Raw genomic sequence first — 113,746 nt, forward strand, 5'->3', positions numbered from 1 at the left:
ACCCCGTCAAAGTAACCAGAACCCCTCGCCCCCGCCGCCCCTACCCGTCCCGTCCCGGGGGGGGGGGGGGGGGCGGGCCCCCCCCCCCCCCCCCCCCCCCCCCCCCCCCCCCTCCCGACATTCGCGTCAGCCGGGCAACGGCCACGCGTACGGGCCCCCGGGGTCGTCCAGCCACGCCCACTCGTGCTCGCCGCTCACCGTGATCCCGTACCGCTCCCGCTGCGGCTGCCCCTCCCTCTCCCACAGCGCGTACGCCTCCTGCGGATCGAGGCTGCCGCGGGTCAGCGCCAGCAGGAAGCGGAACAGTTCGTGCTCGCGGGCCCGGCGCGGCAGCCCGCCCAGGTGAGTGGCCCCCGGCTCGGACCGCACCCCGCCGCGCAGCGGCACGAAGTAGGCGGGCGTGTGCAGGAAGCGGCCTTCGGCGTGCTCGGCGTCCCGTACGGTCAGGGCGATCAGACCGGTGGCCAGCGGGGTCAGGATGCGGGCGCCGGGGCGGCACTGGGCGAGCCAGGCGCGCGGGATCGACAGCAGGGTGCAGGTCGCGATGATCCGGTCGAAGGGGGCGCGTTCGGGCACGCCGCGCGTGCCGTCGCCGGTGACGACGACGGGGTGGTAGCCGGCGGCGGCCAGGTGCTGCCGGGCCGACTCGGTGATCTCCGGCTCCAGATCGACGGTGGTGACGAGGTCGTCGTCGCCGAGCCGATGGGCGAGGAGGGCGGCGTTGTAGCCCGTGCCCGCGCCGATCTCCAGGACCCGGTCGCCGTCCGCCACGCCCAGCGCGGCCAGCATCATCGCCATCAGGGACGGCTGACTGCTGGAGGAGACCAACTCGCCGTCGCGCAGCCGGGTGGCCAGCGGCGTGTCGGCGTACGCCCCGCGCACCCAGCGCTCGCGTGCACGCGGGTCGGGGCTCTGGCCCCAGCACCGCTCGTAGCCACCGGCGACGCCGGCTGCGACGACGTAGTAATACGGCACGAACAGATGCCGCGGCACGGCCGCGAAGGCGTCCCGCCACACCGGGTCCCCGGCCCACGCCCCGCTCGCCTCGATCTCCCGCACCAGCGCGGCCCGCGCCGAGGCGGCGAGGTCGTCCAGGGCCCTGTCGGGGGCGTGCGCGCTCATACGTCCACTGTCCTGCGGCAGGCCGTACGAGGCGAGCGCCCCGCCGGACGATCCGGAACGCGTCACTGGGGACTGTCCAGAACTCGCCACAAGGGGCGGCTGGTCCTAGGCCCTGTCGTTTGGATCAGCTCGGCTGTGAGGATCGGTTCCTCTTGGCCGACCCGAGCGGGGCGATGGGGGTGCCCCCGCGCGAGCCGAGCGAAGCCGGTTCGAGCGTGGGGGAGCGTGCAGCTGCAGGGCAGAGGAGGGAGTCGACGCGGAGCGTCGGCGACCGACGACAACGCCGCTGGGGGTCCCCCCTCTGGGGGAGTGCGTGCCAGGGCCCGCGACGCCGGGATGATCCAAACGACAGGTCCTAAGCCTGGAGTCCTCCGTCTCCGCGTCTGAGACCATGGGCCATGTGAATGAAATTCGGCGCGGCACGCTTCAGGAGCAGACCTTCTACGAGCAGGTCGGCGGGGAGGAGACCTTCCGCCGCCTCGTCCACCGTTTCTACGAGGGTGTCGCCGAGGACCCGCTCCTGCGGCCCATGTACCCCGAGGAGGACCTGGGCCCGGCCGAGGAGCGCCTCGTGCTGTTCCTCATCCAGTACTGGGGCGGCCCCACGACGTACAGCGAGAACCGCGGCCACCCCCGGCTGCGCATGCGCCACGCCCCGTTCACCGTGGACCGCGCGGCCCACGACGCCTGGCTGAAGCACATGCGGGTCGCCGTCGACGAGCTCGGCCTCTCCGAGGAGCACGAGCACACGCTGTGGAACTACCTGACGTACGCGGCGGCGTCGATGGTGAACACCGCGGGCTGAGCCCGGCCACCCGCCTGTCGCCGCCTGCGGCCGTGCGGGGTCAGCGAACGCTCACGTCCAGCGCCCCGAGCCCCGCCCTGCGCACGGCGATCGATCCGTACGGCGTGCGCAGCCGCAGCCACGCCCCCGAGGACAGCAGCCCCAACTCGCCCTGGCCCGCGGCTCCTCGGGGTCGCAGGAAGCCCAGCGACTGCGCCGCGTGCACTGCCCGTATCGGAAGGGGCGTCTCCCCCACCGTCCGGGACCAGATCTCCCGCCCGATCCGGTCGAGCTCGGCGCGGGTACGCCGCTCCGGCGCCAGCTCCTGCGTACGCGACCGGAACTCGGCGACCGCCACCCCGACCATCGCCGCCAGCTCGCCCGGCGTCGGCAGCCCGGCCTCGCGCCGCCAGCCCCCGCGCGGCGGGAGCACCCCGGCCCACGGCGGCCCGGTGACCGCGGCGGGCACGACGGCCGTACCGGCCCCCTCGTCGACGGACTCCAGCAGCTCGCCCGCGGACACGGTCACGTCCAGCGTGACGTCGAGCCCGTTCTCGTACGGCTTGGCCAGCCGGACCGCACGGATCGCCAGCACCTCGAAGGACGGCGGCCGCCCGAAGACGGCGAGCGCGGTACCGGCCGCCTGCAGGCGCACCGCGGCTCCACGGTCGTAGTGGAGCAGCCGGGAGAGGAAGGCCGCGAGATCCGCCGCCTCCCCCTCGTCGGCGAGGTGGAGCACCGTCATGCGGCGACGGCCTCCTCCTCGGCGTCCTTGTCGTCCACGTCGTCCCCGTACTCGCGGAGGAACTCCTTCTCCTCCGCGGTGAGCCGTCGCGGCCGTTCCGCCTCGAAGTCGAACGGCACGACCACCGTCGAGGCCCGGACGTAGACCAGGTCGTCGTCCTTCACCTCGTAGGTGATGGTGAAGGACGCGGCCCTGATCTCACTGACCCACAGCTCGATGTCCACCGGGTGGTGCCGGTGAACGAGCTGCCGCTTGTAGTCGATCTCGTGGCGGGCCACCACCGACCCCTGCTTGAAGTCCTTCTCCGGACGGAACAGGAAGTCGATACGGGCTTCCTCCAGGTACCGGACGAAGACCGCGTTGTTGACATGCCCGTACGCGTCCATGTCCGACCAGCGCAGGGGGCAGTGGTAGATGTGCCGCAAGAGATCAGCCCCGGGTCAGCTTCTTGTAGGTGGCGCGGTGCGGACGGGCCGCGTCCGGGCCGAGCCGCTCGATCTTGTTCTTCTCGTACGACTCGAAGTTGCCCTCGAACCAGAACCACTTGGAGTCACCCTCGTAGGCGAGGATGTGCGTCGCCACGCGGTCCAGGAACCACCGGTCGTGGGAGACGACCACGGCCGCACCCGGGAACTCCAGCAGCGCGTTCTCCAGACTCGACAGCGTCTCGACGTCCAGGTCGTTCGTCGGCTCGTCGAGGAGCAGCAGGTTGCCGCCCTGCTTGAGGGTGAGCGCGAGGTTGAGGCGGTTGCGCTCACCACCGGAGAGAATGCCGGCCGGCTTCTGCTGGTCGGGGCCCTTGAAGCCGAAGGCCGAGACATACGCACGGCTCGGCATCTCGACCTGGCCGACATTGATGTAGTCGAGCTCGTCGGAGACCACGGCCCACAGGGACTTCTTCGGGTCGATGTTCTCGCGGCTCTGGTCGACGTACGAGATCTTGACGGTGTCGCCGACCTTGATGGTGCCGGAGTCGGGCGTCTCCAGACCCTGGATCATCTTGAAGAGGGTCGTCTTGCCGGCGCCGTTCGGGCCGATGACACCGACGATGCCGTTACGCGGCAGCGTGAAGCTGAGATCGTCGATGAGGACCTTCTCGCCGAAGGCCTTGCTGAGGTTGTTGACCTCCACGACGATGCTGCCCAGACGCGGGCCCGGCGGGATCTGGATCTCCTCGAAGTCCAGCTTCCGCATCTTGTCCGCCTCGGCGGCCATCTCCTCGTAGCGGGCGAGACGCGCCTTGGACTTGGCCTGCCGCCCCTTGGCGTTCGACCGCACCCACTCCAGCTCTTCCTTCAAGCGCTTCGCACGCTTGGCGTCCTTCTGCCCCTCGACCTTGAGACGGGTCTGCTTGGTCTCCAGGTACGTGGAGTAGTTGCCCTCGTACGGGTAGGCGCGCCCGCGGTCGAGCTCAAGGATCCACTCGGCCACGTTGTCGAGGAAGTACCGGTCGTGGGTGATGGCCACGACGGTGCCCGCGTACTTGGCGAGGTGCTGCTCCAGCCAGTTCACGGACTCGGCGTCGAGGTGGTTGGTGGGCTCGTCGAGGAGCAGCAGGTCGGGCGCCTCCAGGAGCAGCTTGCAGAGCGCGACGCGGCGCTTCTCGCCACCGGAGAGGTTGACGACGGGCCAGTCGCCGGGCGGGCAGCCGAGCGCGTCCATGGCCTGCTCGAGCTGGGCGTCGAGGTCCCACGCGTTGGCGTGGTCGAGGTCCTCCTGGAGCTTGCCCATCTCGTCGAGCAGCGCGTCGGAGTAGTCGGTGGCCATCAGCTCGGCGATCTCGTTGAACCGGTCGAGCTTGCCCTTGACCTCGGCGACACCCTCCTGGACGTTCTCCAGGACGGTCTTCTCGTCGTTGAGCTTGGGCTCCTGCATCAGGATGCCGACGCTGTACCCGGGCGACAGGAACGCGTCCCCGTTCGACGGCTGCTCGAGGCCCGCCATGATCTTCAGAACGGTCGACTTACCGGCACCGTTCGGGCCGACGACGCCGATCTTCGCTCCGGGGAGGAAGTTCAGGGTGACGTCGTCGAGGATCACCTTGTCGCCGTGCGCTTTGCGCGCCTTGCGCATGGTGTAAATGAACTCAGCCAAGAGAAACCGTCCGGCAGTTTGAAATCTGGCAGTGGGCAGATACACCCCATCTTGCCCGACGGCTACCCCTGGGGGGAAACGCGTATAGCTGGGGCGCTCTGACCTGGGGTTTCACTTCTGACGGCTCTGGCTCGGCTGTCAACGTCGGTCGCTGCCGGTCGGCCTCGGGCGCCCTCGCACGGCCCAGAGACGGCCCGACGCAGGGCATGTCACTTCTTGTGGTTCTGCGGCAGAGACACAACCTTCAGTCCGACCTGTTGAGCCCGTAGCCGCATGCCGAAGTCATCGGTCAGCACACGAGAGCCCGTGCTGGGGTGAAGGTTGTCCAAGTCTGCGGCGCACCGCAAGATCGCCAAGTCTGCATCGTTGTCGCGATCATCTGTGTCGACCCACACCTCGATGGTCGCGCCCTGGCGCAGTTGTACAGCATCTCCAGGCTGGCTTCCTTGGAGGATCTTCTCCAGATACCGGATGGCTGTGGTAGCCCTCTTGGCGAGCTCGCCTTGGCCGTACTTCTGCTTGTCGAGCTCATCGATCACACGCAGTGGGACTACAAGCCGCGTAAGGGGGGCGGTCTCGCCTTGAGCCTTCAAGACGTCGCGCCAGCGGATGTCGCCTGGTTGTGACCAGTGGTTGAGCATGTTCGTGTCGTAGACGACGGGTAGGCCAGGCCGAGAGGCAAGCTGCTTCAGCGCCTCAAGCTCGTTGCGGGCCTGCTCCAGGGCCTTCACTTGGTTCTCAATTTCGGTGACGAGCGCCTGATTCTCCGCACGGAGAGCCCGCCGCATGTTGGCTGCGACGTCAGGGTCGCTGGTGAAACCGATGTCCGCGCGTGCACCACCGATCGGCAGCAGATTCCAGTAGGCCGCGGAATGCATGGAGGCGGCGAGATCCGGAGTCGCAAAAGCCTGCTTGAGTATGAGGTACGTCTCATGTACTGCATCGGTGTAGGCGCCGAAGTAGTCCCGTGCACCGCGCGCGTTGCCCCACGTCGTCTCGGCGCGACGGAGCACGTCGTAAGCGTGGGCCATGGTGATGCCGGGGTTCAGCCTCATGCCGAGAGCCTGGCAGACGGCAGCAGGTGCAGCACGCAAATTCAAGGACGCAGACATGTAGGCGCATCTACGGTTCCGGAGTCGTTGTCCAATCGCGCCGCGAGCGTCTCCGCGGTGTGTCACACGAGCCGTCGGCCCCGGGTGGGTACAACCTCGGCCCGAGCGCCACTACGCGGGGACGAACACGCGCTGGGCACCGTGGGCAAGGGACTGTCTTGTCCCGAAGCAACTTGGGTGGGCGCTTACCTTGGACCGGTATGCCTTCCGCCTGCGGGGGCGGTCCGTGGAGGTGCGCAGGTGTCCGCCGCTGTCCGTCGGCGTTGTCACTCAGTTAGACACTCAGCACAGCCCAAGCGCCCGCCGGGATCCTGCCGCAACCCCCCGTCACCATCACCTACAGTCACGCGCAGGTACGAGCGCGACGTCCGACTGTCAGTGCCGTCTACTAACGTCGCGCATGAGGGAGGGGATTCCGTGACGAGCAATCCGTATCGCCGTGTTACGAGCCTGCAGTACGGGCTCATCTCAGTCATCTCGCTGCTTGTCGGCATCCTCCTCCTCTACGTGTCGGGACTCCCCTGGTTCGACGAACACCCGACGTTCGGGACGCTCGCAAATCAGTTCGGCGGCCTCGTCATCGCCTCCGTGACCTTGGCCGTGCTGTGGGAGCTGGTCGGAAAACGCTCCTTCTCCCGGGAAATGCTAGAGATTCTGCGACTGAAGAACGATGTCGACACTGCTGGGCTTGAGGCCATCGGGACCGACTATGTGAAGGTGTTCGACTGGGAGAATCGGCTTGAGACCGCCAAGAACCTCGATGTATTTGCTGCCTGGGCGACCACATGGCGGAACACGCACCAAGCCCGGCTGACCCGGGTTGCATCTCGTAGCGATGCGAAGATCAGGATCTGCCTCCCCGATCCCAGCAACCCGGATTGCGTCAAGCTGTTCGCAACACGCTTCAACATGACCGAGGACCGGGTTCGCAGCAAGCTTACGGAGGCCATCGATGGGTACAAAGCCCTAGATGGGTCGAGTGGTTCCGGACGGGTCGAGATCTACGTCTCTCCCGTTTTCCGAGCCTTCACCGCATACAGGATCGACGGCCACTTCATCGTCAGCCTCTACCACCACAAGGACAGCCGAAGCGGCTCAATCCCCGCCCTGAGCTGCCGCGAGGGCGGTTCACTCTATGAATTCTTTCTAGACGATCTTGAGGGGGTCCTGAATGCCAGCACACGACTCTATCCGTGACGTAAGAGGCATCGGTGATGTCCACATCCTCTCAAGCGACTTGACTGCTGAAGCCATCGAGCAAATCACAACTGCGGGGAGGGTCGCCTGGGATATCGAGACTAATGGGCTCGATCCCCTAACGGCTCAGATTGGAACATGTCAGCTCTCCATCGAGGCCGGCCGCACTTTCGTCATCACAGGCCTAGCACAGAGCCGCCCAGAAAGATTGGCGCGCCTCCTGGCGAACCCAGATGTGTTGAAGGTATTTCATCATGCACCTTTCGACCTCGCATTCATGAGCCATGCCTGGGAGGTAAAGCCAGTAAATTCCGCTTGCACGAAGGTCGCCTCAAAGCTGCTACACCCGCAAGCCCGGAATTCCGAACACTCCCTAAAGCATCTAATGTGGCAGAACTTCGAGATATCTCTCGATAAGGAGATCAGGTTCACTGATTGGCTCTCAGACTCGCTGAGCGCCAGGCAAGTTGAGTACGCCGTGGGAGATGTGGTCAAGCTCCTAAACCTCTACGATCTCCTTAAGCACAGGCTCAGGGCAGAAGGTCTTCTCGACCTCTACGAGCGCTGCTGCGCCTTCCTCCCTTCGCATACGGAGCTGCGTCTTCACGGGATGCCTGATCCATTTCGGTACTAGCTCCCCCCCGCCCCGGCTACAGCGCAGCGGATCCTGTCGAGGTCGGCGGAGCCTAAAGTGAGCGAGTCAAGCTTTAGGCGATCTTGAAAACCGTCGTGGCAGCGATGTCACGTGGGTTCAAATCCCACACCCACCGCTGCGGCTGACGGCCTCTGACCAGCATGTTTGAGCAGGGGCCGTTGCCATGTCCACCCTCCGCCGGACACCGCCCGTCCCCGTGGCTTCCCGCCCTATCGGGCACGGAAGGGGCACGTGACGGGCACTCCCGGGGCAGGGCATTCGGAGATCCAACAGGCCGCCCGCCGACCACCAGTCAACGGTTGATCGGGATCTCGTAGACGATCTCGCAGTGGGCGGCGGGCACCACGATGTCCGCCGTCTCGACGGGCCGGCCTTCGTCGCTGTAGTAGGTCCGCCGGATGTGTGTGACGAGCGCGGCCTTTTGGATGCCGAGTAGCGATGCCTCCTCGGCGGTCGCCTGCCTCGGCTCGGGCTGCTCCACGGCATGGCTGACTGTGACACTGATCGCGGCCATCCGGTTCACGACTCCGGCCCCGGCGTGCGGGCCTCCCTCGGGGAGGATCACCAGCGTGCCGGCGGTGAGGTCGTACGGCTCCCAACTCGTCGACAGCTGCACGGGCCTGCCGTCGGCCAGAAACTCGTACGTCGTGCGGACGCACAAGTCACCCTCGGCAATGCCCAGTCGGGCTGCGATGTCCGCGGGCGCGGGCACCTTGGCGTCGGTCCGGCTCTCCCAAGTGCCCTGCCTGCCAACGGCCTTCATGTCTGTGCGGAAGGGCGACCCTTGAGGCTGCTCGCGCGCTGAGGAACGGACTACTCGCACCCGCTGGCGGGGCTCGGCGACGTACGTTCCCGATCCGGCGCGGCCCTCCAGTACGCCCTGGGAGATCAGCAACTCCTGCGCCCGCCGGACCACGTTCTCGCCCACGCCGCACTCCTGGCCGATCTGGGCGCGGGACGGGAGGCGGTCCCCCGGCTCCCACACGTGCTCCGCGATGCGTCGCCGGAGTTCGTCAGCGATGCGGAGATAGGGCGGCTGCTCAGGCATATGGAAAATCTAGTCCACTAGCCCTAATCTAGTTAACTAGCTTCACTCAAAGTGATCGCTGGTATCGGAGGCTGCCCTGTGCCCGCTTCGGGAGTTCGCGCGGCGGCCATCGCCGCCCGGCTGTCCGCCCTCGGGCTCCTCACGCGAGTGGAGGAACACCCCCGACACACGTCGGTCGAAGCGGAGGTGCCGGAATCGGTCTCTGCCGAGACATGGCGGGAGGTCTTAGAAGTGGTGGCCGAGGCCGATCGGTTCGGGCTCCTCGCCACCAGCCTGAACGGCCGCACTCTCTGGGCGGTCGTACGCAAGGCGGTCCCCACGACGGGCGATGTCGGGGGACCGAGCCATCAGCGATAGGAGCTGAACAGCGTGCTCAACCGTATCCGCCGCGCCGTCTCCCTTACCAAGGCGCGCTACTTCCCCAAAGGCAGGCACCGCCGCTCCTTAGCGCCCGCCTGGCCGTCGGCCTCTTCCGTCTCGCCTGCGTCTGCTGACGCGTCGGCAGTCGTCCTGGAACGGGCCTCCACGGGGCTGGACCATCGCCACTCGCTCACAGGTGAGGACAACGCGCTCGTACGCCCGTATTTGCTGGCCTGGGAGAGGCGCGTGCGGGCGCGCTCCGTGGTCATCGCTCCGTACCTGCCGGTCGACGCCTGGTCGACCCTCGCGGGGGTCCACTGATGCCTTCTCGACAACAGCCGCACATCACGTACGCCTCGGCCGTCCCCTACCGCTCGACCGCCTGCCGCATCGGCACGCACCCCGCCTGCGCGGAGTTCTCCCCGGCATCGGCGCCGGTCGACGTTCCGGTGATCTACGAAGCGTGCGACTGCCCATGCCACTCGGCATGCGACCAGTCCACGTCTGCGGAGGTGGCACGGTGAACGAACGGGCCCTCGGTGGCGCGCTGGTCTCCAACATCGAGGTCACGGCGAGCACCGTGCAGCGTGGCGACATCATCCAACTCGGCGGTCAGGCCTGTCGGGTGGGCGATCTCTTCCAACTGCCCCAGGGAGCCAAGCAACTGGTCTTCGAGTCAGGCGAGTTGCTGACCATCCACACGCGCACCCGGCTGGTGGCCGTACGGACGCTGAGAAGGCGGTGACCGAGGCTGTGCCGTCTCGCCACCGGGGCATCGCCGACGACCTCCGGAACCAGATCACGACCGGCCGTATCCAGCCTGGCGAGCGTCTGCCGTCCGAAGCCGACTTGGCCGACCGGTACAAGGTCAGCACGGTGACACTGCGGAGAGCCCTCGCGGTGCTCCAGGGCGAAGGCCTCGTCGAGAAGATCCACGGCAAGGGGAACTTCGTCCGCCGTCCCCACCGCAAGATCATGTATGTCGGGGGATGGGGAACGCTGGACCCGTGGACCGCCGCCGAACCGGCTCTGCGTGTCACCGTTCGCAGCACCACAGTGCAGGCTCATGGGCATCTCACGACTTTGCTGAAGGTGTCCGAGGGCAGCCCCATCGCCGAGTTTTCCTGCGTCAGCCACGCGGAGGAGTCACCGCACGGGCTGGCCCGCATCTACATCCCGCACGACCTGGCACCCGTCGGAGACCTCGACGACACGTCCTCATGCTGGGAGGCGGCCACGAGATTCGCCGTCCTCGGCCCGCCGCCGGCCGCTGTCCGGGAGATGGCATGTGCCCGGACACCGACACCGGACGAAGCCTCGGTACTCCGGATCGGTCACGCCGCGCCAGTCCTCGGGATCACGCGCGTCGCAACCGATGCCACCGGGCGAATCGTCGAAGCCGCCCTCCTGGTGTTCCCGGGGGACCGCGTCGACGTGGTCTTCGCCACCCACCACATGACCGACGAGAGGCAGATCCAAGCATGACTGCTCGGAACGAACTGCGGCTTCTCCCGTGGTCGGGCCCGGAAGGCAATCCCTGCTACCTGAGCACCGACGACCGGGACGGCTACATGTCCCGACTGGCGGACAACATCGAAGCCGTCCAACTCGGCACGGCGGCCGAACTGCTGGAACGGGCCTCCGAAACCCTCGCCGACCAGCACGCGGGCCCGGAGGACGTACTACGGCTGGCGAAGGAACTGACCGAGGCCTTGCGAGACGTACTCCGCGTCGCTACCAGCCGCGGTCACCTTCTCACCGCGAACGAACCACACGGCATCTGAAAGGGCGGCCGACAACGGCACCCGCCGGCCCCGGCCTCCATTGAATGCAGGGAAGGGAGCCCGAGACGAACTCGGGCTCCCTTCCCCGTCGCGTTGTGCACATCAGCCGACGATAGCCAGCCGCGATGGCGGTTTCGCCGACCGATCAGGCGCGCGTGTGCTTCGTTGTACCCCTACCGGCCTCAGCCACGCTCTCGTGGTTTGCGCCGACAGAGCAACCTGTGGCGGCCGGTCAGTGACGATCCTGCCGCTCTTCTGAGCCGTAGCTCTATGTGGAACGGTCCTAGGCAGACATACCGGTCGCGCTGCGACCGTAGTGGACCACCGGAGGACAGGGCGGTTGTTGTGGCTCCGTAGTCACAGGGTCTGACATCCGGATGCCGAAGCCGTCGCAGGTGCGGGCCTTGCAGCCTCCGATGTGGTGCGGAGAACGCAACTTGGCTGCACAGTTCACGAGTTCGCAGCGCCTGTTGTCAATGAGGCTTCATACAATCGAAGTTGACCGACATGGGTCTGTCGCGAAGGAGGTGAACAATGGCCAAGAAGGGAAGCGGAGGCGGCTCCGGGAGCAAGGCCCGGAGCGCCGTGACCGGCCGGTACGTGACCAAGAGCTACGCGAAAGCTCACCCACGCACCACGGTAGTAGAGACTCCGAAGAGGCGTTCCGGCAAGAGGTGACCTCTTGAAGTCCGAACGAAGAGGGGTGTCGCTCAGGCGGCGCCCCTCCGCTCGCCCCACCTTAGTGGCTCTGGGGTGCACGACTACCCGTAAGGCGACTCGATCCAGGCAATCTTGAGAACCGTCGTGGCAGCGATGTCACTGTGGGTTCAGATCCCACACCCACCGCAGGTTAGCTACCCCCACCAGCAGAAGTAGCCCAGGGTAGCTGACACCATGATCTACCGTCGTGCTCCACGAATCCCCCTCGTTCCCGAGTTGACGGGCACGCAGGAGGTACTCCAAATAACGGAGACCTATGTCAGCAACCACTGATTGGTTGAGTGCCGTCGGCGGAGTCCTAGGCGCCGTTGGCGGCCCTGCTGGCCTCTGGGCGGCTTGGCACCAGATTCGTGTTGATCGACGGCGTCGTTATGGGCCGCCCGAAGAGCTGATTGACCTCCTGGGCAAGATGATCGATCTGGCTGGCCAGGTGTCGTTCCAATACCGCTCCTCTGACTGGCTGCGCGACGCTGGTGGTCACGAGACCGCAGACCGCGTTAAGGAGTTGTGTCACCCGATCCACAACGAAGACCTCAAGAACCAACTTCAAGCTGTGACTAGGACCTACACGCTCATCCGCATGAACGACACTCGGAGTGCAATGAGCGACGAGGACCGGATCCGGATTGTTCAAGCTCAGGAGAAGCACGCTCGACAACTGAAGGAGCGGTCCGAAGAGGCTTTGAAGTTGCTGCGTCGCCACCTGTGACTGCCCAAGCGGTTGGTGGACTCTTAGTGACCCAGTCAAGCGCCGCGTAGGCCCCGGAGCACCAGTTTGGAAGATCGCGTAACCGGATCTGGGCTGGCCTGGCCAAACGACGACCTGCGGGTTCCTGGGAGGCTCGCCGATGTTCCCCATTGTTCCCCGCCGGTCGCTATTCGATCGGGCACGCAGGGGGGCACACGCAAATGCAGCCTAGTCGGTGCTTAGGCGGTCCATGCGGCCTCGGCGGGCACCCGTAAGAGTGAGAGCACTGGGATTTGGACCAGTGGTGGCCACGCTGCCCTTATCTTCCCGCGTGTGGTGAAGGACTGGATGCCGCTGTGGATAGCCGTCGTCGGCTTGGTCGGGGTGGTCTGGCAGGCTCGTCGTGCACGTCGCGACGCGAGGGATCAAATCAAGCACGATCTTGAGTTGCTTTCGGCGATACCTCCTGATCTTGCGAGTCGTGAGGAGCTGCGCGCTCACGTGGACCGGTCGGTGCGAGCGTTGGTGGCTCGGTCAAGACGCGACTGCGGACTGATCATTAGCTACTCTGTCATTGCCGCTGGCATCGTGATCACGCTTCTGGTGACGCTATGGAGGTCCGTCAGCTGGACCGCGGGAATGGGCTCTTTGCGGCTAGATGGCGGCATATTGGGTCACGTTGAGGCGGCCTTGTTATTGGCGCTGCTCGCTCTCGTTCTCTGGAGGGTGAAGTGGGAGTTGGGTAGGGGACGCCTCGACGGAGAATCCCCATCCCGCCTCGGCGAACGACCGCTCGGTGATTGAGATGTGGCAGGGTCTTCGCGGCCTGCACCAGCGGGGCTTGCAGCCGAATCCGCGGTCGGCGTAGCGACTTTGGCCGGGAGCTGCTTTGGCGCGAGTGATCATGGCCCCGTAAGCTTCCGGCGCGTCGGGCAGTCTGTTGACCTGCCCGTTAAAGCACGACGTTGGGGCCATGGTCTTCGAGGCTCGCGCCAAAGTGGCTGGCTAAAGTCGCGGAGCCGACCGCCCCAGGCACAGCGGGTTTCCCTCCTCGCCCGCATGCATGTAGCGCGCCGCCTGGCGCGGCCAGCCGGGGCGAAGACAGAGGCAGGCCGCGCCGCAGAGGCGGCGCGCGCCCGCGCCGTGCGCGGGCCTTGATGAAGTAGGGAAAGTTCTATCCCGCTGGGATGAGGCGCCTGCCGTCGTGGCTCCGTACGTGGGGGCCGTTGCCGTCCAAGGCGTCCAAGAGCCTGATCGCGAAGACCTCGGCCATACGCTCCGCGACCTCGTCGGGCGTAAGCCATGAAACGGCCGTCGACTCACTCGACGTGCGCTCTGTGCCGCCGGACGGCTTGCAGCGGAAGACCAGGGCCACGATGCCCCGGGTCGTGTTTTTGTAGACGCCGGTGAGCTCGTCCACCTCGACGTGGATGCCCGTCTCCTCCAAGACCTCGCGGGCGACTCCCGCCTCGGGGGTCTCGTCGAGTTCGAGTACGCCGCCGGGGAGCTCCCAAGTGCCGTTGTCTGCCCGGCGGATCGCCAGGAGGCGGCCGTCTTCGCGCACGACTACTCCGGCCACAGATACGGAGTGCAGCGGCGGCGGCGTTGCTTCCTGTGATTGACTCATGTACAGGAGCATAGGAGGCAGAGAAGGACTATGGGAACCGCAGTAGGAGGCGAGAGGTCCGTGCCTCGGTATGTGCAGATCGCCGAAGAGATCATTCAGCAGATCCGAGCGGGTGTCCTCAAGCCTGGCGAGATGGTGCCGAGCGAGTCAGAACTAGTCGAACGCTACGAAGTCTCAGGCGGGACAATCCGTAAGGCCATGGTCGAGGTCCGAGCTAGTGGGCTGGTGGAGACCCGGCACGGCAAGGGCTCGATGGTGAAGGATCGGCCGCCTGTGCGGCACCGCTCCTCCGATCGCTTCCGACGCTCCCTCCGGCAGGGCGGCAAGGCCGCGTACCTCGCCGAGTCGGAACAGTCTGGCGCCACGGCCAAGGTGAGCGTCCTCTACATCGGCCCCATGGAGGCCCCCGAGGACGCCGCCCAGCGCTTGGGCGTCCCCGCCGGCACTCAGGTCCTCGCCCGGCGACGCCTCTACTTCCGCGACGGCACGCCCGTCGAGACCGCGACCTCGTACCTCCCCTGGGACGTCGTCAAGGAGATCCCCGAGCTGTTCGCCGAGAACCCCGGCGGCGGTGGCATCTACGCCCGACTCGAAGACCACGGCCACGAGTTCGCCGAGTTCGTTGAGACGCTGCAAGCGCGCCCGGCCTCCAAGGCGGAGGCGTCCGAGCTGGCGCTCAGCCCCGGTGCGCCGGTAGTCCATCTGATCCGTGAGGCCCGCACGACCGAGGGTCTCGTGGTCGAGGTCTGCGACACGCTCATGGCCGCTGACCAGTTCGTCTTCGAGTACCGGATCCCGGCTGCCGACTGACGCGCGCTCAACTCCCCGCAGCCCGTCGCGAGTTCTTCTTCGCGGCGGGTTGACTCATGTATAGGAGTGAGGCACTCTTCTTCATGTCACTCATGTACATGAGTGACAGAGTCCAGCCTCTATAGAGGAGTGATCTGCTGTGCGTCAGATTCCCGTCGACACCACCAACGCGACCGTGATGGTCGCCAAGACCCCCCAGCCCAAGGTCAAGGACCGCCGTACCGGTGAGATCGCCCTCGACAAGGACGGCGTCACGCTGATGACCGTGGAGGTCATGTTCTCCACGCCGGATGAGGTCGAGATCCTCAAGCTCACCGTCCCGCAGCCGGGCGTCTCGGAGGAGCTGACCATGGGTACCCCGGTCGCGCTGACGGGCCTGGTCGCCTCGGCGTGGGAGAACGAGTTCAACGGTCAGAAGCGGCACGGGATCGCCTTCCGCGCGGTGGCCGTGACCTCGCTCGCTGGTACGGCTTCGCAGGCTGAGGCTGCCTGATCATGACGTGGTTCATGGTCGCTCTGGTGCTGGTCGTCGCTGCCGCAGTGATCCTGCGGTGGCGGCGCCCCGCCTGGTACTGGCTGACCTTCGGGGTCACCCTCGCCACGCTGCGGGTCCTGGTCCGCTACGCCTCCGTCATGGACGCCTGCGGCCTCACGGTCCCGCCCTCCCGCTGGCGCCTGACCCTGGCCCGGGTCACCAACCGTCCCGTCCCCGAGTCCCGTCCGCCGCGCATCCTGCGCATCCGCCCGACTCGCACCGGTCTGGTTCTGCGGCTGGGCCTGCGTCCCGGGCAGGATGCCTTCGACGTCGCGGCGGCCTCGGACCGGCTGCGCCACTCCTTCAACCTGTACGGCGTCACCTCGCGTGAACTGCGCTCAGGCGTCGTCGAGGTGCGCATGACGGGCTATGACGTCCTCAAGCGGGTGCAGATGCCTGCCAGGACCGACAACGGTCCCATGCGCGTCCCGGTCGCCCTGCGTGAGGACGGTGCTGTCCACTACCGCGACTACCGGGCGGTTCCGCACGGACTGACCCTGGGTGCCACGGAGTCGGGGAAGTCCGTCTATCAGCGCAACCTGGTCGCCGGGCTGGCTCCGATGGATGTCGCGCTGGTGGGCATCGACTGCAAGCAGGGAGTTGAACTCTTTCCGCTGGCCCGCCGGTTCTCCGCGCTCGCCGACAACCCGGACACCGCCCTTGACCTCCTGGAAGCCCTCGTCTCCCACATGGAGGACGTCTACCAGCTCATCCGCTCCCAGCAGCGCATCAGTGTCGCGATACCGGATGCGGAGATCGCTGCCGATATCTGGGACCTGCCCGCCGACCTGTGCCCGGTTCCGGTCGTGGTCCTGGTCGACGAGGTCGCTGAACTCGCCCTGTTCGCCACCAAGGACGAGGAGAAGCGGCGGGACCGCATCATCACTGCCCTGGTCCGCCTAGCCCAGCTCGGCCGCGCCGCTGGCATCTATCTGGAGATCTGCGGGCAGCGCTTCGGCGCTGAACTCGGCAAGAGCATCACCATGCTCCGCTCCCAGCTCACCGGCCGCACCGCCCACCGCGTCAACGACGAAACCTCCGCCAACATGGCCTTCGGGGACATCTCGCCGGATGCCGTCCTGGCGGCCGTCCAGATCCCCACCGACATGCGAGGCGTCGCAATCGCCGGGGACTCCTCCGGAGGCTGGGCCCGCATCCGCGCCCCGCACACCTCGCTGCGCGAGGCCGTGAACATCTGCAACAAGCACGCGCACCGCGTCCCGGGCCTGCCTGCCCTGGCGGCCTTCCGCCCCGCGGTTGCCCCGCCGCTCCCGGCCTGGGCGCCGCTGTCCAAGACAGCCCCCGCCACCGCCTGACCTTCTCCCGCTCCACCGGTCGGCGCGACCGTTCCGCGCCAGGTCCCTACCCCTGCCATGCCTCATCACCGGAAGGAGCCGTGATGGCCCGCCCCGCCCTTCGTGTCGACGCCGTGCTCGTCCAGGCCGTCATCGCCGGGGCACTGTCCTTCGCCCACCTGCACGACCTCGCCGCCGCTGCCGGACAAGACGGCTGGAAGGCCTGGGCCTACCCGGTCTCGGTTGACCTGCTCCTGGTCGCCTCCTGGCGGCGGCTGCGTTCCGACGGTCCGTCCCGGCTGGCCTGGTGCTGGTTCGTGATCGCGCTGGTGGCCTCCCTCGGCGCCAACGTCGCCACCGCCGGACTCCTCGACCTCCAGCAAGTCCCGGCCTGGCTGCGCATCCTCGTCGCCGCCTGGCCCGCCCTCGCCTTCATGGGCGGCACCCTCCTCGCCCACTCCGCCCCCGACCACCCAGCACCCGAAGTGCCGGCCACCCATCCCGAGCCCGACACCGAGCTCGAACCGATCGCCTCGCCTGAGCCGGAACCCATCCCGGCCGTGGTGGCCGAGGCCGAGGGAACACCCGCGCTTCCGGCCGCCGAACCCGTCCCGGCTGCTCCTGCTGTCCCGGCTCCGCCGGTCCCGGCCGCGCTGGTCGACCACGCCCGCAAGGTCGCCGACGACCACCAGGCCCGTACCGGATCACCGATCGACACCGACACCCTGCGCGCCCGCCTCGGCGTCCCGCCGCAGCTGGCCGATGCCATCGCCGCCCAACTCGCCTGATTCGAAAGGACACCCCGATGCCTGCCCGCGACTACTTCCACTCCGTCATGCGGATCGGCCCCGTACAGATCGGCACCCACCGCGACCGCAAGGGCCGCACCCAGCACGCCGCCGTGTGCACCAACGACCGCTGCGGCTGGTCCGCCGACTACTCCAGCCAGACCGCCGCCCAGCTCGCCGCCCGCACCCACCGCTGCACCGTCCGCTAGGAGGCCACCGCCATGGACGTCCCCCTCTGGTTCGCCCTCGCCGCCGTCGGCTACCTCGGCATCAAGCTCATCCGCCCGCCCCTCTGGCTGGTCCTGGTGCTCCTCCTAGGCGGCTACCTCATCGCCGACAGCCTCCTCGCCCCGGTCATCGACACCGCCATCAAGTAACCACCTGAGAAGGGAAATCCACCATGTTTCGCCCCAAGGTCCCGACCATGCCGCAGCCGACGGGCCTGATCACCCCGCCCGCCGTCGTCGAGCCGACCGCCGTCATCCCGCACCAGGACGCCACCCCGGCCCCGGTCACCCCCGCACCCGCTCCCGGTGCCGTGTCTGCCCGGCCCACCGTCCAGCTCACCCCGGGCACCGTCGTCGCCCTGGTCGGCGGTGGCACGGCCGTGGTCCTGGTGGTCGGCGCCGTATTGGTCTCGATGCTCCTCGCGGTCGCCATCACCGGCGCCTCGCTCGCGATCTGCGCCCTGGTCATCCGCTCGCTCATCAACAGCGAAGCCAAGCGGCACTGACCGGCCCCCGGGCGGCCTCAACCGCCAAGTCTCCGCCGCCCGGGAGCCCTGCCCCTACCGAACCCGAAGGCCCGGAAGGAACCCCCAGCATGACGCACCGCACCACACCGACGCGCCGCATCTGCCCCGACTGCGACGGACACGCCTCCGCCGCTATCACCCTCGGCGGCCGCGACACCCGAGGCCACCTGCGGACCATCACCGCGCACTGCCCGGCCTGCCACGGCACCGGCAGCCGCCCGCTCCGCACGCGGGAGGGCGCCCGTGTCTGACCAGCTGCTCGACCCGACCACCCTCGGCGACCTGCTGAGGGTGGCTTCGGCCGACGACTACGACCGCTGGCACGAACAGATCCGCCGCACCGGCGGCTGCTCCGACCCCATCCACCTCACCGGCTGGACCCTCACCAAAGACAAGACAACCGGCGAGACCCTGCACCACTACTCCACCGAAAGCGAGCCCGGCGGACGCCTCCGCCTCGCCTGCGGCAACCGCCGCGCCTCCCGCTGCCCCTCCTGCGCCTTCACCTACGCAGGCGACACCTACCACCTCATCCGCGCAGGCCTCGCCGGAGACGACCACCGCGACATCCCCACCACCGTCCGCGACCACCCCCGCGTCTTCGCCACCCTCACCGCCCCCTCCTTCGGCCCCGTACACAACCGGCCCAACCACGGCACCTGCCGCTGCGGCACCCGCCACCCCTCCGACGACCCCACACTCGGCACCGCCCTCAACCCCGCCAACTACGACTACGCAGGCGCCGTCCTATTCAACAACCACGCAGGCAACCTCTGGCAGCGCTTCACAACCCGTCTGCGCCGCGAGATCGCTGCCCGTGCCGGACTCAGCCGCCGCGAACTCGCCGACCATGTACGCGTCTCGTACGGAAAGGTGGCGGAGTTCCAGAAGCGCGGCGCCCTGCACTTCCATGCGGTGATCCGGATCGACGGCCCCGAGGGACCCGAGACGGCTCCTCCGGCTTGGGCAACGGTCGACCTGCTCGCCGACTCGATCCGTGCCGCCGCCGTGCACTCGTACACCTCGGTCTCGGTGCCGGCCGTTTCAGACCAGCCCGCCCGCACCTTCCGCTGGGGCACACAACTCGACGTCCGCCCCGTCAATGCATTCGGTGACGGCTCCGACATCACCGAACAGGCCGTCGCGTCCTACGTCGCCAAGTACGCCACCAAGGCCGCCGAGAACACCGGCACCCTCGACCGCCGCATCGGCGAACTCTCCGAACTCGACCGCCACCAGGTCCCCGACCACACGCGCCGACTGATCGAAGCCTGCAAAACGCTCGACCCGCTCTACCCGGACCGTCGCCTCTGGGTCTGGGCCCACATGCTCGGCTTCCGAGGCCACTTCTCCTCCAAGTCCCGTCGCTACTCCACCACCCTCGGCGAACTCCGCCAGGCCCGCGCCGACTTCCGCGCCGCACAGGAACGCCAAGCCCTCGGCCTGGACGACGTCGAGCCGGACACCGTCCTCGTCCTGGCCGACTGGCAGTACGCCGGACACGGCCACACCCTCGGCGAATCGGCCCTCGCCTCCACCATCGCCCGCGATCTCCAGCACAACCGCGAAACCGCCCGCGAAGCCCTACGCGACCAGTCCGCCGACGACAGGGAGTGGTGACATGACCACCGAGCTGCCGAACCGCTTCCTGACCCCGGACGACCTGGTGGACATGTTCGAGCTGCCCAGCGTCGAGACGGTCTACCAGTGGCGCCGCAAGCGCACTGGCCCCCGCGGCTTTCGCGTCGGCCGGCACCTGCGCTTCGACCCCAACGACGTACGGGCCTGGGTGGACTCCCAGCTTGGGGAGGCTGCCTGATGGCCGGACACATCCAAGACCGCTGGTTCCGAACCGTGGTCAGCCCAGACGGCATGACCCGCAAGGTCAAGACTGATCGTCACGGCCTGGGCATGCGCTACCGGGCTCGGTACGTCGCCCCCGATGGCACCGAGAAGTCGAAGAGCTTCCCCGACAAGCAGAAGCGCTTGGCCGACGCCTGGCTGACCAATACCGAAGCCGACATGGCGCGCGGGCAGTACATCGACCCAAGGGCGGCCCGCGTCACCTTCCGCGAGTACACGGAACGGTGGATCGCCGCTCTCACTATCGACCTCACGAGCCGGGCCGCCGTGGAAGGTCGGCTGCGTCTTCACGCCCTGCCGTACCTCGGCACTCGCCCCATCGGCTCGTTCCAGCCTGAGCACATCCGCGACTGGAACCGCCAGCTCGAAGAGTCCGTGTCCTCAGCCCAGTACCGGCGCCTCATCTTCGACGCGGTCTCATCCGTGCTCAACGCGGCCGTAGATGACCGCCTGCTGGCCTCGAACCCTTGCCGGGCTCGCTCGGTCAAGGCACCTCGCCCCGTCCCGACACGCGTGCATCCGTGGACCGCTGAGCAGGTCTTCGGCGTGCGGACAGGTCTGCCCGAGCGCTACCAAGCGATGGTCGACCTGGGCGCCGGTTGCGGGCTGCGACAGGGCGAGATCCTCGGCCTGGCCGTCGACAGCATCGGGGACCTCGGCTGGCTTTACGTGCGCCAGCAGGTCAAGAAGGTTCGCGGCACGCTCGTCTTCGCCCCGCCTAAGCGCGGCAAGCTGCGTGACGTGCCCCTCGACACCGAGGTATCAGCCGCGCTGCAGGAGCACATGAAGCAATTCCCGCCGGTCGAAGTGACGTTGCCCTGGCTGACGCCAACCGGCCCGAAGGTCACGCATCGGCTTGTCTTCACAAGCAGCATCGGCGCCGCGATCTGGAGCCAAGGGTTCAACGACCAGTCCTGGAAACCCGCATTGGCATCGGCCGGCATCATCCCGACCCCCGAGAAGGGGCAGCGCTACGCGGCGGCCCGCGAGCACGGCATGCACGCCCTGCGGCACTTTTACGCCTCGGTCCTCCTGGACGCCGGGGAGAACATCAAGGCTTTGAGTCTCTACCTCGGTCACGGCGACCCGGGGTTCACGCTCCGCGTCTACACGCATCTCATGCCGTCCAGCGAGACCCGGACGCGGAATGCAATCTCCGCAATGTACCGGGCCGCCGGTTACGCTCACGACGGCCCAGAGACGGCCCAAGCTGCCTGAGACGGCCCCTCATCGGCGGGAAACCTGCTGGTGAGGGGCCCTTTCATGCCCTCTCGTGGCAAGTAACACCCCATCTTGCCGGATCGCCACCCCTGGGGGGAAACGGGTATGGGCGGGGGGCTCTGACCTGCGGTTTCGCTGCTGGACTACGGGCTGGACCGCGGACTGGACTCCGGTGACCGACCTCTGAGAGGGCGGTGCGGAGGTGCGGTCGTCCGGGTGTATTCGCGGCGGGATCGCGCATCCCGGCGTGCCGATGGGGCATTTCAGACTTTCTTCATATTAGCCTCTCGTGACTGTACGAAGTCGATCTCTCACAGATCGCGCACATCTCACTTCACCGGAGAAGACATGCACAAGCTTCGCAAGGCTTCCGTCCTGGTAGCCGCCCTGGGCAGCGTCGCCCTCCTGGGCGGCACCGCCTCGGCGCAGGGCATGGACGGTCACGGCAACTCCATCCTGCAGAGCTCCAACTGCAAGTCGCACGACCTGAACGTCGACGTCCTCGGCCAGGTCGGCCTGCTCAACGGCGTGCTGGGCAACGCGCTCAACGGCGAGGGCAACTCGGGCGGGCAGGACACCCACCTGGGCTCGAAGATGGGCTGCAACAGCAGCGCCTTCTAACCCCGGACTGGGTCCGCCGGCAGTGCGGACCGGTGCCCCACGGCACGAACTACCGGTGGAGTAAGGATCGTTGGGCAGACGGTCCCCGCAGTTCCGCCGATGGCAGCGCACCGGTATCCCGTGAGCCGTGCCGACCTGGAACAGGCGAGGGGGCGGTCCGTCAGTGGCGGACCGCCCCCTCCCTTGCGTGGGAACCCTCGCGTCGGAACCTCGCGTGGGAACTCCCGCCTCAGTCCTGAGCCGCCGCTCTTAGTCCCGAGCCGCCGCTTCCTTCTTCCGTACGACCACCAGGGCCGCGCCGCCGATCAGAACCAGGCCGATGGCGAGGCCCGCGATCAGAGGGGTCATGTCGGAGCCGCCGGTCGCGGCGAGGTTGGTGTCGTCGGTCGTGGTGCCCACGGTGGCGGGGCTGGGCTCACCGAGGGTCTGGATGTCGGGGCCCGCCGCATCGGCCTCGGTCACCTGCGTCATGCAGTCCAGCACGCCCGTGAACCGCTTCTCGAAGCCGGCCGGGCCCTGGATCGTGAAGTCGTACGCCTGGTCCTCCTGCAGCGGGACCGTCACCGTCCGGGACTCGCCCGCCGCGATGGTGTACTCGATGCCGAGCAGCTCGAAGGTGAACGGCTCGTCGCCCTCGTTGGCCGCGGTGATGTCGACGCCGCCCTTGTCGCAGTTCTCCACCGCGGACAGCGCGGGTATCGCACCGGTCTGCGCCCAGGTCGCGCTCGCCGTCGCCGAGACGGTCGACTCGCTGGAGCCGGCCAGGATCTGCGTCTGGCTGCGGCTCTCGGCGGCGAAGGCCCGCCCGACCGGCACGGTCGTCGAGGCCTGCACCGTCAGCTCGGCCTGGCCGTCCGCCGCCTTCGCGGGCACGTCGAAGAACACCTGACCGCCGTCCGCCGCGGACGTGACGGGCTTGCCGTCCTTGTCCACGATCCGCACGCCGCTGGTGGCCGCGTCCGCCGGCGGCGTCACCGTGACGCTCTCCGCGTCGGTGCGCACCGTCACCGGGCCGATCCGCTCACCGGGGTGACCGGAGACCGCGGGCGGGTCGAGCGTCAGTGACGCCCTCGGCTCCGCCACGCCCCGCGCGCTCTTCTCCAGGTAGTCCGCGAGCTGCTCGGCCTGCGGGTCGAGGGCGTCTACGGCCACGCCGTCCGAGTAGCGCCAGATGGCCACCTGGGTGCCGGCCGCCGCGTCCTGCTCGGTGAGGCCGCCCTTGACGCCCGCCTTGCCGGCGAGTGCCGCGAGGTCGTTCACCTGCGGGTAGGAGTTCTGCAGGATCCAGCGGATCTTGCCGGCGTCCTTGTTGGCGCCCAGCGAGGTGCCGCTCCAGGGGGTCTCGTGGTATCTGGCGTCGCGCTGCGTGGGGTTGTGGATGTCGACGCAGTACGTCTGCAGGGTGCCGCCTCCGTCGACGGACATCTCGAACAGGCCCGCCGAGATCTCCTGCTCCCCGGAGTCGGCGTGCACGACCGCCGCGCCGTACGTCTTCAGGCCGCCTATGGTGGCGGTCGCCCCGCCCTGGCCCCGCGCCGTACCGTCGGCCGCGGCCGGGCCGGCGCCGGCCACCACCGTGGCGGTGACGAGCCCGGACACCAGGGTCGAGGCGGCGAGGCGGGCCACCCCTCGCCCTCGCACCGACAGTGCAGAGAACGCAGCAAACACAGAATTCCCCTTCGAGCAGGACCCGTTGACGTGGGGGAAGGTCCCACCAGCAGAATCACAAGCCCCGAGAGCTATGCCCGGCATCCTAGGTACGCGGTGCACCACGCTTCCCTGGGATCCCGTCGGAGGGCCGATCCGACTCGGAATCGTTATCGCCAAGATCCCTTGTGAGCAGGGCTTATCGACAAATCCCCGGGGTCGTTCGGAGCGCATTCGCCGATAAGCCGCAGTTCGGTCAGCCGCCAAAGGTGACTGACGTCACGTCACCGCCACTGACTCCGGGGCCTGTTGGGAGTTGCCGTCCGCGGGTGGCGTCTCCCAGTCGGGCTCGGGCCGGTCCGGTGCCGCCGCGGCCCCCGTCTCCGGCCGCACGGAGCGCCGGAAGGCCGAGGTGCCGCGGGCGAGGTCATGGCCGATCGCCAGCGCGTCGATGTCGGCCGAGGTCCAGCTCTGCCCCTCGCGGACATCGGACCGCACCTTCAGCCTGCCCTGCACCACGACGGGATCCCCCACGTTCAGCGACCCGGCGGCGTTCGTGGCGAGCTGCCGATTGGCCCACACCGTGAAGAAGTTGGTGTGCCCGTCGGTCCACTCGTTCTTCGCGCGGTCCAGGTAGCGCGAGGTCACCGCGAGCCGGAAGCGCGCGGACGGTCCCGTCGCGAGCTCCCGGTACACCGGCTGTGTCGCCACGTTGCCCACCGCGCAGATGATCGTCTCGTTCATCGTCGAGAACCCCTCCCTCGCCCGGCCACTGCCGCCGGGCGGATACGCGTACGGGCCCGTCCCGTACGGCTGCGTCCGACGTGACGACGGCACACTCGCCGCCGTCACCGCGATCGACCGCACCGTCGCGATCGCCGCGAAGCCAGACTGCCTCCGCCGGGCCGAGCCCGCTGAGCCCTGTGGATCACCGCCCGTCTGTGGATAACTCCGCCATCCGAACGGGTGACTCACGGCTGCCGCCTCAGGGCGCCGCCCCCTCAAGAATGCTGCCCTCGGGGCCCGTATCGCCGCTACGGGCCCCCGTATTACCGCCCCCGGCCCCTATCACCGCCCCGGCCGGCCGCACTGCCCTGGCCCCGGGCCACCACCACAGGCCTCGGACAACCGCCCCGGGCCTCGGATCACCGCCCAGTGCCCCGCATCACCGTCCAAGGCCTTGGATCACCGCGCAGTGCCCCGCATCACCGACCAAGGCCTCGGATCACCGCCCACAGCCCCGTTCCCCCCCCGGCTTCGTATCCCCCCCCGCCCGGATCACCGCACCTTTCCGCCGACCCCCATCACCCGCCCGTACTGCTCCCGAACCTCCCGATAGCGCAGCAACTCGGCAGCCACCGGGTCCAGCACCCGGGCACGCCCGCACCCGGCCGCCGCCTCCCGCAACCGCCGCTCCGCCTCCAGGCCGTACCGCCGCGCAGGCCCCCGTGCCGCGATCCGGCAGCCCCACTCGACGAGCGGCCCGCCGACGATGCCGGCCACCATCAGCAGCACCGGTACGCCCAGGTTCGGGGCCATGACGCCGATGATCTGCGCCACCAGCCACAGCCCGCCGACGACTTGAAGGATCGTCATGGCCGCCTGCACCAGGACTGCGGCCGGCCACCAGCCAGGCCTCGGCGGCCGCCCGGGTGGCAGTCCGGCCCGCGCGGCCAGCTCGTCCAGCGCCTCGGGCAGCCCCTGGGCCCCCCGTACGGCGGCCTCGCGCACCGCCTGTGCCCAGGGCGCGGGCAGCCCGGCCGACGCCTGGTCGGAGATGGTCCGTACCGCCTGTTCGACGCGCTGCCGCGCGGTGGACTCCTCGTCCGTCTGGGCACGCAGGGACAGGCGCCCCGTCGGGGGTTCGCCCCGGTCCTGGTACCAGCGCCACAACCGCAACCACGGCGTCCCGCACGCGCGGTTGGCGTTGCGCAGCCATGCCCGCTCGGCGGCCTCGCCCGCGGCGGTCGCACCGATCGCGTCCGCGAGCCGGGCGGAGAACTCGTCCCGCGCCTCCTCGCTCAGCCCGGTCCGCCGACGCGCGGCGTACACCGGCCGCAGCCGCCACCCGGCGGCCTCCACGTCGGCCGAGATCCGGCGGGCCGCGGCCCCGCGCTGCGCCACGAACTGGCCGAGCGCCTCCCGCAGATCACCGACGCCGTCCCCGGTGAGCGCGGACAGCGCGAGCACCGTCGCGCCCGGTTCGCCGTGCTCGCCCAGCGCGATGCCGTCCTCGTCGAGCAGCCGGCGCAGATCGTCGAGTACCTGGTCGGTGGCCTCGCCGGGCAGCCGGTCGGTCTGGTTGAGGACGACGAACATGATCTCGGCGTGGCCCGCCATGGGCCGCAGATAGCGCTCGTGCAGGACCGCGTCGGCGTACTTCTCGGGGTCGACGACCCAGATCACCGCGTCGACCAGCGCCAGGACGCGGTCGACCTGCTCACGGTGCTGTACGGCCGCCGAGTCGTGGTCGGGCAGGTCGACCAGGACGAGCCCGCGCAGCTGCCCGTCCGCGGTCGAACTCTGTGCCGGGCGGCGCCGCAACCTCGGCGGAATGCCGAGCCGGTCGATGAGGCCGACCGCACCGTCGCTCCAGCTGCACACCAGGGGCGAGGAGGTCGTCGGCCGCCGTACGCCCGTCTCCGAGATGGTCACCCCGGCCAGCGCGTTGAACAGCTGCGACTTGCCGCTGCCGGTGGCGCCCGCGATGGCGACGACGGTGTGCTGCCCGGAGAGCCGGCGCCGCGCCGCCGCCTCGTCAAGGACCCGGCCCGCCTCGGCGAGCGTCTTGCTGTCGAGCCGCGCGCGGGACAGCCCGACGAGTTCGCGCAGCGCGTCGAGCCGGGACCGCAGCGATCCGTCGTAGGCGAGCGGCATCACGACCTGCCGCCCGGAGGCCCGCGCCTCCACGGCAGGGGGCTGCTCCGCGACGGCGGTCTCATTCACCCGCCGCGCGATGAGCCCGTCGTCCCAGGGGGTCGAGGCTTCCGCGGCGGAGGCGGCGTCCGTACGGGAGGAGGGGGTGGGGAGGGAGGAGGAATCAGGGCGCGAGGGAGACTCCTTACGGGGGGAGAACTCCGTACGGTCCGCGCGGGACGAGCCCTGCTTGCGGGACGAGGAGTCCGTAGGGGATGAGGAGTTCGTACGGGGCGAGGGGTCCGTACGACGGGAAGCGCCCCCGACCTCAGCGCCGCCGGAGCCGTTGGCACCCGCACTCCCGCGCGCGTGTCCGCCACCGACCCCCACGCGCGCGTGGCGGCCGCTCGACTGCTCGTCCCGCTTCCCCCACTTCCCCCAGAGCTTGCGCTTCTCCGGCTCCTCAGCAGCTGCGGAACTCTCGCTCACGCCGGTCTCACCCTCCTCGGCCACTGCGGAGCCCGCACCGTCACCCGGCTTCCCCTGGGCGGCGTCGTCGTCAACCGTTGCGCGCTCACTCTCTGCGCGCTCACCCTCCACTCGGTCGTCCGTCACGAGGAGACCGTCCTCGGCAGAGACCTCCTCGGAGGCACTGTTCTCGCGCTCGTCGCCATCGTTCTCGTAGTCGTTGTCGTTGTCCGTGCTGGCGCTGGCCTCCGGGAGATCGACGGGTTTCGTCTGGTCCTGTTCCGTTTGGTTCTGGTCAGTGACGGCAGTCACCGGTCACCTCTCCTTCTGCAGTACGGACAGCGCGGCGATGAGTTCGGCCTGGGGGTCCGGATTGACCTCAAGGCCGTCGAGCGGGGCGAGCCGGCGCTCGCGTTCGTTGTGCATGACCCGGTCCAGGTGCTCGCTGAGCAGCCGCCCGGCCCGGTCGCGCAGCCGCAGCGCCCCGTGCGCCCCGATCCGTTCGGCGAGCCCCTCCCCGGCGGAGCGTGCGCGGCGGGCGCCGAGCAGGGCGGTGGCGACCAGGGCGGCGACGACCTCGGGATCCTGGACGACACCGCGCTCGATGTCGTTCACCTCGTCCTCGGCGTACTCCTCGAGCTCGCGCCGCCAGCGCCGTACGGCCATCCCGATACGGTGCTCGACGCCCGTCGGCCCCGAGTCACGGCTCGTCAGCTCGGGCGCGTCGGCGGCCGGTTCACGCCGCCAGGCGTCGTCGACGCGCTCGTCGGCTGCGGTGACGGCGCACAGCAGGAGGGTGCTCAGGCTCTCCACCAGCGAGTCGAGGAGCTCCTCGGCGGAACAGTCGAGCGGAAAGGCGCGCCAGCGCTTCAGGGCGTCGCCGGCGAGCACGGCGCCGGACTGCAACCGGCTCCGCACGCGCGCGTACTCGCTGTCGTACGCCGAGTCGACGGCGGCGGTGAGCCGCAGTGCGGCGGCGTACTGCGCGGCGGCGGCACCGGCGAGTTCGGGCATGCGGGCCTTGAGGGAGTCGAGGAGCCCGTGGGCCGTACGGGCCACGGCGTTCCGGCGTGCCGCCGGGTCGTTGGCGTGATGGACGAGCCAGCTGCGCAGCTGCGCCACCGCCGTGGCCGGGAGCAGCCCACCGCCCCAGGCCGATTCGGGCAGTTCGGGCACGGTGAAGCGGGGTACCTCGCCCAGGCCGGCCTTGGTGAGAAGCGCGCCGTACTGCCGCGACACCTCGGAGACGACCTGATGGGGAACCCGGTCCAGGACGGTCACGAGGGTGGCGTCGTACTCCTTGGCGGTGCGCAGCAGGTGCCAGGGGACGGCGTCGGCGTACCGGGCTGCCGTCGTCACCATCACCCAGATGTCGGCGGCGCAGATGAGTTCGGCGGCGAGGGCGCGGTTGTCGGCGAGCAGGGAGTCGATGTCGGGCGCGTCGAGAAGGGCGAGCCCGGGCGGCAGCGTGTCGGCGGTCTCCAGCCGCAGCACGCGCGCGGAGTCCTCGCCGGGCAGCATCAGCTCCTCGGCCGGATCGTGCTCGGGCACCCACACGCGCGTGAGGTCGGGCAGTACGCGCATCCCGCTGAACCAGTGATGGTCCTCCGGATGGCAGACCAGCACCGGGGTCCGGGTCGTCGGCCGCAGTACGCCCGCCTCCGTCACGCGTCTGCCCACAATGGAGTTGACGAGCGTCGACTTGCCGGCGCCGGTGGATCCTCCCACCACGGCCAGCAGGGGCGCTTCGGGCTCTCTCAGGCGGGGCACCAAATAGTCGTCGAGCTGCGCGAGCAGTTCGTCGCGGTTGGCACGCGCGCGTGGGGCTCCCACCAGGGGCAGCGGGAAGCGTGCGGCGGCGACACAGTCGCGCAGGGCGGAGATCGCGTCGAGCAGCTGAGGCCGTACGTCCAAGGTCACCACATGCGAAGAATGCCCAATTTTAGGGGAATTCTGAAGCATATGAGCATGTCTGCGCGCCGACGGAACACAAGGGACGGAAGGGACGACTGAGACACAGGCACAGTCCAGGCATAACGAGTGCACAACACCAGGGGCGCAAGAGCCCAAAAGCGGTGCACGATTCGTACCTGCCTGCGATTATCAGGACCGCTTCACCGAACCTCCACATCGAGCCACGGAGGCGAAGCAACAGGGACACGGATGCGGGAGCCCTATCCTTGTCCCCGGCAACGTCACGGACCAGCCCCACCCGGGCACCTGGACCGAGCCCACCACGACCGGCCCCCGTAGCTCAGTGGATAGAGCAGGCGCCTTCTAAGCGCTTGGCCGCAGGTTCGAGTCCTGCCGGGGGCGCCCAGTCTCCGCCCTCCCGTCGGGAGGGCGTTTTTGCTGGTCAGAGGCCATTTATCGGACTCGGCGGAGCAGCTTCGTGAGTGCCGGTGCGCCCTCGGGCGGAGTCGGCGGGTGTCCGGCTGGAGACGATTTCGTCCGGCCCTGGGCGGGTGTTCTTCCCGAAAACTTCCCGAAGTTTCGGAGCGGTCTCTCTGCAGCCCCTCGGCGGTCGAGGCGCGACGACCCCCCGGCCACGCTCTTCAGATGAGGGCAAATCGCCATACAGGTTGAAGGAGCGCTGGATATCAGATCATCCTTGCCGCCATGAGTCTCGTCTCCACCTCCTTCGATGTGCCCGACATGGGCGACTACGCACACGACTGGGCCTTGGTTGATGTGGAGACGTCGGGCCTCATGGCCCGGCGAGATCGCGTGCTGTCCGTCGCGGTGATCACGATCGGTCCGGATGGCGAGCAGACCGGGGAGTTCTCGACCCTGCTCAATCCGGGCTGCGATCCGGGGCCGGTGGAGGTGCACGGGCTGACCGTCGAGCGGTTACAGGGTGCACCGACGTTCGACCAGGTCGCCGGGCGGATCGGGGCGATGCTTCAGGACCGGGTCCTAGTCGCCCACAACGCCCAGTTCGACTACGACTTCCTGGCCTACGAGTTCGCCCGTGCGCGGATGTGGCTGCCGGTGTCGCAGCGGCTGTGCACCCTGGCGCTGAATCGCCAGGTGGATCCGCCGACGGACGACATGAAGCTCGGCACCCTCGCCGCCCATTACGGCATCCCCCAACAGCGGGCGCACGATGCGCTGGACGACACGCGTGTGCTGGCCGGGATCCTGCGGGCGTCACTGCGCGAGGCAGCGCGGCTCGATCTGCCCCTGCCGCTGGTGACCTGCCCGCCCCGGGCGGAATCGCAGTTCACGCCCAAGCCGCCGAAGACACCCTGCGCTTACCGCAATCCGGGACGCATGACTCCCGGCGGGCCTCTCCAGCAGGGGATGAAGATCGCGATCACCGGTGAGACCGCCCATGCCCGGGCAGAGCTGGTCGGGCGGGCGGTTGCCGCCGGGCTGAACATGATGACCTCCGTCAGCCGGCACACCAGCGTGCTGGTCACCAATGAACCGGCGTCCGGTTCGGCAAAGGCCCGACGCGCAGTCGCCGAAGGCGTGCCGGTCATCGACGAGCACACCTTCCTGCGGATGCTGGCCGACGTACGACCGGGGACAGCGCATGAGGCGACGGCCGTCGCTGTCGCCCCGGTGGCCGAGCCGGAAGCAGAACCCGTCGTCGGCCCCGTGGAGCCGGCGCCCACCACGGCCTCTGCCACACCCGTGCCGGAGGCCGCGGCCCTCCCCAGGGTCGCCCCCGGTGCGGGGGTACCCGCTCCGCGTCGACCGGTGCCCTCCGTCGGCACCTTGGACAAACCTCTGGCGGGGCGTCGCGTGCTGGTGCTAGGTGGTGTCCATTCCGATGCCGCGGCGGCCCGTACCCGCATCGTCGAGCTGGGCGGCTCAGCGGCGATCAACCTGTCCGCCAGCGTCACCGACGTCGTACTCCTGGAGGGAGGACCGGGCGACCGGCGCATGAGCCGCATCACCGCCCTCGAACTCCCCGTGCACGACCTCCACTGGCTCACCGCTCCGACCGTCACCGCCCCGGCCACGGCGGCCCTCCGGCCCCAGGAGCCGCACGTGGTGCCGCGAGGCGGTGTCATCGACCTGCCCATGCCCCACGGCAGACCCGCGCCGGAGTGGTACGTCACCGCCGGCTGGGCCCCGCAGACCGACTACGAGATCGACGTCGTCGCCTTCCTCCTCGACGAGGACGAACAGGTCACCTTCGACGAGGACTTCATCTTCTACGGCGCTCCGGAGAGCCCCGCCGGAACCGTGCGGCTGCTGACCGGCGGCCCTGCCGAACAGACCATCGCCCTCAACCTGGCCGCCCTGCCACCCGCGACGCGCAAGGTCGTCGTCGCCGCGGCCATCGACGGCGCCGCCACCTTCGGAACGGTCGGTGCGATCCAGATCGGTGCCGCCCCCGGCAGCAGCGGAGCACCGCTCGCCCGGGCAACCCTGGACGCCGCCACCACCGAACGCACCATGCTGCTCGCGGAGATCTACCGCAGAGGTCCGGTCTGGCGCCTACGCACCGTCGGCCAGGGCTACGACCACGGCCTCGACGCCCTCGCACGCGGATACGGCATCGACATCGCCGACTGAACGACGGCGCCGGGAGCGGAGATCTGCGCGTTCCTGCGTCCGGGTCAGGCTCGGCGACGTGGTGCGGGCGTGGATCCGGGCTTGGGCACCGGCATGCTCGGGGCCGGTCCGGCGGGCAGTCGCTGGGGGCCTTCGATGCGCTGCTGGAGTTCGGCGAGCTGGCCCGTGATGCAGCGGGCGTAGGTGGCGAGCAGGACGGGGACGCTGTTGCCGGCCCACTCGGCGACCTGGGCGGGTGGGATGCCGTTGTTGAGCCAGGTGGTCAGGCAGGTGTGGCGCAGGTCGTAGACGCGCTTGCCCACGGGTGACTCGTATTCGTGCTCCGGCAGGACCGCCTTGCGGGCCTTGTTCCAGGCGCGGCGGAAGACCGATCCGGCCAGCAGCCCGCCCTTCTCGCCGGGGAAGAAGAGGTCGCCCGGCTGGAGGCCGTCCCTTTTGATCAGGTCGCGGAGGACAGCGACGAGTGCCGGGTGGGCGGGGACGGGGCGGGTGTCGCCCTCGGCGCGGCCCTTCAAGTCGCGGGTCTCGTGGACGCGGCCGTCGTCGGTCCACTGGCTGCCGACCTCGGGCTCGGCGGTGTGGACGAGTAGCTCGCCCCAGCTGTCCGCGGGCAGTGTGGCGGCGCTGACGCGGAGGGCTATGGCCTCCTCCGGCCGCAGACCGGCGTAGTACAGGGTGGCGAAGAAGGCGTGGAGGCGGTGGCCGGTGCGAGGGCGGTCGGCGATCCAGGCCAGGAGGCGGGCGACCTGACCCGGGTTGAGCAGCGACCGCTTGTCGACGGCCTCGGCCACCTTGGGGGCGGCACCCTCCTCCTTGCCCTTCGGGAGCGGGTTGGCGGTGAGGATCTTCTGCCGGACGGCGTACTTCATCGCCACGTTGAGGATCCGCTGCTCGCGCTTGATGGAGCCGGCGGTGGCCGGGCTGCCGTCCAGAAGTGTGTCGAGCGCATGCAGGACGGCGTCGACGCGTTTGGTGTCCTCCCAGGCCGTCATCGGCAGGGAGTTGCGGGCTATCCACGACAGGACGGTACGGGCCTCGGGCGGCGCCTCGGATGGCACCCGCTCGACAACGACGTACTCGTCGAACAATGCGAAGGCCGCCTGGTGACCATGCCGCTGCGGACTATGGTGACGCCCTTGCGCGACGATGCCCGCTGCCCCTCAGGGCCAGTACGGCTGTTCTCGCTCCCTATGTGACGGAGGGTCACCCAGCACGGCGACCAGAGTTCACCCATCAGTGTCGGGGCTCGGTTACGTGCACACGAGTGTCGCGTACGTTTCGCCGGACCGATCGGCGAAGCCGCCTACCTGCGGGCAGTTCAGGTCACCGCATGCCTGGGGATGGTACTCGGACAGACTCCCCGGCTCCGCTCCCACCATCAGTCAGTTGCCGGTCGCTCCGCCGTGCGGACACGACACCCGTATCCCGCGAGGGGTTCCCGCCCCACTGCTCCCGAGGGGGTACTTCCTCGCCCTTCATCAGGAAGGCGTCAGCGGTGAGTTCTGCATTGTCGCCGACCGTGGTGCCGTAGTGGACGAGGGCGCCGACGCCGACGGTCACGTTCGCACCCAGGGTGATGCGGTCGGACTTGAAGGCGCCGTCCTCCTGCGAGTGGCACTGGATGACGGTGGCGGCGTTGAGGGTGCTGCCGTGCCCGATGGTGACGAGGGTCCGCTCGGGCAGTGCGCAGCCGTCGTCGAAGACCCGGCCTCCGATTCTGACCCCCAGCAGGCGCCAGACCATGGTCTTGAACGGCGTGCCGTTCAAGATCTGTTCGAACCGGTGGGAGGACAGCTTCCAGTAGCGTTCGTGCCGCCAGAAGGAGAGGTCGTAGATCGAGCAGTACAGCGGTTTCAGAGGGTGGATTGCCGTGACGATCCGTTCGACCAGTGCGAAGTAGCAGACGGTGAACGCCAGGGTGAGCAGGCCGGCCAGGGCGAACACTCCCGCGCCGACAGTGGGATAGAGGTCGACGGCGGCCATGGTGATGACACTGAGCCCGAAGAAGTGGACCCAGCGCACCAGCAGGAACAGGCTCGCGGTGAGCGCGTTGTGCTTGTTCTTGGCGGCCAGGCGGCGGCGCAGTTCGTCGCCGGTGGCCAGGTCGTCGAACTGCCGGTCGCGCATCACGGTGCGGGGTATCTCGAAGCTGGGAGAGCCGAGCAGGCCGACACCTTCGCGGACGGGTCCGTCGACGGGGACCATGGCCTTGGTCGCGAGCAGGCAGTTGTCGCCGGTCCGGCCGCGTGGGGGATAGACGATGTTGTTGCCGAGGAAGTTGCGTGGCCCGATCGTGGTTCGGCTGACGCGGAAGGAGGTCGCCGAGTACTCGGTGTTGATGACCGACAGGCCGTCGGCGATCATCGTTCCGCTGCCGACCTGAGTCAGGTACGGGATGTCGTGCTTGACCAGCGAGCCGAAGTTCGACCCTGTCTGTTCGACGCGGCACAGGTCGTATCCGAGGGACCGCAGATAGTGGACGATCGCCGAGCTGTCCCCGAACAGGGTGGTGAAGAACCTGATGTTGGTCATGCGTGTGATCACGCGCTGAACGCTGTAGTGGAAGCCGTACAGCGGGTAGGTCCTGCCCGGCTCGAGCATGAGATTGAGCAGGCGCGGCACTGTCCTGATCGCCAGCAGGCCGATCAGCAGGCCGCCGAAGAAGGCGATCAGGGAGGCAATGAGTGCCTCCAGGTAGAACGTCGGGCTGCCGAAGGCCGCCACTCCGATGGTCGCCACAGCGTTGAGCTGTGGCACCGCGGACACCACGATGCTCAGGCCCGCCACGGTCAGCGGCAGATACAGCAGAAGCACGCCGACGAGCTGCCACGAACCGTAGAGCGCCCTGCGCGGGGTGCCGCGGGCCCCCGGGCCGACAGTCCGGAAGTCGGTGTCGGTCGGCTGCGCGGGCGTGCCGTGCCACGCCTGGCCGGCCGGCACGGTCTGTCCCGGGTGCAGGGAAGAGGCGTGGCCCAGCTGGGCGCCGTCACCCATCGACACATGTATGTCGACGACCGACTGCTCCCCGATGGTCACACCAGCACCGAGGGTCACCGGCCCTGACTCGATCCAGCCGTCGTACGCGCGATAGCCGGAGAAGAACACGTCCTTGCGGACGACCGTACCGTCACCGAGGGAAATCAGGTCGGTGCAGACCGGAACGTTGCGAGTGAGGATCGTGACGCCTTTGCCGATGTGCGCGCCCAGTGCTCTCAGGTACAGCACGTACAGCGGTGAGCCGATGAAGAGCCGGACCGGGCTGGACCGGATGAGGGTCTTGACCCACCAGAAGCGCAGGTAGCCGAAACTCCACACCGGGATCCCGCGTGGAGTGAAGCGGCCGATGAGCAGCCACTTGGCCGCGATCGGAAAGGCGCACATGACCAGGAAGACCGCCGCCCCGAACAGGACCGCCCGCTGGTAGACGTCCACCGTGCCGGAACCGGCGACGATCCACGCATAACCCCGGACGAAAGCAAGGCCCCCCAGGCACGACATACCGCCAAAGGTCAACAACTGGGCCGCGCCGCACAGCACGTACTGCCATCTACCGGACGGCCGACCGACAGGGGTGTCGATCGGTTCGACGTCCTGCACGGGTTCCGCAGAACCGGCCGTGACGGGAGCGGGAGACGTGTCGGTCTGCACGAGGGCGGCCGCCAGGTCACGGATCGTGGAGTGCCGGTACACGTCTTTCATGGACGCGGTGGGAAGGTCGTCGCGTTTGCGGAGACGGGCGCAGAAGTGCGCCATGACCAGGGAGTCGGCGCCCAGTTCGGCAAAGAAGTGACCATCCACCGGCACCCGCTCGGTGTGCAGAACCTCGGCCAGCACCTTGGCCAGTGACGCTTCCATGTCGCTCGATTGCTCGGCCGGCGCCTGCACCGCTGTGCCGGATGGTGCGTCGGCGCGGGCGGGGGCCAGGTCGGTGCCCTTGAGTGCGGCCGCCAGGTCACGGATGTTGGAGTGCTGATAGATGTCCTTCATGGACGCGGTGGGAAGGTCGTCGCGTTTGCGGAGACGGGCGCAGAAGTGCGCCATGACCAGGGAGTCGGCGCCGAGGTCGGCAAAGAAGTGACCATCCACCGGCACCCGCTCGGTGTGCAGAACCTCGGCCAGCACCTCCGCCAGCGCCGCCTCAGTACGGGCCCCGGCGTTGCCCGTGGCAGCACGGTGCTCAAGGGCGACAGCACCGTCCGGGCCGATTCCGGGACCTTCGTCAAGGGAGTTGCAGGTCACGGCAGTTCCTCCCAGCCGTTCCGACCGGTGCCCGTCACGGCGGCACCACGAATGCATGAGCCGCTCACCTCAGTACTGCGCCGCTGGCCCGCATCGGATCGCAGGGCCCGGGCTGCGCACTCAAAGAAGATGATCAAATCAACCCGAGGTTCGGGTCGCAGCCGACACCTCTCACTCCAGTAGGCCCGATCGTGGGAGGTCTGTCCTGCTTGAGACACAACGGGTGGGGACACCCCCCCAACTGGCCCTACCCCTATGACCTGCGTCTTACCTGCAATTCACAGAGCACCAAGAACTGCTCACGACGCAAAAGTCCAGCCACCTGGCAGGCCCATCCCCCGCCGATCGGCGGGGGTGCGGTTTGTAGCCCTCGAGAGAGCCGCGAGACCCACGCGCCAGGTACTCGGCCAGGAGGAGCTCGGCGAGGAAGCCAAGCCGAGGCGGGACATCGGCTCACGTTCGAACAGCGCCCTCGTACGGATCTGACATCGCCATCTTCAAGATCGGCGACGAGCAGTGGCTCCCTGGTACGCGCACCCCAATGAGAAGGACTGCACGCGGACAAGGTGCACGTGGTGGACCGAGGTCTGGAACCTCGGTCATCTGCGGCTCCCGCTGAGGAAGGCGGCAAGGTGGAGTGCGGCCTGGTAGATGATGGCGGGCTTGTCGGTTCGCATGGCTAGGCCGCGCCACTGATCGAGCCGATCGGTGCAGCGTTCGACTACGTTGCTCGAAACCCGGTGGGAGTACGCGGACCCGCCGGACAGCCCCTAACGCACTCCACACCCGCCGGAACCGACACCATGCCACGGAGACAGTCACACTGCGGCATGATCACCCGTCATGGACCCCGCCATCACGGCCGCGCTCATCACCACGCCTACCGCCGTGCTCGCCGCAGCAACCGCCTACGCCGCCGGCCGCGCACAGGCCAACGCTGCACACCGTGGACCAGTGGACGCCGTCCGTCGGCAACATCAGCGCGACGCGTACGCTCACCTCCTCGCCACCGTCCACACATACAGCCGCATCGGAACCGGCATGTCGGTGTCACTCCGCATCACCCCTGGAGAGGCCCCGGGGGCAGAGGAGCCCATCAACCCGGACGCGGTCGTGAGCGCGGTGATGGCCGTACGTCTCGAAGGCCCGGAGCACCTGGCGGACTTGGCCGACGCGTTCATACCGCTTGCCTACGACATGCACGCCGTCCTTGGCGCCATGTCCATGTACCTGACAGAGCCCATATTCGACGGAGAGACCCCCGAGCAGACCTATCGGGCCCTCTCCGCAGAGTTCGACCAGACGGCAGAGGAGTTCGCCGACGCCGCAAGCGCGCACCTCAACACTGGCAAGCCGCCGCACTCGCGCCGTCTCCTCACTCTTCCGCGTCGTCAGTGAACGGTCAGATGATCGACTCTTGCCCCTAGATGATCTAGTCCAAGGGGTCAGTGATCGTAGGCGATCAGTGAGCGTAGGACGGTTTGTCCGGTGGCGTCGTTGTGCCAGATCGCGGCGGTCAGCGCGAGGATGCGTTGCATGACGCGGGCTATGGCACCGCCGGGTGTGCGCGCCCTCGGTGCCGTTCGAGGTCAAGCTGTCCCTTGAAGATCTCGTTGATCGATTCGATGACCTGTCGCAGCGGCTTGAAGCGCGGACGTCTGCGGACCATCAACGCAGGTGAAAGCTGCACCAGCCCCAGGCAGAGCCCTCACCCAGGTTGCTTCGGGACGAAGAGGTCGAGAACTCGACTCGCATCATCGATTGCAGCCTGGCTCGATGGGCCGCACGCCGGACCGTCACGCACCCAGTAGCAGTCAGGACCAGCGGGATCCTTCCCTGAAACGCCGGCAGATTCACTAACGGCCGGTCAGGGCATCACGTAAGAGCAGGTCAGAGGCACAGCAGACGTGCCCTCGCCAGGCGCTTCCAAGCGCTTGGCCGCAGGTTCGAGTCCTGCCGGGGGCGCAAGTCTCCGTCCTCCCATCGGGAGGGCGTTTTTGCTGTTCAGGACCAGACGGCGCCGCTTCCCGACATCCGGGCCCTCGCCGCCGTCACCATCACAGACACCGTCACAAATCAGTGCCGCCACTGACATCCAGGTACTGCCCCGTGATCCAGCGGGACTCGTCGGACGCCAGGAACGCCACCACGTCCGCCACATCCGAGGGCCGGCCGATCCGGTCGAAGACGGACCGTGCGGCCAAAGCAGCCCGTGCCTGCGGGGTCGTCCTGCGCCGGGCGTTCATCTCCGTCTCGATGAACCCCGGGCCGATCGTGTTGACGGTGATGCCGCGGCCGCCGAGTTCCTTCGCCAGGCACAGGGTCATGGTGTCCAGCGCGCCCTTGGACATGGCGTACGCGACGGACTCGGGAAAGGCGTGCCGTGAGGCGAACGAGGAGATGTTGATGACGCGCCCGCCGTCCCGCATCCGCGGCAGCGCATGCTGCACGAGGAAGTACGGCGCCTTGGCGTTGACGGCGATCATACGGTCGAAGACCTCGGGATCCGCCGCCCCGATCGGCCCCGAACCGCTGACCCCCGCGTTGTTCACCAGGATGTCGAGCCACCCCTCGGCCTCGACCGCCCCCTCCTGCAGCGCCCGTACCCCAACATCAACCGCCCGTTCCACCTGCCCCCGCACCCCCGCGTCGAAGGCCTCGAAAACGGCCTCGGCATCACCCGGCACCCCAAGCTCCGCCCCGACCGGAAAGGCCAGACCGCCGTCCTTCCGTATCCCCGCGACGACTTCCGACGCGGCGGCCTCACTGTGGCCGTAGTGGACGCCGACCAGCGCCCCGTCGCGGGCGAGCCGCTCGGCAATGCCTCTGCCGATGCCCCGGCCGGCCCCGGTGACCAGTGCGATCTTGCCTGTCAGTGCGCGTTCGGTATGCACGATGACCCCGTGTGATGAAGAAACGGAACGGAAGAGGAGTGCCCGTCAGCGCCCCACGAACCCCCGGTACCACGGCGCGTGTTCGGCCATACGCTGCCCGAACCCCGCCCCGGGATCGACGCCGACCCTGGCCCAGAAACCGCCGTCCGCGAACCAGTGGTCCACGGCGATCATGCCGAGGTGGTGCAGCGCGCGCGGCTGCCCGGCGAGCCGGGTCCTGGCCTCGTCGATGTGCAGGGGCGGGCCGGGCAGGCGCAGGCCGAGCCGGTCGGCCACGGTGTCCAGCAGGAGTGAAACGTCCACCGGTTCCGGGTGGTTGACGTGGTGCGCACCCGCCAGGTCCCGGTCCTCCGACAGCCCGGCGGCGACCACCGCGCGCCCCAACTCCCGTACGTCGACGACGGAATGGCGGGCAGCGCACCCCTTCAGGCCCGCCGACAGCAGCCCCAGCAGGGCGGCCAGCCCGGGCACCACCCATCGGTCACCGGACCCGAGCACGAGGTGCGGGCGCAGCACGACCCCGCCCGCGTCCAGCACATGCCGTTCGGCGGCGGCCCGGGTACGGCTTGTCGGCGAGGCCGGCGCGTACGGCAACTCGCCCACGGACGCGCTCGCGAAGGGGCCCCGGCCGTACACGGCGGCCGTACTCACGTAGACGACGCGGGCCACGCCGGCGCGGGCCGCCTCCTCGACGAGGGCGCGGGTGCCGTGGTCGTTGACGGTCTCGGCGCGCCGTTCGTCGTCGCCGATGTGGGACGCACAGTGCAGGACGACGTCGATGCCGTCGCAGACCCCGCGCAGGGACGACGGATCGGCGAGGTCCGCTCGTACGACGTCCGTCACGAGGGCACCGTCGACGGAGCCCGCGCCCGCGCCCGCCCCGGCCCCCGCCGGCAGACTCGCCCCTTCGCGCAGCAGGAGTCGGACCCGGGGCGGTGTGCCGCCGGTCCCCAACTCCCGTAGGGCCGCGACGACATGGCCCCCGATGAAGCCGCTGCCTCCGGTGACGAGGATGTGTGGTGACACGGTGGGTCCTCCCTCTCGGCCGGCGATCCGCGCGCCGCGGTCAACGGCCGGTGACGGACGCGCCGCCCGGGCCGTCGGGGGCGAGAGCGGGCACGGCGGGCTCCGGCGCGGCGACCGTCACCGTACAGCGGACGACCTCGCCGCTGCCCCGCAGGCCCCGCACCCGCACTCCCACCCGCACCCGCACCCCCACAGCGGTCGGGGAGACCGCACCCGGCCCCACGGCATCCTCCGAGCATTCGCCGAGCGGGACGGTCCCACCCGCCGGGTAAGGTACGTGCGATCCGGTTTTCTTTTCAATACGCTTCGTGATGTTTTGCGTACACATGGTGGGGGATTCCATGGCCCGGCAGGACCGCGCGATCAGAACCCGCCGGTCGATCCTGGAGGCGGCCGCCCGGGTGTTCGGCGAGCGTGGTTACGCCTCCGCCACCGTGGAGGAGATCCTCAACCGCGCGGGGGTGACACGGGGTGCTCTGTACTTCCACTTCTCCTCCAAGGAGGAGGTCGCACTCGGTGTGCTGGAAGCCCAGATGCCCATCGACCGGCTTCCGGAGCAGTCGAGCAAGCTGCAGAAGCTCGTCGACCACGGCATGGCCATGGCCCACCGGTTGCAGCATGATCCGCTGGTGCAGGCCGGCGTCTCTCTCGCCCTCGACCAGGGCGCACGCGAGCTGGACCGCGACGCCGCCTTCCGCGCCTGGAGCGACCATCTGGAGCAGATCCTGACCGAGGCGCGGGGCCAGGGCGAGCTCCTGCCGCACATCGAGGTGACCGACACCGCGGAGTTCCTCACCGGCGCCTTCGCCGGCGTCCAGGCGATGTCACACGTCCACTGCAACCGCGCCGATCTCGCGCACCGCGTCTCGGTCCTGTTCCGCCACGTCCTGCCGAGCATCTCCACGCCCGCGATGCTGGCCGCCCTCGACCTCTCCCCGGAACGGGGCGAGCGGGTCTTCCAGGAGTACCGGGAGAGCTCTCCCGAAGCCATGACACCCGACGACAAACATACCGGTCGGCCTGTTTAAACGGTCCTCCCGGCAGGCGATCCACCGCCCGCCCACCCCGTTTCCGTACAGTCGGTTCACCTGGCCATGGAAAGGAACCACCGTGCGGCTGCGCTGTGCTGTGCTCGACGACTTCCAGAACGCGGCGACCGAGGCCGCCGACTGGTCGCCGCTCGCGGACGACGTGGAGGTCGTCCCCTTCACCACCCACTTCCCCGACGAGGACACCCTCGCCGCGGCCCTCGCCGACTTCGACATCGTCGTCACCCTGCGGGAACGCGTCCCCTTCCCCGCCTCCCTGTTCGCCCGTCTCCCCCGGCTGAAGCTGCTGATCGCCTCCGGCATGCGCAACTCGGTCATCGACTACGCCGCCGCCGAGGCCCACGGCGTCACCGTCTGCGGTACGGCCAGCTCCTCGACCCCGCCCGTCGAGCTCACCTGGGCCCTGCTGCTCGGTCTCGCCCGCGGGATCGTCGAGGAGAGCAACGCCCTGCGCTCCGGCGGCCCTTGGCAGTCCACCGTCGGTGCCGACCTGCACGGCCGTCGCCTCGGGCTGCTCGGCCTGGGCAAGATCGGCAGCCGGGTGGCCCAGGTCGGCCTCGCCTTCGGCATGCACGTCAGCGCCTGGAGCCAGAACCTCACCAAGGAGTACGCCGACGAGGTGGGCGTCCACCTGGCCGCGTCCAAGGAGGAGTTGCTGGCCGAGAGCGACTTCGCCTCCGTCCACCTCGCCCTCAGCGACCGCACCCGGGGCCTGCTCGGCGCGCCCGAACTCGCCCTGCTCCAGCCGACCGCCTACCTGATCAACACCTCCCGCGCGGCGATCGTCGACCAGGACGCCCTGCTCACCGCCCTGCACGAGGGCCGTATCGCCGGCGCCGGCGTGGACGTCTTCGACATCGAGCCCCTCCCCGCCGACCACCCGATGCGCACGGCCCCCCGCCTGCTCGCCACACCCCACCTGGGCTATGTCTCGCGGGCCAACTACGCGACGTACTACGGCCAGGCTGTCGAGAACATCCAGGCGTACCTGGCGGGTTCACCGGTACGACGGCTGTCCTGACGGAACGGATCGACAGCGCCCTGACGGATACGACAGCTGCCCCGAGGGCAGCGCGGTCAGGCGCTGTCGGCGGCCTCGGTCCCGACGGCCGGCCGTCGGTAGACGCCCTCGCTCCGGCGCAGATGGTGCAGGTCCACCAGGTAGCGCCGGAGCGTCACATGGTCGATGTCGTCGCTGTCCTCGCACCAGGCGCGCAGCTTCTCGTTGACGATCCGCTCCGGGTACTCCACGCCCGGCTCGAAGCTCCGCTCGGCGATGTAGCCGAGCACCAGCTTCTTGCGGGTCCACTGGGCGGGCAGCCGGACCAGCCGCCGCCCGTCCCGGACGAAGTTCCGCAGGATCACGTCGGTGTGCTCGTCCCCGGAGTCAGGGCTCTGGGCGCCGTCGGACCGGCGCTCGCGCTGCGCGGCCTCCCGCGCGTACTCCTTGAACAGGCCGTATGCGACGCCCAGTTCGCCGTCGTCCCCGGCCGTCACCACGCCCTGCTCCCGCAGCCGCCGTAGCGCCACGGCCGTCTCCTTCGGGGACAGCCCCGCCGCCCGCGCGACCTCGTCGGCGCTCCCCGCGCCCAGCGCCACGGCGGCGAAGGCGCGCACCCGGCTCTCCTCGGCGAACAGTCGGACCAGTTGTTCCGTCGGATCGGTTGCCATGCCCGGAGGCTAGTCGAGGCCGGCCGCAGGGCTGAGCGATTTTCCGGGGAGGCCGGGTGCGCGGGACGGATCTCAGGCGTACCGGTAGATCTCGGACACGTCCTCCAGCTCGTCCGGGGTCATGTCCCACGGCGGCAGCCGCTCGTGCCGGGCGACGATCCGGCCGCCCCGCCCTCTGCCCCGGACGGGCGGCCGCTCCGGCAGGTAGCGGTGGACGCGGTGGCGCTGCTGCCAGCGCTGCCACTGCAGGTCGACGAAGGCGTGGACCAGCCAGAAGACTGGGTCGTTGACCGACCCGGCGCCGAGCATGGCGCCCCCGACCCAGCGGTGCACCCGGTTGTGGTTGAGCCAGGGGTTGCTGCTGGGGCCCCACCCCTCCATCTTGTTGCGGAAGCCCTTGGTGACCGTGGAGTCCCACGGGGAGACGTCGTAGACGGGGTCCTTCAGCGCCCGGTCCAGATCGGCCTTGGTGGGCAGGTTGATCGGATCGCGGGAGCGGCCCAGGTCCCGGGTGAGGAACCGGTCGTCCGTGACACCCGCCCGGATGGGCCACCAGCCCGTCCGGTAGGCGAACGGCCCCGTCATCACCTGCCGGTCCCCGCGCCGCCCGTTCCCGCCGAGCAGATCGGCGGTCCACGGCACCGAGGTGGCCGAACGGTTCTTGGTCCAGTCCCAGTACGGCACCGTCACCGAGTCGTCGACGCGGCGCAGGGCGTTCTCCATGTCCAGCACGAACATGCGGTGCCAGGGCAGGAAGGAGGGCGTCATATGGGCGGCGCGCAGGCCACGTTCGCCGTCGCCGCGGAAGTGCCTGATGTGCAGCCGTACGAACTCGTCGTACTCACCACTGCGTTTCACCTCGAGCAGCGCCTCGACGAACCGCCGCTTCTCGATGGCCGTCAGCCTGGTCACGTTCTTACGCACGTACACCATGCTCGGCCTCCCCGTGCAGGTGCCCGCCGCCGAACGGCCCGGGGGCCAGGTCGCGCAGCCGCCGGCGGGGACCGAGTTCGTCGACGGCCGCGCGGGTCGCCTCCAGCGGGGTCCGGTATCCGCTGTAGTGGTCGAGCATGCTCAGCCAGGTGCCGTCGGCCCGGCGCATCAGATGCAGCGGATTGCCGTCCACGGTGACGCGCCAGTCGGCGCCGAGGACGCTGAGGCCCTGCAGGGGAAGCGGCGTGCCCTGGATCCGGCGACCGCGGTAGGTCTCGTCGAAGGGGATGTCGGCGGGTCGCTGCCGGACGGCGGACTCCGAGGGCCGGGAGGAGGCGAGCACCGGGGTGAGTGCCACGGCTCCGGAGCCGAGCAGCAGCCGCGCCACCTCCCGCCGTGTCCGCCGCTTCGGCTCACTGCTCCCCCGGGTGCCCGCCCCCTGCACCGCACCCACCGACACTCCGTCTGCACTGACGGCCATCGCTCACTCCTCGTACGGTTCGGCTGTTCGTACGAGTAACCGTCCGGGGTGCCTCACGGTCACCACTGAAGCGGCCATACGGTGCATGCTCAGCCCGTCCAGAAGTCCCACCAACGGGTCAGGATCAGCATCCCGACGATCCCGATGTGCAGGACCGGCAGCACCCAGGTGAACTCCGCGAAGACGGTCCGCACCGGGCCCGGCGCGGGCAGGAGGCGGCCCCGCACGAGGAAGGACGTCAGGTACCAGAACAGCACGATCGTCGCGATCCAGGCCAGGCAGCACCACAGACACAGGGCGTTGATCCGGTACAGCGACTCGAACTGCAGCCAGGAGACGAACCCGATCCCGAAGAGGCAGCCGGCCTCGAAGGTCAGCCAGTACCAGCGCGGGAAGGCGGCCCCGGCGAGCAGGCTCACCCCGACGCCGATCACGACGGCGTAGGTCACCAGCCCCAGCATCGGGTTGGGGAACCCGAAGGCCTCCGCCTGGTCGCTCTCCATCACGCTGCCGCAGGACAGCACCGGATTCAGGCTGCACCCCGGAATGAAGTCCGGGTCCTCCAACAGCTTGAACTTGTCGAGGGTGATGACCCAGGAGGCCAGCAGCCCGGCCGCCCCGGTGAGCACCAGCAGCAGGGCGAACGCACGGCCGCCGCCCGTGGTCGGCGGTGCGTCGGGGGCCGGGGCAGGGGCGGGGGCCGGGGTCACCACCGGGCGGCCTCGCGGTAGACGCGGAGGTAGTCGACGGCGAAGGTGATCGGCGCCGTATCGCAGGGCGCCGGGTGCCACTGACCGGCGCTCAGCGACAGGTTCAGGATCGGATACGCCGACCAGTCGTCGCCCACGCCGGTGCCGTCGGAGAAGACGCGTACGCCGTTGACGTACCACTCGACGCAACGCGCGCCGTAGGTGGTGCCGACGGTCACCCACCGGTTCGGGGCGATCGCGTCGGCGTCGGAGTGGTACGTCGACGCGCAGGCGACGTTGTTGGACAGCTCCAGCAGGTTCGGGTTGTCCGGGTGGTACTCGAAGGAGTCGACCTCGTTCCCGCCGTCCCTCCAGGTCCACAGCGCGGGCCAAGCCCCGGTTCCCGAGGGCAGTTTGACGCGGGTCTCGACATGGTCCCCGGTCCGCACCCGGAAGCCCTCGGCGGAGTACTCGGTGGTGAGCAGCCCGGTGCGCCAGGCCTGCATGCCGTTCTCCAGGGTGCGGCCGTCCGGTGTGGCGGTGAAGGTGGCCACACCGCCGGAGACGGTCACACAGGCGGGGTCGAGCCAGTCGAGTTTGTTGTCGTCCGGGTTGTGATCGCAGTAGCGGTAGGCGCTGGTCCGATCGCCGACCCAGATGGCGCCCCACTCGATCGGTGCGTCGAATTCCTCCGACCAGATCGGCGTGAACGTGGCGGTGTCGATGGTCATGGCGGCGAGGGTAGGCCACGCGCCGCTTTTTCTGATTCAACTCGCGCAGGCGATCGAATTAGGCCGGACGCACCATATGATCAGCCGTTTCGCCGACCAGCCGTCAATCCCTCCGAATGCCTCTGTGCATTCCATTCTTCACTCCAGCGATTTTCATGCGTATGGAGCAACGCGTCGCTTTTGCGGGTGCCGTGTCCTGCTATGTTCTCCAACCGTCGGATCAGAGGTACTTTCAAGCGAGGTGAATGATGAAGAAGGCAGTTTTCACCACTGCGGCGTTGGCCATCGGTGCGGGTCTTGTAGGCGGTTCCGCCGTCACGGCGGCGGCCGCTACCGGAGCGTCCACGGGCGGATCGGGGGTCGCGGCCAGTCCGCTCGGTCTCGTGTCTCCGTCCAAGGTGAGCCCGGCGATCCTGCCGGCGACCGACACCGTGACGCGGCTGGCCCGCGACGGTTCGATCGCGAAGGGCAGCGCTTTCGACAAGAACAGCAAGAACGCGGGAGGACTGTCCGGCGTTTACCTGGACGGAATGGACCCGGACGCCGCCAAGCGGCCCACCATTCCGGTGAGGAACCCGGCCGGCAGTGGCGCCGTCCAGGTGCGCCCGTTGAAGGCGCCGACCGCCGCCGGTTTCGGTTCCTTCCTTCCCAAGTGACGACCCGGCAACCGTACGAGTCCCTGGCCCCGGAATTCTGAGACTCTGATCCGGTTCTCGGCAACCCGCGCACGACCACTCCGGCCCACCGGCCCGCACTCCGCCGGTGGGCCGGACGCATGTCGGCGCCGGTTCCGGCCAGCCTCGCACGACACCCGGAACCGAGCCATTTCTCCGACAACTTCGGTAACTCGGACTAAATCTGAGTGGGCGTCTGGCACGTCACGTTGCGCCATCCGAAGGAATCTGTCCACGTTTGATTGTTCCCACCGTGACTTATGCGTGCATATACGGGTTTCCTTTTCGTAAGCGTGCGCAACCGTGAATTCAGGAAGGAACCAAGTTGCCCAAGAAGTTCGCGGTCATCACGGCCCTCGCCCTCAGCACCGTCGTCGCCGGCGCCGGCATTGCCTCTGCCGGTGAGTACGACGGCAACGGCAAGACCACCACTGTCAAGGGCGGCAGCGGCTTCTCGTCGGCCCCGGTCGTCGTGAACGCCCCCCAGCAAGGCGTTCTCATCGTCAACGGCACCCTGGTCGACGGTCGCTGCCTCGCCCCGTGGTCGAACGGATCCGTCCTCGGTGGCGTCGTCGCGACGAACTCGCACTACGCCTCCTGCAACACGGGCACGGTTAACCAGCAGCAGACCGGCCACTACCAGGGCGGCCTCCTCTTCTGACCTCTGCTCCGAGCGATTCGCAGCAGGTGAACCCCCCAACGCAGCCCGGAAAGGGGCAATTCATGCGTAACAAGGTTACGGCCATTTCCGCTCTCGCCGCGGGTATCGTCCTGGCGACCGGCGGCACCGCCGCCGCCGACAGCGACGTCACCACCGTCCAGGGAGGCAGCGGCTTCTCAACGGCCCCGGTCGTCGTGAACGAGCCCCAGCAAGGCGTTCTCATCGTCAACGGCAGCGCCGTCGACCTCCGCTGCGCGGCCCCGTGGTCCAACGGAGCCGTCCTCGGCGGCGTCGTCGCGACGAACTCGCACTACGCCTCCTGCAACACCGGCACGGTCAACCAGCAGCAGACCGGCCACTACAAGGGCGGCCTCCTCTTCTGACTCCTGGTCCCAGCAAACCGGATCAGGTCAATCCCAAACGCAGCCCGGAAAGGCTCAGCTCATGCGTAACAAGGTTACGGCCATTTCCGCCATCGCCGCGGGCATCGTCCTGGCGGCCGGCGGCACCGCCTCCGCCGACAGCGATGTCACCACGGTCAAGGGTGGCAGCGGCTTCTCGTCGGCCCCGGTCGTCGTGAACGAACCGCAGCAGGGCATCGCCGTGGTCAACGGCACCCTGGTCGACGGTCGCTGCCTCGCCCCGTGGTCCAACGGTTCCGTCCTCGGCGGCGTCGTCGCGACGAACTCGCACTACGCCTCCTGCAACACCGGCACGGTCAACCAGCAGCAGCCCGGTTCGTACGTCGGTGGCCTTCTCTTCTGAGCAGTCCTTCGACCGATGGCGGTCCGCCGGAAACCCGGTGGGCCGCCATCGGCCTTTTTGTGCGGAGATCTCCGCACCCTGCGCCCGGAGATCTCCGCACGAAAAGGCGTGGGCCCTGTCCGCATGGGAGTGCGGACAGGGCCCACAGAGAGAGCGCCGACAAGGAGGAAGTAAGCGCCGATTCACTTGGACCAACGGCGCTGAAACCCGTATGGTCACCCCGCTTCATTCATTTGGCCCAACGATTCCCTGGCGAGGCCCCAACAGGGAAACACACAAAGGCAATTACGCTCCCTCCGCCCCCGAGAACGCCGAAGGGCCGACTCCGCGGAGTGCGGAGCCGACCCTGAACATCGAGCCGACGGGCGACGAAGTCGAGGAACGAGTCGCCTGCCTGATCGCCCAGCGGGGATCGCCTACCTGTTGATCGGGAGCCCGCCGAGCAGCTTGCCGTCGACGGGGTTCGGGATGGTGCCGCCGATGACGGGGGTCTTCACCACGCCCGTCTTGTTCACGCCCTGCTTGACGCCGTCCGCCGTGGTCCTGACGTTGTTGCCCACGTAGCCCGTCGGCACCTTGGCGGCCGAGGGGAGGCTGCGGGCGACCGACTTCCCGTTGTCGACGAGGCCCGTCGCGGGCATGTCCACCGCGGCGGCGGGCCCGGCGACACCGGCAACGGCGAGGGAGCCGGCGACAACCGCGGCAGCCTTCAGGTTCTTCATCATGTTCCTTTCCTGGGGACTCGACTTCCGTAACTCGCGTTCAGCGAAAGGGATTTCATTCCACAGACGCCGTGAGTGAGTCGGTCTCGGTTCTCTTGGGCTAACGACACCGGGACGGTCTGGAAACTCTGCCGCGGACAACTTCCAGGAACTCATACGAAAAGACCCGCTGTACCGACCGAACGGGTGACATCACTCGGGAATCAAGTCGGAACGCGCCGCCATTCCGGCACGGTCGACCCTACGACCGTTAAATATGGATAAGTGTCTGGTGCCGCTCATCCCCTGGATCCAGAAAGCCGGTTGACCCTCAGACCCTCTTGCAGGTTCGGACTCGTTTCTTCGGAAGGGCAGCCTCGGTCATGCGCATTTCCGCGCCGCACGTCCTGCATGTCGCCCAGCCCGTCGAGGGCGGTGTCGCCCGGGTCGTGACGGACCTGGTGGCGGCGCAGGTGGCCGCGGGGCTGCGGGTGACGGTGGCCTGTCCGCACGGGGGCACGCTGACGGACTCCCTGCGCGCGTCGGGATGCACCACGCTGCGCTGGGACGCGACCCGCTCGCCGGGGCCCCGACTCCCGGACGAGGTACGGAGGTTGGCGCGGCTGGTGCGCGACGTGCGGCCGGACCTGGTGCACGCGCACAGCGCGAAGGCGGGGCTCGCGGCCCGGCTCGCGGTGCACGGCCGGCTGCCCACCGTCTTCCAGCCGCACGCCTGGTCGTTCGAGGCCGCGGACGGTGTCGTCGCGCGGCTGGCGCTGGGCTGGGAGCGGTTCGGGGCGCGGTGGGCGACGCGCGTGGTGTGCGTGAGCGACGCCGAGCGGCGCACCGGGGAGCGATGCGGAATCGCCGCCTCCTGGCGGGTGGTCCCCAACGGTGTCGACACCGGACGGTTCCGTCCGGAGGGGGACAGCGCGCGGTCGGGGGCGGGGCCGCTCGTCGTGTGCGTGGGCCGGCTGTGCCGTCAGAAGGGGCAGGACGTGCTGCTGCGGGCCTGGCCCGAAGTGGTGCGGCGAGTGGCCGGTGCCCGGCTGGTGCTGGTCGGCGACGGGCCGGACGCGGAGCTGCTGCGCCGGGGTGCGCCCGCGTCGGTGGAGTTCGCCGGCGCCGCGTCCGACGTCGCCCCCTGGTACCGGGCCGCCGACGTCGTCGTCCTGCCGTCCCGCTGGGAGGGCATGGCGCTCGCCCCGCTGGAGGCCATGGCCTGCGACCGGCCGGTCCTCGTCACGGACGTGGACGGGGCGCGCGAGAGCCTGCCGCCCTCCCATCAGCCGTCCTGCCTGGTGCCGCCGGAGGATCCCGGCGCGCTGGCCCGGGCGCTCACGGCGCTGCTGCGGGACGAGCCGCTGCGCTCGGCGCTGGGCGCGCAGGGCCGGGCGCATGTGCTCGTCGCACACGATCTGCGGCGCGCCGCGGACGCGGTCATCGACCTGTATCGCGAGTTGCTCGGCGTCGTTGCCACGCCTGTCGTATCCCACTAGAGCAGGAAGTGCCTCACTACATGACCGCGGAAAGTACCGTCGCCTCGCCCGCGGGGCCGCAGCGGGTGCCGGAAGGCGCCTTCTCCGATTCCGCCCCGGGCGGCCGCGCCGCCGGACGCCGGACGCCGGCCGGGTGGGGGGCCCGTCCGCGGGCGGCATCACAGGCAGTCCTGTGGCTCGTCGACGGCGCCGCTGTCCTGCCGGCCGCCCTGGCCGTGCCCGCGGCGCACCGGTACCCGCTGGTCTTCGCCCTGCTGGCCCTCGGTGTGCTCGGCCTGAACCACCGGGCCTCGCTGTACGGCGCCTCCGTCGTCCCCGGCGTCCTCGACGAACTCCCGGCCCTCTGCGCCCGGATCGCCGTCGGCTGGGCGGCGGTCGTGGCGCTGTCCCCGCTGGGGTCGCTCCCGATGACCGTGCCGGCCGCCGCCTTCGCCGTGCACTGCCTGGCGGCCTGCGTGGCCCGCGCGGTGGTTCACGGGTACCGGTGCCGGGTGCTGCGGCGCCGGCCAAGTCCCGCCCTGGTGGTCGGTCCGCTCACGGCGGCCCGGGGCGTCGCGGCCGCGCTGCTGCGCCACCCGGAGTGCGGGGTCCGTCCGGTGGGTCTCGTCGCCGACGGCCCGGAGGTCCCCGGCGACACCGACGACGAGCCCGGACTGCCGGTGCTCGCCACGGCGCAGGACGCGCGCCGGGCGCTCATCCAGAACGGTGTGGAGGCGGTACTCGTCGTGGGGGCCGCCACCCGGGTGGAGCAGGCCGCCGTGCTGCGAGGGCTCGCCGGGTACGGCTGTGTGCTGTGGGAGCTGGCCGAGGACGCGGACACGCCGTCGTACGGCCTGCGCGGGCGCCATGAGCGGGCGGAGCTGCTGGCCGGTTTCTCGTGCAGGTCGCTGGAGCCGGGCAGGGGGCGGCGGGGCGGGAGGGTGGGCAAGCGGGTGCTGGACGTGGTGCTCTCGGGCACGTTGCTGGTGCTGGCCGCCCCGGTGCTGCTGGTGTGCGCGCTCGCGCTGCGGGTCATGGACGGGCCCGGCGTGGTGTTCCGGCAGGAGCGGATCGGCAAGGACGGGCGGCCGTTCACCATGCTGAAGTTCCGCACCCACCGGCCCGCCAGCGCGCACGAGGCGGCGACCCGCTGGAGCGTGGCGAACGACCAGGGCATGAGCCGGTTCTGCCACTTCCTGCGTCGCACCTCGCTGGACGAGCTGCTGCAGCTGTGGAACGTGTGCCGCGGTGACATGAGCCTGGTCGGACCGCGGCCCGAACGGCCCTATTTCGTCGCCAAGTTCAGCCAGGCCCATCCGGGCTATCCGGCGCGGCATCGGATGCGGTCCGGGATCACCGGGCTCGCCCAGATCCACGGGCTGCGCGGGGACACCTCGATCGAGGACCGGTGCCGTTACGACAACGCCTACATCGACAACTGGTCGCTGTGGCAGGACGTCTGCATCCTGCTGCGCACGGCGGCGCAGTTCGTGCGGCCGACGGGGAGCTGAGCGCCGGTGAGCACTCCCCCGGCGGTCGCCGCCCCGCTCGTACCGCCGCTGCCGACGCTGCGCCGGGCCTGCTCGGTCCGCTCGGTCCTGGCCGTGCTGCCGGTGGTGGCGGTCGTCGTCCTGCTGGGGCTGCCGGTCGCGCCGGACAGCGGCCTCACTGCCGCGGACGCCGTGTCGGGGCTGGTCGTCGTGTGGGCCGTCGTGCACACGGCACGGCGGGCGCGGCGGCCGCTGACGCGGACGGCGGCGGTCGTGCTCGGTCTGCCCGTGGTGGGTATCGCGGTGGCCGCGGCGGGGGCGGCGAGCACCGGCGACGCGATCACGGGTTTCGCCCGCTATCTGCAGGTGTTCGTGCTCGTCCCGGTCGCGGTGCTGCTGCTGGTGCGCGGCCGGCGGGACGCGCGGCTGGTGCTGTGGTCCCTGGTCGGCCTCGCGGTGTGGCAGGGGGCGATCGGGGTGCACCAGTACCTCACCGGGACCGGGGCGCTGTATCAGGGCGCCGACATCCGGGCGGTGGGTACGTTCGGGCCGTCCGACGTGATGGGGATGGCGAACGTCGTCTCGTGCGGGGTGGTGGCCGCGACCGGTCTCGCCCTCGGGACGCGGGCGCGGCGGCTGGGGGTACCCCCGCCCGAAGGGTGGGGGAGGGTTGTGGCGGCCGGATGTGCGCTGGCGCTGCTCGTGCCGCTCGCGCTGTCCTTCAGCCGGGGCGCCTGGATCGCCACGGCGGTGGTCTGCGGGGCGCAGCTGCTGCTGGCCGGGGTGCGGCGGGCGGCGAAGGTGTTCGCGGCGGCGGTCGCGGTGTCCGTCGTGCTGGTCGGTGGGCTCGGTGTGGGTGCGGCGGCGGTGCAGGAGCGGCTGACCAGCATCACGCAGGTCGCCGACGCGCCGGACCAGTCGGTCGTCGACCGGTACACGCTGTGGGCGGCGGCGGCCGGCATGTGGCGCGAGAACCCGGTGACGGGCGTGGGGCTGAAGGCGTTTCCGGCGCACCGGGACGGCCATGCCTCGCTCGCGCTGTCGTCGGGCAGCGACACGGAGGGGGCCGGCCAGGCCTTCCGACGTCAGCCCCTGCTCTCCCCGCACAACATGTACCTGCTGATCCTCAGCGAGCAGGGCCTGCTGGGGCTGCTCACGGTGGCGGGCGGCTGGCTGGCCCTGCTGGTGTGCGCGGCACGCCGACTGCGGCGGGGCGTGCAGGGCAGGCGGGCTGGACACGCCCGGGACTGCGCGCTCCCGGCGTGCGGGCTGCTGCTGTGGCAGCTCGTCAACTTCCTGTACGCCGACATCGGCGGCCCCTCCACCGTCCTGACGGCCATCTGCTTCGGCCTCGCCGCCTGGTGGGCACTTTCCGGCGACGAGACGCGGGCCCCGGCCGCGGAATCGGACCGACGATGAGCTCCCGGCCGACGGCGACCGGCGACGCCGCGGGGCACACGCCTGGGGTGGACGGCGGGCCCGCAGTCGAGGACCTGCGCGCCGAGCACCCGACCGACGTACACGCTGCGATCCTGGCCGGCGGCAGCCCCACCCCAGCACCCACCCCCCGCCCGAGCACCCCCTCGAACCGCTTCCTCGCCAGGGCAACCCTGCTCTCCGCCGCGTTGTCCATGGCCGGGGCGCTGCTCGGGCTCGGGCGGGATCAGGTGCTTGCGCATCTCTTCGGGGCCGGGGCCGATACCGATGCGTTTCTGGTGGCCTGGACGGTGCCCGAGATGGCGTCGACCTTGTTGATCGAGGACGGGATGGCGTTCGTGCTCGTGCCCGCGTTCAGTGTGGCGTTGGCGCGGCGGGCGCGCGGGATCGGGGGTCCGGACCCCGTGCACGCCCTGGTCGCCGCCACGCTGCCGCGGCTGTGTCTCGTCCTCGCCGGTACGGCCGCCGTGCTCGTGGCCGGGGCGCCGTTGCTGGTCTCCGTGCTGGCGCCCGGTCTGCCCGACCCGTCGTTGGCGGTGTCCTGTACCCGGCTGACCGCGACCTGCGTGCTGAGTTTCGGTCTTGCCGGGTACTGCGGTGCGGCGCTGCGGGCGCACGGCAGCTATGTCGCCCCGGGCGCCATCTACATCGCGTACAACGCCACGATCATCGCCACGATGCTCGTGCTGACCGGGCACTGGGGTGTGCGGTCCGCCGCTCTCGGTGTCGCTCTGGGCGGGTGCTTCATGGCCGCCTTGCAGGCACCTTTCCTGTGGCGGCGGATCGCCGGGCGGCCCGGCCGGTCCCGGGGACCGGAGGTGTACGGCGGGGCGGCGGCACCGGCTGATGTCCGCCTGCATGCGGACGCCGCCCGGCAGGCGCCGGTTCCGACGCAGACCCTGGCGCTCGGGCTCGTCTGTGCGGTCCTGCTCTTCGCGCTGTGCCGGCAGTCGCAGGTGCTCATCGAGCGGTACTTCGCGTCCGGGCTGCCCGCCGGTGCCATCTCGCATCTCAACTACGCCCAGAAGGTCGCCCAGTTGCCGATGTCGCTGGCGCTGATGGTGTGCGTCGTCACCTTCCCGGTGGTGGCGCGGGCCATCGCCGAGGGCGACACACGGCGGGCCGGGGACCGTGTGGAGCGGGATCTCGTGCTGACGGCCTGTCTGGTGCTGTTCGGCGCCGCCGTGGTCGTGGCCTGCGCGCCGCAGATCGTCCAACTCCTCTTCCAGCGCGGCGCGTTCACGGCGCAGGACACCGCCACGACCGCCGCCGTCATGCGGGTCTACGCGGCCGGACTGCTCGGGCACACGCTGGTGGGGGCGCTCGTCATGTCGTACTTCTCGGCCGGCCGGACCACCTGGTACCCGCTGGGCGCGATGGTCACGGGCGCGCTCGCCACCGTCGCCCTCAGTGCCTGGGCCGTCCAGCCCTGGGGCGCTCGCGGTATCGCCGGCGCCAACGCGGCCGGCATCACCGTCACGGCGCTGCTCCTGCTGCACGGCCTGGGTCCGCGCACCGTGCCCGTGCGCGTCCGCCGGGTCGTCGCCGCGCTGGCCCGACCGGTGTGCGCGACCGTGTGCGCCACCGGAGCCGGGCTGGCCGGTGCGGGGCTCTTCGCCTCGCCCGCGGTGTCCGTCGCCGCCGGCTGCGTCTGCGTGGCCGCCGTCTTCCTGCTGCTGGCCTGGATTTTCGACGCGGCGGGCGTCCGGTCCCTCCTGGCGCCCGTCACGCACTCCGTCCATCGCTCCGTCACACGAAAGCTGCGCCATGGTCGCTGACACATCCGCCGCGCCGAGCACGGCCGAACCCGTTCCCGCCCCCGTTCCCGACCCCGTTCCCGTTCCCGTTCCCGTTCCCGAACCGACCGTGGGTGGACGCCCCAAGCGGGGTTCCGCCGCCTGGGTGGCCATGTACCACTCCGTCTCGGACTGCCCGGACGACCCGTACAACGTCACCGTCACACCCGCCCGCCTCGAACGGCAGCTCGCCTGGATGGCCGCCCGCGGTCTGCGCGGGGTGAGCGTCCGGGAGCTCCTCGCGGCGCGCGCCCGGGGCACGGAGCGCGGCCTGGTGGGGCTCACCTTCGACGACGGGTACACCGACTTCGTCACCGCCGCCCTGCCCAGGCTGCGCCGCCGGGGCTTCACGGCGACCGTGTTCGTGCTGCCCGGGCTGCTCGGCGGCGAGAACACCTGGGAGCCGATCGGCCCGCGCAAGCCGCTGCTCGACGTGGCCGGCATCCGCTGTGCCGTAGCCGCGGGCATGGAGGTCGCCTCGCACGGGCTGACCCACGTCGATCTGACCAAGGCCACCGACGACGTGCTGCGCAGCGAGGTCGACGACAGCCGGCACCGGCTCGCCGCCGTCATCGGCGACGACGTCGAGGGCTTCTGCTATCCGTACGGCTACCTCGACGAGCGTGCCGCCGACGCGGTGCGCCGGGCCGGTTACCGCTACGCCTGCGCGATCTCCCCCGGCCCGTCCGGCTGCGGCGACTTCGCGCTGCCCCGCATCCACATCGGGAAGGCGGACACCGCCGTACGGCTGGAGCTGAAGCGCCGCCTGGCCCGCTTCTACGGTCGCGCACTGGAGGCGGCGTGAAAGCCCTGCATGTCATCACCGGCCTCGGCGCGGGCGGGGCGGAGCAGCAACTGCGCCTGCTGCTGCGGCATCTGAGCGCGGAGTGCGACGTGGTGGCGCTGACCAACCCCGGCCAGGTCGCCGCCGGCCTCACCGCCGACGGTGTCAACGTCACCCACCTCGGGATGCGCGGCAACCGCGACCTGCGCGCGGTCCCCCGCCTGGCCGAGCTGATCCGCACCGGCGGCTACGACCTCGTGCACACCCATCTGTACCGGGCCTGTCTGTACGGCCGTATCGCCGCACGGCTCGCGGGAGTCAAGGCCGTCGTGGCCACCGAGCACTCGATCGGCGACACCCGGCTGGAGGGCCGGCCGCTGAACGCGGGCGTGCGCGCGCTGTACCTGGCCGGCGAGCGGCTCGGCCGCGCCACGGTGGCCGTCTCCCCGACGGTGGCCGAACGGCTGCGGCACTGGGGCGTGCCCGGGCAGCGCATCCGGGTCATCCCGAACGGCATCGACGCGCCCCGGTTCCGGTACGACGAGGCGCGCCGCAAGGAGGCCCGGGCGTTCCACGGGCTGCCGGAGGACGCGTACGTCGTCGGCGGTGTGGGGCGCCTCACCCCGGGCAAGCGCTTCGACCTGCTCCTCCGGGCGCTGGCCCTGCTGCCCATCAACGTATGGCTGTTGCTGGTCGGCGGCGGCCCGGAGGAGGAGACGCTGCGGCGCACCGCACGGGCGCTCGGGGTCGCGGACCGGGTGGTGCTGACCGGCGAGCGGCCGTATCTGCCCGAACCCGGGGACAAATCGCCCGACCTGGTCGCCCTGCTGTCCGCGATGGACGTGCTCGCCTCACCGTCGCCGGAGGAGTCCTTCGGCCTCGCCGTCGTGGAGGCGCTGGCCGCGGGGCTGCCCGTGCTGTACACGAGCTGCCCCGCCGTCGAGGACCTGCCGCCGGACGCGGTGCCCGGTGCCCGGCGTGTCACGGGCGGCGCCGGGGCGTACGCGCGCGCACTGCTGCGGCTGCTGGCGGCTGGACCGGGCGAGCGGACCGTCCCGGACGTCGTCAACCGCTACGACATCGCGGGCACCGCCCGGCAGCTGATGGATGTGTACACGGCCGCTCTGTCCGGCCCGACCTCGGAAAAGAGTTCCTCATGACAGACAACCCCGCTCCGGGTACGGCGCTGTTCGACCGTGTGGGCTTGAGGGGGCGGCCCTTGTGGTGGTGGCTGCCGGCCGGCGTGCTGATCGGTGCTGTGGTCGGCGGCGCGTACGGCCAGTTGAGGCCGCCGCAGTACACGGCGACGAGTTCCGTCGTCGCCGTGCCCACCGGGAAGACCGACGCCGGCTACACCGACGCGCTCGGCTTCGCGCAGGCGTACGGCCGGGTGGCCGCGCAGCTCGCGGAGCTCGGGGACGCGCCGGTGTGGGCGGGCGTGCCGGTCGCGACGCTGCGCGAGAGCGTGCAGGTGGCGACCTCGCCGGACGCGCCGATGGTCGCGGTGTCGGCGACGTCGTCGCGCCCGGGCGAGGCCGTCGACATCGCCAACGCCGTTTCCCACGCGCTGGTCACCCAGGCGAACCACACCAAGGACGCGACCGGCATCCGGCTGGAGCGGCTGGCCCGTGCCCTGACGCCCGGCGAGCCGTCGTCCGCGTCACCGGCGCTGACCTCGCTCGTGGGCGCGAGCGCAGGAGGGCTGCTGGGCGGCCTCGTCCTGCTGGCCCGGCCGCGGCGGTCCGAGGACGACGACCAGACGCGGGCGTCGGTGCCCGGCCCGGCGGGCGCGGCCGAAGCCCACGGGACGCTGGGATGACCGCGACCGGCCGCGCGCTGTCCGTGGAGGTGTGCACCGATGAGCGCGCCTTCGCGGAGCTGGCCGGGGAGTGGGAACGCCTGTACCGGGCGTGCCCGTCGGCGACGCCGTTCCAGAGCCACGCCTGGCTGCACTCGTGGTGGCTGTCGTACGGCAGGCCGGACAGGCTGCGGCTGGTCCTGGTGCGCCGGGGCGGTGAACTGGTGGCGGCGGCACCGCTGATGCGCGAACACCGCCCGCTGCCGGCGCTGGTGCCGATCGGCGGTGCCATCACCGACTTCTGCGATGTCCTCGTCGACGGCGAAGTGGCCGCGCAGGGCGCCTGGGCACTGGCGGACGCCCTGGCCGAGCTGGCCCGCACCGCCCTCATCGACTTCCGTGAGGTGCGGCCGGGCGGCGCGATGGAGCGGGTCTACCTCTGCTGGCGCGGCCCGCGGCACCGGACGCGTGACTCCGTGTGCCTGGAGCTGCCCGCCGTGCCTGTGGACGAGTTGGTCGGGCGGCTGTCGTCGCGGCACGCCCAGCGGGTCCGCAACAAGGTGAAGCGGATCGTCCGGCTCGGCGTCGAGTGGCGTGTCGTGGGCCATGACGAGACCGAGGGCGCACTGCGCCGGCTCCTCGAACTGCACCGGCTCCAGTGGCAGGGCAGGAACATGTCGGCGGAGCACGAGCGGCCGCGGTTCCTGGAGCACCTGGTCCGGTCGGTGGTCCCGATGGCCCGGTCCGGCCAGGCGGCGGTGACGGAGTTCCTGCTCGACGGGGCGGTCGTGGCCGTAAATCTGAATCTGCTGTCAGGGGAGATGGCGGGCACGTATCTGTACGGCTTCCACCCGCGGTTGCGGGAGCAGAAGGTGGACGTGGCGGCGATGCTGCTGCACGCCTCCACCGAACACCTCGCGTCCGGGGCCGAGGGAGACTGGCGGCCGCACCGGGTCCTGAGCCTGCTGCGCGGCGACGAACCGTACAAGTACCGCTGGCACCCCGAGTCCGTCACCAACCAGCGCTTCCTGCTCGCCCGGCGCCGCACCCTCCCGCTGCTGGCCCTGGCGGCCGGCGAGGCCGCCGCGCGTCACCGGGCCAAGCAGGTCCTGCGCGGGAACCCCGGTGCCGCGGATCACCGTTAGGACCTGTCCTCGCGCTTCGCCCACTGGAGGCAGACGGTGAGCTTGCCGCCGATCCGGTGCTCCAGCCACTTCGCGAGGTCCAGCGGGGTGCACTGGGGCAGCTTGGAGGGCTGGGCCGTCGGCGTCGACGGTTTGTCCGACTCCGCTGTCGGCTTCGGCCTCGGTGTCGACGTGGGCTTCGGCTTGGCGGGATCCGTGGGCGCGGTCGGGGCGGGGGCCGACGGCCCCGGTTCCGGCCGCGGCAGATGAGGGCTGGACAGCAGGACGCGGTACAGGGCGGAGGCGCGGGGGTTGTCGGAGCACAGCCAGATGCCGTGCGGGCAGTAGTCCGTGATCGTGTTGTACAGCGGCTTGTGCTCGTCCATCCAGGCGAGCATGCGCAGCATGTACGTGATGTTGTCGCCGTTGCGGAACAGGCCCCATTCCGGATACGAGATCGGCTTGCGGTGCTTGCGCGCGAAGTCCACGTGGTGCTGGAGGCCGTAGGGCTCGGACACCTGCTCGTCGAAGTCGAGCCCGCTGGGCTGGTCGTAGGCGTCCATGCCGAGGATGTCGACGTACTCGTCGCCCGGATAGCACTCCGGCCAGGGAACCGCGTCCATGCCCCGGCTCGGGGCGAAGTCGAACCTGAACTTCTGTCCGGGGACCGAGCGCATGACGGTGACGATGCGTTGCCAGTACCGCTTCCAGGTGTCCGGGTCGGGGGCGCAGCGGTGGGTGTAGGTGACGCCGTTCATCTCCCAGCCGAGCACGATGACGGTGTCCGGCACACCCAGGTCGACCAGCCGCTCGGCCAGCACCTCGAAGTGGTCGTCGAAGGCGCCGGACGCGGCGCTCCGCAGCAGCTTTCTGACGGTCCAGTCGGGGACGTTCTCCTCGTTGCGTTCCATCATCGGCACGTTGAGCACGAGCAGCCGGTCGGCCTTTTCCTTGCGCCACTTGGCCCAGCTGTCGAGGAAGCCGTGGGCGCCCTCGATGTTGTTCCAGGCGTCCCCCGGCAGATAGGTGTGCCCCACGCGCAGTTCGTGCCCGCCGAGCCAGCGGCTGAGCTGCTTCATGCGCTGCAGGCCGACGGGCCCGTAGTGGAGGTACGCCCCGAACGCGGGGTCGCGCTTCGCCGCTGCCGGCGGGGCGTGGGTGGCGCGTGGGGGCGTGGGGGACGGGGCCGTCGCGATGGTGGGGCGGCTCGGCGGGTCGGGACGGGATGCGGCGTCGGCCGTGAAGGCCGGGCCCGGTGTCAGAGCCGCGGACGTGACGACTCCGGCCGTGATGAACGCCAGCCGCCTGAGGCACCTCAGGCGGGACCGGCGGTGTTCAGGGGCCATGCATCCTCCTTCTGGGCAGCTCCCTCCCGTCTAGTGACACATGGTCATATATACGCCCAATACATCAATCGAGTACGCCGCCCGGGTGCGGATCGCCCTGACGAGTGACCGCGAACGGTCCCTGCGCACTTGGTGCCGGCGGTCACCCCCTGGCGGCACCGGCTTCCGCCCCGGGCGACCTGCCGCCCAGCCCCGGGATCAGCACCGCCGCCACCGCCAGGTGCATCAGGGCGAGGGAGACCCGGGTGTCGCCGTCCATGCCGTCGCCGATGAACGGCAGGAAGGACACGGCCAGTACGGCGCCGGCCACCCCGGTCCAGATGGCACGGGCGCGCCGCACCCCGAACCGCTCCAGGGCGGCCAGCAGTCCCCAGCCGGAGAGCGACGCGAGCAGGGCGACGACCGCCACGGGCACGGCGCCGATGTCGAGCGTCTGCTCGCCGTCGGCGATCCGCAGTCGGTTCCCCAGCAGTGGGTCCGCGACCAGCCACACCAGGACGGGGGCCAGAACTGCCAGGGCCGTAACCCCCAGGCGGCGTCTCCGCGCGCTCACTTGGCGCCCCCCGAGAGCGCCCCGTGCAGGAAGACCTCCACCAGCTCCTGCGGGGTCAGGTCGGGCTCGTCGTCCGTACGCGGCTGGGTGAAGAGCAGCCCGAAGAAGAGGGCCGCGATCTGCTCCGGCGGTCGGCGCAGGGATGCCCTTTCGGGCTCCAGCAGCTCCGCGAGGGCCGCACGGATACGGGTCGTCGACTCGGCGCGGCCCGCGCCGCGCACCGTGCCGGGGTGCTTGCCGCCGCGATGCCCCAGCGAGCCCATGATCGCGCCCATCCTGGACATGTGCGCCTGCAGCGCCTCGGCCGCCTCCGCGAGCCGGTCGGGCAGCGGCTGGGACACGTCGATCGCGTCGAGCTCGCGGACCGCGTGCTCGGGGGAGAGCGCCTCGGCCACGCAGGCCTGCAGCAGTTCGTCCTTGTCGGCGAAGACCCGGAAGATCGTGCCCTCTCCGATGCCCGCGGCGCGGGCGATCTTCGCGGTCGTGACCGCGGCGCCGTACTCGGCGATCAGCGGGATCGCGGTCTGGATGATCATTTCGCGGCGCTGCTCCGGCGACATGCCGGGGGCGCGGCGACGGGTGGTGGTCTGGTTCTCCTCGGATGCCGTCATGACCACAAGAGTACGGAGTGAGTACTCACTCCGTCAATGAGTGAGTACTCACTCCGCCCACGTTCCCGCTGTTTCCCTCACTTGCCGTACAGCGCCTCGATCTCGTCCGCGTACGCCGCCGTCACCGCGTGCCGCTTGACCTTCAGGGACGGCGTGAGCATGCCGTTGTCCTCGTTGAACTCGCCCTCGACCAGGACGAAGGCGCGGATCGACTCGGCCCGGGAGACGGCCTCGTTGGCGTAGTCGACGGCCTTCTGGACGTCGGCGCGCATCCTCGGATCCTGGATCACGTCGGCCGTCGGGGTGTCGGCGGGCAGCTTGCGTACGGCGAGCCAGTGGGCGACCGCCTCGGGGTCGAGGGTGATCAGCGCGCCGACGAAGGGGCGGTTGTCGCCGACGACCAGGCACTGGCCGATCGGCGCACGGCTGCGCAGCCGGTCCTCCAGGACGGCCGGGGAGACGTTCTTGCCGCCGGAGGTGACCAGGATGTCCTTCTTGCGGCCGGTGATGGTGAGGTAGCCGTCCTCGTCGAGGGAGCCGAGGTCGCCGGTGGCGAACCAGTCGTCCCGCAGCACGGCGTCGGTGGCCGCCGGGTTGTTCCAGTACGAGCCGAAGACGATGCCGCCCTTGATGAGCACCTCACCATCCTCGGCGATCCGCACGGCGGTACCGGGGACCGGCCGGCCGACCGTGCCCGGGCGCGGCTTGAGGGGCGGGACGATGGTCGCGGCGGCCGTCGTCTCCGTCAGGCCGTAGCCCTCGTAGACGATGATGCCGGCGGCGTAGAAGAACAGGTTGAGGTTGCGGTCCAGCGGGGAGCCGCCGCTGATGGCGTAGCGCATACGGCCGCCGAGTTCCTTGCGGATACGGCGGTAGACCAGCAGGTCGTAGAGGGCCCAGGCGGCGTAGAGGCCGGGGCCGGGGCCCTTGCCGGTGCCCAGGAACTTGTTCAGATACGCCTCGCCGAAGCGGACGCCGATGCGGTCCGCGCGGTCGAAGGAGGCGCCGCGGCCGATCTTCTCCGCCGTCGCGCGGCCGGTGTCGTGGATCTTCTCGAAGAGGTACGGCACGCCCACGAGGAAGGTCGGGCGGAACTCCCTGAACGCCGGGCGGAGTTCGTCGGGCTTGATGCTCGGGCAGTGGCCGATCTCGATGCGGGCCATCAGGCAGGCGATCTGGAGGGTGCGGCCGAGGATGTGGGCGAGCGGGAGGAAGAGCAGGGTGGAGGCGTCCTGGCCGGTGACCTCCTTGAAGATCGGGTGGAGCAGCTCGACGGTGTTGGCGGCCTCGGCGTGGAGGTTGCCGTGGGTGAGGACGCAGCCCTTCGGCCGGCCCGTGGTGCCGGAGGTGTAGCAGACGGTGGCGATGGTGTCGGGGGTGAGGGCGGCGCGGCGCTTGGTGACTTCGTCGTCGGGGAGGTCCTGGCCGAGGGCGGTGAGGGTGGCGAGAGCGCCGGCCTCCTGCATCGCCGCATCCAACTGCCAGATGTGCGGGGGCTGTTGGTGATCTGCCGTGCCTGTCTTCACCGTCTCGGTGTTTTCCTGCGTCTCGGTTATGACGTAGTGGGCGCCCGAGTCGTGGACGATCCACTCCACCTGGTCGGCGGAGGAGGTGGCGTATATGGGAACGGTCTGGCCGCCCGCGGCCCATATGGCGAAGTCCAGGACCGTCCACTCGTAGCGGGTACGGGACATCACGGCGACGCGGCCGCCGGGTTCGAGTCCCGCCGCGATCAACCCCTTGGCCACGGCGGTGACTTCGCGGGCGAAGGCGGTGGCGGTGACGGGGTGCCAGGTGGTGCCTTGCTTGCGGCGGAGGGCCACGGCGTCGGGGGCCTCGGCCGCGTTGGTGTAGGGGAGGTCGGCGGTGGTGCCGGTGAGGGACGGTGGCGCGAGGGGTGGGGTGCGGGCCTCGCGGACGACGCCGTGGTCGTCCTTGGTGATCTCGACCTTGGCGCGCTCCATCAGGTCGGTGCGCTGCTTCGCCCGCTTCAGGTCCTTGCGTACGCCCATGTCGGCTCCCGGTGCCAGTCGGACTTACTCGGGAGTCAACTTACTAGTGCGTAACAGAAGGTCAATGGGTCGGCCCGTACTCGGCACATGTGCGTCGGTACGTTGATCGCACCCCCCAGTGAAAGGACGGGCCCTGTGCGAAACCGACGTACGCGGACCCTGTTGGTGGCCGCCGTCTCCACGGCGGTGCTGCTCTCCGCCGCCGCGCCCGCCGTGGCCGGGAGCGATGCCTCGGCACCGGCGGCCGTATCCGTGTCCCACCGTGGACTCACCTCGCTGACCGACCTGTTCGCCGAACGGCTGCTCGTCGCCGACAAGGTGGCCGCCGCCAAGTACGGCACCGACAAGCCGATCGACGACCCGGTGCGCGAGCAGCAGATCCTGGACGACGTCGCCGCGCGGGCGACCTCGCTCGGGCTTGACCCGAAGGCCACTCAGGCGGTCTTCCGGGACCAGATCGAGGCGAACAAGCTCGTGCAGCGCGGCCTGTACGCGCGCTGGGACGCGCACCCCGAGGAGCGGCCCACCGAGCGCCCCGACCTGGTCAAGGAGGTGCGCCCGGTGCTCGACCGCATCACCACCCAGTTGCTGGACGCGCTGAAGGACACGCAGCGCACGCGCACCTCGCCGTCCTGCGAGCCGCGGCTGTACGTCGCGGCCGTACGGTCGGCGTACGGCCACGAACTGGACGTCCTGCATCTGAAGGGGCTCCAGCGGGCCGTGCCCTCGGTGTGCGTGGGCGGCGCTCAGTCCTGACCGGTGAGGTCGCTCGCCCGGTCGATGGCGTCGGCCAGGTGGCGTACGTCCTGGTCCTCGGTCGTGGTCGCCAACCGGTCGGCGCGGTCGGCCAGTTCGCCGAGGTGGGCGGAGCCGGGCAGCGCCGTCCAGCGGTCGTCGCCGAGGCGGAGGGCGTCGGCGAAGTAGGCGGCCGTGGCCGTGACCTGGAAGCGGGGGCTCGCGCTCCAGACGGAGGAATCAAGGGCGCCGGTCTCCAGCCGGCCCGACTCCTCGTGCGGGGCGCGGGACCCGGGGTCGAGCCAGCGGACGGTCGCCGTGGCGAGGTGCCCCTCCGTGCCGGGGCGGGTGCGGACGGCGTAGAGGGCGGTCACCGTGTGGCCGGGGCCGACCTCGCCGCCGTCTACGCTGTCGTCGCGGAAGTCCTCGTCGGCGACCTGCCGGTTGTCGTAGCCGATGAGGCGGAACTCGGAGACCGTCGTTTCGTCGAAGGCGACCTGGGCCTTGGCGTCGCGGGCCGTGAGGTCGATGTTCTTCGGGAGTTCCTCGCAGAAGACCTCGCGGGCCTCGTCCTCGGAGGAGACGTACGTCGTGTGGCCGTCGCCCTTGTCGGCCAGGCGTTCCATCAGGGCGTCGCCGTAGTCGCTGCCGACGCCCACGCCGAAGAGGGTGATGCCGTGTTCGCGGCGCTCGGAGGCGATGCGTTCGAGGATGGTGTCCGCGTCGGTGTCGCCGGTGTTGGCCAGGGCGTCGGAGACGAGGACGACTCGGTTCGTGGCGCCCTCACGGAGGCCTTCCACGGCTGTTTCGTAGCCGGTTTCCATGCCTGCGCCCAGGTTGGTGGAGTCTGTGGGTTCCAGGCTGTCGATCGCGTCGTGGACGTCGTCGCGGTTGCCGTCGAGGCGGGTCATCGGCAGGACCGTCTCCGCCTCGTCGCTGAAGGTGACGATCGCGACCGAGTCGTCGTCGCGGAGCCGGTTCGTCATGACGCCCAGGGAGTCCTTGGCGAGGTCCAGGCGGCCCGGTTCGGCCATCGAACCGGAGATGTCGATGACGAAGGTGAGGGCGGCGGGCGGGCGTTCGCCGGAGTCCGCGGCGGGGCGGGTGGCCAGGCCCACGCGGACCAGGGACCAGTCCTCGCGGTCGGTGCGCGCACCGTCGACGGTGACCGTGAAACCGTTGCCGTCGGGGCGGTCGTAGTCCTGGCGGAAGCTGTTGACGAACTCCTCGGGGCGGACCGTCGACGGGTCGGGCAGCCGGCCGTCGGCGAGGGACCTGCGCGCGTAGCCGTAGGAGGCGGTGTCGACGTCGAGGGCGAAGGTGGAGAGGTAGTCGGGGGCGGGCGCGAACTCGCGGGACTCCGAGTCGTCCGTGTCGTCGGTGCCGTCGTTGTTCTTCTGCTCGCCCGTGCCGCCGGTGCTGTCGGGGTAGTCCGGTGCCGGGAAGCCGCTGGCATAGCTGCTGTCGTCCGCCGAGGAGTCCCCGCTGTCACTCGCGCCGCAGCCGGTGAGCAGCAGGCCCGCCGCCGCGCTGAGTGCCAGGAGGCCTCGTATTCGTTGTGCTCGGTACCGCTCCATCATCCGTGCCCCCTTGGTCCGTTGCCGTCGACTTCTGTGACTGTGACGGGCCAGGGGGCCGGAACGTGCGCTACGGAGCGTTGCGGATGAGTCTCGAAGAGGGCACGGGGGCGGCCCTTCGAGACCGGTGGGTGATCTTCCGTTGACCTACGACACCACGTCCTTGCGGGCGAAACCGCGGAAGGCCAGCGCGAACAGCACCAGGGCGTACGTTATCGACAGGGACGTGCCCTGGATCATGTCGGTCCAGTCGAGCTGGGGTCGTACGGCGTCCAGCCAGGCGTACTGCCAGTGCGAGGGCAGGAACTCCCGCCAGTCGCCGAGGGCCGTCACCTCGTCGAGGACGTTGCCGATGATGGTCAGGCCGACCGCGCCGCCGACCGCGCCCAGCGGTGCGTCCGTCCGCGTGGACAGCCAGAACGCCAGGGCGGCGGTGACCAGTTGGGACACGAAGATGTACGCCACGGTGATCACCAGGCGCTGGGCCGCGGTGCCGGCGGCCAGTGAGCCGCCGGTGGGGAGCTCCAGCGGTCCCCAGCCGTACGCCGCCGTGCCGACGGCGAGCGCGGTGACCGGCAGCAGGATCATCGCGCCCAGGCTGAGGCTCAGCCCGACGACGAGCTTGGACCACAGCAGGCGGGCCCGGGGCACGGGCGCGGCCAGCAGATAGCGCAGGGAGGACCAGCTGGCCTCCGAGGCGACCGTGTCCCCGCAGAACAGGGCGACGGGGACGACGAGCAGGAAGCCCGCGGAGGCGAACAGGTTGACCGCCGCGAAGTTCGCCCCGGACAGCGTCGCCGTGTCCATCAGGCCGGCCCCGCCGTTGCGCGAGTCCGGTGCGCCGCCCACCTGGAAGGCGATGAGCAGGACGAACGGCAGGGCGAACAGGATGCCGCCCATGACGAGCGTGCGGCGCCGCTTCAGCTGCCGGACCAGCTCGACCCGGATGGGCAGGGTGCGGCCCGCGCGGTAGCCGTCGGCGACCTCCGCGCGGTCCGTCAGCGTGCCGCTCATGCGGAGTCTCCGATCAGGGTGAGGAAGGCGTCTTCGAGGCGGCGGTGCGGGCCCACCGACTCCACCGGGACTTCCAGCCGGACGAGTTCGGCGATCAGGCGCTGTGCGCTGCCGTCCGCGGCGAGCTGGACGACCAGGCCGTCGTCGGTGCCCACCGCCGAGGCCACGCCCGGCAGGGCGGCGACCTTCTCTACGACGGGCTCGTCCACCGGCGCGCCGGTGCCGACCAGCAGCGTGTCGCCCGAGCCGACGATCTCGCCGACCGGGCCCGCCTGCACGAGCTTGCCGTGGTCCATCACCACGAGGTGGGTGCAGGTCTGTTCGACCTCCGCCAGCAGGTGGCTGGAGACGATGACCGTGCGGCCGGCCGCCGCGTACCGGATCATGACCTCGCGCATCTCGCGGATCTGGGGCGGGTCGAGACCGTTCGTCGGCTCGTCGAGGATCAGCAGGTCCGGCATGCCGAGCATGGCCTGGGCGATGGCGAGGCGCTGGCGCATGCCCTGCGAGTAGGTGCGGACGGCTCGGGCGAGCGCGTCGCCGAGGCCCGCGATCTCCAGGGCCTCGTCCAGGTGGGCGTCCTGCGGCGGGCGGCCGGTGGCCTGCCAGTACAGCTCCAGGTTCTCCCGGCCGGACAGGTGCGGGAGGAAGCCCGCGCCCTCGACGAAGGCGCCGACGCGGGAGAGCACGGGGGCGCCGGGCGCGATCGCGTGGCCGAAGACGCGGATCTCGCCGCCGTCCGGCTTGATCAGGCCCATCAGCATGCGGAGGGTCGTTGTCTTTCCGGCGCCGTTCGGGCCGAGCAGGCCGAGTACCTGGCCCTTCTCCACCCGGAAGGAGAGGTCCCTGACCGCGTAACGGTCGGCGGACTTCGCGTACCGCTTGCTCAAGTCCGTGATCTGGAGCGGCACTTCGGCCAGCGCCGGGTCGGGGGCGGCGGGCGCCTTGGTGCGGCGCCGTCCGGTCGCCAGCAGGGCCAGCGCGATCCCGGCGCCCGCGAGGGGCAGCCACCACACCCAGGCGGACAGCGTCGCCGCGGTGTCGGTGTCGCCGAGCGCCGTCGGGACGGACAGTTCGCCCTTCAGGGAGACGGTGTACGTCGCCGGGGCGGTCGGGGAGGCGTAGCCGAGGTCGGTGGAGGCGAGGACCAGGCGCAGGCGGTGGCCGTCGTCGATCTCGTGGTCGATCGCCGGGAGGGTGATCGTGACGTCCTTGCCGGCCTTCGCGCCCTCGACGCGGAGGGGTTCGACCAGCTGGGAGGGGAGCACCTGCTGGCCCTGGCCGCCCGGTCCGACGTCGTACACCTTGGCGAAGAGCACGGCGTCGTCGCTGGTGGACTTCACATGGACGGTGACCGTCGGCGACCCGGTGATCTGCAGATCCTCGCGGACGGGCGCCGACTCGAACGCGGCGAACTGGCCCGGGAAGTCGAGGGACACCCCGACGCCGAGCGAGGACAGCTGGGCGAGTCCGCCGGAGCTGCCGAATCCGGGCAGGGCCGATACGGCGGGCGGGCTGGCCCCTGCCGGGTTCGCGAAGCTCTGCTCGCGCCCGGCCAGGGAGATCTCGCGCTCCTTGCCCGCCAGGCCGGGGTACTTGTCGGCGCTGACGCCGCTGAGGCGGGGCTCGCCGTCTCCGGTGCCGGTGCCGAGGGTGCGGGTGACGCGGAAGGCCGGGCCCGTGTCGACGCCCTTGTCGTCCTTGAGATAGCGGTCGAACCAGGACTTCACGCGCCCCTGGATCCGGCTCGTCTCCATGTCGCCGCCGTCATGGCCGCCGGAGATCCAGTCGACGTCGACGGGGGCGCCGTTGGCCCGGATGGCCTTCGCCGCCTGGTCGGCCTGGCCGAGCGGGAAGAGGGAGTCGGTCTGGCCCTGCATGAGCAGGGTGGGCACCTTGATGCGGTCGCCGACGGCCGACGGCGAGCGCTCCTCCAGCATGGTGCGGGCCGCGGCGTCCGGGGTGCCGGACTCGGCGACGCGGTCGTACATCTCGCAGATCTGCGTCTCGAACTTGTCGCAGCCGCCTGCCGAGTTGACGAAGATGCCCGCCCAGAGCTTCTTGAAGACGCCGTTCGGGAACAGCGCGTCCGCGAGGTTCCAGTACGTGATCGCCGGGGCGATGGCGTCCACGCGGTCGTCGTACCCGGCGCCCAGCAGCGAGATCGCGCCGCCGTAGGAGGCGCCCGCCATGCCGACCCGGGGGTCGCCGGCCTTGTCCAGCTCGACCTGGGGCTGCTGCGCCAGCCAGTCCAGCAGCTTGGAGACGTCGGCGACCTCGCCCTTCGGGTCGTTCAGCCCGACCTTGCCGGTCGACTTCCCGAAGCCGCGGGCGGACCAGGTGAGGACGGCGTACCCGTCCCGGGCGAGGTCCTCGGCCTGCTGCCGCACGTCGTCCTTGCTGCCGCCGAAGCCGTGGCCCAGCAGGACGGCCGGGCGGCGGCCCGAGGGGCCCGAGGTGAAGTACGAGGTGTCGATGCGGACCCCGTCCCCCATGCTCATGACGCGGTCGGTGCTGTGCACCTGCGGCGCGTCCTCGCCGGCGACGGCCGTCCATGTCCCGGCACCGGCTATGACGACGACGGCGGCCGCGGCGGCCAGCAGCCGCCGCGGCCCCCGTAGTGCGCGCAGCCCGGGCAGTCGAAGATCCATGCGTCAACGGTACGGGGCGAACCTGTCGGCAAGTTATCGACCAGAGGCCGAACCCTCCGACCTCCCACGGGTGTAGGGACGGGTGCCCGCGTACACCAGCCGTGGTACGCGATGGCAGCACGCGAGCTCATTGGGGGTGTCCATGAGCAGCGTGCACGGACCCGAAACGGTGAAGAAGGACGCGACGCGTGCCTCGTTTCTGAGTCTTCCGGCCCTCCTGCGCGCCTGGCGCGCCGAGGCGGGCCGGCGGCTGGAGCGCGGCAAGGCCCTGCCGCAGCGGGAGGTCGCCCAGCGCATGGGGGTCAGCGAGCGCTGGTACCGAACGCTGGAGAGCGGGGCACAGGTCCCACTCACCGTCCACACGCTCACCCGCCTCGCCGACGCCCTCCAGCTGGGGCCGGACGAGCGCCTGGCGCTGTTCTGGTACCGGCTGCCCGCCGCCCTGTCCGATGGGCCGGCGTCCGGCAAGGACCTCGCCCAACCAGGAGACGCACCGCGCCTTCCTCGACGCCCTCGGGGTGGATCCCGCCCGCAGCGTCTTCCAGTACGACCAGAACGGGCACATCGGCAGCGCCGATCCGCTGGTCAATCTGGAGGAGCTGGAGCGCGACGGCAGGATCGGTGCAGGCGATCTGGTGATCGCGCCACCGCCGGGTCGGGCTTCACCTTCGGGGTGACCGCGCTTCAGCGACGGTAGTCACACCTCCACGTCCACGTTCAGGAGCCGGAGCGCCGCCTCATGCGGTGAGTCCGGCTCCGCGTGGTAGAACTTCAGGATGTTGCCGTCCGGCAGGTCGGCCGTCTGGTACATCAACTCCAGTTCGCCGACGACCGGATGGTCGAAGAGCTTGCTGCCCTCGGTGCAGTTCGCCACCGACTGCCTGACCCACAGCTGCGCGAACTCCTCGCTCTGCATGGTGAGTTGGCCGATGAGTCCGGCCAGCTGCCGGTCGTGCCGGTGGTCTGCGGAGATGTACCGCAGATAGGTGACGTTGGACTGCGACTCGGTGGCCCAGTCCGCGTACAGGGCCCGGACGTGGGCGTCGAGGAAGTTCAGTTTGATGATGTTGGGCCGGTCTTCGGCGTGGCCGGGCGCGTCGAGGTCCAGGTGGGGCGCGAACAGCCGGTGGTAGAGGCTGTTCCAGGCGAGGATGTCGCAGCGGTAGTTGAGCACGGCGACGGCGGCGTTGCCCAGCGACCCCACCAGCATGCGGGTGTACGGGCTCACCTGGTCGACGGGCTCCGCGAGGCGGGCCGGTTCGGGGGCCGGGGCGCCGATCTTGAGCAGGTAGTCGCGCTCGTCGTCACCGAGGTCGAGGGCCCGGGCGATGGCGAGCAGCACCTGCGGGGAGGCGTGCGCGGTCTGCGACTGTTCCAGGCGGGTGTAGTACGTCTGGCTCACCCCGGCCAGCGCGGCCACCTCCTCGCGCCGCAGCCCGGGCACCCGGCGCGCGCCGCCCGCCCGCAGCCCCATCTGCTCGGGCCGTACGCGCTGGCGCATCTCGCGCAGATAGCTGCCGAGGTCCGTGTTCACTATGGGGTCCATCCTTCCCAGTATGAAGTGCCGTACAGCATGGACAAGTTGGCCTCGAAGGCGGGCCGGGACGCGAGGACGGCCGGGAAGGCGCGGGGGATTTTCACCTTCCCGGCCGCCGGTCCGACGGCCTCGCGGTAGAGGCGGTCAGCGCTGCTCGGCGCCCTTGCGGCGCAGCACCGCCCAGAGCAGCGTGCCGACGACGATCTGGACGACGGCCACGAGCGCGACCGCGACCTGGATGCCGTGCAGTTCCTCGGCCGTGCTCACCGCGCCGGTGCCGATGACGGCGACGAAGACGGTGCTCACCAGCGGGATGCCGATGGCGGCGCTGACCTGCTGGCTCTGCGTGGCCATGCCGGTCGCCATGCCCTGCATGTCGGTGTCGACGGAGGAGGTGGCGATGACCATGAAGGACAGCGCGGCGGTCATGGAGAAGAAGCCGTTGACGAACTGGGTGGCCACCAGCGGGGCCAGCCACCAGGACTGGTCGCCCGCGAAGACCGTCGGGATCATGAACGCGCCCTGCAGGGCGAGGGAGATGCCGAGGAAGGTGCGCGGGTCGACGCGCTGGAGGATGCGCGGGCCGACCGTGCCCGCGATGATCTGCCCGACGCCGATGCCGAGCAGCACGAGTCCGCCGGCCAGCGGGGACAGGCCGAGGACGTTCTGGACGTACAGGCCGGTGAAGAAGATCAGCGCGGTCTCGCCGCTGAAGATGAACAGGGCGCCCAGGTTGCCGTACGCGACCTCGGGCTTCTTCAGGATCCGCACCGGCACAAGGGCTTCGGCGGTGCGGCTCTCCACCACCCAGAACAGGGCCAGCAGGACGAGGCCGCCGAAGGTGGCGACGGCCGCCACGGCGTCCAGGCCGTCCTCGCCGATGCGGGTGACGCCGTAGACCGTGGCGAACAGGCCCAGGGTGATCAGCACGGCGCCCGGCAGGTCGATCCGGCTGCGCGCCTCGGCCCTGCTCTCCGGCACGACCACCGGGACGAGAAGCATCGCGGCGACGGCCACGGGGATGTTGATGAAGAAGGCCCAGCGCCAGGAGAACAGGTCGGTGAGGACACCGCCGAGGACCGCGCCGACGCTGAAGCCGGAGCTCATCATCACGCTGTTGAGGCCCAGGGCGCGGGTGCGCAGGGCGGGATCGGTGAAGGCGGTGGTGAGCAGGGCGAGGGCGGAGGGCAGGACGGCCGCGGTGGCCAGGCCCTGGAGCGTACGGGCGGTCAGGAGCATGCCGGGCGAGGAGGCGATGCCGCCGAGGAGGGACGAGGCGGCCAGGACGACCATGCCGACGATGAAGACGCGGCGGCGTCCGACGTAGTCGCCGACGCGGCCGAAGACCAGCGTGCAGCCCGCGGCGCACAGCGCGAACGTCGTGGTGATCCACTGGAGGTTCCCGGTGCTGAAGCCCAGGGAGACGCCCACCTTGGGGAGCGCGACGTTCAGCACGGAGAAGTCGGCGGCCATCATGAACGTCGAGGTGAGCAGGACGACGAGGGCGGTGACCTGACGCCCGGCCATCCGGACGGCGGCGGACTGCTGCGGGGCCGCAGCGGTCGAGGCGGTGTCAGCGGTTGTCATGCTCCAAGGCTGGGCCGCAACGCTCCGACCAGCCAGAACCCACCTGACGGTACTCCCGGGGAGGGTGTCACCCGCAGTGCCACCCTCCCCGGGAGGAGCCTCACGCCCGCGCGTCCTGCGGCACCGTCACCAGCCAGCGGGTCTCGCGGCGCGGGCGGAGGTAGAGGGCCCAGTAGAGGGTGGCGGCGGCCGTGATGCCGCCGGTCCACAGCAGATGGGCCGTCTCCTGCCGGGTGAGGACGTAGCCGAGGACCGCGATCAGCAGGACGGGCATCGCGGGCCACAGCGGCATCCGCCACGCGGGCGTGTGCCGGTGCGCGCCGCGCCGGGCGAGCAGGGCGGCGACCGCGACGAGCAGGTACATGCCGGTCACGGAGACGCCGGTGACGCCGTACAGGGTGTCGAGGTCGACGAAGCACAGGGCGGCGCCGGGGACGCCGACCGCGAGGGTGGCGACCCACGGGGAGCCGAAGCGGCCCAGCTTGGCGAGGACGTGGTTGACCGGCTCGGGCCAGGCCTTGTCGCGGGCGGAGGCGAACAGCACGCGGGAGTTCTGGATGACCATGACGATGCCCGCGTTGATGATCGCGAGGGCCACGCAGAGGCTGACGAAGGTGCCGACCGCGGAGTTGGACCAGGCGGTGACCATGGTGCCGATGTCGCCGCCGGTCAGTTCGCCGAGGTCCGACGCGCCCAGCGTGATGGCGACGACCGGGACCAGGATGATCACGGCGGAGATGGCGAGGGTGGCCAGCACCGTGCGGGCGACGTTGCGGCGCGGGTTCTCCAGTTCCTCGGAAAGGTAGACGGCGGTCGAGAAGCCCTGGGTGACGAAGAGGGCGATGGCGAGTCCGGAGACGATCAGCAGGGCGGTCACCGGGTCCGTACGGCCGTCCGGGCCAGCCACCTCCATCGACAGCAGGCTGTCCGGGCCGCGCTCGGCGTGCGCGAAGCCCAGCACCGCCACGACGGCGGCGGCGATGACCTCAAGGACCAGGAAGACGCCGGTGATCCAGGCGTTGGCGCGCAGGTCGAGCAGGCCGGCGAGGGTGGCGAGCAGCATGACGGCGGCACCGGCCAGGGACGGGTCGAGGTGGACGATCGGCGCGAGGTAGTCCGCCGTGCCCATCGCGATCACCGGCGGGACGATCATGACGACCAGCAGGGACAGCACGAAGACCAGCCAGCCCGCCAGCCGCCCGGCCAGCGTCGACACCATCGCGTACTCGCCGCCCGCGCTGGGGATGAGGGTGCCCAGCTCCGAGTAGCAGAACGCCACGGCGACGCAGAGCAGGGAGCCGATGGCGATCGTCAGGGCGGTGGCGGTGCCGAGCGAGCCGAACAGGTCGGGGACGACCACGAAGAGGGTGGAGGCGGGGGTCACGCAGGACAGCGTGAGCAGGGTGCCGCCGACCACGCCGATCGAGCGCTTGAGCTGCTGGGGGCCGTGGAGCTTTCGGGGGCCGTCCGACGCCTCGACTACGGCGCCCTCGGCGGGGGTGAGGGTGTCGGTCACGAGGGGGATGCAACATCGACGGAAACCGTCACGTCAATGGGTGTTCACCTACGGAATTCGTGGTCGAAGGCCGTCTTGGCGCGCGTTAACGTCGCGTCAAAGCCGCGTACAGCGTGGCTTCCAGGCGTACGGGAACCGCAGCGCACGCCCGCAAAAAAATGGGGCCGTCCGCGATCCGGACGGCCCCAGACGCTCAGGTGCGTGCGTCAGTGGTTGCGCGGGAACCCGAGGTCGACGCCGGAGGGGGCGTCGGCCGGGTCGGGCCAGCGGGTGGTGACGACCTTGCCGCGGGTGTAGAAGTGCGTGCCGTCGTTGCCGTAGATGTGGTGGTCGCCGAAGAGCGAGTCCTTCCAGCCACCGAAGCTGTGGTAGCCGACGGGGACCGGGATCGGGACGTTCACGCCGACCATGCCGGCCTCGATCTCCAGCTGGAAGCGGCGGGCGGCGCCGCCGTCCCGGGTGAAGATCGCGGTGCCGTTGCCGAACGGCGAGCTGTTGATCAGCGCCACGCCGTCCTCGTACGTGTCCACGCGCAACACGCACAGGACGGGGCCGAAGATCTCGTCCTGGTAGGCCTTCGCGCTGGTCGGGACCTTGTCGAGCAGCGAGATGCCGATCCAGTGGCCGTCCTCGAAGCCGTCGACCGTGTAGCCGGTGCCGTCGAGGACCACCTCGGCGCCCTCGGCCGCCGCGCCGGTGACGTAGGAGGCGACCTTGTCGCGGTGGACGGCCGTGATCAGCGGGCCCATCTCGGAGGTCGGGTCGTTGCCGGGGCCGATCTTGATCTTCTCGGCGCGCTCGCGGATCTTGTCGACCAGCTCGTCGCCGATCGCACCGACGGCCACGACCGCCGAGATCGCCATGCAGCGCTCGCCCGCAGAGCCGTAGGCGGCGCTCACAGCCGCATCCGCCGCCGCGTCGAGGTCGGCGTCCGGCAGGACCAGCATGTGGTTCTTGGCGCCGCCGAGGGCCTGGACGCGCTTGTGGTTGGCGGAGGCGGTGGTGTGGATGTAGCGGGCGATCGGGGTCGAGCCGACGAAGGAGACGGCCTTGACGTCCGGGTGCTCCAGGAGGCGGTCGACGGCCACCTTGTCACCGTGGACGACGTTGAAGACGCCGTCCGGGAGACCGGCTTCCGCGAGCAGCTCGGCGATCTTGATCGACGCCGACGGGTCCTTCTCACTCGGCTTCAGCACGAAGGTGTTGCCGCACGCGATGGCCATCGGGAACATCCACATCGGCACCATCGCCGGGAAGTTGAACGGCGTGATGCCCGCGACGACACCCAGCGGCTGGCGGATCGAAGAGACGTCCACGCGGCTGGCGACCTGCGTCGACAGCTCGCCCTTCAGCTGCACGCTGATGCCACAGGCGAGGTCGACGATCTCCAGGCCACGGGCCACCTCACCGAGCGCGTCGGAGTGCACCTTGCCGTGCTCGGCGGTGATCAGCTCGGCGATCGCGTCCCGGTTGGCGTCCAGCAGCGCGCGGAACTTGAAGAGGATGGACGTGCGCTGGGCCAGCGAGGACTGGCCCCAGGTCAGGTACGCCTCCTTGGCGGCGGCGACCGCCGCGTCCACCTCGTCGACCGAGGCGAAGGCGACCTTCGTGGTGACCGCGCCGGTCGCCGGGTCGGTGACCGGCCCGTACGTGCCCGACGCGCCTTCGGCGGTCTTGCCGCCGATCCAGTGGTTGACGATCTTCGTCATGACCGGTTACTCCTTCACAGATGGCGGCGTCGGGTCGAGACGTGCCGTTCGTACAGCTCACGTGCCTTGACCGCCGACGGTCGGGTCGCGGTCTCGGCCACGGGAACATCCCACCAGGCCTGCGCGGGCGGCGGGCCCGACACTGTGTCTGCCGTTTGGGTCTCGACGTAGACACATGTGGGAGTGTCCGCGGCGCGGGCCTCGACGAGCGCCTCGCGCAGACCGCTCACGGTCTTCGCGCGCAGCACCCGCATGCCGAGGCTCGCGGCGTTGGCGGCCAGGTCGACGGGGAGCGGGGCGCCCGTGAACGTGCCGTCGTCCGCGCGGTACCGGTAGGCGGTGCCGAAGCGCTCGGCACCCGTCTCCTCCGACAGGCCGCCGATGGACGCGTACCCGTGGTTCTGCACGAGCAACACCTTGATCGCGACGCCCTCCTGCACGGCGGTCACGATCTCCGTCGGCATCATCAGATACGTGCCGTCGCCGACCAGCGCCCAGACGTTGCGCTCGGGGGCGGCCAGCTTCACGCCGAGCGCGGCCGGGATCTCGTAGCCCATGCAGGAGTAGCCGTACTCCAGGTGGTACTGGTCGCGCGAGCGTGCCCGCCACAGTTTGTGCAGGTCGCCGGGGAGGGAGCCGGCCGCGTTGATGATCACGTCGGACTCGTCGACGATCGCGTCCAGCGCGCCCAGCACCTGCGGCTGCGTCGGCCGTACGTCCGGCTCGTCGGCCTCGTAGCAGGCGTCGACGCGCTGCTCCCAGCGCTCCTTGTCCTCGGTGTACTCGGTGACGTAGGAGTCGGCGACCCGGTGGTCGTGCATCTCCAGCCTCTCGGTCAGCTCCTCCAGGCCGGTGCGGGCGTCCGCGATCAGCGGCATGCCGGCGAGCTTGTGGCCGTCGAAGGGCGCGATGTTGAGGTTGAGGAAGCGGACGCCCTCGCCGGCGAAGAGGGTGCCGGAGGCCGTCGTGAAGTCGGTGTAGCGGGTGCCGACGCCGATCACCAGGTCGGCGGTGCGGGCGAGTTCGTCGGCGGTGGCGGTGCCGGTGTGGCCGACTCCGCCGACGTCCTGGGGGTGGTCGTAGCGCAGTGAGCCCTTGCCGGCCTGCGTGGAGGCGACCGGGATGCGGGTGACCTCGGCGAACTCGGCGAGGGCTTCCTCGGCGCGGCTGTGGTGGACGCCGCCGCCCGCGACGACCAGGGGCCTGCGGGCGGACCTGATCGCCCGTACGGCCTCGGCGAGTTCGGTCGGGTCGGCGCCCGGGCGGCGTACCACCCAGACGCGCTCGGCGAAGAAGTCGTCCGGCCAGTCGTACGCCTCGGCCTGCACGTCCTGCGGGAGCGCCAGCGTGACCGCGCCGGTCTCGACGGGGTCGGCGAGCACGCGCATGGCCTGGAGAGCCGCCGGAATCAAGGCTTCCGGACGCGTGATCCGGTCGAAGTACCTCGACACCGGGCGCAGACAGTCGTTGACCGACACATCGCCCGCGTACGGCACTTCGAGCTGCTGGAGGACCGGGTCGGCGGGGCGGGTGGCGAAGACGTCGCCGGGGAGGAGCAGGACCGGGAGGTGGTTGATGGTCGCGAGGGCGGCGCCGGTGACGAGGTTGGTCGCGCCGGGGCCGATCGACGTGGTGACCGCGTGGGTGGAGAGGCGGTTCGACTGGCGGGCGTATCCGACCGCCGCGTGCACCATCGACTGTTCGTTGCGGCCCTGGTGGTACGGCATGACATCGCGGTGCTCGATCAGCGCCTGGCCGATTCCGGCGACGTTGCCGTGGCCGAAGATGCCCCAGGTGGCGCCGATCAGACGGTGTCGTACGCCATCACGCTCGGTGTACTGGGCGGACAGGAAGCGGACGAGCGCCTGTGCGACCGTGAGCCTCGTCGTTGAGGTCATCGGTAACCCCTTGTGCTTTCTGGGTGGGCCGGATGGAAGCGGATCCGCCATTCCCGTACGGCTTCGCCACCCCGTCCGACTCGATGGTGCGGGTGGGGGACCTCCGGCGCGGGGCCGTAGCGGGCGGGGAGTCTTCGCTCGCACTTCGCTCCTGCCAAAGCAAAGCGGCTACCCGCGCCGGAGGCGATCGGTGCGTCGGCGCTCCGCTGGGAGAGCCGACGGGGTGGTGCAGGTCGTGCGGGGCGGGTCATGGGGACCTCACAGCAGTCCTACGGCAGTGTCCACCGCACCGGACACGTCGCCGTCGGCCGGGTAGAGCAACGAGCGGCCCACCACCAGGCCCCGCACGGTGGGCAGTTGGAGAGCACCCCGCCACTTCTCATATGCCCCGTCCTGGTCGTCCCCGACCTCGCCGCCGAGCAGGACGGCGGGCAGTGTGGACGTCGCCATGACCTCGGCCATGTCGTCGGGGTTGTCGGTGACCGGCACCTTCAGCCAGGTGTAGGCCGAGGTGCCGCCGAGGCCGGAGGCGATGGCTATGGACTTGGTGACGGCCTCGGCGGACAGGTCGTTCCTGACCTTGCCCTCGGGGGTGCGGGTGCTGATGAACGGCTCGACGAAGACGGGGAGTCGGCGCGCCGCCATGTCGTCGATGGCGCGGGCGGTGGACTCCAGGGTGGTGAGGGAGCCCGGGTCTTCGTAGTCGATCCGCAGGAGCAGCTTGCCGGCGTCGAAGCCGAGGCGCTCGATGTCCTCGGGGCGGTGGCCGGTGAAGCGGTCGTCGAGCTCGAAGCTGGCGCCCTGGAGGCCGCCGCGGTTCATGGAGCCCATGACGACCTTGCCGTCGAGCGCGCCGAGGAGGAGCAGGTCGTCGAGGATGTCGGCGGTCGCGAGGACACCGTCGACGCCGGGCCGGGACAGCGCAAGGCAGAGGCGTTCGAGCAGGTCGGCGCGGTTGGCCATGGCGAACTTGCGGTCGCCGACACCGAGCGCGCCGCGGGCCGGGTGGTCGGCGGCGACGATCATCAGCCGGCCGGTCTCGCCGAGGAGGGGCCGGCGGGTACGGCGGGCCGCCGCCTCCGCGACCGCTTCGGGGCGCTGGGTGCGCAGGCGGACCAGTTCCGCGATGTCGACGGTCACTTGACGGCCCCCGCGGCGATGGCGGCCTCGATCTCGTCCGGCGTCGGCATGGCGGAGGAGCACTCCAGGCGGGAGGCGACGATGGCGCCGGCCGCGTTGGCGTGCCGCATGATCTTCTCCAGGTCCCAGCCTTCGAGCAGCCCGTGGCAGAGGGAGCCGCCGAAGGCGTCACCGGCGCCGAGCCCGTTGAGGACGTTGACCGGGAGGGGCGGCACCTCGGCCTGGTCGCCCTTGCTGTTGACGGCGAGGACGCCCTTGGGGCCCTGCTTGACGACCGCGATCTCGACACCGGCGTCCAGGAGGGCCTGGGCGGCGGCCTGCGGTTCGCGTACGCCGGTCGCGACCTCCACCTCGTCGAGGTTGCCGACGGCGACGGTGGTGTGCTTGAGGGCCTCGGCGTAGAAGGGGCGGGCCTCGGCCGGGTCCTGCCAGAACATGGGGCGCCAGTCGAGGTCGAAGACCGTGATGCCGGCCTTGGCTCGGTGGGCGAGGGCCGCGAGCGTCGCCGTACGGCTGGGCTCCTCGCTCAGGCCGGTGCCGGTGATCCAGAAGATACGGGCGTCGCGGATGGCGTCGAGGTCCAGCTCGTGGGCGTCGATCTCCAGGTCCGGGGCCTTGGGCCGGCGGTAGAAGTACAGCGGGAAGTCGTCCGGCGGGAAGACCTCGCAGAAGGTGACCGGGGTGGCCAGGCCGGGGACCGGGGTGACCCAGCGGTCGTCCACGCCGAAGCCCTGGAGGGCCTCGTGCAGGTAGGTGCCGAAGGGGTCGTCGCCGGTGCGGGTGATCACCGCGGTCTGGCGTCCCAGCCGGGCCGCGGCGACCGCGACGTTCGTCGCCGAGCCGCCGAGGAACTTGCCGAAGGAGGTGACCTGCGGCAGCGGGACGCCGGTCTGCAGCGGGTAGAGGTCCACTCCGATCCGCCCCATGGTGATCAGGTCGTACGCCATCGCGTTCCCTTCGTATCGGCTCTCCCGGCTTTGTAGTCCGAGCAACGCGACCCTGTCAATATTTTGTCCAGACATTCGGACCAGACCTTGACAGCGCTTGCCATACGCGCTGAAGCTGACCGCCATGACGTCGTTGTCACCTCAGTCCTCACTGTCCCGCATCCGGATCGGCTCGGCTCCCGACTCGTGGGGTGTGTGGTTCCCCGACGACCCCCAGCAGGTCCCCTGGCTGCGCTTCCTCGACGAGGTCGCCGAGTCCGGCTACGAGTGGATCGAGCTGGGGCCGTACGGGTATCTGCCGACCGATCCCGCCGTCCTCACCGAGGAGACGGCGAAGCGTGGCCTGAAGGTGTCGGCCGGGACCGTGTTCACCGGCCTGCATCACGGCGAGGCCGTGTGGGAGAAGACGTGGGCGCACGTCGCGGACAACGCGGTGCTCGCGCAGGCGATGGGGGCCAAGCACTTGGTCGTCATCCCGTCCTTCTGGCGGGACGACAAGACCGGTGAGGTGCTGGAGCCGGACACGCTGACGCCCGAGCAGTGGCGGAACCTGACCTCGCTGACCGAGCGGCTGGGGCGGGAGGTGCGGGAGCGGTACGGGTTGCGGATCGTCGTCCATCCGCACGCCGACACGCACATCGACAGCGAGGAGAACGTCGTCCGGTTCCTCGACGGGACTGACTCCGACCTGGTGTCGCTGTGCCTGGACACCGGGCACTACGCGTACTGCGGCGGGGACAGCGTCAAGCTGATCGAGACGTACGGGTCGCGGATCGGGTATCTGCATCTGAAGCAGGTGGATCCGGAGATCCTGGCGGACGTGCGGGCCAAGGGGACGCCGTTCGGGCCGGCCGTCGCCCAGGGTGTGATGTGTGAACCGCCGGGTGGGGTGCCTGCGTTGGGGCCGGTTCTTGAGGCTGCGCAGAAGTTGGATGTCGACTTGTTCGCGATTGTCGAGCAGGACATGTATCCCTGTGCGCCGGACGCGCCGCTGCCCATCGCGCGGCGTACGCGGGCGTTTTTGAGGTCGTGCGGGGCGTAGCCCTCCGGGGCGGGGCCGGGCGCCTACGAGGGTGCCGGGTCCTGTGATGGGGCGAGTGCGGCTTGTCCGGGGCTGGTCGCGCAGTTCCCCGCGCCCCTTGCGGCGTTGCAGCATGGGTGGATGACAAGTGCCGTGCGTGTTCGACACGGTGTCTGTCAACGCGCCGCGCCCCGGCACCGGCGCGCGCCTTTGCGGCACCTGTGTCACAAACGCACCTTTCCTGTCACGCATGTCGCAAGTACGCGGGCCTTGCGTCACACCCCGCGCACAGGCCCTGCCCCTCCTCACTCCGGGTCGTTGACCGGACACAGGCTTTGTGATCGCCGGCGCAGCGCACGGTCCCCCCGACGACCGCCCCAGGTCGCCGCCGCGGCGCGCGCGAGGAGGTGCAAATGATGACCGACCGAATTCTCTGGTCCTACAAGGAGATCGCCGCACACATCAAGGTGCAGCCGGACACCGTGCGGTCCTATCGCAAGCACGGGCTGCTGCCGCCGCCCGACCATGTGGAGGGCGGCAAGCCCTTCTGGTACCCCGACACCGTCCGGGCCTGGGTGGAGTCCCGGCCGGGCAACCGTGGGCGCAGAACGGACTGACCTCCCGGAAAAGCAGCTGTGCCCCACCCCACGCGTGGGGCACAGTCGTGCCATGAGCGACTTCTCCGCCAAGCCCGTACTGACCGGCGACCGGACCGTGCTGCGGCCGTTCACCGAGGCCGACGCCGCTGTCATGCGGGAGATCATCGAGGACCCCGAGGTCCTCCGCTTCACCGGCGAGTCCTCCGACGAGTTCACCCTGGAGCGACTGCGCTCCTGGTACGGCTCCCGCTCCGACCAGCCCGACCGCCTCGACCTCGCCGTCACCGATCGCGCCACCGGCGAACTCGTCGGTGAGGTCGTCCTGTACGAGTGGGACGCCAAGGCCCGCAGCTGTACGTTCCGCACGATCATCGGGCCCCGGGGGCGCGACCGAGGACTCGGCACCGAGGCCACCCGGCTCATCGTGGGCCACGGCTTCGAGCAACTCGGCCTGCACCGGATCGAGTTGGAGGCGTACGGTCACAATCACCGTGCCCTGCGGGTCTACGAGAAGGTCGGGTTCGTGGTGGAGGGCGTGCGACGGGAGTCCGACCTGAGGGACGGCCAGTGGGTCGACTGGGTGATGATGGCCGTCCTCGAACACGAGTGGGCGTCCCACCGCGGCCACGCCGACGTCACCGCCCCCACCGACCGCACCGCCCTCAGCTCCAGGGCTCGATGACCGTCGCCCCCGCCCCCGGTGCCGTCCCGAGTGCCGCCAGCGCCGACGGCACCGCGTCCAACGGGATCGTCGACGTCACCAGCAGATCCGGCCGCAGCACCCCCGCCCGGACCAGCTCCAGCATCGGCGGGTAGGTGTGCGCCGCCATGCCGTGGCTGCCCAGGATTTCCAGCTCCAGGGCGATGGCACGGGCCATGGGCACCGGGGTGGTGCCGGACTCCGAGGGCAGCAGCCCGACCTGGATGTGCCGGCCCCTGCGGCGCAGGCCGTTGACGGACGCGGCGCAGGTGACGGGCGAGCCGAGGGCGTCCAGGGAGAGATGGACGCCGCCGCCGGTCAGGGCGTGGATCGCCGCGGCCGTGTCGGGCACGCCGGACGCGTCCACACACTTCGCCGCCCCGAACTTCCGCGCCAGGTCCAGGGCCTGTGGTGAGACGTCCACCGCGACGACCCGTGCGCCCGACGCCGCCGCGATCATCACCGCCGACAGGCCCACCCCGCCGCAGCCGTGCACCGCGACCCACTCCCCCGCCGCCACCCGGCCCTGCTGCACGACCGCACGGAACGCCGTGGCGAACCGGCAGCCGAGCGAAGCCGCCGTCGCGAAGGACATCCCGTCGGGCACGGCGACGAGGTTGACGTCGGCGTGGTCCAGCGCCACGTACTGCGCGAAGGAACCCCAGTGGGTGAAGCCGGGCTGCGTCTGGCGCTCGCACACCTGCTGGTCGCCCGCCGCACACGCCCCGCAGCTGCCGCAGGCGCACACGAACGGGACGGTGACCCGGTCGCCGGGGCGCCAGCCGGTCACCCGGTCGCCCACCGCCTCGACGACACCGGCGAGCTCATGGCCCGGCACATGCGGCAGCGCGATGTCCGGGTCGTGCCCCTGCCAGCCGTGCCAGTCACTGCGGCACAGCCCCGTGGCCTCGACGCGCACGGTCACTCCGTGGGGGGCGGGGTGCGGATCGGGCACCTCACGCACCTCGGCCGCTTCCCCGTACCGCTCGAACACCACAGCCCGCATCCCGGTCTCCTTCGATGGCTCGTTCGCCTCCGGCGCGCCCCTCCGGCTCTCGCACGGCGACGCGTCGGCACAGTCGACCTTGGTGGGCCATGACCGTCAACGGTGCGCGCCACCTACCACCAACACCGTCATCCCCGGTGACCAGCGCAACGCTATCCCCGCGCGGCCACCTTGTCCCGCTCCTGCGTGGGCTCCGGCTCCGCCGCCGGGGCCGCCGCCTGCTCTCCCTCGCTGAGGCCGAAGCGGGTGTGGAAGCGGCGCAGCGGCCCCGGGGCCCACCAGGTCGCCCGCCCCGTGAGGCGCATGACCGCCGGCACCAGGAGGCTGCGGACGATCATCGCGTCCATCAGCACCGCCAGGGCGATGCCGAGGCCGAGCATCTTGGTGTTGGTCACCCTGGAGGTGCCTATCGCGACCATCACCACCGCGAGGATCACGGCGGCGGCGGTTATCAGGCCGCCGGTGCGTTGCAGGCCGTGGCGGACGGCCTGGTCGTGGTCGCCGGTCGCGTCGTACTCCTCCTTGATGCGGGAGAGCAGGAACACGCCGTAGTCCATGGACAGGCCGAAGGCGACGCAGAACATCAGCACCGGGAGCGTCGTCTCGATCGAGCCGGGACTGGTGAAGCCGAGCAGGCCGGACAGATGGCCATCCTGGAAGACCCAGACCACCGCGCCGAACATCGCCGTCAGGCTCAGCGCGTTGAGCACGACCGCCTGGATCGGGATCAGCACACTGCCGGTCAGCAGGAACACCAGCAGCAGGGTGACGATCACGATGAAGGCGGCGGCCAGAGGCAGTTGCTCGGCTATCGCGTCCTTGGAGTCGACCAGGACCGCCGCCGCGCCGGTCACCTCGGTGTCGAACGGCGCCTGTGTGGCGCGCAGTTCGCCCACCAGGTTCTGGGCCGGGTCGTCCACGGCCTCGCCCTTCGGCAGCACCGTGAAGTACGCCGCGTCGCCCTTCACCAGCGGTCCGTCGACCCGGAGCACCTCCGGGAGAGCGGCGATCCGCTCCTTGTAGTCGGCGTACTGCGCCTGCGTGGCCCGCCCTTCGGCGAAGACCTCCAGGCCGCCGCCGGGGCTGCCCGGGAAGCCGTCGCGGATGTGCTGCTGGACCACGTGCGACTCGGCGCTCGACGGGAGCTGGCGGTCGTCGGCGGTGCCGAACTTCACGCCCAGGAAGGGCAGTCCGAGCAGGACCAGGACGGCGGTGGTGCCGAGGGCGAAGAACGGGGCGCGGCGCATGACGACGTTCGCCGTGCGGGTCCACCCCCTGCCCCCTGTCGAGCCGGCCCCCTGATCGGATGCCTCACTCGACTGATCGGATGTCTCACTTGACCGGTCGGATGCGCCACTCGATCGGTCGGATGAGCCACTCGATCGATCGGATGCATCACTCGCCGTCTTCGGCCGCCCGCGCCGGAACAGGCGACGCAGGTCCAGGGAGTTGACCCGGTGGCCGAGCAGGACCAGCGCCGCGGGCAGCAGGATCAGCGCGGCGGCCGCGGCCAGCACCACCACCGCTATTCCGGCGTAGGCGAAGGAGCGCAGGAAGTACTGCGGGAAGAGCAGCATCGCCGCGAGCGAGACCGCGACCGTCAGGGCCGAGAAGAGGACCGTGCGGCCGGCCGTGCGCAAAGTCGTCCCGACCGCCGCCAAGGGCTCGGCGCCGGTGGCGAGTTCCTCGCGGAAGCGGCGGACGATGAACAGGGCGTAGTCGATGGCGAGGCCCAGGCCCAGGGCCGTGGTGAGGTTCATCGCGAAGACCGACACATCCGTGATCTCGGTCAGGCCGCGCAGCACCGCGTTCGTGCCGAGGATCGCGACGATGCCGATGCCGAGCGGCAGCAGGGCCGCGACCGCGCTGCCGAAGACCATCACCAGCAGCACCAGGGTGACCGGCAGGGCGATCATCTCGGCCCGGGTCAGGTCCTCCTGGATGATCGTCTGCATCTCGTGCCGCACGGCGACCGGGCCGCCGACGCTGACCTCCACCGGGCCGTGCGCACCCCGGAACTCCGGCGCGAGGCGGTCCAGGGTCTCCCCCATCTCCTTCTCCTCGCCCGTGAGGCGGGCGGCGATCAGGGCCTCATGGCCGTCCTCGGCGCGCAGGGCGGGAGCCGACGCGGCGTCCGCACGCCAGTAGGAGCCGACCCCTATGACGCCCTTCTCGGCAGCCAGTCGCTCCGTGAGCCGCCGGGCCTCGGCGGCCACCGCGGGGTCGTCCACGGAGGCGCTGCCCGCGTCCACCAGGAGCAGGAGGTTGGGCTGGGAGGCGGGGAACTCGCGCTCCAGTGCCTTGGTGGCGTACGTCGACCCGGCGTGCGGGTCCTCCCAGCCGCCGCTGCCCAGCCGGTCGGCGACGCCGCTGCCGGCCACCACCGCGAGCGCGGTCAGCACCAGGGCCACGAGCAGCGACAACCGGGGGCGGGCCGTCACGAAGCGGGTCCAGCCTCCGATGCGGGGTGGCCTGTTGACTTCGGTCATTGTGCGGTGTCCCCTTCACCCTGATCCATGCTGCTCACGCCTGTGCATGCGCCCGATCCACGTGGGCACAGCCAGGCAGCATGGAGTCGTAGCTGCCATAGACTGGCAAACACGAGAGATCGCTCGCGTTTCTCCAGAATGCGAGCGACCACTCGCGTTTGTCAATCGCGTTCGGAGAACTGGGGATAACGCGTGCCCGCCAACCGGGAGAAGGCCAATCAGGACCACCCTGGCCATCAGGAGCACCAGGAGAAGGACCAGCCGCGCCGCCGCCAGGCCCGCGGCGAGCGCCGTATCGCCCAACTGCTGGAAGCCGCGGCCACCGTCTTCACCACCAGCGGCTACACGGCGGCCAGCACCAACGCCATCGCCCGCGAGGCGGGCGTCTCACCAGGCACGCTGTACCAGTTCTTCCCGAACAAGGAAGCGATCGCGATCGAGCTGGGCGAGCGGCTCATGCACGAGATGCGCGAGACATACGGCGAGGCGCTCGCACCGGTCGACCCCACGACGCCCCTGGAGGAGGCGGTCGGCTCGGCCGTCGACCGGTTCATCGCCTTCAACTGCGAGCACCCGGTGTTCTTCGCGCTGATGCACGGCCCCGACATCCCCGGCCGCATCACCGAGGAGCACGACGCCCTGCACGCGACCCTGCTCTCCCGGATCGAGGGCCTGCTCTCCTCACTCCTGCCGGACACCCCGCCGGCCGACCTCGCCCGGACCTCACACATGTGCCTGGGCATGTACAAGGCGGGCCTGGAGCTGGTCCTCGCCCACGAGGGCGCCGAGCGCGACGCCTATGTCCAGGAGCTGAAGAACGCCCTGGCCCGCTATCTCGACCCGCTGGTCGGCGAGAGACTCGGGCACGCCGACCCCTCCTGAAGGCCCCCGCCCCTCCTGAAGGCAACCCGCCCCCTCCTGAAGCGGCTCGGCTACCCCCGGAGCGCAGGCCCCGTCACATCCTCGACCCCTCTTGGAGAAATACCCCGTAGGGGTATACCGTGGAGTACGGAGGGCCTCTCGTGGGCCCCTCAGCCCCACATGCCTCGACGAGGAGAACGACATGACCGCCCAGACCGGCACCCCGGGTTCCGTCACCGCCGTCTACAAGGTGAGCGGCATGAGCTGCGGGCACTGCGAGGGTGCCGTATCCGGCGAGATCTCCGAACTCCCCGGCGTCGGCTCGGTGAAGGCCGTCGCCTCGACCGGCGAGGTCACCGTCGTCTCCGAGGCCCCGCTGGACGAGGAGGCCGTCCGCGCGGCGATCGACGAGGCGGGCTTCGAACTGGTCGCCAAGATCTGAGCCGGACATGCCCCGCACCACCGACCAACCGCCGATACCGGGACCGGCCGGCACCGCCGACACGACCGGCGGCACGCCGGCCACCACCGCCGGTACGCCAGGCACGCCTGCCGCTACGCCCGGCCCGCCCGCCGGCACCCACAGCGCCCCCGGCACTCCCACCGCCCCCACCGCCCAAGTAGAGCTCCTCATCGGCGGAATGACCTGCGCCTCCTGCGCGGCCCGCGTCGAGAAGAAGCTCAACCGCATGGACGGCGTCACCGCCACGGTGAACTACGCGACGGAGAAGGCGAAGGTCAGCTACCCCGCGGGCACAGAGGTCGCCGACCTCATCGCCGTGGTGGAGAAGACGGGGTACACCGCCGAGGAGCCCGCTCCCCCGCGGCCCGCGCCGGAGCAGGCCCCGGAAGACCCCGAACCGGTCGCCTACCGCCACCGCTTCACCGTCTCCGCCCTGCTCACCGCCCCCGTCATCCTGCTGTCGATGATCCCGGCCCTGCAGTTCGACAACTGGCAGTGGCTCGCGCTCACCCTCGCCTCGCCGGTCGTCGTCTGGGGCGGACTGCCCTTCCACCGCGCCGCGTTCACGAACGCCCGGCACGGTGCGGCGACCATGGACACGCTGATCTCGATGGGCACGCTGGCGGCGTTCGGCTGGTCGCTGTGGGCGCTGTTCCTCGGTGACGCGGGCATGGCCGGTATGCGCGACGACTTCGAGTTCACCGTCGCGCGCGTGGACGGCGCCTCGCAGATCTATCTCGAAGTCGCCTCCGGGGTGGTCACCTTCATCCTCCTCGGCCGCTATCTGGAGGCCCGTGCCAAGCGGCGCGCGGGAGCGGCTCTGGGGGCCCTGATGGAGCTGGGGGCCAAGGACGTGTCCGTGCTGCGGGACGGCCGTGAGGTCCGGATTCCCGTCGGCCGGCTGGCCGTCGGCGACCGGTTCGTCGTACGGCCCGGCGAGAAGATCGCCACCGACGGCACCGTCGTCGAGGGCTCCTCCGCGGTGGACGCCGCCCTGCTGACCGGCGAGTCCGTGCCGGTGGACGTGGCGGTCGGGGACGCGGTCACCGGCGCGACGGTCAACGCGGGCGGGCGGCTCGTCGTCGAGGCGACCCGGGTCGGCGCCGACACCCAGCTCGCGCGGATGGCGAAGCTGGTGGAGGACGCGCAGAACGGCAAGGCCGAGGTGCAACGGCTCGCCGACCGGATCTCCGCGGTGTTCGTACCCGCGGTCATCGTGCTCGCGGTCGCGACCTTCGGCGCCTGGCTCGGCATCACCGACGACACGGTCGCCGCCTTCACCGCAGCGGTCGCGGTACTGATCATCGCCTGCCCGTGCGCCCTGGGCCTCGCCACGCCCACTGCCCTCATGGTCGGCACGGGACGCGGGGCGCAGCTCGGCATCCTCATCAAGGGCCCCGAGGTGCTGGAGTCCACGCGCCGGGTCGACACCGTCGTCCTGGACAAGACCGGCACGGTCACCACGGGCCGTATGACCCTCCAGAAGGTGTACGTCGCCCTGGGCGCCGACGAGGAGCAGGTGCTGCGGCTCGCGGGCGCCGTGGAGCACGCCTCCGAGCATCCCGTCGCCCGGGCCGTGGCCGCGGGTGCCGAGGAGCGGGTCGGACGGCTGCCGGCGGTCGAGGGGTTCGAGAACGTCCCCGGGCGCGGCGTACGCGCGCGCATGGAGGGCCGTGACGTGGCCGTGGGACGCCTTTTCGAGGCGCTGCCCACCGAGCTTGCCCGGGCCCGGGAAGAGGCCGAGAGAGACGGTCGTACGGCCGTGGTCGTCGGGTGGGACGGGGCGGCACGCGGCGTCCTCGCCGTCGCGGACGCGGTGAAGGAGACCAGTGCCGAGGCGGTGCGCGAGCTACGCGCGCTGGGGCTCACCCCGGTGCTGCTGACCGGGGACAACCGGGCGGTCGCCGAGGCGGTGGCGCAGGCGGTCGGTATCGATCAGGTGATCGCGGAGGTCCTGCCCGAGGACAAGGTCGAGGCCGTACGGCGGCTGCGGCGCGAGGGGCGGTGCGTCGCCATGGTGGGTGACGGCGTCAACGACGCGGCAGCGCTCGCCACCGCCGATCTGGGTCTCGCCATGGGGACGGGCACGGACGCGGCGATCGAGGCGAGCGATCTGACGCTGGTGCGCGGGGATCTGCGGGTGGCCGCGGACGCGATCCGGCTGTCCCGCAGGACGCTGGCCACGATCAAGGGCAACCTGGTGTGGGCCTTCGGGTACAACGTCGCCGCGTTGCCGCTGGCCGCGGCGGGGTTGCTGAACCCGATGATCGCGGGTGCCGCGATGGCCTTTTCGTCCGTGTTCGTGGTGACGAACAGTCTGCGGCTACGGACGTTCCGGTGAATTCGTAGTAAGAACCCCACTGGGCCCCTCTGGAGTCCGACGCCCAGCTCACATAAGCTCTTCACAAGGCTCACGCATCATCCTTACGCTTGGGTCCCGATCGCCATATCGGGGCTCTTGCGCATCTAACGGACATATGCAAGAGACGCAGATCACAGTGATGTGAACGTAACCATCGAAGGGGTTCGAAGGTCTAAGTTGACGATGTCAGACGGCGTCTTGGGGGGCGCCAACTGGCATCTGAGGATGTCTTGGGGGACTTCCTCAGAGTTGCGTTGCCGGGGCACGTACATCGGGAAGCTTTGAGCGGCCCTCCCGACCGTGCGCTGTCCCGGCAGACCGCACACCTATGAGTACGACGAGTTTTGCTCGTTCTGCTCAAACGGCAACACAGAAAGACAGCGATTCAGGCGCTGCTCTCTCAGACGCCCGGCCGGATCCCGTGGGGGGAATCCGCACCGGGACATGGGAAGGCGCCCTGGACGTCGGCCCGTGGGGGGACCGCCGCCAGGGCGCCTTCTTCTATCCGTACGCGGTCGGCGGCTTCCGTCGCCCGTACACATCCGCCGGCCGCACACGCACAAGAGCCCCGCACCCGACCGAAGTCAGGTACGAGGCTCTGACAGCGAGACTCAGCGAGCCTCGACGGGAACGAAGTCGCGCTCGACGACGCCCGTGTAGATCTGGCGCGGGCGGCCGATGCGGGAACCCGGCTCCTTGATCATCTCGTGCCACTGGGCGATCCAGCCCGGCAGGCGGCCGAGGGCGAACAGGACCGTGAACATCTCGGTCGGGAAGCCCATGGCCCGGTAGATCAGGCCGGTGTAGAAGTCGACGTTCGGGTAGAGGCTGCGCGAGACGAAGTAGTCGTCGGAGAGCGCGTGCTCCTCCAGCTTCAGCGCGATGTCCAGCAGCTCGTCGGACTTGCCGAGGGCCGAGAGGACGTCGTGCGCGGCGGCCTTGATGATCTTGGCGCGCGGGTCGAAGTTCTTGTAGACCCGGTGGCCGAAGCCCATCAGGCGGACGCCGTCCTCCTTGTTCTTCACCTTGCGGATGAAGGAGTCGACGTCGCCACCGCTCTCCTGGATGCCCTCCAGCATCTCCAGGACGGACTGGTTGGCACCGCCGTGCAGCGGGCCCCACAGCGCCGAGATGCCGGCCGAGATCGAGGCGAACATGTTGGCCTGCGACGAGCCGACCAGGCGGACCGTCGAGGTCGAACAGTTCTGCTCGTGGTCCGCGTGCAGGATCAGCAGCTTGTCGAGGGCGGCGACGACGACCGGGTCGAGCTCGTACTCCTGCGCCGGGACCGAGAAGGTCATGCGGAGGAAGTTCTCGACGTAGCCGAGGTCGTTGCGCGGGTAGACGAACGGGTGGCCGATCGACTTCTTGTACGCGTACGCCGCGATCGTCGGAAGCTTGGCGAGCAGCCGGATCGTCGAGAGGTTGCGCTGCTTCTCGTCGAACGGGTTGTGGCTGTCCTGGTAGAACGTGGACAGCGCGGAGACGACCGACGACAGCATGGCCATCGGGTGGGCGTCGCGCGGGAAGCCCTTGTAGAAGTTCTTGACGTCCTCGTGCAGCAGGGTGTGCTGCGTGATGTCGTTCTGGAAGGTCGAGAGCTCGTCGACGGTGGGCAGCTCACCGTTGATCAGCAGGTAGGCCACCTCCAGGAAGGTGGAGCGCTCGGCCAGCTGCTCGATCGGGTAGCCGCGGTAGCGGAGGATGCCCGCCTCGCCGTCGAGGTAGGTGACGGCGGATTTGTAGGCGGCGGTGTTGCCGTACCCGCTGTCCAGCGTCACCAGACCGGTCTGGGCGCGGAGTTTGCCGATGTCAAAGCCCTTGTCGCCGACGGTGCTGTCAATCACCGGGTAGGTGTACTCGCCGTCGCCGTACCGCAGTACTACAGAGTTGTCGCTCACGTCTTCCCTCACCGACGTTGTGCCTCATCTTCGAGGTTGCCCTGACTGTCTCTACCCTCCCCCATTCGGCTCAGGAGAGTGCACTCGGGGTCGACCATTGGGCCTATTGGCGGCACTGAGTGCCGCCAACCTGCCATCCTGCCCCCTGTTTTCCCCATCTGGAAGTGCTCTGTGACCTTCACGACTCGTTTGATCGATCATTTTTTTCGATGCCTCACGAATCGCCAGGTCAGGAGGGGGTCCGGTGACGGGCCGGAAGCAGGGTCAGGAGCCCGCGAGCCGGAAGTCGAGCGCCGTGCAGCGCCGTCCCGCCGACACCGTGCGCACCGCCTGGCCGATCGCCTTGCGTGATCCCACGAGCACGACCAGCCGCTTGGCGCGGGTCACCGCGGTATACAGCAGGTTCCGCTGCAGCATCATCCATGCTCCCGTGGTGACGGGGATCACCACGGCGGGATATTCACTTCCCTGCGAGCGGTGAATGGTCACCGCGTAAGCATGCGCAAGTTCGTCCAGTTCATCGAATTCGTACGGCACCTCCTCGTCCTCGTCCGTCAGCACCGTGAGGCGCTGGTCGACCGGGTCGAGCGAGGTGACCACGCCCACGGTGCCGTTGAAGACGCCGTTCTTCCCCTTCTCGTAATTGTTGCGAATCTGGGTGACCTTGTCGCCGACACGGAAGACCCGGCCGCCGAACCGCTTCTCCGCCAGATCGGGCCGCCCGGGCGTGATGGCCTGCTGGAGCAGACCGTTCAGCGTGCCCGCGCCGGCCGGTCCGCGGTGCATGGGGGCCAGCACCTGGATGTCCCGGCGCGGGTCGAGGCCGAATTTGGCCGGAATCCGACGGGCCGCCACGTCCACCGTGAGCCGTCCGGCCTCCTCCGTCTCGTCCTCGACGAAGAGGAAGAAGTCCTTCATGCCGTCGGTGACGGGGTGCTGTCCGGCGTTGATCCGGTGCGCGTTGGTCACCACGCCCGACTGCTGGGCCTGCCGGAACACGCGCGTGAGGCGGACGGCGGGGATGGGGCCGCCGTCGGCGAGCAGGTCCCGCAGGACCTCCCCCGCGCCGACGCTGGGCAGTTGGTCGACGTCCCCGACGAACAGCAGATGGGCGCCCGGCGGTACGGCCTTGACCAGCTTGTTGGCCAGCAGCAGGTCCAGCATGGACGCCTCGTCGACCACCACCAGGTCGGCCTGGAGCGGACGGTCCTTGTCGTAGGCCGCGTCGCCCCCGGGCTTGAGCTCCAGGAGGCGGTGGACGGTGGAGGCCTCGGCTCCGGTCAGCTCGGCCAGGCGCTTGGCGGCGCGGCCGGTGGGGGCGGCGAGCACGACCCTGGCCTTCCTGGCGCGGGCCAGCTCCACGATCGAGCGCACCGTGAAGGACTTGCCGCAGCCCGGGCCGCCGGTGAGGACGGCGACCTTCTCCGTGAGCGCCAGCTTCACGGCGGCCTCCTGCTCCGGGGCGAGGTCCGCGCCCGTACGCCCCTTCAGCCAGCCCAGCGCCTTGTCCCAGACCACGTCGCGGAAGCCCGGCATCCGGTCCTCGTCGGTGCGCAGCAGGCGCAACAGCTGGGCGGAGAGGGAGAGTTCGGCCCGGTGGAAGGGGACGAGGTAGACGGCGGTGACGGGGTCGCCCGAGGCGCCGTCGGGACCGGGGACCTTCTCCCGTACGACACCGGGGTCGCCGCCGTCCTCCGGGACCTGGGCCAGCTCCGCGAGGCACTCGATGACGAGCCCCGTGTCGACCTGAAGGAGCTTCACCGCGTCCGCGATCAGCCGCTCCTCGGGGAGATAGCAGTTGCCCTGGTCGGTGGCCTGCGACAGCGCGTACTGCAGGCCCGCCTTCACACGCTCCGGACTGTCGTGCGGGATGCCGACGGACTGGGCGATCTTGTCGGCGGTGAGGAAGCCGATGCCCCAGACGTCGGCGGCCAGCCGGTAGGGCTGGTTCTTCACGACGGAGATCGAGGCGTCGCCGTACTTCTTGTAGATGCGGACGGCGATGGACGTGGACACCTCGACCGTCTGGAGGAAGAGCATGACCTCCTTGATCGCCTTCTGCTCCTCCCAGGCGTCGGCGATCTTCCTGGTGCGCTTGGGTCCGAGCCCGGGGACCTCGATGAGGCGCTTGGGCTCCTCCTCGATGATCTTCAAGGTGTCCATGCCGAAGTGCTGGGTGATGCGGTCGGCGAAGACCGGGCCGATGCCCTTGACCAGGCCGGAGCCGAGATAGCGGCGGATGCCCTGCACGGTGGCCGGCAGCACGGTCGTGTAGTTCTCGACGGTGAACTGCTTGCCGTACTGCGGGTGGGACCCCCAACGCCCCTCCAGCCGCAGCGACTCGCCCACCTGGGCGCCGAGCAGCGCGCCGACGACCGTGAGCAGATCGCCGCCGCCCCTGCCGGTGTCGACGCGGGCGACCGTGTAGCCGTTCTCCTCGTTGGCGTACGTGATGCGCTCCAGGACGCCTTCGACCACTGCGAGCCGCCGTTCGCCCGTGGCACTCCCCGCCTGATTGGACATGATCCGACGGTACCGGCCGGGTCCGACAACGCGGGCGGCCCGTTGCACACAGCGGCTGTCGGCCTCACCCCGCCTGTGACGTCACGTGGTCGATCACCTTCTGGAAGTCCTCGGTCGGCGAGAACTCCACGAGTTCGCAGTCCTCCAGGGCCACGGGGACATGACCGGGCGCCCAGTAGTACGCCTGACCCGCCTCGTAGTACTCCTCGCCCTCGGCCGTCAGCATCCGCAGCCGGCCCTTCAGCAGGAAGCCCCAGTGCGGGCACTGGCAGGCGTCGCCGTCGAGGCCCTTGAAGGCGGGGCCCATGTCCGTGCCCTCCGGCAGGCTGATGTAGCCGACGGACATGCCGCCGCCCATGGGCTTGGTGCGCACCTCCACGCCGTCGCCGGCGAGGGCGACGGGTACGTCGTCGCGGGTCGCTGCCGTCATGACTCCTCCGTTCCGGCCCGCATGGGCCGCCCGGGGAAACGCCCCCTGTACCTCCAGCCTGGACCGCCCCGGAGCGCGCCGCGACATCACGATCCGGTTTCGGGATGTGGTTGAGGGCTTGATTAACCCCCGTGTAATCGATTCCAATCCTCCATACACGTGGATGTAATCGATTCCACGAACGATCCACAAGGAGGTGGAGCGGCGATGGCGAGCATCAAGGATGTCGCTGCCGAGGCGGGGGTCTCCGTCGCCACGGTCTCGCGTGTCCTGAACGACCATCCGTCGGTCAGCGCCGAGGCACGCACGCGCGTGCTCGCCGCCGTCGAGAGCCTGGGCTACCGCCCGAACGCCGTCGCCCGCTCCCTGCGCACCGACCAGACCCACACCCTCGGTCTGGTCATCAGCGACGTGATGAACCCCTACTTCACCGAACTGGCCCGCTCCGTCGAGGAGGAGGCCCGCGCGCTCGGCTACAGCGTCATCATCGGCAACGCCGACGAGCGGCCCGACCTCCAGGACCACCACGTACGGAACCTGCTGGACCGCCGTATCGACGGCCTGCTCGTCTCCCCCACCGACGGCGGCTCGCCGCTGATGCTGGACGCCGCGCGCGCGGGGACGCCGATGGTCTTCGTGGACCGGTGGATCCCGGGCGTCGACGTGCCGGTGGTGCGCTCGGACGGACGCGGTGCCGTACGGGATCTCGTGGCGCATCTGCACGGGCTCGGGCACCGGCGGCTCGCGATCATCGCGGGGCCGGCGGCGACCACGACCGGACGCGAGCGCGTGGAGGCCTTCCGGGAGGCACTCGGCGCGTACGGCCTCGAACTCCCCGACGTCTACATAGGCCAGGGCGACTTCCAGGCCGAGAGCGGGCGGCGGGTCACCGAGGGCTTCCTCGACCTGCCCGAGCCGCCCGAGGTCGTGTTCGCGGCCGACAACCTGATGGCGCTCGGCGCGCTGGACGCCGTACGCGCGCGTGGGCTGCGCGTACCGGACGACATCGCGCTGGCCGCGTTCGACGACATCCCGTGGTTCGTGCACACCGATCCGCCGATCACCGCCGTCGCCCAGCCGACCGGCGACCTGGGCCGGGCCGCCGTACGCGCCCTGGTCGACCGCATCGAGGGACGGCCCGGCGAGTCCGTCACCCTCCCCGCCCGTCTCGTCGTACGCCGCTCCTGCGGCGAGAACCCCGCCGAGAACCCCGTAACGAACAGGAGCCAGTCGTGAGCAACGCGGACGAGTTGCTGCGCATCGAGGGCATAAGGAAGGCCTTCCCGGGCGTGGTCGCGCTGGACGGTGTCGACTTCGATCTGCGCCGGGGCGAGGTGCATGTGCTGCTCGGTGAGAACGGCGCGGGCAAGAGCACCCTCATCAAGATGCTCTCCGGTGCCTACACGCCCGACGCCGGGCGGATCCTGGTCGGCGGTGAGGAGACGCGCATCCACGGTGCGCAGGACTCCGAGCGCCTCGGGATCGCCACCATCTACCAGGAGTTCAACCTCGTTCCCGACCTCACGGTCGCCGAGAACATCTTCCTGGGGCGCCAGCCGCGCCGGTTCGGGATGATCGACCGGAAGCGGATGGAGGCCGACGCCGAGGTCCTGCTGAAGCGGGTCGGCGTGAACGTGTCGCCACGCGCGCGTGTGCGTGAACTCGGCATCGCGCGCCTGCAGATGGTCGAGATCGCCAAGGCGCTGAGCCTGAACGCGCGCGTGCTGATCATGGACGAGCCGACCGCCGTGCTCACCTCCGAGGAGGTGGAGAAGCTCTTCGCCATCGTGCGCAAGCTGCGCGAGGACGGCGTGGGCATCGTCTTCATCACCCACCACCTGGAGGAGATCGCCGCCCTGGGTGACCGGGTGACGGTCATCCGCGACGGCAAGTCGGTCGGACGGGTCCCCGCCACCACGCCCGAGGACGAGCTCGTACGGCTCATGGTGGGGCGCTCGATCGAGCAGCAGTACCCGCGGGAACGGGCCGAGGCGGGAGCCGCGTTGCTCTCCGTCGAGGGGCTCACCCGCGACGGTGTCTTCCATGACGTCGGCTTCCAGGTGCACGCCGGTGAGGTCGTCGGTATCGCCGGGCTGGTGGGCGCCGGTCGTACCGAGGTCGTGCGGGCGGTCTTCGGGGCCGATCCGTACGACAAGGGGGCCGTGAAGGTCTCCGGGGCGGCTCTGAGGGGCCATGACGTGGTCGCCGCCATGGCGGCCGGCATCGGGCTGATCCCCGAGGACCGCAAGGGCCAGGGCCTGGTGCTGGACGCGTCCGTCGAGGAGAACCTCGGCCTGGTGACGCTGCGTTCGGCCACGCGCGCGGGGCTCGTCGATCTCAAGGGCCAGCGCGAGGCCGCCGCGCGGATCGCGAAGCAGCTCGGCGTGCGGATGGCGGGCCTCGGGCAGCACGTCCGCACCCTGTCCGGCGGCAACCAGCAGAAGGTCGTCATCGGCAAGTGGCTGCTCGCCGACACCAAGGTGCTGATCCTCGACGAGCCCACGCGCGGGATCGACGTCGGCGCCAAGGTCGAGATCTACCAGCTCATCAACGAACTGACGGCGGCCGGTGCCGCCGTCCTCATGATCTCCAGCGATCTGCCCGAGGTCCTCGGTATGAGCGACCGGGTCCTGGTGATGGCCCAGGGCCGGATCGCGGGCGAACTCACGGCCGACGAGGCGACCCAGGACGCCGTGATGGCCCTCGCCGTCAGCAACCCCAGCACGGAAAAGGAGGCCCCCCGTGGCCACTGACACGCTCAAGAGCACGACGGGCGCGAGTGGCGCCTCGGGGCTGCGCCGCCTCCTGCTCGACAACGGCGCGCTCACCGCACTGATCGCCCTGGTCATCGCGATGTCGGCGCTGTCCGGCGACTTCCTGACCGCCGACAACCTCCTCAACGTCGGCGTTCAGGCGGCCGTGACCGCCATCCTCGCCTTCGGCGTGACCTTCGTGATCGTCTCGGCGGGCATCGACCTGTCGGTCGGCTCGGTCGCCGCCCTGTCGGCCACGGTCCTCGCGTGGAGCGCCACGTCGGAAGGCGTCCCGGTCTTCATCGCCGTACTGCTCGCGGTCGCCACCGGCATAGCGTGCGGCCTGGTCAACGGCATCCTGGTCTCGTACGGCAAACTCCCGCCGTTCATCGCGACGCTGGCCATGCTGTCGGTGGCCCGCGGTCTGTCCCTGGTGATCTCGCAGGGCTCCCCCATCGCCTTCCCCGACTCGGTCTCGCACCTCGGTGACACGCTCGGCGGCTGGCTGCCGGTGCCGGTGCTCGTGATGATCGGCATGGGGCTGATCACGGCGTTCGTGCTGGGGCGGACGTACATCGGCCGCTCGATGTACGCGATCGGCGGCAACGAGGAGGCGGCCCGCCTCTCCGGTCTCCGCGTGAAGAAGCAGAAGCTCGCCATCTACGCGTTCTCCGGCCTCTTCGCCGCCGCGGCGGGCATCGTGCTCGCCGCCCGTCTCTCCTCCGCGCAGCCGCAGGCCGCGCAGGGCTACGAGCTCGACGCCATCGCGGCGGTCGTCATCGGCGGCGCCTCGCTGGCCGGCGGCACGGGCAAGGCGTCCGGCACGCTGATCGGCGCGCTGATCCTGGCCGTGCTGCGCAACGGGCTCAACCTGCTGTCCGTGTCCGCCTTCTGGCAGCAGGTCGTCATCGGTGTGGTGATCGCGCTCGCGGTCCTGCTGGACACCGTGCGGCGCAAGGCCGGGGCGACCCCGGTGGCCGCGGGCACCTCGCAGGGCGGCAAGGGCAAGCAGGCGGCGACGTACCTGCTCGCGGCCGTGGTCGCGGCGGCGATCGTCGGCGCCACGTCCCTCCTGCACAGCGGCTCCTCGGAGGCGAAGAGCCAGAAGATCGGCCTCTCCCTGTCGACCCTCAGCAACCCGTTCTTCGTGTCGATCCGGGCCGGGGCGCAGGAGGAGGCGAGGAAGCTGGGCGTCGACCTGACGGTCACGGACGCGCAGAACGACGCCTCGCAGCAGGCCAACCAGCTGCAGAACTTCACCAGCGAGGGCCTCGGCACGATCATCGTCAACCCGGTGGACTCCGACGCGGTGACCCCGGCGGCGAAGGGCGTCAACAAGTCGGACATCCCGCTGGTCGCCGTCGACCGGGCGGTCAACAACGCCACCACCGCCGCGCTCGTCGCCTCCGACAACGTCACCGGCGGCAAGCTCGCCGCCAAGGCGCTCGCCGACAAGCTGGGCGGCAAGGGCACGATCGTGATCCTCCAGGGCCAGGCCGGCACCTCCGCCAGCCGCGAGCGCGGCACCGGCTTCGCCGAGGGCCTGAAGGCCTACCCGGGCATCAAGGTCGTCGCCAAGCAGCCCGCCGACTGGGACCGCACCAAGGGCCTGGACGTCATGACCAACCTGCTGCAGGCCAACCCGGACATCAACGGCGTCTTCGCCGAGAACGACGAGATGGCGCTCGGTGCGATCAAGGCACTCGGCTCCAAGGCCGGCACGTCCGTCCAGGTCATCGGCTTCGACGGAACCGCGGACGGTCTGACGGCCGTCAAGGCGGGCACGCTGTTCGCGTCGGTGGCGCAGCAGCCGACGGAACTCGGCAGGATCGCCGTACAGAACGCGGTGAAGGCCGCCGAGGGCGACGAGGTCGAGAAGTCGGTGATGGTGCCGGTGAAGGTGGTCACGAAGGAGAACGTGGCCGGCTTCACGGGCTGAGACCGACGGACCGACAGACCGGCGGGCGGGTCCCCTGCGGGGCGGGTCCCCTGCGGATGCGCACCGGGGATCCGCCCGCCGTACGTCACCACGGGGACCAGCCGTACTCACTACGGCGACCAATCAGGGGAGCAACCTCATGTATGACTACGACCTCCTGGTCGTAGGGTCGGCCAACGCCGACCTGGTGATCGGTGTCGAGCGCCGGCCGGGTGCCGGCGAGACCGTGCTCGGCTCCGACCTGGCCGTCCACCCGGGCGGCAAGGGCGCGAACCAGGCGGTCGCGGCCGCCCGGCTCGGTGCCCGTACGGCCCTGCTGGCCCGGGTCGGCGACGACGCGCACGGCCGGCTGCTGCTCGACTCGCAGCGGGCGGCCGGCGTCGACACGGTGGGCGTCCTGGTCGGCGGTGCGCCGACCGGCGTCGCGCTGATCACGGTGGACCCGTCCGGGGACAACAGCATCGTGGTGTCGCCGGGGGCCAACGGCAGGCTCACCCCGGCGGACGTCCAGGCCGCCGCGAGCCTCTTCCAGGCGTCACGCGTGGTGTCGGCCCAGCTGGAGATCCCGCTGGAGACGGTCGTGGCGGTCGTACGGAACCTGGCCGACGACAGCCGCTTCGTCCTCAACCCCTCCCCACCGCGCCCCCTGCCGAGCGAGGTGCTGGCGGCCTGCGACCCGCTGATCGTGAACGAGCACGAGGCGAAGGTGATCCTCGGCGACTCCACAGTGGGCGAGACGCCGGAGGAGTGGGCGCGGATCCTGCTCGCCAAGGGGCCCCGCTCGGTGGTGGTGACCCTGGGCGCGGAGGGCGCGCTGGTCGCCTCCGCGGAGGGCGTGACACGGGTTCCTTCCGTGAAGGTGGACGCGGTGGACACGACGGGCGCGGGCGACGCGTTCACGGCCGCGCTGGCCTGGAAGCTGGGGACGGGCTCGTCGCTGGCCGAGGCGGCTGCGTACGCGGCCCGGGTCGGCGCGGCGGCGGTCACGAAGGAGGGCGCGCAGGATTCCTTCCCGACCGCGGCGGAGGTCGAGGCGTCGTGAAGAAGGCCGGAATCCTGAACCGCCATCTCTCCGGCGCCCTCGCCGAGCTCGGCCACGGCGACGGTGTGCTCGTCTGCGACGTGGGCATGCCGATACCCGACGGCCCCGGGGTCGTGGACCTGGCCTTCCGCGCCGGGGTGCCGTCGTTCGCGGTGGTGCTGGAGGGTCTGCTGGCCGAGCTCGTGGTCGAGGGCGCGACGGCGGCGAAGGAGACACGGGATGCCAACCCCGCGGCGGCGGCGCTGCTGGAGGGGGAGTTTCCCGAGCTGGAGCTGGTCACGCACGAGCGGCTGAAGGAGCTGTCGGCCGGGGCGCGGCTGATCGTACGGACCGGGGAGGCGCGGCCGTACGCGAATGTGCTGTTGCGCTGCGGCGTGTTCTTCTGAGGGCCTGGCTGCAGGTGAGGACTGGCTGCAGGAAAGCTTCGAGGGGCCCGGTCCGTCGACCGGGCCCCTCGGGTTTTCCCCTCCTGCCAGGACTCCTCGTGATCCCCCCAGATCCCCCTCCAGAAGTCCTGATGCCAAGTACGACCGGCGAAGTGGGCGGAGGGTTGTACGGCCGCCGCAGATTTTTTTTCACGTCTCCCGAGAGGCGCTCGGCGTGCCGAGAAACTCGTACAGAAGTAGCGTTTCAGACATGTCAGAGGTAGACGCAAACCCCCTCACGTCCCTCCAGGACGACGTGCTCGAAGAGCTCGGCGACGACCGGATCGGGGACATCGCGGGGCTGCTGGGCACGGACGAGGCGGGCGCCCGGCAGATGGTAGGTACGACGGTGGCCGCACTGTCCGGCGAGGCCGAGACGGTCGCGACACCACACGAGGCCCCGCTCACGGGCGTGGCCACACTGGGGGGCTTCGCGACGGGCGGCCTGATGGCCGGGGTGCTGGCCGAGGAGGCCGAGTCGGTCGCCAACGCGGTGGCCCGGCGGACGGGGCTGGCGCCGGAGGCGGTGTCCCGGGTGGTGGGGATGGTGATTCCGGTGGAGCTGGCGGTGCTCACGAAGCGGGCGGGGCGTCGCTGAGCCTCACTGGGAAGACCTTGACGTCACCGCAGGAACGGCCGCCATCCGCCACTCCCGTATGCCTTCACCCAGCGACTGGTAGCCCCTCGCCCCGGCCAACCTCACCCGCCGCTTCCAGCCGCGCGCACACCGCAGCCGTTGTCCGCTGACGTTGCCGTCAAACGGCTGCGGGGCCCCGCCGGAGATCACTCCGACGGGGCCCCTTCCTTCGAGGGATCCGTCGTTCACCAGAAATGCAACCTGGCGATTCTACGCACTCGGCCGCTTTGCAAAGTAAGGCCTTACCACTCTGGCCAATTTGCGCTGGATTGCACGCAGAATTCGGATGCTCGACTCGTCGCTAAATCCCGTGGTCGTCGACCATTCGTACCCCGAACCCGCAAGATCACTAACAAAGACAATCTCTGCGGCCAGCAATACGCGCGCCCAATCAACCGGGGCTACCGGAATACCGTTTCCGAGTGCGGAACGCAGCCTGCCGCATTGGTCGAGCAGATCCTGCATACCTTCGAACCCCATACCAATAGCGAGCTCATCGCCGCATCGAGCCGGACCACCCCATTCCAGGAGTGCGCGCCGCAGCCAGGCGACCTCATCCTCGGTGAGCAGGTCACTCGCCACTATAGGAGTTTCAGGCATTAGTTCAACCCGTCCCAGTAATCGTCAATTGTTCCCGGATCTCGACGGAAGATAGTACCGCCATCTGGATGCATCGGGTCGTGAATCACGATCGTGGACCCATCCTTCCCCTGGTACGCTCTCCGCCCACTACCCAGCGGCTTAGTACGTGCCGGGTTCTGCATCACACCCCGGGCGAGGTCTCCGATATCCTTGGGCGAATGCCCCGGAAAGTCACCGGCATGTTTGCTTCCCGCGTGCCCATTACCGATGTCCGCGGCATCTTCGATGCGCTCCTCGGGGGTACACCATTCGCCGCCTGAATTGTGCACGAGCACTGGCGTGTTGCCCGCCAGCACATAGTACGTGTGCAGGTCAGCGACGGTGAGGTTGTAGGTGCGGACCTTGTCGTCGTACGCGCGGTTCCCGGTGACTACGACGGTGTCGCCCTCGTCCGTGCGCAGGGTCATGCCCGGAGTGAGGGCGCCCGCGGCGATCCAGTTCCGCTCGGACGGGGACCAGAACGGGTGCTCGTGGGTCGCCGTGAGCTTCTTGACACCGTCCTCGGTGGCGATGGACAACTCGTTGAAGTGCTTGTCGGCCTCCGTGACTATGAGGCGGGTGACCTTGCGGGCACCGGTCTCACCGGTCTTCGGATCCGTGGCGAGGACTTTGTCGCCGATCTCGATGTCCTCGATGTCCTCGGTCGAGCCATCGGCCATTTGGACATCGGTGCCCGCGAGGAAGCACTTGCAGTTCGGCTTGGAGCTCGGTTTCGAATCCGGCGCCTCGACGTCCTTGGTCGTCTTCTTGGTGGTGTCCTTCAGCAGCTTCTTGGTGAGCGCCTTGATCCAGCCGCCGAGGTTGAACAGACCCGCCACCTCGGCCGTGTCGTCGCCCGCGTCGTAGGCCTGGGAGTCCTCGTCGACGCCCTTGCCCTCGACGAAGTCGTCGTACATGTCGGTGGCGCCGCCGCAGTCCTCGAACCAGCAGCCGGGGCTGAGTTCGATCAGGGCCTCCAGCCCCGAGATCAGGTTGTGGCCGGCTCCCGCGGCGAAGTCCTTGAAGGACCCCTCGGCTCTCGGATCGGCCGGCTCCGTGTTGTTGCAGAGCCCGTAGTTCCGCTGGACGAGGGGGCAACTGTCGGCGCCCCCACCGGAGGAAGCGGACACGTGGTTGGCGCTGCCCATCGTGGACATGCCGCCGGAGCCGTTGCCGGAGGAGGTGGAGGACCTGCTCTTGATGTAGTTGATGTACGCGATGATCAGTTTGACGAGGGCGATGAACAGTTTGATGAGGGCGAAGAAGAACTTGCCGTCGGGGTCCGCGAAGGTGACCGGGTTGTTGTTGCTGTAGGCGTAGCCGTTGATCTGCTGCGGGTCCTTGAGGTCCGCGACCGGGTCGACGCTGACGAACCGGCCGGTGGTCGGGTCGTACTCCCGTGCTCCCAGGTGGGTGAGACCGGTGGGGTCCTGCACACCGCCGACGAAGCCCCGTTCGCCGACCCACGCGGTGGCGGCCGTGCCCCGGTCCTCGCCGAACGGCTTCATCTGCCGCCGGGTGACCCGCTGCGTGGCCGAGTCGACCTGCACGTTCGCCGTGCCGTTGTGGTCGCCCACCATCCAGGACAGCCCGGCGGTGGTACGCACGGCGACGGTGTCATTGCCGTGGCCGTAGTACCGGGTCGCCGTTACCTTCCCGCTGGCCTTCTCGAGCCGCAGTTCGGTCTCGCCCAGATAGAGGGTGGTGCCGGTGGCGTCGCGGCGAATGAGCCGGTTGCCGTCGGCATCGTTGAGGAACTCGGTGGTGGACTTGTCCGCCTCGGTGACCTTCTCCAGACTGCCCTCGGTGTTGAAGTCGAGGTCCTGGGTCTTGCCGCCGATCGTGCGGGTGTCGGTGTTGCCCGCCTTGTCGTAGGTGAAGCCGGTGGTGGCGGTGACCGTGCCGTCCTTCTTGGTCTCGGTGGAGGCCAGGGCATGCGGACGGGTCTGGTCGGCCGTCTTGTAGGTGTACGAGGTGGTGGCCCCGGACGCATGGTCGGTGACCGTCTTGCGGTTGCCCGCGCTGTCGTACGTGAACGACTGCCAGTACTTGCCGGGACCACCCACGTTGGAAGTGCTGGGCGTGGTGGCGCAGTCGGCGGTGGTCGTCCAGGCGGACTTCAGTCGGCGGTGACCGTCATAGGTGAAGCACTGGCGGTCGGTGGGGCTGGTGGCCTTGTCCTCGATCTCGACCGGGTTCCCGGCAAGGTCGTAGCGGTAATGCACGTCCGCGTCCGTGCCGGTGTGCGTTTCGGACACCACGGTCTGGCGGGCCAGCCGCTTGGTGCCGGTCTCGTACGAGCGGTTGATCTCCGTCCAGTCCGCCGACGACGAGACGCCGAGCGTGGTGCGGATCTGCTCGCCGGCCGGGAGGTAGTCGGTGTTCTGGACGATGCCGGTGAGGCCCTTGAGGGTGTCCGGCATGCGCTGCTCGGTGTAGCCGTACTCCAGGACCTCCTGACCGAGGCCGCCCATGGCGGGGATGGTCCGCTTCTGCGGGGTGCCGTCGAGGTTGTAGGCGTTGGCGATGGTCCAAATGCCATTGGTGCCCGACAGCGCGCCCTCGGTCTTGCTGACCGTGTACTGCTCGTTCAGGACCCGGTACTGCTTGTCGTACTTGGCGTTGGTGCGCGCGTACACGCTGCCGGTCTTGCCTCCGACGTAGCGGATGGCGGAGGTCAGCTGTCCCTTGGCGATGGAGTCGTACGTCCAGCGCGCGAGGTACTTGGAGTCCTCGGGCGCCGGCGCGCCGTTCACCACCGGCACCTTGCCGTCGAGCTTGCCGGTTGCCCGGCCGAGCAGGTCGTAGGTGAAGCCGACCGTCTTCTGCCGGGCGTCGGTGGCCGCGACGACCTGGTCGAGGTCGTTGTACTCGGAGGTGCTTGCGCCCGCGTCGGGGTCGGAGGTGCTGGTCCGGCGGCCCAGGAAGTCGAAGCCGTACGACCAGGTGTTGCCGTCGTCGTCCTTGAAGGAGGTGAGCCGGTCGGCGTGGTCGTAGCCGTAGGTGAGACGGCTGAAGGAACCGGTCGCCTTGTTGCCGTCGTACTCCAGCTTCTCGGTCAGCCGGCCCCGGGCGTCCGTCCTCTCCCGCACCGCCGGTGCGCCAGCCGGCGGCTCGACGGTGGTGGTGTCGCCGTTGTAGGTGTGCGTGGTCCGGGAGAACTCCTTCTCGTTGGTGAGGACCTTCTCGACCGTCGGCCGCCCGGCACCGTCGTACACCGTCTCCGTGCCCGCCGGGGCCGCCGTCAGGAGATCGGCGAGCTTGCCCGAGGGGGCGCTGGTGTCGATGTAGTCGGCCGAGGTGGAGACCGCCAGGCCGCGGGTGTCGTACTTCGTCTCGGTGATCACGCGACCCGTGCCGGACGCTGCGGGCGTCTGGGTCTGGCGCGGTCTGAGCAACGCGTCGTAGATCGCGTACTCGGTGCGGTACGAGGTGCCGTCGTTGTTCAGCGACTTGGTGGCGACCCAGGACGCGTCGGTGTTCTGGACCTTGTACTCGAACTTGTGGTTGGGCGACTGCCCGGACCCGCGGTCACGGTCGGCGAGCCAGACGTCGGTGAGCCGGCCGAAGCTGTCGTACGCCAGCTCCGTGCGGTTGCCGTTCGGGTCGACGGTCGCGGTGCGCACACCCCAGTCGGGCGCGAACTCGGTGGTCGTGGTGTGGTCGAGCGCGTTGGTCTCGGTCAGCTTGGTCAGCGGACCGCCCGCGGCCGGGGTGTACTCGGCGTGGTTGGTGCGGGTGCCCTTGGTGTCCCAGCTGTCGGTGAGCCGGCCCAGGGCGTCGTACTTGGCGGTGGTGACGGTCTGGAGCTGGGCGGTTCCGTCGGCGGTGTAGCCGGTGACCCGCTCCTGCCGGGTCGCGTCTCCCTTCGTCGGCGCCTTGCCGTACGCCTGGCCGTCGTATGACACCCGCAGGTCCGAGATGACGTCGGTCGTCTTCGGGTCGCCGGTCCGCTTCGGGGTGGCGTCGCAGCCGGTGGACACCTTCTCCGCCCGCTTGGGCAGCGACAAGATCCACGCCGACTCGTTGACGGCGTACTCGGTGACGACGCAGTCCTTCTCCCCGGCGGCGTCCGTCTCCTCCTTCAGGGCGAGACCGCTCGTCGGGTCGTACGTCGTCCGCTTGGTCGAGGTCAGCGTGGTGCCGCCGGTGACCGGGGTGCGGGTGACGGCGGAGGCGGTGCGCACCATGTACGCGTTGACCTCGCCGTAGGAGTGCTTGTCCGTGGCGGTGGTACGCGACCAGGGGGTGTTGATGGTGCCGCTGGTCTCGGCGCCGTCCACGCCGTTGTACGTGATCTGCTCGCGCAGTTGGCCGGCGAACTGCTCGGAGTCCGTGACCGCCTTGCCCGTGGAGTCGGTGACCGTCTCCGAGCGGGTGGCGGACTCGGACTGCTTGTCGCCGTCCATGCCCCGGTAGTAGAGCGACGTCGACTTGGAGCGGGTACCGGAGGCCTCACCGGTGGTCGTGGTGACTTTCTGGTAACCGCGCCAGATGCCCCAGGTGCGGTACTTGGCCTGTGTGATGGGCGACTCGTCGTCGTATGCCCACGCTCCCCCGCCGCCGTAGCTGTAATCGGTCTGCTTCAGCGGGGCGCCACCGTACGGGTCCGACTCGGTGACCTGGGTGACGACGTACTTGTGGAAGAAGTCGGTGCGCGGCTTGGGGTCGGTGCCCGGCGTCGGGTTGGACGGCGGGATCCACTTGACCGGGTAACAGCGGCGCGTGTTCTTGTCCAGCTCGGACGGCACGTCCGACCCGGCGACGCAGTCCTCCTTGGAGTAGTTGACGGTGAGCTTGGATCCGGTCTCCGAAGTGACCGTACGCACCCGCCACTTGATGTAGGGGGCCACGTCGTCCCCGGTCCTGTCGACCCGGTTGTGCAGCTGGATGCCGCTGAACGTCACCGAGGGCAGTGAGGCGTCGGTGCCCGCCTTGCCGGTGCGCTTGATGGAGTCCAGCCACAGCCCGGCGTCCGAGCCGTCGCCCGGATCGGGGAAGGACTGGTCGAGGTGCCAGGCGTTGACCGCGCGGTAGTCACTGTCCGCGCTGCCGGAGCCGTCGTGCACCTGTGTGGTGACGTCGGTGAGCCGCTTTCGGGTGAAGAACGACGGGCTGGGCTGGTCGGTGCACGGCTTGTCGGCCGCGCAGATCTGGTCGAACGGCACGTCCGGCCAGGCATTGCGGTTGGACGAGGTCAGCGAACCGCAGCTCTCACCACCGGAGACCGGCAGACAGCGCTCGGCGACCGTGAACTTCACCCGGGCCGCGGCGGGCTGGGTGGTGGAGAAGATCGTGTCGGTGCGCTGCCCGTAGTCGATGCGCTTGAGCCAGCCGCCGCGCGTGTACGCGGTGCCGTTGCCCGTGGTGCCGTTCTTGGCGTAGTGGTTGAGCTCCTTGTCGTACCAGTACGTCATGACGTTGCCGTGCGGGTCCACGACGTAGTCGAGGTTCCATCGCCAGGCCTGGTTCTTGGCGCGGCCCGAGAAGGCGTCCCCGGAGGAGTAGCCGGGCTCGCCGGAATCATCACCGAAGACCGGGAGAGTCCACACCGAGTTGGTCTCGGCCTTGCCCGAACTCCAGCCCGGCAGGCGGTTCTTGCCGAACACGTACTGGGTGCCGTCGGTCGCGGTGACCGTCCAGAACTCGCCCTTGTCCTTGTCGTCGCCGTCGTCGCCGTTGACGGCGCCGGTGTCATGGACGATCCGCTCGCCGTCGTCGCTCTTGGGCCGCCACTTGCCGTCGGTGCCCTTCACCAGGGGCGTCGACTTGCCGTTGAGGACGAGGGAGGCGTTGTCCTCCTTCCAGCACTGGTCGTACTTCTTGTCCTGCCCGTCGTCCTCACAACTGCCGTACGCCCGCTCGACGTACGAGGTCGACAGGTCGAAGCCCTCGCCGATCCAGGACGGCTGCGCGCTGGTGGAGGAGGTACGGCCGTCCACGCTCTGTGCGGAGTATCCGATGGAGAGGTTGGGTGCCGGACCCGCCGGGGCGGGCGGGGTCTCCAGCGGGTAGTTCCAGGTGAAGTCACCGTTGGAGCCACCGGCCTGCCAAGTGGAGGAGGCCGCCAGCGGGGTGGCCTCGTAGGTGCCTTGATCGGAACCGGCCGCGGCGGACAGCGCCATCACCATGGCTGCGGGCGCGGCCTGCGGCGCCTTGGTCTTGCCGGATCCGGCCTTCGGGGCGGTGAGCTGCGCGGTTACGGTCTCGGCCTCGCCGTCGTTCTTCGACGCCACCGGAGTCGTCCTGCGGCACTCCGCCTTCTCGGGCGTGGTCAGCGCACACGCGGCCATCCGCACGAGCCGCAGCCGCGAGGACCAGTTGCCGCTGTAGGCGTCGGCGAAGGAGCTGTAGTCGACGGTGGTGGTGGCCTTCGTGCCCGGGGTCGCGGACACGGTGAAGACGAGGCCGTCGATGCCGAGGCGGTCCGTGGTGCGGCGGTCGACGACCCGCACCTTCGGTGGGGCTGTGGCCGTCCGCGCCGACAGGGCCGCCTTTGTCTTCGGCAGCTGAACCTTCACGGCCGACGCGGTCGGCCACTTCACCTTCGCACGTGCCTTGGCGAGGGTCTTCTTCGCGGCGGCCACCGTCGGGTCCTTGACCTGGGTGACCTTGGGGTCGTAGGGCTGGGCCTTGCCGTACTTGGCCTTCGGCAGGGCGGTGTGGTCGCGGTCGGTGTCGGCCGCCCGCGCCGGTGCGGCGCTCAGCAGCGTGGCGACGACCGCCGAGGACACGGGCAGCGCGACGGCGGCCAGTCGGCGCCGGCTCGCTCTGCTCCATGCCCAGCTTTTGGGCAGCAGTGAGCTGTTCCTGGACAACACGTGGGGGGTTCTCCCGGTTGAAGAGGAATGAGACAGGTTTGCGGGGCGGGCGTGCCGGACCTGAGACGGCCCGGCACGCCGCACCGAGGAAGTGAGCGGCGGTTACTCGATCGGCACCGGCGGCTCGTCCACCGTCGCAAGCCGGGTGATCTCGGCCTCGGAGAGGACACCTGCGTACACGCGCAGGTCGTCCAGCTGGCCGGCCAGGAAGTTGCCCCACTCGCCGTTGTCGTGGCGGCGGGCCATGCCGGCGACCATCGTGCCGGTGGACTGGAAGCCCTCCTCGCTGAGAACGCCCTCCTCGTCACCCTGCCGCTGGCCGGAGACGTACAGCTTGATCGACCGGTCCACCGAGTCGAAGACGGCGGTGACATGCACCCAGCCGCTCGGCGCGTTCACCTCGTCCGACACCACCATGGCGGCGGGTCCGTCGAGGGCGTCCGTCTCATAGCGGCCGAAGTTCCAGTCACCGACGGACTGGCCCGCCTCCTGCCGGTACCAGAGGCGGAAGGAGTTCCGCTCGGCGCCCGGGTGGGCGAGCACGGTGGGCGAGTATGCCTTGGTGGTGTCGTCGAGCGTGCCGTCACCGATGTTCACCCAGCCCGCGAGCGTGTAGCTGCCGGACTGGTCCAGCTCGACCGTGGCGACACCACGGGCCTCCTTCGCCGCGTCGAGGGCGAGGACGGTGCCGTGGGCGGGGTCGTCGGTCGGGGTGAGGGTCGCGCCCTCTCGGAGGGACATGGTGTTGCCCCGGCCGGTGACGTCCGCCGTCGTCGTACCGGAGGCCTCGTCGAACACCCAGTTGGCGATCAGCGCGGGCTCGGGCTGTCCGGTGGCAGGGTTCTCGGCGTTGGCGATCGCCCACATCTCGTTGTCGAAGACGACCCGGTTCCACACCTGGACGTGGTCGAGATCACCGGCGAACCAGGATCCGTAGGTGCCGTTGGACTTCATCCGGCCGACGTCGAAGACGCCCTTCGCCGCCCACGGGGTCGTGAACTCCGTGGTCGCCTGCAGCTGCCCGTTGACGTACAGCCGGATCTGCTTCTTGTTGTGGTCGTACACACCCATCAGATGCGTCCAGGCACCCAGCACCGGCGGCTTCTTGGAGATCGCCCGCGTGATCCCGGTGTCGTCTGCGTCGGCCGCGTACCGGTTGAAGATCCAGCGGTCGTACGACGACGAGTAGTACAGCTGGAAGGCGCCCACCCGTGTGCCGCCCTGCGAGGCCAGGGTGGAGACCTGGTCCCTCGCGGTGAGCCGCGCCCAGCCGCCGACGGCGAAGCTGTTGGTGGTGTCCAGCACGGAGGACGCCGTGAAACCCGCGCCGCTCGTGCCGTTGGCGGTCACACCGCCGCCGAGGCGAGCCTTGTCCGTCCAGGCCGTCCCCGTGAGCGTCAGCGGCCGGTTCTTGCCGGAGGAGTCCGCGGCGGTCGTACCGCTGCGGTCGTCGAACTTCCAGTTCCCCACCGGATCCGACCCCTTGGCCACCCGGAACAGGTAGTCGTAGTGCGGGCTGGCGTTCCCCGCACCGTCGTACGTCTGCACCCGCAGCGTGTTGGTCAGCCGCTTGTCGGGAGCGGCCTCGATCTCGTACGTCGGCGTATTGGCCGTGAACGTCTTGCTGCCGAGCTTGACCCCGTTCAGCCACCAGTCGTAGCGGCGTACGTCGGCCGCGCCGCCCTCGACCTTGAAGCCGGCGGTCATACCGACACTGCCCTGCTCCGGGTCGGCGGGCACACAGGTGTCGCCCGCGCACTCCTTGTAGACGGTCGAGGAGACCTTGGGCGCCGGCGGCCCCTTGGAGTCCACCTTGAAGTAGCAGTAGCTCGACCAGGGCCCGAACAGGGAGTGGGTGTCCCCCTTCCAGGAGTACTTGTACTCGGTACGGGCCCTGAACTTGTACGTGACGTTCTGGTCCAGCGCCGCCGAGGCCGCCGTACCGGCCGTACCGCTGTCGGTCCACGCTGACGGCTTCAGCGTGGTCGCCGTCGTACTGCTCCCCTTGTACAGCTCGAAGTTGGGGCGCAGCGAGGCATTGGAGGCGTCACTCGACGTGGGCGTGGCCGTGAACCGGGGTGTGGTGTCGCGGATCTGCGCCGGGGCGGAGGAGGCCGAGCAGGACACCTTCGGGTCGGACATCTTCACCGACGAGGGCTTGCTGTTCGGCGGGGTCACATAGGTGATCGACAGCCGCGGCTTGCGCGAGGGCGTGGCCTCCGGGTCCAGCGGCGACATGAACTGCTTCCACGCGATCGGATCACCCTCGTCGGCCCGCAGCCCGACCGTGGTCACCGTGTCCTTTGCCTTCGCGGTGTGCGCCACGGCCGAGGTCGCGTCGAACTCGATGTCCCCGTCCGGGCAGTCCACGGAGTGCCCCTTGGCCGCCGAGACGGTGTCGACCTTCGTGTACCACTTCAGCCGCTTGCCATCCTGCGAGTTCCATGTGGTGGACGAGGAGATCTGGCTGGTCCGATACAGGTCGACGTTGTGCTTGACGCAGTTCGCCGACCAGATGGCGTACGGCGTGAAGGTAGCGTTGAGGATCTTCTTCCCGGCCACCCGGCGGGTGTCGAACTGGAACAGCGACCGCGACTTCTTGTCATCCACGAACGCGTCGAAACCCACCCCGAGCGCGTGCTTCGTCTTCCAGAAGCTGGTGCCGGGAGAGTTGGACCACAGCGTGGTCCAGCCGGTCAGGCTCGCCTTGACGGCGGGCGGGTCGAGGACGACCGGGTACGAGGTGGCCTCGTCTGCGAGGAAACCCTGGTCCGGGACGATGGAGAAACTGTCGCCGGTGACATCGGTGTCCATGACAGCGGTACGGGACATGGCCCCGGCGCTGAGGGTGTCGGCGACGGCTTCGACGGAGGCTGAGCTGAGCGCGGCCTTTTTGACGGAGGCGTTCGCTGTGGTCGCGGTGGTCGTCCCCGCGTCCCACATCAGGGCGGAGCCGCTGGAGACGACGGCGTACCCCGAGGAGTCCACGAACGAGGCGGCACCGGAGTCGTCCGTACGCACGGACAGCCCCTTGGCCTTGACAGGGAAACTCACCTTCTTCAGAGCCGGATTGGCGGCGGCCTCACGGCTGTGCACCACCAGGTGATACGTGAACCCGTCCGCGTGCGCCTGAACCGCCAGGTCCACCTCGGGCAACACCGACCGGTACACGGCGGCCGCCCCGTCGACCTCCGGCTCGGGCAACGGCCAGGGAGACGACACGGCGTACTCCTTGCCGCCGCTCACGATCCGGGCCAGCGGTTCACCGGAGCCGCCGCCGGAGAACCGGATGTCCTCGGCCGCGCGAGGCGCGAGCCCGCCGTCGGGCCGAGCAACGAGTGTGGTGTCGACGCCGGTCCACTTTCCGTCCTTGAGCACACGCTCGGGCGAGGTGACGGACTCGGCGGTGAAGGTCCCATCGGGATTGGCGAGCACACGACTGGTACCCGAGGTCAACTCCCCGACCTCGACGGCCTTCCCTGTGGCGACCGCCCGCTCGGACGCCCGCTCCTCGGCCGTGGCGGCCGGAAGCCCGTCGTCCTCCCAGAACTCCTTGCCCCGCGCCGCCTCATCGGCGGCAGGCCCCGAACTCCCCGTATCCGTCTCACCGTCCATCGCCCGCACCGGCACGGCCTGTAGGCCACCGGCCAACACGAGCACGGCCGAGGCGACGGTCATCGCCCCACGCACGGCACGACTGCGACAACTTGGCCGCACCCTTCCCCCATTTTTTATTTTTTTACTACTCGGTCGAAGGGAGAGTAACCAGTGACCCTCCCTTGACCAAGGGAGTTTCACGAGGCACATCTCACACTTCCGCCACAGCCACCCCACGGTTCACCCACTGCAAGACCACATCAACTGCACATCGCGCGAGTTGCCTCAGCGACGCCGACCCGCCCCCACAGTTCACGCAAAGCGGCGTTCACCGCAGCGGGCTGCTGGGTGTGCGGGTAGTAGCCGGGCACGCGCAGCAGTCGGGCGCCGACGGTGTCGGTCACGGCCTCGGCGCAGGCGATCAGCGGTTCGCCCGCGTACGTGCGGTACAGCTCCGGCGCGTCCTGCCAGGTCCCGCAGATCACCAGCGTCGGCCACGGAGCGTCCCGCAACGGTTCCAACGGCACCTCCGCTTCCCACACCGGCCGTTCGCGCATCGAGGTGGCCACGGCGCGCAGGCGCTCCGGGGTCGGCTCGGGCATGGCCATCCCGAGGCCCTCCGTGGACGCGCGCAGGTACTGCTCCGGGGTGACCGAATCCGGCACACCGGCACTGTCTCGTACCCGCTCCAGCATCGCCTTGACCACCGGGTGGCCGGCGGCCGCGGAGAACGCGGCAGGCTGGATCAGGGTGAGGGAGCGTACGAGGTCGGGGCGGCGCCCGGCGGCGAGCATGGCCGCCAGGCCGCCGTTGCCGTGGCCGACCAGGTGGGCGCCGCCGTCCTGCCGGGCCAGCAGCTCCACCAGGTCGTCGGCGTCGGTCTCGAAGTCGCTGCGCTCGGTGTCGGGGCTGCCGCCGTAGCCGCGCCGGTCCGCCAGGAGCAGGCGGTAGTTGTCGGCCAGTGGTCGCTGGGCCGCGAACCCGTACGCCTCGTCACTGCCCCACGTGAAGATGTTGTGCGCGAAGACGGAGGGAACTCCCTCGCCGCCGGTCTCATCCCACACCGTCACATGGAGGGTCGTCATCAGCGATCTTCCTTTCCCGTTTCCGTTCCCGTTCCCGTTCCCAGTCCTGGTCCAGCGGCGTCCAGCCGTGCCCCTCTACTCTCCGCTCTACTCTCCGCGACCCGTTTGACGTCCACCAAGGGATCTCTGAGACAACCGGCGACGTACCGCGCTTCGGAACTCCCGGCAATGGCGTTCGATGTGGCAGCGTGGGACAAGGCAGGCGGCGAGGCCGAGGAAGGCTTCGCGCCATACGGCCCCAACGACACCTGCCCCACCCCGGATCGGACGGGGTGGGGCAGGTTTCTTCACCAGGGGTCAGCCGACGACAACCGCGATCGACTTGGACACCGCCTTGCCGTCCTTGACGCGCAGCACCTCGCGGCCCTTCTCCTGCAGCTTGCTGCTGAGCTTGTAGGCGGCCTTGTTGACCTTCGCGGTCGCGGGCAGGGACACCCACTTGGTTCCGTGCTTCACCTGGAGCGTGACCGTGCTGCCGTCCTTGAGGCCGGCGGTCTTGCCCGTGAAGGTGACGGGGTCGCCGAGCTTCACCTTGGTGGAGCTCGCCTTCACGGTGATGCTGGACACCGGGGCGGCGGGCGCGGCGACAGCGGCGGAAGCGCCGCCGGCGATGAGCACGGCGGAGAGCGCGGCGACGGTTGCTACACGCTTGTTCACAGGAAACTCCTTGGCTTTTCTGGATTTCAGAGAAGACTCACAGAATCGCTTCCCTAATCCATCTCTCAGCTTCCTCTCATGGCGAGAGGAGCCCATTCAGCCGCGCGCTCGAGCGTTCGCTCTCCCTTGCGGTGGGCCCGATCATAAGCACATGACCTGGGGGTACGCGGTTCCCGACGGTTTCGAAAAGTAAAACTCGACAGCAAAATCACAGGGATTTGCACTCCCTTTGCAGGGTCTATCTGCGGTTATTAGCGAGGGCTGTGCAAAGGGAACTCTCACAAACCTGATCCGGACATGGAACTGCCCCGCCCGGACAAAATCGCCGATGCGGGGCAGATCGCGCGGATCGCCGAGGCTACCGCCGGTTACCGGATGACGTGCTCCATGAACCGCGACGCCGTCTCCGCGAGGACCTCGCGCCCGTCCCGCGCCCACAGCCCGTCGTTGAACAGCTCGACCTCGATGGCGCCGGTGTAGCCCGCCGCCTCCACGTACCCCTTCCACTCCCGCATGTCGATCGCACCGTCCCCGATCTGACCGCGCCCGGTGAGCACGCCCTCGGGCAAGGGGGTCGTCCAGTCGGCGAGCTGGAAGGTATGGATACGGCCGCCTGCCCCCGCGCGGGCGATCTGCTCGGGCGCGGTGTCGTCCCACCAGATGTGGTACGTGTCCACCGTGACGCCGACCTGCTGGGCCGGGAAGCGTTCCGCGAGGTCCAGGGCCTGGGCCAGGGTCGACACCACGCACCGGTCGGAGGCGTACATCGGGTGCAGCGGCTCGATGGCCAGCTTCACCCCGCGCTCCTCGGCGTACGGGCCCAGCTCGCCCAGCGCGTCGGCGATCCGCTCCCGCGCGCCGTGCAGGTCCCTGGAGCCGGCGGGCAGGCCGCCGGACACCAGCACCAGTACGTCCGTGCCCAGCGTCGCTGCCTCGTCGACGGCCCGGCGGTTGTCGTCCAGCGCCTTCGCCCGCTCGTCCGGGTCGATCGCGGTGAAGAAGCCGCCGCGGCAGAGGGTGGTGACCGTCAGGCCCGCGTCACGGACCAGCTTGGCCGTCGCCTCCAGGCCGTACGACTCGACGGGTTCGCGCCACAGGCCGACGTTGCCGATGCCCAACCGGCCGCATTCCTCGACCAGTTCGGGCATCGACAGCTGCTTGACGGTCATCTGGTTGATGGAGAAACGGGCGAGATCGGCGGGATCCGTGGCGCTCACTGGGCGACTCCGTACAGCG

At 69.8% G+C, this 113,746-nt stretch carries 101 protein-coding genes, 1 tRNA gene and 4 pseudogenes (1 of these 106 cut by a window edge); 55 read left to right on the forward strand and 51 right to left on the reverse strand.

Features of this window, described 5'->3' with window-relative positions; all coding sequences use genetic code 11:
* Nucleotides 1-126 precede the first annotated feature (126 nt).
* On the reverse strand, nt 127-1,122 hold the full coding sequence (locus ACIA8X_RS05865) for a methyltransferase domain-containing protein (RefSeq protein WP_393451626.1): 996 nt from the start codon (nt 1,120-1,122) through the stop codon (nt 127-129).
* A 391-nt stretch (nt 1,123-1,513) separates the two neighbouring features.
* On the opposite strand from ACIA8X_RS05865, the gene ACIA8X_RS05870 reads away from it, so the two are divergent.
* Entirely contained in the window at nt 1,514-1,927 is a 414-nt protein-coding gene (locus ACIA8X_RS05870; protein WP_393451629.1) for a globin, read from the forward strand.
* 40 nt (nt 1,928-1,967) lie between these two features.
* Here the strand turns inward: ACIA8X_RS05870 and ACIA8X_RS05875 are convergent, their stop codons facing one another.
* From ACIA8X_RS05875 to ACIA8X_RS05890, 4 genes are all read right to left on the reverse strand, one after another.
* The gene (locus ACIA8X_RS05875; RefSeq protein ID WP_393451632.1) at nt 1,968-2,651 is read right to left on the reverse strand and encodes a hypothetical protein; all 684 of its coding nucleotides are present in this window, start codon (nt 2,649-2,651) and stop codon (nt 1,968-1,970) included.
* The gene (locus tag ACIA8X_RS05880; protein ID WP_393451635.1) at nt 2,648-3,076 is read right to left on the reverse strand and encodes an acyl-CoA thioesterase; all 429 of its coding nucleotides are present in this window, start codon (nt 3,074-3,076) and stop codon (nt 2,648-2,650) included. Before ACIA8X_RS05880 ends, ACIA8X_RS05875 begins: the two co-directional genes overlap by 4 nt.
* 4 nt (nt 3,077-3,080) lie before the next feature.
* Nucleotides 3,081-4,745, reverse strand: coding sequence for an energy-dependent translational throttle protein EttA (gene ettA, locus ACIA8X_RS05885; RefSeq protein ID WP_393451637.1), 1,665 nt, complete (start codon nt 4,743-4,745; stop codon nt 3,081-3,083).
* Nucleotides 4,746-4,954: 209 nt separating this feature from the next.
* Nucleotides 4,955-5,800, reverse strand: a complete 846-nt coding sequence (locus ACIA8X_RS05890; RefSeq protein ID WP_393451640.1) for a PIN domain-containing protein — start codon at nt 5,798-5,800, stop codon at nt 4,955-4,957.
* A gap of 474 nt (nt 5,801-6,274) precedes the next feature.
* Here ACIA8X_RS05890 and ACIA8X_RS05895 point away from each other — a divergent pair, with 474 nt between their 5' ends.
* A complete protein-coding gene (locus ACIA8X_RS05895; RefSeq protein WP_393451643.1) occupies nt 6,275-7,054 on the forward strand; it encodes a hypothetical protein in 780 nt (259 codons plus the stop codon).
* Nucleotides 7,029-7,688: a ribonuclease D gene (locus tag ACIA8X_RS05900; RefSeq protein WP_393451645.1), complete on the forward strand. Its 660-nt coding sequence runs from the start codon at nt 7,029-7,031 to the stop codon at nt 7,686-7,688. The genes ACIA8X_RS05895 and ACIA8X_RS05900 overlap by 26 nt, the downstream gene beginning before the upstream one ends.
* A gap of 313 nt (nt 7,689-8,001) precedes the next feature.
* On the opposite strand, the gene ACIA8X_RS05905 is transcribed toward ACIA8X_RS05900, so the two are convergent.
* Nucleotides 8,002-8,757, reverse strand: a complete 756-nt coding sequence (locus ACIA8X_RS05905) for a GntR family transcriptional regulator (protein WP_393451648.1) — start codon at nt 8,755-8,757, stop codon at nt 8,002-8,004.
* A gap of 78 nt (nt 8,758-8,835) precedes the next feature.
* Here ACIA8X_RS05905 and ACIA8X_RS05910 point away from each other — a divergent pair, with 78 nt between their 5' ends.
* The 7 genes from ACIA8X_RS05910 (at nt 8,836) to ACIA8X_RS05940 (ending at nt 13,113) form a co-directional block, all read left to right on the forward strand.
* Nucleotides 8,836-9,114: a hypothetical protein gene (locus ACIA8X_RS05910; RefSeq protein ID WP_393452089.1), complete on the forward strand. Its 279-nt coding sequence runs from the start codon at nt 8,836-8,838 to the stop codon at nt 9,112-9,114.
* A 12-nt stretch (nt 9,115-9,126) separates the two neighbouring features.
* The gene (locus ACIA8X_RS05915; protein WP_393451651.1) at nt 9,127-9,438 is read left to right on the forward strand and encodes a hypothetical protein; all 312 of its coding nucleotides are present in this window, start codon (nt 9,127-9,129) and stop codon (nt 9,436-9,438) included.
* A 166-nt stretch (nt 9,439-9,604) separates the two neighbouring features.
* The gene (locus ACIA8X_RS05920; RefSeq protein WP_393451654.1) at nt 9,605-9,862 is read left to right on the forward strand and encodes a hypothetical protein; all 258 of its coding nucleotides are present in this window, start codon (nt 9,605-9,607) and stop codon (nt 9,860-9,862) included.
* A complete protein-coding gene (locus ACIA8X_RS05925; protein ID WP_393451657.1) occupies nt 9,859-10,602 on the forward strand; it encodes a GntR family transcriptional regulator in 744 nt (247 codons plus the stop codon). The genes ACIA8X_RS05920 and ACIA8X_RS05925 overlap by 4 nt, the downstream gene beginning before the upstream one ends.
* Nucleotides 10,599-10,901, forward strand: coding sequence for a hypothetical protein (locus tag ACIA8X_RS05930; protein WP_393451660.1), 303 nt, complete (start codon nt 10,599-10,601; stop codon nt 10,899-10,901). The genes ACIA8X_RS05925 and ACIA8X_RS05930 overlap by 4 nt, the downstream gene beginning before the upstream one ends.
* Before the next feature lie 976 nt (nt 10,902-11,877).
* Nucleotides 11,878-12,330, forward strand: coding sequence for a hypothetical protein (locus ACIA8X_RS05935; protein WP_393451662.1), 453 nt, complete (start codon nt 11,878-11,880; stop codon nt 12,328-12,330).
* 312 nt (nt 12,331-12,642) lie between these two features.
* Nucleotides 12,643-13,113 (forward strand): hypothetical protein, encoded by a 471-nt coding sequence (locus tag ACIA8X_RS05940; RefSeq protein ID WP_393451665.1) that lies wholly within the window; start codon nt 12,643-12,645, stop codon nt 13,111-13,113.
* A gap of 370 nt (nt 13,114-13,483) precedes the next feature.
* Here the strand turns inward: ACIA8X_RS05940 and ACIA8X_RS05945 are convergent, their stop codons facing one another.
* Nucleotides 13,484-13,948, reverse strand: a complete 465-nt coding sequence (locus tag ACIA8X_RS05945; protein WP_393451668.1) for an NUDIX hydrolase — start codon at nt 13,946-13,948, stop codon at nt 13,484-13,486.
* Nucleotides 13,949-13,966: 18 nt separating this feature from the next.
* On the opposite strand from ACIA8X_RS05945, the gene ACIA8X_RS05950 reads away from it, so the two are divergent.
* The 12 genes from ACIA8X_RS05950 to ACIA8X_RS06005 all read left to right on the forward strand — a co-directional run bounded on the left by ACIA8X_RS05950 (nt 13,967) and on the right by ACIA8X_RS06005 (nt 21,823).
* Nucleotides 13,967-14,746: a GntR family transcriptional regulator gene (locus tag ACIA8X_RS05950; RefSeq protein ID WP_393451671.1), complete on the forward strand. Its 780-nt coding sequence runs from the start codon at nt 13,967-13,969 to the stop codon at nt 14,744-14,746.
* A gap of 139 nt (nt 14,747-14,885) precedes the next feature.
* Nucleotides 14,886-15,239 carry a hypothetical protein gene (locus ACIA8X_RS05955; RefSeq protein ID WP_393451674.1) on the forward strand — a complete coding sequence of 118 codons (354 nt, stop codon included), beginning with the start codon at nt 14,886-14,888 and terminating at the stop codon, nt 15,237-15,239.
* 2 nt (nt 15,240-15,241) lie between these two features.
* Nucleotides 15,242-16,597: an FtsK/SpoIIIE domain-containing protein gene (locus tag ACIA8X_RS05960; RefSeq protein WP_399457843.1), complete on the forward strand. Its 1,356-nt coding sequence runs from the start codon at nt 15,242-15,244 to the stop codon at nt 16,595-16,597.
* An 83-nt stretch (nt 16,598-16,680) separates the two neighbouring features.
* A complete protein-coding gene (locus ACIA8X_RS05965) occupies nt 16,681-17,364 on the forward strand; it encodes a DUF2637 domain-containing protein (RefSeq protein WP_393451680.1) in 684 nt (227 codons plus the stop codon).
* A 17-nt stretch (nt 17,365-17,381) separates the two neighbouring features.
* Nucleotides 17,382-17,573 carry a mobile element transfer protein gene (locus ACIA8X_RS05970; protein ID WP_393451683.1) on the forward strand — a complete coding sequence of 64 codons (192 nt, stop codon included), beginning with the start codon at nt 17,382-17,384 and terminating at the stop codon, nt 17,571-17,573.
* 12 nt (nt 17,574-17,585) lie between these two features.
* Entirely contained in the window at nt 17,586-17,741 is a 156-nt protein-coding gene (locus tag ACIA8X_RS05975) for a hypothetical protein (protein WP_093746058.1), read from the forward strand.
* Nucleotides 17,742-17,764: 23 nt separating this feature from the next.
* A complete protein-coding gene (locus tag ACIA8X_RS05980; protein ID WP_393451686.1) occupies nt 17,765-18,097 on the forward strand; it encodes a SpdD-like protein in 333 nt (110 codons plus the stop codon).
* 89 nt (nt 18,098-18,186) lie between these two features.
* Nucleotides 18,187-18,369 (forward strand): hypothetical protein, encoded by a 183-nt coding sequence (locus ACIA8X_RS05985; protein ID WP_393451689.1) that lies wholly within the window; start codon nt 18,187-18,189, stop codon nt 18,367-18,369.
* On the forward strand, nt 18,362-19,738 hold the full coding sequence (repSA, locus tag ACIA8X_RS05990) for a replication initiator protein RepSA (RefSeq protein WP_393451692.1): 1,377 nt from the start codon (nt 18,362-18,364) through the stop codon (nt 19,736-19,738). Before ACIA8X_RS05985 ends, repSA begins: the two co-directional genes overlap by 8 nt.
* Nucleotide 19,739: 1 nt before the next feature.
* Nucleotides 19,740-19,937, forward strand: coding sequence for a helix-turn-helix transcriptional regulator (locus tag ACIA8X_RS05995; protein WP_393451695.1), 198 nt, complete (start codon nt 19,740-19,742; stop codon nt 19,935-19,937).
* Nucleotides 19,937-21,199, forward strand: a complete 1,263-nt coding sequence (locus tag ACIA8X_RS06000) for a tyrosine-type recombinase/integrase (RefSeq protein ID WP_399457844.1) — start codon at nt 19,937-19,939, stop codon at nt 21,197-21,199. Before ACIA8X_RS05995 ends, ACIA8X_RS06000 begins: the two co-directional genes overlap by 1 nt.
* A 351-nt stretch (nt 21,200-21,550) precedes the next feature.
* Nucleotides 21,551-21,823 carry a hypothetical protein gene (locus tag ACIA8X_RS06005; RefSeq protein WP_393451701.1) on the forward strand — a complete coding sequence of 91 codons (273 nt, stop codon included), beginning with the start codon at nt 21,551-21,553 and terminating at the stop codon, nt 21,821-21,823.
* Nucleotides 21,824-22,072: 249 nt separating this feature from the next.
* Here ACIA8X_RS06005 and ACIA8X_RS06010 read toward each other — a convergent pair whose 3' ends face one another.
* Entirely contained in the window at nt 22,073-23,491 is a 1,419-nt protein-coding gene (locus ACIA8X_RS06010; protein ID WP_393451704.1) for a Cys-Gln thioester bond-forming surface protein, read from the reverse strand.
* 258 nt (nt 23,492-23,749) lie between these two features.
* Nucleotides 23,750-24,214 (reverse strand): single-stranded DNA-binding protein, encoded by a 465-nt coding sequence (locus tag ACIA8X_RS06015; protein WP_393451707.1) that lies wholly within the window; start codon nt 24,212-24,214, stop codon nt 23,750-23,752.
* On the opposite strand from ACIA8X_RS06015, the gene ACIA8X_RS06020 reads away from it, so the two are divergent.
* On the forward strand, nt 24,198-24,419 hold the full coding sequence (locus tag ACIA8X_RS06020; RefSeq protein ID WP_393451710.1) for a hypothetical protein: 222 nt from the start codon (nt 24,198-24,200) through the stop codon (nt 24,417-24,419). The two genes, ACIA8X_RS06015 and ACIA8X_RS06020, sit on opposite strands and share 17 nt — an antisense overlap.
* 329 nt (nt 24,420-24,748) lie before the next feature.
* Here ACIA8X_RS06020 and ACIA8X_RS06025 read toward each other — a convergent pair whose 3' ends face one another.
* Together ACIA8X_RS06025 and ACIA8X_RS06030 are read right to left on the reverse strand one after the other, a co-directional pair.
* Complete coding sequence (locus ACIA8X_RS06025; RefSeq protein WP_393451712.1) at nt 24,749-27,106, reverse strand: GTPase; 2,358 nt, start codon at nt 27,104-27,106, stop codon at nt 24,749-24,751.
* A gap of 3 nt (nt 27,107-27,109) precedes the next feature.
* Nucleotides 27,110-28,717, reverse strand: coding sequence for a dynamin family protein (locus tag ACIA8X_RS06030; protein WP_393451715.1), 1,608 nt, complete (start codon nt 28,715-28,717; stop codon nt 27,110-27,112).
* A gap of 320 nt (nt 28,718-29,037) precedes the next feature.
* Between ACIA8X_RS06030 and ACIA8X_RS06035 the strand changes: the two genes are divergently transcribed.
* A tRNA-Arg gene (locus ACIA8X_RS06035) sits at nt 29,038-29,110 on the forward strand.
* Between the two features lie 303 nt (nt 29,111-29,413).
* A complete protein-coding gene (locus ACIA8X_RS06040; protein WP_393451717.1) occupies nt 29,414-31,324 on the forward strand; it encodes a TerD family protein in 1,911 nt (636 codons plus the stop codon).
* Nucleotides 31,325-31,368: 44 nt separating this feature from the next.
* Here the strand turns inward: ACIA8X_RS06040 and ACIA8X_RS06045 are convergent, their stop codons facing one another.
* From ACIA8X_RS06045 to ACIA8X_RS06055, 3 genes and pseudogenes are all read right to left on the reverse strand, one after another.
* On the reverse strand, nt 31,369-32,412 hold the full coding sequence (locus ACIA8X_RS06045) for a tyrosine-type recombinase/integrase (RefSeq protein WP_399457845.1): 1,044 nt from the start codon (nt 32,410-32,412) through the stop codon (nt 31,369-31,371).
* A gap of 235 nt (nt 32,413-32,647) precedes the next feature.
* On the reverse strand, nt 32,648-35,563 hold the full coding sequence (locus ACIA8X_RS06050) for a Pls/PosA family non-ribosomal peptide synthetase (RefSeq protein WP_399457846.1): 2,916 nt from the start codon (nt 35,561-35,563) through the stop codon (nt 32,648-32,650).
* Between the two features lie 599 nt (nt 35,564-36,162).
* Nucleotides 36,163-36,315 (reverse strand): annotated as a pseudogene (locus ACIA8X_RS06055) (IS5/IS1182 family transposase); the annotation flags it as partial.
* A 91-nt stretch (nt 36,316-36,406) separates the two neighbouring features.
* On the opposite strand from ACIA8X_RS06055, the gene ACIA8X_RS06060 reads away from it, so the two are divergent.
* Nucleotides 36,407-36,961, forward strand: coding sequence for a hypothetical protein (locus ACIA8X_RS06060; RefSeq protein WP_399457847.1), 555 nt, complete (start codon nt 36,407-36,409; stop codon nt 36,959-36,961).
* Nucleotides 36,962-37,008: 47 nt separating this feature from the next.
* Here ACIA8X_RS06060 and ACIA8X_RS06065 read toward each other — a convergent pair.
* From ACIA8X_RS06065 to ACIA8X_RS06080, 4 genes and pseudogenes are all read right to left on the reverse strand, one after another.
* A pseudogene (locus ACIA8X_RS06065) lies at nt 37,009-37,211 on the reverse strand (IS982 family transposase); the annotation flags it as partial.
* A gap of 421 nt (nt 37,212-37,632) precedes the next feature.
* Nucleotides 37,633-38,457 carry an SDR family oxidoreductase gene (locus ACIA8X_RS06070; RefSeq protein ID WP_393451729.1) on the reverse strand — a complete coding sequence of 275 codons (825 nt, stop codon included), beginning with the start codon at nt 38,455-38,457 and terminating at the stop codon, nt 37,633-37,635.
* A 45-nt stretch (nt 38,458-38,502) separates the two neighbouring features.
* Nucleotides 38,503-39,483: an NAD-dependent epimerase/dehydratase family protein gene (locus ACIA8X_RS06075; protein ID WP_399457848.1), complete on the reverse strand. Its 981-nt coding sequence runs from the start codon at nt 39,481-39,483 to the stop codon at nt 38,503-38,505.
* Nucleotides 39,484-39,523: 40 nt separating this feature from the next.
* Nucleotides 39,524-39,706, reverse strand: a complete 183-nt coding sequence (locus ACIA8X_RS06080) for a hypothetical protein (RefSeq protein WP_393451735.1) — start codon at nt 39,704-39,706, stop codon at nt 39,524-39,526.
* A gap of 118 nt (nt 39,707-39,824) precedes the next feature.
* On the opposite strand from ACIA8X_RS06080, the gene ACIA8X_RS06085 reads away from it, so the two are divergent.
* Nucleotides 39,825-40,511, forward strand: a complete 687-nt coding sequence (locus ACIA8X_RS06085; protein ID WP_393451738.1) for a ScbR family autoregulator-binding transcription factor — start codon at nt 39,825-39,827, stop codon at nt 40,509-40,511.
* A gap of 82 nt (nt 40,512-40,593) precedes the next feature.
* Complete coding sequence (locus tag ACIA8X_RS06090; protein ID WP_393451741.1) at nt 40,594-41,553, forward strand: D-2-hydroxyacid dehydrogenase family protein; 960 nt, start codon at nt 40,594-40,596, stop codon at nt 41,551-41,553.
* A gap of 56 nt (nt 41,554-41,609) precedes the next feature.
* Here the strand turns inward: ACIA8X_RS06090 and ACIA8X_RS06095 are convergent, their stop codons facing one another.
* The 5 genes from ACIA8X_RS06095 to ACIA8X_RS06115 form a co-directional block, all read right to left on the reverse strand.
* Nucleotides 41,610-42,203, reverse strand: coding sequence for a DUF2087 domain-containing protein (locus ACIA8X_RS06095; protein ID WP_393451743.1), 594 nt, complete (start codon nt 42,201-42,203; stop codon nt 41,610-41,612).
* Between the two features lie 72 nt (nt 42,204-42,275).
* Nucleotides 42,276-43,136, reverse strand: coding sequence for a tyrosinase family protein (locus ACIA8X_RS06100; protein ID WP_393451746.1), 861 nt, complete (start codon nt 43,134-43,136; stop codon nt 42,276-42,278).
* Nucleotides 43,120-43,617 carry a tyrosinase cofactor gene (locus ACIA8X_RS06105; protein ID WP_393451749.1) on the reverse strand — a complete coding sequence of 166 codons (498 nt, stop codon included), beginning with the start codon at nt 43,615-43,617 and terminating at the stop codon, nt 43,120-43,122. Before ACIA8X_RS06105 ends, ACIA8X_RS06100 begins: the two co-directional genes overlap by 17 nt.
* An 89-nt stretch (nt 43,618-43,706) precedes the next feature.
* A complete protein-coding gene (locus ACIA8X_RS06110; protein ID WP_393451752.1) occupies nt 43,707-44,327 on the reverse strand; it encodes a vitamin K epoxide reductase family protein in 621 nt (206 codons plus the stop codon).
* The gene (locus ACIA8X_RS06115; protein WP_393451755.1) at nt 44,324-45,037 is read right to left on the reverse strand and encodes a beta-glucanase; all 714 of its coding nucleotides are present in this window, start codon (nt 45,035-45,037) and stop codon (nt 44,324-44,326) included. The genes ACIA8X_RS06110 and ACIA8X_RS06115 overlap by 4 nt, the downstream gene beginning before the upstream one ends.
* 383 nt (nt 45,038-45,420) lie before the next feature.
* Here ACIA8X_RS06115 and ACIA8X_RS06120 point away from each other — a divergent pair, with 383 nt between their 5' ends.
* From ACIA8X_RS06120 to ACIA8X_RS06135, 4 genes are all read left to right on the forward strand, one after another.
* On the forward strand, nt 45,421-45,693 hold the full coding sequence (locus ACIA8X_RS06120; protein WP_399457849.1) for a hypothetical protein: 273 nt from the start codon (nt 45,421-45,423) through the stop codon (nt 45,691-45,693).
* A gap of 343 nt (nt 45,694-46,036) precedes the next feature.
* Nucleotides 46,037-46,372 carry a hypothetical protein gene (locus tag ACIA8X_RS06125; RefSeq protein WP_393451760.1) on the forward strand — a complete coding sequence of 112 codons (336 nt, stop codon included), beginning with the start codon at nt 46,037-46,039 and terminating at the stop codon, nt 46,370-46,372.
* 62 nt (nt 46,373-46,434) lie between these two features.
* Entirely contained in the window at nt 46,435-46,755 is a 321-nt protein-coding gene (locus tag ACIA8X_RS06130) for a hypothetical protein (protein WP_393451763.1), read from the forward strand.
* Between the two features lie 61 nt (nt 46,756-46,816).
* Nucleotides 46,817-47,137, forward strand: coding sequence for a hypothetical protein (locus ACIA8X_RS06135; protein ID WP_393451766.1), 321 nt, complete (start codon nt 46,817-46,819; stop codon nt 47,135-47,137).
* A 416-nt stretch (nt 47,138-47,553) separates the two neighbouring features.
* Here ACIA8X_RS06135 and ACIA8X_RS06140 read toward each other — a convergent pair whose 3' ends face one another.
* Entirely contained in the window at nt 47,554-47,859 is a 306-nt protein-coding gene (locus ACIA8X_RS06140) for a hypothetical protein (RefSeq protein WP_393452092.1), read from the reverse strand.
* Between the two features lie 362 nt (nt 47,860-48,221).
* Between ACIA8X_RS06140 and ACIA8X_RS06145 the strand changes: the two genes are divergently transcribed.
* The 8 genes from ACIA8X_RS06145 to ACIA8X_RS06180 are packed head-to-tail and all read left to right on the forward strand — an operon-like array spanning nt 48,222 to nt 57,766.
* On the forward strand, nt 48,222-49,337 hold the full coding sequence (locus tag ACIA8X_RS06145; protein WP_399457850.1) for a glycosyltransferase: 1,116 nt from the start codon (nt 48,222-48,224) through the stop codon (nt 49,335-49,337).
* A gap of 20 nt (nt 49,338-49,357) precedes the next feature.
* Nucleotides 49,358-50,827 (forward strand): exopolysaccharide biosynthesis polyprenyl glycosylphosphotransferase, encoded by a 1,470-nt coding sequence (locus tag ACIA8X_RS06150; RefSeq protein WP_399457851.1) that lies wholly within the window; start codon nt 49,358-49,360, stop codon nt 50,825-50,827.
* A gap of 6 nt (nt 50,828-50,833) precedes the next feature.
* The gene (locus ACIA8X_RS06155; protein ID WP_399457852.1) at nt 50,834-52,225 is read left to right on the forward strand and encodes an O-antigen ligase family protein; all 1,392 of its coding nucleotides are present in this window, start codon (nt 50,834-50,836) and stop codon (nt 52,223-52,225) included.
* Complete coding sequence (gene murJ / locus ACIA8X_RS06160; RefSeq protein WP_399457853.1) at nt 52,222-54,021, forward strand: murein biosynthesis integral membrane protein MurJ; 1,800 nt, start codon at nt 52,222-52,224, stop codon at nt 54,019-54,021. Before ACIA8X_RS06155 ends, murJ begins: the two co-directional genes overlap by 4 nt.
* A complete protein-coding gene (locus ACIA8X_RS06165; RefSeq protein WP_399457854.1) occupies nt 54,011-54,844 on the forward strand; it encodes a polysaccharide deacetylase family protein in 834 nt (277 codons plus the stop codon). Before murJ ends, ACIA8X_RS06165 begins: the two co-directional genes overlap by 11 nt.
* Entirely contained in the window at nt 54,841-55,983 is a 1,143-nt protein-coding gene (locus tag ACIA8X_RS06170; RefSeq protein WP_393451784.1) for a glycosyltransferase, read from the forward strand. The genes ACIA8X_RS06165 and ACIA8X_RS06170 overlap by 4 nt, the downstream gene beginning before the upstream one ends.
* Entirely contained in the window at nt 55,980-56,642 is a 663-nt protein-coding gene (locus ACIA8X_RS06175) for a lipopolysaccharide biosynthesis protein (RefSeq protein WP_393451787.1), read from the forward strand. Before ACIA8X_RS06170 ends, ACIA8X_RS06175 begins: the two co-directional genes overlap by 4 nt.
* Nucleotides 56,639-57,766: a GNAT family N-acetyltransferase gene (locus ACIA8X_RS06180; protein WP_393451789.1), complete on the forward strand. Its 1,128-nt coding sequence runs from the start codon at nt 56,639-56,641 to the stop codon at nt 57,764-57,766. The genes ACIA8X_RS06175 and ACIA8X_RS06180 overlap by 4 nt, the downstream gene beginning before the upstream one ends.
* Here ACIA8X_RS06180 and ACIA8X_RS06185 read toward each other — a convergent pair.
* From ACIA8X_RS06185 to ACIA8X_RS06200, 4 genes are all read right to left on the reverse strand, one after another.
* Complete coding sequence (locus ACIA8X_RS06185) at nt 57,763-59,091, reverse strand: glycosyl hydrolase (RefSeq protein WP_393451792.1); 1,329 nt, start codon at nt 59,089-59,091, stop codon at nt 57,763-57,765. The genes ACIA8X_RS06180 and ACIA8X_RS06185 overlap by 4 nt on opposite strands.
* Nucleotides 59,092-59,233: 142 nt before the next feature.
* Nucleotides 59,234-59,644, reverse strand: a complete 411-nt coding sequence (locus ACIA8X_RS06190) for a DUF6069 family protein (protein WP_393451795.1) — start codon at nt 59,642-59,644, stop codon at nt 59,234-59,236.
* On the reverse strand, nt 59,641-60,255 hold the full coding sequence (locus ACIA8X_RS06195) for a TetR/AcrR family transcriptional regulator (protein WP_393451798.1): 615 nt from the start codon (nt 60,253-60,255) through the stop codon (nt 59,641-59,643). Before ACIA8X_RS06195 ends, ACIA8X_RS06190 begins: the two co-directional genes overlap by 4 nt.
* A gap of 77 nt (nt 60,256-60,332) precedes the next feature.
* On the reverse strand, nt 60,333-62,267 hold the full coding sequence (locus ACIA8X_RS06200) for an AMP-dependent synthetase/ligase (RefSeq protein WP_393451801.1): 1,935 nt from the start codon (nt 62,265-62,267) through the stop codon (nt 60,333-60,335).
* A gap of 135 nt (nt 62,268-62,402) precedes the next feature.
* Here ACIA8X_RS06200 and ACIA8X_RS06205 point away from each other — a divergent pair, with 135 nt between their 5' ends.
* Nucleotides 62,403-63,023 (forward strand): chorismate mutase, encoded by a 621-nt coding sequence (locus ACIA8X_RS06205; RefSeq protein ID WP_399457855.1) that lies wholly within the window; start codon nt 62,403-62,405, stop codon nt 63,021-63,023.
* Here the strand turns inward: ACIA8X_RS06205 and ACIA8X_RS06210 are convergent.
* The 3 genes from ACIA8X_RS06210 to ACIA8X_RS06220 form a co-directional block, all read right to left on the reverse strand.
* On the reverse strand, nt 63,014-64,579 hold the full coding sequence (locus ACIA8X_RS06210; protein WP_399457976.1) for a von Willebrand factor type A domain-containing protein: 1,566 nt from the start codon (nt 64,577-64,579) through the stop codon (nt 63,014-63,016). The two genes, ACIA8X_RS06205 and ACIA8X_RS06210, sit on opposite strands and share 10 nt — an antisense overlap.
* Nucleotides 64,580-64,726: 147 nt before the next feature.
* Entirely contained in the window at nt 64,727-65,593 is an 867-nt protein-coding gene (locus tag ACIA8X_RS06215) for an ABC transporter permease (RefSeq protein ID WP_393451807.1), read from the reverse strand.
* Nucleotides 65,590-68,244, reverse strand: coding sequence for a CocE/NonD family hydrolase (locus tag ACIA8X_RS06220; protein ID WP_399457856.1), 2,655 nt, complete (start codon nt 68,242-68,244; stop codon nt 65,590-65,592). Before ACIA8X_RS06220 ends, ACIA8X_RS06215 begins: the two co-directional genes overlap by 4 nt.
* A gap of 142 nt (nt 68,245-68,386) precedes the next feature.
* Between ACIA8X_RS06220 and ACIA8X_RS06225 the strand changes: the two are divergent.
* Nucleotides 68,387-68,650, forward strand: a pseudogene (locus ACIA8X_RS06225) (helix-turn-helix domain-containing protein); the annotation flags it as partial.
* A gap of 43 nt (nt 68,651-68,693) precedes the next feature.
* Nucleotides 68,694-68,921: a 3-oxoacyl-[acyl-carrier-protein] synthase III C-terminal domain-containing protein gene (locus tag ACIA8X_RS06230; protein ID WP_393451813.1), complete on the forward strand. Its 228-nt coding sequence runs from the start codon at nt 68,694-68,696 to the stop codon at nt 68,919-68,921.
* Between the two features lie 20 nt (nt 68,922-68,941).
* On the opposite strand, the gene ACIA8X_RS06235 is transcribed toward ACIA8X_RS06230, so the two are convergent.
* From ACIA8X_RS06235 to iolC, 8 genes and pseudogenes are all read right to left on the reverse strand, one after another.
* Complete coding sequence (locus ACIA8X_RS06235) at nt 68,942-69,790, reverse strand: helix-turn-helix transcriptional regulator (RefSeq protein ID WP_399457857.1); 849 nt, start codon at nt 69,788-69,790, stop codon at nt 68,942-68,944.
* Nucleotides 69,791-69,925: 135 nt separating this feature from the next.
* Nucleotides 69,926-71,368 carry an MFS transporter gene (locus tag ACIA8X_RS06240; RefSeq protein ID WP_399457858.1) on the reverse strand — a complete coding sequence of 481 codons (1,443 nt, stop codon included), beginning with the start codon at nt 71,366-71,368 and terminating at the stop codon, nt 69,926-69,928.
* Between the two features lie 100 nt (nt 71,369-71,468).
* Nucleotides 71,469-72,884 (reverse strand): APC family permease, encoded by a 1,416-nt coding sequence (locus ACIA8X_RS06245; protein WP_399457859.1) that lies wholly within the window; start codon nt 72,882-72,884, stop codon nt 71,469-71,471.
* 206 nt (nt 72,885-73,090) lie between these two features.
* Nucleotides 73,091-74,593, reverse strand: coding sequence for a CoA-acylating methylmalonate-semialdehyde dehydrogenase (gene mmsA, locus ACIA8X_RS06250; RefSeq protein WP_399457860.1), 1,503 nt, complete (start codon nt 74,591-74,593; stop codon nt 73,091-73,093).
* Between the two features lie 14 nt (nt 74,594-74,607).
* Nucleotides 74,608-76,491, reverse strand: coding sequence for a 3D-(3,5/4)-trihydroxycyclohexane-1,2-dione acylhydrolase (decyclizing) (gene iolD / locus ACIA8X_RS06255; RefSeq protein ID WP_399457861.1), 1,884 nt, complete (start codon nt 76,489-76,491; stop codon nt 74,608-74,610).
* Between the two features lie 95 nt (nt 76,492-76,586).
* Nucleotides 76,587-76,697 (reverse strand): annotated as a pseudogene (locus tag ACIA8X_RS06260) (5-deoxy-glucuronate isomerase); the annotation flags it as partial.
* 52 nt (nt 76,698-76,749) lie between these two features.
* Nucleotides 76,750-77,631 (reverse strand): deoxyribose-phosphate aldolase, encoded by an 882-nt coding sequence (locus ACIA8X_RS06265; RefSeq protein ID WP_399457862.1) that lies wholly within the window; start codon nt 77,629-77,631, stop codon nt 76,750-76,752.
* The gene (gene iolC / locus ACIA8X_RS06270; protein WP_399457863.1) at nt 77,628-78,578 is read right to left on the reverse strand and encodes a 5-dehydro-2-deoxygluconokinase; all 951 of its coding nucleotides are present in this window, start codon (nt 78,576-78,578) and stop codon (nt 77,628-77,630) included. Before iolC ends, ACIA8X_RS06265 begins: the two co-directional genes overlap by 4 nt.
* Before the next feature lie 124 nt (nt 78,579-78,702).
* Between iolC and ACIA8X_RS06275 the strand changes: the two genes are divergently transcribed.
* The 3 genes from ACIA8X_RS06275 (at nt 78,703) to ACIA8X_RS06285 (ending at nt 80,880) form a co-directional block, all read left to right on the forward strand.
* On the forward strand, nt 78,703-79,620 hold the full coding sequence (locus tag ACIA8X_RS06275; RefSeq protein ID WP_399457864.1) for a sugar phosphate isomerase/epimerase family protein: 918 nt from the start codon (nt 78,703-78,705) through the stop codon (nt 79,618-79,620).
* Between the two features lie 395 nt (nt 79,621-80,015).
* Nucleotides 80,016-80,216, forward strand: a complete 201-nt coding sequence (locus ACIA8X_RS06280) for an AlpA family transcriptional regulator (RefSeq protein WP_093908480.1) — start codon at nt 80,016-80,018, stop codon at nt 80,214-80,216.
* Nucleotides 80,217-80,268: 52 nt separating this feature from the next.
* Nucleotides 80,269-80,880, forward strand: a complete 612-nt coding sequence (locus ACIA8X_RS06285; protein ID WP_393451840.1) for a GNAT family N-acetyltransferase — start codon at nt 80,269-80,271, stop codon at nt 80,878-80,880.
* Here ACIA8X_RS06285 and ACIA8X_RS06290 read toward each other — a convergent pair.
* Together ACIA8X_RS06290 and ACIA8X_RS06295 are read right to left on the reverse strand one after the other, a co-directional pair.
* Entirely contained in the window at nt 80,861-81,904 is a 1,044-nt protein-coding gene (locus ACIA8X_RS06290; RefSeq protein ID WP_399457865.1) for a zinc-dependent alcohol dehydrogenase family protein, read from the reverse strand. The two genes, ACIA8X_RS06285 and ACIA8X_RS06290, sit on opposite strands and share 20 nt — an antisense overlap.
* Before the next feature lie 152 nt (nt 81,905-82,056).
* Nucleotides 82,057-84,393 (reverse strand): MMPL family transporter, encoded by a 2,337-nt coding sequence (locus ACIA8X_RS06295; protein WP_393451846.1) that lies wholly within the window; start codon nt 84,391-84,393, stop codon nt 82,057-82,059.
* Between the two features lie 192 nt (nt 84,394-84,585).
* On the opposite strand from ACIA8X_RS06295, the gene ACIA8X_RS06300 reads away from it, so the two are divergent.
* From ACIA8X_RS06300 to ACIA8X_RS06310, 3 genes are all read left to right on the forward strand, one after another.
* Complete coding sequence (locus ACIA8X_RS06300; RefSeq protein ID WP_393451849.1) at nt 84,586-85,275, forward strand: TetR family transcriptional regulator; 690 nt, start codon at nt 84,586-84,588, stop codon at nt 85,273-85,275.
* A 181-nt stretch (nt 85,276-85,456) separates the two neighbouring features.
* A complete protein-coding gene (locus tag ACIA8X_RS06305; RefSeq protein ID WP_393451852.1) occupies nt 85,457-85,696 on the forward strand; it encodes a heavy-metal-associated domain-containing protein in 240 nt (79 codons plus the stop codon).
* A 7-nt stretch (nt 85,697-85,703) separates the two neighbouring features.
* Nucleotides 85,704-88,058, forward strand: a complete 2,355-nt coding sequence (locus ACIA8X_RS06310) for a heavy metal translocating P-type ATPase (RefSeq protein ID WP_393451854.1) — start codon at nt 85,704-85,706, stop codon at nt 88,056-88,058.
* Nucleotides 88,059-88,690: 632 nt separating this feature from the next.
* Here ACIA8X_RS06310 and ACIA8X_RS06315 read toward each other — a convergent pair.
* The 3 genes from ACIA8X_RS06315 to ACIA8X_RS06325 all read right to left on the reverse strand — a co-directional run bounded on the left by ACIA8X_RS06315 (nt 88,691) and on the right by ACIA8X_RS06325 (nt 92,933).
* Nucleotides 88,691-89,980, reverse strand: a complete 1,290-nt coding sequence (locus ACIA8X_RS06315) for a citrate synthase (protein ID WP_093908326.1) — start codon at nt 89,978-89,980, stop codon at nt 88,691-88,693.
* A gap of 264 nt (nt 89,981-90,244) precedes the next feature.
* Nucleotides 90,245-92,503: an ATP-dependent RecD-like DNA helicase gene (locus ACIA8X_RS06320; protein WP_399457866.1), complete on the reverse strand. Its 2,259-nt coding sequence runs from the start codon at nt 92,501-92,503 to the stop codon at nt 90,245-90,247.
* 64 nt (nt 92,504-92,567) lie between these two features.
* Entirely contained in the window at nt 92,568-92,933 is a 366-nt protein-coding gene (locus tag ACIA8X_RS06325; RefSeq protein WP_393451859.1) for a hypothetical protein, read from the reverse strand.
* 207 nt (nt 92,934-93,140) lie between these two features.
* Between ACIA8X_RS06325 and ACIA8X_RS06330 the strand changes: the two genes are divergently transcribed.
* The 6 genes from ACIA8X_RS06330 to ACIA8X_RS06355 all read left to right on the forward strand — a co-directional run bounded on the left by ACIA8X_RS06330 (nt 93,141) and on the right by ACIA8X_RS06355 (nt 99,690).
* A complete protein-coding gene (locus ACIA8X_RS06330; RefSeq protein ID WP_399457867.1) occupies nt 93,141-94,169 on the forward strand; it encodes a LacI family DNA-binding transcriptional regulator in 1,029 nt (342 codons plus the stop codon).
* Nucleotides 94,166-95,686 carry a sugar ABC transporter ATP-binding protein gene (locus ACIA8X_RS06335; RefSeq protein ID WP_393451863.1) on the forward strand — a complete coding sequence of 507 codons (1,521 nt, stop codon included), beginning with the start codon at nt 94,166-94,168 and terminating at the stop codon, nt 95,684-95,686. Before ACIA8X_RS06330 ends, ACIA8X_RS06335 begins: the two co-directional genes overlap by 4 nt.
* Nucleotides 95,676-97,625: a substrate-binding domain-containing protein gene (locus ACIA8X_RS06340; RefSeq protein ID WP_399457868.1), complete on the forward strand. Its 1,950-nt coding sequence runs from the start codon at nt 95,676-95,678 to the stop codon at nt 97,623-97,625. The genes ACIA8X_RS06335 and ACIA8X_RS06340 overlap by 11 nt, the downstream gene beginning before the upstream one ends.
* A gap of 139 nt (nt 97,626-97,764) precedes the next feature.
* Entirely contained in the window at nt 97,765-98,667 is a 903-nt protein-coding gene (locus ACIA8X_RS06345) for a ribokinase (protein WP_393451869.1), read from the forward strand.
* Nucleotides 98,664-99,053, forward strand: coding sequence for a D-ribose pyranase (gene rbsD, locus ACIA8X_RS06350; RefSeq protein ID WP_393451872.1), 390 nt, complete (start codon nt 98,664-98,666; stop codon nt 99,051-99,053). Before ACIA8X_RS06345 ends, rbsD begins: the two co-directional genes overlap by 4 nt.
* Before the next feature lie 250 nt (nt 99,054-99,303).
* Complete coding sequence (locus tag ACIA8X_RS06355) at nt 99,304-99,690, forward strand: DUF937 domain-containing protein (protein WP_393451875.1); 387 nt, start codon at nt 99,304-99,306, stop codon at nt 99,688-99,690.
* 249 nt (nt 99,691-99,939) lie between these two features.
* Here ACIA8X_RS06355 and ACIA8X_RS06360 read toward each other — a convergent pair whose 3' ends face one another.
* The 7 genes from ACIA8X_RS06360 to ACIA8X_RS06390 form a co-directional block, all read right to left on the reverse strand.
* On the reverse strand, nt 99,940-100,311 hold the full coding sequence (locus tag ACIA8X_RS06360; RefSeq protein WP_393451878.1) for a hypothetical protein: 372 nt from the start codon (nt 100,309-100,311) through the stop codon (nt 99,940-99,942).
* 17 nt (nt 100,312-100,328) lie between these two features.
* On the reverse strand, nt 100,329-107,171 hold the full coding sequence (locus ACIA8X_RS06365) for a polymorphic toxin-type HINT domain-containing protein (protein ID WP_399457869.1): 6,843 nt from the start codon (nt 107,169-107,171) through the stop codon (nt 100,329-100,331).
* Nucleotides 107,172-107,273: 102 nt separating this feature from the next.
* Nucleotides 107,274-110,849 (reverse strand): LamG-like jellyroll fold domain-containing protein, encoded by a 3,576-nt coding sequence (locus ACIA8X_RS06370; protein WP_393451884.1) that lies wholly within the window; start codon nt 110,847-110,849, stop codon nt 107,274-107,276.
* 179 nt (nt 110,850-111,028) lie between these two features.
* Nucleotides 111,029-111,853, reverse strand: coding sequence for an alpha/beta fold hydrolase (locus tag ACIA8X_RS06375; protein ID WP_399457870.1), 825 nt, complete (start codon nt 111,851-111,853; stop codon nt 111,029-111,031).
* Nucleotides 111,854-112,150: 297 nt separating this feature from the next.
* Complete coding sequence (locus ACIA8X_RS06380) at nt 112,151-112,510, reverse strand: hypothetical protein (protein ID WP_393451890.1); 360 nt, start codon at nt 112,508-112,510, stop codon at nt 112,151-112,153.
* Between the two features lie 368 nt (nt 112,511-112,878).
* The gene (locus tag ACIA8X_RS06385) at nt 112,879-113,679 is read right to left on the reverse strand and encodes a sugar phosphate isomerase/epimerase family protein (protein WP_399457977.1); all 801 of its coding nucleotides are present in this window, start codon (nt 113,677-113,679) and stop codon (nt 112,879-112,881) included.
* Nucleotides 113,680-113,723: 44 nt separating this feature from the next.
* Nucleotides 113,724-113,746, reverse strand: partial view of a dihydrodipicolinate synthase family protein gene (locus tag ACIA8X_RS06390; RefSeq protein WP_393451893.1) — the 3' end only. 1,129 nt of this gene lie beyond the right edge of the window; the window shows 23 of its 1,152 coding nt (coding positions 1,130-1,152); the start codon falls outside the window, past its right edge; it ends in the stop codon at nt 113,724-113,726.

It is taken from the genome of Streptomyces sp. NPDC051738, from assembly GCF_044453205.1.
In the GTDB taxonomy this organism is placed as follows: Bacteria; Actinomycetota; Actinomycetes; order Streptomycetales; family Streptomycetaceae; genus Streptomyces.

Bases quoted from the DNA above. Each gene is read 5' to 3' on its own strand.
- ACIA8X_RS05865 (WP_393451626.1), bottom strand. From the start codon at position 1,122: ATGAGCGCGCACGCCCCCGACAGGGCCCTGGACGACCTCGCCGCCTCG.
- ACIA8X_RS05870 (WP_393451629.1), top strand. From the start codon at position 1,514: ATGGGCCATGTGAATGAAATTCGGCGCGGCACGCTTCAGGAGCAGACC.
- ACIA8X_RS05875 (WP_393451632.1), bottom strand. From the start codon at position 2,651: ATGACGGTGCTCCACCTCGCCGACGAGGGGGAGGCGGCGGATCTCGCG.
- ACIA8X_RS05890 (WP_393451640.1), bottom strand. From the start codon at position 5,800: ATGAGGCTGAACCCCGGCATCACCATGGCCCACGCTTACGACGTGCTC.
- ACIA8X_RS05900 (WP_393451645.1), top strand. From the start codon at position 7,029: ATGCCAGCACACGACTCTATCCGTGACGTAAGAGGCATCGGTGATGTC.
- ACIA8X_RS05905 (WP_393451648.1), bottom strand. From the start codon at position 8,757: ATGCCTGAGCAGCCGCCCTATCTCCGCATCGCTGACGAACTCCGGCGA.
- ACIA8X_RS05920 (WP_393451654.1), top strand. From the start codon at position 9,605: ATGCGACCAGTCCACGTCTGCGGAGGTGGCACGGTGAACGAACGGGCC.
- ACIA8X_RS05930 (WP_393451660.1), top strand. From the start codon at position 10,599: ATGACTGCTCGGAACGAACTGCGGCTTCTCCCGTGGTCGGGCCCGGAA.
- ACIA8X_RS05935 (WP_393451662.1), top strand. From the start codon at position 11,878: ATGTCAGCAACCACTGATTGGTTGAGTGCCGTCGGCGGAGTCCTAGGC.
- ACIA8X_RS05945 (WP_393451668.1), bottom strand. From the start codon at position 13,948: ATGCTCCTGTACATGAGTCAATCACAGGAAGCAACGCCGCCGCCGCTG.
- ACIA8X_RS05950 (WP_393451671.1), top strand. From the start codon at position 13,967: ATGGGAACCGCAGTAGGAGGCGAGAGGTCCGTGCCTCGGTATGTGCAG.
- ACIA8X_RS05960 (WP_399457843.1), top strand. From the start codon at position 15,242: ATGACGTGGTTCATGGTCGCTCTGGTGCTGGTCGTCGCTGCCGCAGTG.
- ACIA8X_RS05965 (WP_393451680.1), top strand. From the start codon at position 16,681: ATGGCCCGCCCCGCCCTTCGTGTCGACGCCGTGCTCGTCCAGGCCGTC.
- ACIA8X_RS05970 (WP_393451683.1), top strand. From the start codon at position 17,382: ATGCCTGCCCGCGACTACTTCCACTCCGTCATGCGGATCGGCCCCGTA.
- ACIA8X_RS05975 (WP_093746058.1), top strand. From the start codon at position 17,586: ATGGACGTCCCCCTCTGGTTCGCCCTCGCCGCCGTCGGCTACCTCGGC.
- ACIA8X_RS05980 (WP_393451686.1), top strand. From the start codon at position 17,765: ATGTTTCGCCCCAAGGTCCCGACCATGCCGCAGCCGACGGGCCTGATC.
- ACIA8X_RS05985 (WP_393451689.1), top strand. From the start codon at position 18,187: ATGACGCACCGCACCACACCGACGCGCCGCATCTGCCCCGACTGCGAC.
- ACIA8X_RS05995 (WP_393451695.1), top strand. From the start codon at position 19,740: ATGACCACCGAGCTGCCGAACCGCTTCCTGACCCCGGACGACCTGGTG.
- ACIA8X_RS06000 (WP_399457844.1), top strand. From the start codon at position 19,937: ATGGCCGGACACATCCAAGACCGCTGGTTCCGAACCGTGGTCAGCCCA.
- ACIA8X_RS06005 (WP_393451701.1), top strand. From the start codon at position 21,551: ATGCACAAGCTTCGCAAGGCTTCCGTCCTGGTAGCCGCCCTGGGCAGC.
- ACIA8X_RS06020 (WP_393451710.1), top strand. From the start codon at position 24,198: ATGATCGTCTCGTTCATCGTCGAGAACCCCTCCCTCGCCCGGCCACTG.
- ACIA8X_RS06015 (WP_393451707.1), bottom strand. From the start codon at position 24,214: ATGAACGAGACGATCATCTGCGCGGTGGGCAACGTGGCGACACAGCCG.
- ACIA8X_RS06040 (WP_393451717.1), top strand. From the start codon at position 29,414: ATGAGTCTCGTCTCCACCTCCTTCGATGTGCCCGACATGGGCGACTAC.
- ACIA8X_RS06060 (WP_399457847.1), top strand. From the start codon at position 36,407: ATGGACCCCGCCATCACGGCCGCGCTCATCACCACGCCTACCGCCGTG.
- ACIA8X_RS06085 (WP_393451738.1), top strand. From the start codon at position 39,825: ATGGCCCGGCAGGACCGCGCGATCAGAACCCGCCGGTCGATCCTGGAG.
- ACIA8X_RS06095 (WP_393451743.1), bottom strand. From the start codon at position 42,203: ATGGCAACCGATCCGACGGAACAACTGGTCCGACTGTTCGCCGAGGAG.
- ACIA8X_RS06100 (WP_393451746.1), bottom strand. From the start codon at position 43,136: ATGGTGTACGTGCGTAAGAACGTGACCAGGCTGACGGCCATCGAGAAG.
- ACIA8X_RS06105 (WP_393451749.1), bottom strand. From the start codon at position 43,617: ATGGCCGTCAGTGCAGACGGAGTGTCGGTGGGTGCGGTGCAGGGGGCG.
- ACIA8X_RS06115 (WP_393451755.1), bottom strand. From the start codon at position 45,037: ATGACCATCGACACCGCCACGTTCACGCCGATCTGGTCGGAGGAATTC.
- ACIA8X_RS06130 (WP_393451763.1), top strand. From the start codon at position 46,435: ATGCGTAACAAGGTTACGGCCATTTCCGCTCTCGCCGCGGGTATCGTC.
- ACIA8X_RS06135 (WP_393451766.1), top strand. From the start codon at position 46,817: ATGCGTAACAAGGTTACGGCCATTTCCGCCATCGCCGCGGGCATCGTC.
- ACIA8X_RS06140 (WP_393452092.1), bottom strand. From the start codon at position 47,859: ATGAAGAACCTGAAGGCTGCCGCGGTTGTCGCCGGCTCCCTCGCCGTT.
- ACIA8X_RS06145 (WP_399457850.1), top strand. From the start codon at position 48,222: ATGCGCATTTCCGCGCCGCACGTCCTGCATGTCGCCCAGCCCGTCGAG.
- ACIA8X_RS06150 (WP_399457851.1), top strand. From the start codon at position 49,358: ATGACCGCGGAAAGTACCGTCGCCTCGCCCGCGGGGCCGCAGCGGGTG.
- murJ (WP_399457853.1), top strand. From the start codon at position 52,222: ATGAGCTCCCGGCCGACGGCGACCGGCGACGCCGCGGGGCACACGCCT.
- ACIA8X_RS06165 (WP_399457854.1), top strand. From the start codon at position 54,011: ATGGTCGCTGACACATCCGCCGCGCCGAGCACGGCCGAACCCGTTCCC.
- ACIA8X_RS06175 (WP_393451787.1), top strand. From the start codon at position 55,980: ATGACAGACAACCCCGCTCCGGGTACGGCGCTGTTCGACCGTGTGGGC.
- ACIA8X_RS06180 (WP_393451789.1), top strand. From the start codon at position 56,639: ATGACCGCGACCGGCCGCGCGCTGTCCGTGGAGGTGTGCACCGATGAG.
- ACIA8X_RS06185 (WP_393451792.1), bottom strand. From the start codon at position 59,091: ATGGCCCCTGAACACCGCCGGTCCCGCCTGAGGTGCCTCAGGCGGCTG.
- ACIA8X_RS06195 (WP_393451798.1), bottom strand. From the start codon at position 60,255: ATGACGGCATCCGAGGAGAACCAGACCACCACCCGTCGCCGCGCCCCC.
- ACIA8X_RS06200 (WP_393451801.1), bottom strand. From the start codon at position 62,267: ATGGGCGTACGCAAGGACCTGAAGCGGGCGAAGCAGCGCACCGACCTG.
- ACIA8X_RS06210 (WP_399457976.1), bottom strand. From the start codon at position 64,579: ATGGAGCGGTACCGAGCACAACGAATACGAGGCCTCCTGGCACTCAGC.
- ACIA8X_RS06215 (WP_393451807.1), bottom strand. From the start codon at position 65,593: ATGAGCGGCACGCTGACGGACCGCGCGGAGGTCGCCGACGGCTACCGC.
- ACIA8X_RS06220 (WP_399457856.1), bottom strand. From the start codon at position 68,244: ATGGATCTTCGACTGCCCGGGCTGCGCGCACTACGGGGGCCGCGGCGG.
- ACIA8X_RS06230 (WP_393451813.1), top strand. From the start codon at position 68,694: ATGGGCCGGCGTCCGGCAAGGACCTCGCCCAACCAGGAGACGCACCGC.
- ACIA8X_RS06235 (WP_399457857.1), bottom strand. From the start codon at position 69,790: ATGGACCCCATAGTGAACACGGACCTCGGCAGCTATCTGCGCGAGATG.
- ACIA8X_RS06240 (WP_399457858.1), bottom strand. From the start codon at position 71,368: ATGACAACCGCTGACACCGCCTCGACCGCTGCGGCCCCGCAGCAGTCC.
- mmsA (WP_399457860.1), bottom strand. From the start codon at position 74,593: ATGACGAAGATCGTCAACCACTGGATCGGCGGCAAGACCGCCGAAGGC.
- iolD (WP_399457861.1), bottom strand. From the start codon at position 76,491: ATGACCTCAACGACGAGGCTCACGGTCGCACAGGCGCTCGTCCGCTTC.
- iolC (WP_399457863.1), bottom strand. From the start codon at position 78,578: ATGGCGTACGACCTGATCACCATGGGGCGGATCGGAGTGGACCTCTAC.
- ACIA8X_RS06275 (WP_399457864.1), top strand. From the start codon at position 78,703: ATGACGTCGTTGTCACCTCAGTCCTCACTGTCCCGCATCCGGATCGGC.
- ACIA8X_RS06280 (WP_093908480.1), top strand. From the start codon at position 80,016: ATGACCGACCGAATTCTCTGGTCCTACAAGGAGATCGCCGCACACATC.
- ACIA8X_RS06285 (WP_393451840.1), top strand. From the start codon at position 80,269: ATGAGCGACTTCTCCGCCAAGCCCGTACTGACCGGCGACCGGACCGTG.
- ACIA8X_RS06290 (WP_399457865.1), bottom strand. From the start codon at position 81,904: ATGCGGGCTGTGGTGTTCGAGCGGTACGGGGAAGCGGCCGAGGTGCGT.
- ACIA8X_RS06295 (WP_393451846.1), bottom strand. From the start codon at position 84,393: ATGACCGAAGTCAACAGGCCACCCCGCATCGGAGGCTGGACCCGCTTC.
- ACIA8X_RS06305 (WP_393451852.1), top strand. From the start codon at position 85,457: ATGACCGCCCAGACCGGCACCCCGGGTTCCGTCACCGCCGTCTACAAG.
- ACIA8X_RS06310 (WP_393451854.1), top strand. From the start codon at position 85,704: ATGCCCCGCACCACCGACCAACCGCCGATACCGGGACCGGCCGGCACC.
- ACIA8X_RS06320 (WP_399457866.1), bottom strand. From the start codon at position 92,503: ATGTCCAATCAGGCGGGGAGTGCCACGGGCGAACGGCGGCTCGCAGTG.
- ACIA8X_RS06325 (WP_393451859.1), bottom strand. From the start codon at position 92,933: ATGACGGCAGCGACCCGCGACGACGTACCCGTCGCCCTCGCCGGCGAC.
- ACIA8X_RS06330 (WP_399457867.1), top strand. From the start codon at position 93,141: ATGGCGAGCATCAAGGATGTCGCTGCCGAGGCGGGGGTCTCCGTCGCC.
- ACIA8X_RS06345 (WP_393451869.1), top strand. From the start codon at position 97,765: ATGTATGACTACGACCTCCTGGTCGTAGGGTCGGCCAACGCCGACCTG.
- ACIA8X_RS06355 (WP_393451875.1), top strand. From the start codon at position 99,304: ATGTCAGAGGTAGACGCAAACCCCCTCACGTCCCTCCAGGACGACGTG.
- ACIA8X_RS06370 (WP_393451884.1), bottom strand. From the start codon at position 110,849: ATGACCGTCGCCTCGGCCGTGCTCGTGTTGGCCGGTGGCCTACAGGCC.
- ACIA8X_RS06375 (WP_399457870.1), bottom strand. From the start codon at position 111,853: ATGACGACCCTCCATGTGACGGTGTGGGATGAGACCGGCGGCGAGGGA.
- ACIA8X_RS06385 (WP_399457977.1), bottom strand. From the start codon at position 113,679: ATGACCGTCAAGCAGCTGTCGATGCCCGAACTGGTCGAGGAATGCGGC.